This is a genomic window from Mycobacterium conspicuum (assembly GCF_010730195.1).
Taxonomy (GTDB): Bacteria; Actinomycetota; Actinomycetes; order Mycobacteriales; family Mycobacteriaceae; genus Mycobacterium; species Mycobacterium conspicuum.
The window spans coordinates 3,252,276-3,367,618 of the sequence record NZ_AP022613.1 but is presented as its reverse complement, the minus strand read 5'-3'; the positions used below and the strand labels follow the sequence as shown (position 1 = coordinate 3,367,618).

The 115,343-nt window shown below is 68.0% G+C and carries 97 protein-coding genes, 1 tRNA gene and 9 pseudogenes (2 of these 107 cut by a window edge); 63 read left to right on the top strand and 44 right to left on the bottom strand.

Annotated features, from left to right (window positions below):
* From mraY to G6N66_RS15455, 13 genes are all read left to right on the top strand, one after another.
* Positions 1–145, top strand: the 3' end of a protein-coding gene (gene mraY, locus G6N66_RS15515; RefSeq protein ID WP_085232965.1) for a phospho-N-acetylmuramoyl-pentapeptide-transferase. The gene continues 935 nt to the left of window position 1, outside the view; 145 of the gene's 1,080 nt are visible here — the last part of the coding sequence; the start codon falls outside the window, past its left edge; it ends in the stop codon at positions 143–145.
* Positions 138–1,619, top strand: coding sequence for a UDP-N-acetylmuramoyl-L-alanine--D-glutamate ligase (murD, locus tag G6N66_RS15510; RefSeq protein WP_085232964.1), 1,482 nt, complete (start codon positions 138–140; stop codon positions 1,617–1,619). Before mraY ends, murD begins: the two co-directional genes overlap by 8 nt.
* 3 nt (positions 1,620–1,622) lie before the next feature.
* Entirely contained in the window at positions 1,623–3,167 is a 1,545-nt protein-coding gene (gene ftsW / locus G6N66_RS15505) for a putative lipid II flippase FtsW (RefSeq protein ID WP_085232963.1), read from the top strand.
* Positions 3,164–4,345: an undecaprenyldiphospho-muramoylpentapeptide beta-N-acetylglucosaminyltransferase gene (gene murG / locus G6N66_RS15500; protein WP_085232962.1), complete on the top strand. Its 1,182-nt coding sequence runs from the start codon at positions 3,164–3,166 to the stop codon at positions 4,343–4,345. The genes ftsW and murG overlap by 4 nt, the downstream gene beginning before the upstream one ends.
* Positions 4,342–5,820 carry a UDP-N-acetylmuramate--L-alanine ligase gene (murC, locus tag G6N66_RS15495; RefSeq protein ID WP_085232961.1) on the top strand — a complete coding sequence of 493 codons (1,479 nt, stop codon included), beginning with the start codon at positions 4,342–4,344 and terminating at the stop codon, positions 5,818–5,820. Before murG ends, murC begins: the two co-directional genes overlap by 4 nt.
* 17 nt (positions 5,821–5,837) lie before the next feature.
* Positions 5,838–6,764 carry a cell division protein FtsQ/DivIB gene (locus G6N66_RS15490; protein ID WP_139825219.1) on the top strand — a complete coding sequence of 309 codons (927 nt, stop codon included), beginning with the start codon at positions 5,838–5,840 and terminating at the stop codon, positions 6,762–6,764.
* A 212-nt stretch (positions 6,765–6,976) separates the two neighbouring features.
* Complete coding sequence (gene ftsZ, locus G6N66_RS15485) at positions 6,977–8,131, top strand: cell division protein FtsZ (RefSeq protein WP_085233045.1); 1,155 nt, start codon at positions 6,977–6,979, stop codon at positions 8,129–8,131.
* A 35-nt stretch (positions 8,132–8,166) separates the two neighbouring features.
* Positions 8,167–8,874 (top strand): peptidoglycan editing factor PgeF, encoded by a 708-nt coding sequence (gene pgeF / locus G6N66_RS15480; RefSeq protein WP_179968278.1) that lies wholly within the window; start codon positions 8,167–8,169, stop codon positions 8,872–8,874.
* 6 nt (positions 8,875–8,880) lie between these two features.
* A complete protein-coding gene (locus G6N66_RS15475) occupies positions 8,881–9,657 on the top strand; it encodes a YggS family pyridoxal phosphate-dependent enzyme (protein WP_085232958.1) in 777 nt (258 codons plus the stop codon).
* 70 nt (positions 9,658–9,727) lie between these two features.
* Entirely contained in the window at positions 9,728–10,390 is a 663-nt protein-coding gene (locus tag G6N66_RS15470; RefSeq protein WP_085232957.1) for a cell division protein SepF, read from the top strand.
* A gap of 68 nt (positions 10,391–10,458) precedes the next feature.
* Positions 10,459–10,752, top strand: a complete 294-nt coding sequence (locus G6N66_RS15465; RefSeq protein ID WP_085232956.1) for a YggT family protein — start codon at positions 10,459–10,461, stop codon at positions 10,750–10,752.
* A gap of 227 nt (positions 10,753–10,979) precedes the next feature.
* Positions 10,980–11,795: a DivIVA-like cell division protein Wag31 gene (wag31, locus tag G6N66_RS15460; RefSeq protein ID WP_085232955.1), complete on the top strand. Its 816-nt coding sequence runs from the start codon at positions 10,980–10,982 to the stop codon at positions 11,793–11,795.
* A gap of 72 nt (positions 11,796–11,867) precedes the next feature.
* Positions 11,868–12,212 carry a phage holin family protein gene (locus G6N66_RS15455; RefSeq protein WP_085232954.1) on the top strand — a complete coding sequence of 115 codons (345 nt, stop codon included), beginning with the start codon at positions 11,868–11,870 and terminating at the stop codon, positions 12,210–12,212.
* Positions 12,213–12,214: 2 nt separating this feature from the next.
* On the opposite strand, the pseudogene G6N66_RS15450 reads toward G6N66_RS15455, so the two are convergent.
* The 6 genes and pseudogenes from G6N66_RS15450 to G6N66_RS29575 form a co-directional block, all read right to left on the bottom strand.
* Positions 12,215–12,883: pseudogene (locus G6N66_RS15450) on the bottom strand (phosphoribosyltransferase); the annotation flags it as partial.
* A 201-nt stretch (positions 12,884–13,084) separates the two neighbouring features.
* Positions 13,085–13,267: pseudogene (locus G6N66_RS15445) on the bottom strand (type II toxin-antitoxin system VapC family toxin); the annotation flags it as partial.
* 158 nt (positions 13,268–13,425) lie between these two features.
* Complete coding sequence (locus G6N66_RS15440) at positions 13,426–14,682, bottom strand: ATP-binding protein (RefSeq protein ID WP_085232952.1); 1,257 nt, start codon at positions 14,680–14,682, stop codon at positions 13,426–13,428.
* Between the two features lie 284 nt (positions 14,683–14,966).
* Positions 14,967–15,055, bottom strand: a tRNA-Leu gene (locus G6N66_RS15435).
* Between the two features lie 132 nt (positions 15,056–15,187).
* Positions 15,188–15,373: pseudogene (locus tag G6N66_RS29580) on the bottom strand (IS3-like element IS987 family transposase); the annotation flags it as partial.
* Positions 15,374–15,404: 31 nt separating this feature from the next.
* A pseudogene (locus G6N66_RS29575) lies at positions 15,405–15,662 on the bottom strand (transposase); the annotation flags it as partial.
* Here G6N66_RS29575 and G6N66_RS15425 point away from each other — a divergent pair.
* The 4 genes from G6N66_RS15425 to G6N66_RS15410 all read left to right on the top strand — a co-directional run bounded on the left by G6N66_RS15425 (position 15,661) and on the right by G6N66_RS15410 (position 18,940).
* The gene (locus G6N66_RS15425) at positions 15,661–16,161 is read left to right on the top strand and encodes a hypothetical protein (RefSeq protein ID WP_232079318.1); all 501 of its coding nucleotides are present in this window, start codon (positions 15,661–15,663) and stop codon (positions 16,159–16,161) included. The pseudogene G6N66_RS29575 and the gene G6N66_RS15425 overlap by 2 nt on opposite strands.
* 62 nt (positions 16,162–16,223) lie before the next feature.
* Complete coding sequence (locus tag G6N66_RS15420; protein ID WP_085232950.1) at positions 16,224–17,570, top strand: M20/M25/M40 family metallo-hydrolase; 1,347 nt, start codon at positions 16,224–16,226, stop codon at positions 17,568–17,570.
* 25 nt (positions 17,571–17,595) lie between these two features.
* Complete coding sequence (locus G6N66_RS15415; protein WP_085232949.1) at positions 17,596–18,126, top strand: YbhB/YbcL family Raf kinase inhibitor-like protein; 531 nt, start codon at positions 17,596–17,598, stop codon at positions 18,124–18,126.
* A gap of 64 nt (positions 18,127–18,190) precedes the next feature.
* A complete protein-coding gene (locus tag G6N66_RS15410; RefSeq protein ID WP_085232948.1) occupies positions 18,191–18,940 on the top strand; it encodes a hypothetical protein in 750 nt (249 codons plus the stop codon).
* Positions 18,941–18,942: 2 nt separating this feature from the next.
* Here the strand turns inward: G6N66_RS15410 and G6N66_RS15405 are convergent, their stop codons facing one another.
* The 3 genes and pseudogenes from G6N66_RS15405 to G6N66_RS15395 all read right to left on the bottom strand — a co-directional run.
* Positions 18,943–20,034 (bottom strand): quinone-dependent dihydroorotate dehydrogenase, encoded by a 1,092-nt coding sequence (locus G6N66_RS15405; protein ID WP_139825217.1) that lies wholly within the window; start codon positions 20,032–20,034, stop codon positions 18,943–18,945.
* On the bottom strand, positions 20,034–20,288 hold the full coding sequence (locus tag G6N66_RS15400) for a DUF5703 family protein (protein WP_085232947.1): 255 nt from the start codon (positions 20,286–20,288) through the stop codon (positions 20,034–20,036). The genes G6N66_RS15405 and G6N66_RS15400 overlap by 1 nt, the downstream gene beginning before the upstream one ends.
* A pseudogene (locus tag G6N66_RS15395) lies at positions 20,285–20,467 on the bottom strand (hypothetical protein); the annotation flags it as partial. The pseudogene G6N66_RS15395 and the gene G6N66_RS15400, both read right to left, overlap by 4 nt.
* A 150-nt stretch (positions 20,468–20,617) precedes the next feature.
* Between G6N66_RS15395 and G6N66_RS15390 the strand changes: the two are divergent.
* The 7 genes from G6N66_RS15390 (at position 20,618) to G6N66_RS15360 (ending at position 25,622) form a co-directional block, all read left to right on the top strand.
* Positions 20,618–20,920, top strand: coding sequence for a hypothetical protein (locus tag G6N66_RS15390; protein ID WP_085232945.1), 303 nt, complete (start codon positions 20,618–20,620; stop codon positions 20,918–20,920).
* Positions 20,921–20,950: 30 nt separating this feature from the next.
* On the top strand, positions 20,951–21,685 hold the full coding sequence (locus G6N66_RS15385) for a histidine phosphatase family protein (protein WP_085232944.1): 735 nt from the start codon (positions 20,951–20,953) through the stop codon (positions 21,683–21,685).
* A gap of 64 nt (positions 21,686–21,749) precedes the next feature.
* The gene (locus G6N66_RS15380) at positions 21,750–22,337 is read left to right on the top strand and encodes a DUF3090 domain-containing protein (protein WP_085233041.1); all 588 of its coding nucleotides are present in this window, start codon (positions 21,750–21,752) and stop codon (positions 22,335–22,337) included.
* Complete coding sequence (locus tag G6N66_RS15375; protein ID WP_276013907.1) at positions 22,321–23,154, top strand: SCO1664 family protein; 834 nt, start codon at positions 22,321–22,323, stop codon at positions 23,152–23,154. Before G6N66_RS15380 ends, G6N66_RS15375 begins: the two co-directional genes overlap by 17 nt.
* A gap of 22 nt (positions 23,155–23,176) precedes the next feature.
* Positions 23,177–23,950 carry a 3'(2'),5'-bisphosphate nucleotidase CysQ gene (locus G6N66_RS15370; protein ID WP_139825205.1) on the top strand — a complete coding sequence of 258 codons (774 nt, stop codon included), beginning with the start codon at positions 23,177–23,179 and terminating at the stop codon, positions 23,948–23,950.
* Positions 23,951–23,973: 23 nt separating this feature from the next.
* Positions 23,974–25,209, top strand: a complete 1,236-nt coding sequence (mshC, locus tag G6N66_RS15365) for a cysteine--1-D-myo-inosityl 2-amino-2-deoxy-alpha-D-glucopyranoside ligase (RefSeq protein WP_085232943.1) — start codon at positions 23,974–23,976, stop codon at positions 25,207–25,209.
* Positions 25,210–25,259: 50 nt separating this feature from the next.
* Positions 25,260–25,622, top strand: coding sequence for a DUF732 domain-containing protein (locus tag G6N66_RS15360; RefSeq protein WP_085232942.1), 363 nt, complete (start codon positions 25,260–25,262; stop codon positions 25,620–25,622).
* Positions 25,623–25,643: 21 nt separating this feature from the next.
* Here the strand turns inward: G6N66_RS15360 and G6N66_RS15355 are convergent, their stop codons facing one another.
* Positions 25,644–26,531: a PAC2 family protein gene (locus tag G6N66_RS15355; protein WP_372515929.1), complete on the bottom strand. Its 888-nt coding sequence runs from the start codon at positions 26,529–26,531 to the stop codon at positions 25,644–25,646.
* A gap of 303 nt (positions 26,532–26,834) precedes the next feature.
* On the opposite strand from G6N66_RS15355, the gene metH reads away from it, so the two are divergent.
* Positions 26,835–30,599, top strand: a complete 3,765-nt coding sequence (gene metH, locus G6N66_RS15350) for a methionine synthase (RefSeq protein WP_085232941.1) — start codon at positions 26,835–26,837, stop codon at positions 30,597–30,599.
* A 10-nt stretch (positions 30,600–30,609) separates the two neighbouring features.
* On the opposite strand, the gene G6N66_RS15345 is transcribed toward metH, so the two are convergent.
* Entirely contained in the window at positions 30,610–31,509 is a 900-nt protein-coding gene (locus G6N66_RS15345) for a class I SAM-dependent methyltransferase (protein ID WP_085232940.1), read from the bottom strand.
* A 101-nt stretch (positions 31,510–31,610) separates the two neighbouring features.
* Between G6N66_RS15345 and G6N66_RS15340 the strand changes: the two genes are divergently transcribed.
* The 4 genes from G6N66_RS15340 (at position 31,611) to G6N66_RS15325 (ending at position 34,751) form a co-directional block, all read left to right on the top strand.
* A complete protein-coding gene (locus G6N66_RS15340; protein ID WP_085232939.1) occupies positions 31,611–31,892 on the top strand; it encodes a phosphoribosyl-ATP diphosphatase in 282 nt (93 codons plus the stop codon).
* Positions 31,893–31,894: 2 nt separating this feature from the next.
* Positions 31,895–32,749, top strand: coding sequence for an ATP phosphoribosyltransferase (gene hisG, locus G6N66_RS15335; protein ID WP_085232938.1), 855 nt, complete (start codon positions 31,895–31,897; stop codon positions 32,747–32,749).
* Between the two features lie 116 nt (positions 32,750–32,865).
* Positions 32,866–33,387 carry a DUF4126 domain-containing protein gene (locus G6N66_RS15330; protein ID WP_085232937.1) on the top strand — a complete coding sequence of 174 codons (522 nt, stop codon included), beginning with the start codon at positions 32,866–32,868 and terminating at the stop codon, positions 33,385–33,387.
* Positions 33,384–34,751: an FAD-containing oxidoreductase gene (locus tag G6N66_RS15325; RefSeq protein WP_085232936.1), complete on the top strand. Its 1,368-nt coding sequence runs from the start codon at positions 33,384–33,386 to the stop codon at positions 34,749–34,751. The genes G6N66_RS15330 and G6N66_RS15325 overlap by 4 nt, the downstream gene beginning before the upstream one ends.
* Here the strand turns inward: G6N66_RS15325 and G6N66_RS15320 are convergent.
* Positions 34,748–35,596, bottom strand: a complete 849-nt coding sequence (locus G6N66_RS15320; RefSeq protein ID WP_085232935.1) for a RecB family exonuclease — start codon at positions 35,594–35,596, stop codon at positions 34,748–34,750. The two genes, G6N66_RS15325 and G6N66_RS15320, sit on opposite strands and share 4 nt — an antisense overlap.
* 72 nt (positions 35,597–35,668) lie before the next feature.
* On the opposite strand from G6N66_RS15320, the gene trmI reads away from it, so the two are divergent.
* Together trmI and G6N66_RS15310 are read left to right on the top strand one after the other, a co-directional pair.
* Positions 35,669–36,511, top strand: coding sequence for a tRNA (adenine(58)-N(1))-methyltransferase TrmI (gene trmI / locus G6N66_RS15315; RefSeq protein WP_085232934.1), 843 nt, complete (start codon positions 35,669–35,671; stop codon positions 36,509–36,511).
* Positions 36,512–36,737: 226 nt separating this feature from the next.
* On the top strand, positions 36,738–37,007 hold the full coding sequence (locus G6N66_RS15310) for a hypothetical protein (RefSeq protein ID WP_163645853.1): 270 nt from the start codon (positions 36,738–36,740) through the stop codon (positions 37,005–37,007).
* Here the strand turns inward: G6N66_RS15310 and G6N66_RS15305 are convergent.
* Together G6N66_RS15305 and G6N66_RS15300 are read right to left on the bottom strand one after the other, a co-directional pair.
* Positions 37,004–37,306 (bottom strand): DUF503 domain-containing protein, encoded by a 303-nt coding sequence (locus G6N66_RS15305; RefSeq protein ID WP_085233039.1) that lies wholly within the window; start codon positions 37,304–37,306, stop codon positions 37,004–37,006. The genes G6N66_RS15310 and G6N66_RS15305 overlap by 4 nt on opposite strands.
* An 8-nt stretch (positions 37,307–37,314) precedes the next feature.
* A complete protein-coding gene (locus G6N66_RS15300) occupies positions 37,315–37,926 on the bottom strand; it encodes a hypothetical protein (protein WP_085232932.1) in 612 nt (203 codons plus the stop codon).
* A 278-nt stretch (positions 37,927–38,204) separates the two neighbouring features.
* Between G6N66_RS15300 and arc the strand changes: the two genes are divergently transcribed.
* Positions 38,205–40,034, top strand: coding sequence for a proteasome ATPase (gene arc / locus G6N66_RS15295; protein ID WP_085233038.1), 1,830 nt, complete (start codon positions 38,205–38,207; stop codon positions 40,032–40,034).
* Positions 40,035–40,110: 76 nt separating this feature from the next.
* Here the strand turns inward: arc and G6N66_RS15290 are convergent, their stop codons facing one another.
* Together G6N66_RS15290 and G6N66_RS15285 are read right to left on the bottom strand one after the other, a co-directional pair.
* Entirely contained in the window at positions 40,111–40,719 is a 609-nt protein-coding gene (locus G6N66_RS15290; RefSeq protein WP_085233036.1) for a hypothetical protein, read from the bottom strand.
* A 46-nt stretch (positions 40,720–40,765) separates the two neighbouring features.
* The gene (locus G6N66_RS15285; protein ID WP_179968277.1) at positions 40,766–41,911 is read right to left on the bottom strand and encodes a hypothetical protein; all 1,146 of its coding nucleotides are present in this window, start codon (positions 41,909–41,911) and stop codon (positions 40,766–40,768) included.
* 134 nt (positions 41,912–42,045) lie between these two features.
* Between G6N66_RS15285 and dop the strand changes: the two genes are divergently transcribed.
* From dop to G6N66_RS15230, 11 genes are all read left to right on the top strand, one after another.
* The gene (gene dop, locus G6N66_RS15280; protein WP_085232931.1) at positions 42,046–43,554 is read left to right on the top strand and encodes a pup deamidase/depupylase; all 1,509 of its coding nucleotides are present in this window, start codon (positions 42,046–42,048) and stop codon (positions 43,552–43,554) included.
* Between the two features lie 268 nt (positions 43,555–43,822).
* Positions 43,823–44,017 (top strand): ubiquitin-like protein Pup, encoded by a 195-nt coding sequence (locus tag G6N66_RS15275; RefSeq protein WP_085233035.1) that lies wholly within the window; start codon positions 43,823–43,825, stop codon positions 44,015–44,017.
* Complete coding sequence (gene prcB, locus G6N66_RS15270; protein ID WP_085232930.1) at positions 44,014–44,868, top strand: proteasome subunit beta; 855 nt, start codon at positions 44,014–44,016, stop codon at positions 44,866–44,868. Before G6N66_RS15275 ends, prcB begins: the two co-directional genes overlap by 4 nt.
* Positions 44,865–45,587 carry a proteasome subunit alpha gene (prcA, locus tag G6N66_RS15265; protein WP_085232929.1) on the top strand — a complete coding sequence of 241 codons (723 nt, stop codon included), beginning with the start codon at positions 44,865–44,867 and terminating at the stop codon, positions 45,585–45,587. Before prcB ends, prcA begins: the two co-directional genes overlap by 4 nt.
* A gap of 48 nt (positions 45,588–45,635) precedes the next feature.
* Positions 45,636–46,994: a Pup--protein ligase gene (gene pafA / locus G6N66_RS15260; protein WP_139825204.1), complete on the top strand. Its 1,359-nt coding sequence runs from the start codon at positions 45,636–45,638 to the stop codon at positions 46,992–46,994.
* 131 nt (positions 46,995–47,125) lie between these two features.
* Positions 47,126–48,136, top strand: coding sequence for a helix-turn-helix transcriptional regulator (locus G6N66_RS15255; protein WP_085232927.1), 1,011 nt, complete (start codon positions 47,126–47,128; stop codon positions 48,134–48,136).
* Positions 48,133–49,131, top strand: a complete 999-nt coding sequence (locus G6N66_RS15250; RefSeq protein WP_085232926.1) for a helix-turn-helix transcriptional regulator — start codon at positions 48,133–48,135, stop codon at positions 49,129–49,131. The genes G6N66_RS15255 and G6N66_RS15250 overlap by 4 nt, the downstream gene beginning before the upstream one ends.
* A 64-nt stretch (positions 49,132–49,195) precedes the next feature.
* Positions 49,196–49,444: a Sec-independent protein translocase subunit TatA gene (gene tatA, locus G6N66_RS15245; RefSeq protein WP_085232925.1), complete on the top strand. Its 249-nt coding sequence runs from the start codon at positions 49,196–49,198 to the stop codon at positions 49,442–49,444.
* 121 nt (positions 49,445–49,565) lie between these two features.
* A complete protein-coding gene (gene tatC / locus G6N66_RS15240; protein ID WP_085233034.1) occupies positions 49,566–50,408 on the top strand; it encodes a twin-arginine translocase subunit TatC in 843 nt (280 codons plus the stop codon).
* 87 nt (positions 50,409–50,495) lie between these two features.
* Positions 50,496–53,258 carry a DEAD/DEAH box helicase gene (locus tag G6N66_RS15235; RefSeq protein WP_085232924.1) on the top strand — a complete coding sequence of 921 codons (2,763 nt, stop codon included), beginning with the start codon at positions 50,496–50,498 and terminating at the stop codon, positions 53,256–53,258.
* 66 nt (positions 53,259–53,324) lie between these two features.
* Positions 53,325–54,119, top strand: coding sequence for a DUF4333 domain-containing protein (locus tag G6N66_RS15230; RefSeq protein WP_085232923.1), 795 nt, complete (start codon positions 53,325–53,327; stop codon positions 54,117–54,119).
* 1 nt (position 54,120) lies between these two features.
* On the opposite strand, the gene G6N66_RS15225 is transcribed toward G6N66_RS15230, so the two are convergent.
* Positions 54,121–55,077: a 5'-3' exonuclease gene (locus G6N66_RS15225; protein ID WP_085232922.1), complete on the bottom strand. Its 957-nt coding sequence runs from the start codon at positions 55,075–55,077 to the stop codon at positions 54,121–54,123.
* A gap of 19 nt (positions 55,078–55,096) precedes the next feature.
* Between G6N66_RS15225 and G6N66_RS15220 the strand changes: the two genes are divergently transcribed.
* Complete coding sequence (locus G6N66_RS15220; RefSeq protein WP_085232921.1) at positions 55,097–56,224, top strand: M24 family metallopeptidase; 1,128 nt, start codon at positions 55,097–55,099, stop codon at positions 56,222–56,224.
* Here G6N66_RS15220 and G6N66_RS15215 read toward each other — a convergent pair.
* The 4 genes from G6N66_RS15215 to trhA all read right to left on the bottom strand — a co-directional run bounded on the left by G6N66_RS15215 (position 56,221) and on the right by trhA (position 60,054).
* The gene (locus tag G6N66_RS15215; protein WP_085233033.1) at positions 56,221–56,520 is read right to left on the bottom strand and encodes a DUF2563 family protein; all 300 of its coding nucleotides are present in this window, start codon (positions 56,518–56,520) and stop codon (positions 56,221–56,223) included. The genes G6N66_RS15220 and G6N66_RS15215 overlap by 4 nt on opposite strands.
* Positions 56,521–56,567: 47 nt before the next feature.
* The gene (locus G6N66_RS15210; protein WP_085232920.1) at positions 56,568–57,029 is read right to left on the bottom strand and encodes a hypothetical protein; all 462 of its coding nucleotides are present in this window, start codon (positions 57,027–57,029) and stop codon (positions 56,568–56,570) included.
* A 175-nt stretch (positions 57,030–57,204) separates the two neighbouring features.
* Complete coding sequence (locus G6N66_RS15205; protein ID WP_085232919.1) at positions 57,205–59,184, bottom strand: putative alpha/beta hydrolase; 1,980 nt, start codon at positions 59,182–59,184, stop codon at positions 57,205–57,207.
* A 123-nt stretch (positions 59,185–59,307) separates the two neighbouring features.
* Complete coding sequence (trhA, locus tag G6N66_RS15200) at positions 59,308–60,054, bottom strand: PAQR family membrane homeostasis protein TrhA (RefSeq protein ID WP_372515927.1); 747 nt, start codon at positions 60,052–60,054, stop codon at positions 59,308–59,310.
* Between the two features lie 180 nt (positions 60,055–60,234).
* Between trhA and G6N66_RS15195 the strand changes: the two genes are divergently transcribed.
* Positions 60,235–61,647, top strand: coding sequence for a HAMP domain-containing sensor histidine kinase (locus G6N66_RS15195; RefSeq protein WP_085232918.1), 1,413 nt, complete (start codon positions 60,235–60,237; stop codon positions 61,645–61,647).
* Here the strand turns inward: G6N66_RS15195 and G6N66_RS15190 are convergent.
* The 3 genes from G6N66_RS15190 to G6N66_RS15180 are packed head-to-tail and all read right to left on the bottom strand — an operon-like array spanning position 61,629 to position 63,529.
* Entirely contained in the window at positions 61,629–62,297 is a 669-nt protein-coding gene (locus G6N66_RS15190; protein ID WP_085232917.1) for a response regulator transcription factor, read from the bottom strand. The two genes, G6N66_RS15195 and G6N66_RS15190, sit on opposite strands and share 19 nt — an antisense overlap.
* On the bottom strand, positions 62,294–63,055 hold the full coding sequence (locus G6N66_RS15185) for a COG4705 family protein (RefSeq protein ID WP_197747060.1): 762 nt from the start codon (positions 63,053–63,055) through the stop codon (positions 62,294–62,296). Before G6N66_RS15185 ends, G6N66_RS15190 begins: the two co-directional genes overlap by 4 nt.
* A 57-nt stretch (positions 63,056–63,112) precedes the next feature.
* Positions 63,113–63,529 carry a F420-dependent biliverdin reductase gene (locus G6N66_RS15180; RefSeq protein WP_085232915.1) on the bottom strand — a complete coding sequence of 139 codons (417 nt, stop codon included), beginning with the start codon at positions 63,527–63,529 and terminating at the stop codon, positions 63,113–63,115.
* 35 nt (positions 63,530–63,564) lie between these two features.
* Between G6N66_RS15180 and G6N66_RS15175 the strand changes: the two genes are divergently transcribed.
* The 4 genes from G6N66_RS15175 to G6N66_RS15160 are packed head-to-tail and all read left to right on the top strand — an operon-like array spanning position 63,565 to position 66,951.
* Entirely contained in the window at positions 63,565–64,311 is a 747-nt protein-coding gene (locus G6N66_RS15175) for an SDR family NAD(P)-dependent oxidoreductase (protein ID WP_085232914.1), read from the top strand.
* Positions 64,308–65,477: a precorrin-6y C5,15-methyltransferase (decarboxylating) subunit CbiE gene (gene cbiE / locus G6N66_RS15170; RefSeq protein ID WP_085232913.1), complete on the top strand. Its 1,170-nt coding sequence runs from the start codon at positions 64,308–64,310 to the stop codon at positions 65,475–65,477. Before G6N66_RS15175 ends, cbiE begins: the two co-directional genes overlap by 4 nt.
* Positions 65,474–66,229: a precorrin-4 C(11)-methyltransferase gene (gene cobM / locus G6N66_RS15165; RefSeq protein WP_085232912.1), complete on the top strand. Its 756-nt coding sequence runs from the start codon at positions 65,474–65,476 to the stop codon at positions 66,227–66,229. Before cbiE ends, cobM begins: the two co-directional genes overlap by 4 nt.
* Complete coding sequence (locus G6N66_RS15160; RefSeq protein WP_085232911.1) at positions 66,229–66,951, top strand: cobalt-precorrin-6A reductase; 723 nt, start codon at positions 66,229–66,231, stop codon at positions 66,949–66,951. The genes cobM and G6N66_RS15160 overlap by 1 nt, the downstream gene beginning before the upstream one ends.
* On the opposite strand, the gene sigC is transcribed toward G6N66_RS15160, so the two are convergent.
* From sigC to G6N66_RS15150, 3 genes and pseudogenes are all read right to left on the bottom strand, one after another.
* Positions 66,948–67,502, bottom strand: a complete 555-nt coding sequence (gene sigC, locus G6N66_RS29570) for an RNA polymerase sigma factor SigC (protein WP_232079515.1) — start codon at positions 67,500–67,502, stop codon at positions 66,948–66,950. The two genes, G6N66_RS15160 and sigC, sit on opposite strands and share 4 nt — an antisense overlap.
* 159 nt (positions 67,503–67,661) lie before the next feature.
* Positions 67,662–68,276 (bottom strand): annotated as a pseudogene (locus tag G6N66_RS29565) (DUF2275 domain-containing protein); the annotation flags it as partial.
* A gap of 61 nt (positions 68,277–68,337) precedes the next feature.
* Positions 68,338–68,991, bottom strand: a complete 654-nt coding sequence (locus tag G6N66_RS15150; protein WP_085232909.1) for a TetR/AcrR family transcriptional regulator — start codon at positions 68,989–68,991, stop codon at positions 68,338–68,340.
* A gap of 60 nt (positions 68,992–69,051) precedes the next feature.
* Here G6N66_RS15150 and G6N66_RS15145 point away from each other — a divergent pair, with 60 nt between their 5' ends.
* A complete protein-coding gene (locus G6N66_RS15145; RefSeq protein WP_197747043.1) occupies positions 69,052–70,239 on the top strand; it encodes an acyl-CoA dehydrogenase family protein in 1,188 nt (395 codons plus the stop codon).
* Between the two features lie 7 nt (positions 70,240–70,246).
* On the opposite strand, the gene G6N66_RS15140 is transcribed toward G6N66_RS15145, so the two are convergent.
* Genes G6N66_RS15140 through cobG form a run of 3 tightly spaced genes read right to left on the bottom strand, consistent with a single transcriptional unit; the run spans position 70,247 to position 73,447 of the window.
* Complete coding sequence (locus tag G6N66_RS15140) at positions 70,247–71,722, bottom strand: precorrin-2 C(20)-methyltransferase (RefSeq protein WP_085232908.1); 1,476 nt, start codon at positions 71,720–71,722, stop codon at positions 70,247–70,249.
* Positions 71,719–72,345 (bottom strand): precorrin-8X methylmutase, encoded by a 627-nt coding sequence (locus G6N66_RS15135; protein ID WP_085232907.1) that lies wholly within the window; start codon positions 72,343–72,345, stop codon positions 71,719–71,721. The genes G6N66_RS15140 and G6N66_RS15135 overlap by 4 nt, the downstream gene beginning before the upstream one ends.
* Before the next feature lie 4 nt (positions 72,346–72,349).
* Positions 72,350–73,447: a precorrin-3B synthase gene (gene cobG, locus G6N66_RS15130; RefSeq protein ID WP_085232906.1), complete on the bottom strand. Its 1,098-nt coding sequence runs from the start codon at positions 73,445–73,447 to the stop codon at positions 72,350–72,352.
* Positions 73,448–73,575: 128 nt separating this feature from the next.
* Between cobG and G6N66_RS15125 the strand changes: the two genes are divergently transcribed.
* On the top strand, positions 73,576–75,000 hold the full coding sequence (locus G6N66_RS15125; RefSeq protein WP_085232905.1) for an FAD-dependent oxidoreductase: 1,425 nt from the start codon (positions 73,576–73,578) through the stop codon (positions 74,998–75,000).
* Positions 75,001–75,019: 19 nt separating this feature from the next.
* On the opposite strand, the gene G6N66_RS15120 is transcribed toward G6N66_RS15125, so the two are convergent.
* Both G6N66_RS15120 and G6N66_RS15115 read right to left on the bottom strand, forming a co-directional pair.
* Entirely contained in the window at positions 75,020–75,331 is a 312-nt protein-coding gene (locus G6N66_RS15120; protein ID WP_139825203.1) for a hypothetical protein, read from the bottom strand.
* Between the two features lie 144 nt (positions 75,332–75,475).
* Entirely contained in the window at positions 75,476–76,324 is an 849-nt protein-coding gene (locus G6N66_RS15115; RefSeq protein ID WP_085233030.1) for an SDR family oxidoreductase, read from the bottom strand.
* 10 nt (positions 76,325–76,334) lie between these two features.
* On the opposite strand from G6N66_RS15115, the gene G6N66_RS15110 reads away from it, so the two are divergent.
* Positions 76,335–77,021, top strand: coding sequence for an alpha/beta hydrolase (locus G6N66_RS15110; RefSeq protein ID WP_169721516.1), 687 nt, complete (start codon positions 76,335–76,337; stop codon positions 77,019–77,021).
* 3 nt (positions 77,022–77,024) lie between these two features.
* Positions 77,025–80,597: a cobaltochelatase subunit CobN gene (gene cobN, locus G6N66_RS15105; RefSeq protein WP_085232903.1), complete on the top strand. Its 3,573-nt coding sequence runs from the start codon at positions 77,025–77,027 to the stop codon at positions 80,595–80,597.
* A 23-nt stretch (positions 80,598–80,620) separates the two neighbouring features.
* Here cobN and G6N66_RS15100 read toward each other — a convergent pair whose 3' ends face one another.
* Genes G6N66_RS15100 through G6N66_RS15085 form a run of 4 tightly spaced genes read right to left on the bottom strand, consistent with a single transcriptional unit; the run spans position 80,621 to position 84,414 of the window.
* A complete protein-coding gene (locus G6N66_RS15100) occupies positions 80,621–81,424 on the bottom strand; it encodes an SDR family NAD(P)-dependent oxidoreductase (protein ID WP_085232902.1) in 804 nt (267 codons plus the stop codon).
* Between the two features lie 2 nt (positions 81,425–81,426).
* Positions 81,427–82,053, bottom strand: coding sequence for a TetR/AcrR family transcriptional regulator (locus G6N66_RS15095; RefSeq protein ID WP_232079316.1), 627 nt, complete (start codon positions 82,051–82,053; stop codon positions 81,427–81,429).
* Between the two features lies 1 nt (position 82,054).
* A complete protein-coding gene (locus tag G6N66_RS15090) occupies positions 82,055–83,200 on the bottom strand; it encodes a sulfotransferase family protein (protein WP_085232901.1) in 1,146 nt (381 codons plus the stop codon).
* Complete coding sequence (locus G6N66_RS15085) at positions 83,197–84,414, bottom strand: hypothetical protein (protein WP_179968276.1); 1,218 nt, start codon at positions 84,412–84,414, stop codon at positions 83,197–83,199. The genes G6N66_RS15090 and G6N66_RS15085 overlap by 4 nt, the downstream gene beginning before the upstream one ends.
* Positions 84,415–84,492: 78 nt before the next feature.
* Here G6N66_RS15085 and G6N66_RS15080 point away from each other — a divergent pair, with 78 nt between their 5' ends.
* Complete coding sequence (locus G6N66_RS15080) at positions 84,493–84,888, top strand: PPOX class F420-dependent oxidoreductase (protein ID WP_085233027.1); 396 nt, start codon at positions 84,493–84,495, stop codon at positions 84,886–84,888.
* A gap of 49 nt (positions 84,889–84,937) precedes the next feature.
* Positions 84,938–85,813: a type 1 glutamine amidotransferase domain-containing protein gene (locus G6N66_RS15075; protein ID WP_085232900.1), complete on the top strand. Its 876-nt coding sequence runs from the start codon at positions 84,938–84,940 to the stop codon at positions 85,811–85,813.
* 7 nt (positions 85,814–85,820) lie between these two features.
* On the opposite strand, the gene G6N66_RS15070 is transcribed toward G6N66_RS15075, so the two are convergent.
* Positions 85,821–86,528: a dienelactone hydrolase family protein gene (locus tag G6N66_RS15070; protein WP_085232899.1), complete on the bottom strand. Its 708-nt coding sequence runs from the start codon at positions 86,526–86,528 to the stop codon at positions 85,821–85,823.
* 73 nt (positions 86,529–86,601) lie between these two features.
* Between G6N66_RS15070 and G6N66_RS15065 the strand changes: the two genes are divergently transcribed.
* The 3 genes and pseudogenes from G6N66_RS15065 to lnt all read left to right on the top strand — a co-directional run bounded on the left by G6N66_RS15065 (position 86,602) and on the right by lnt (position 91,451).
* Positions 86,602–87,057: an FxsA family protein gene (locus G6N66_RS15065; RefSeq protein ID WP_085232898.1), complete on the top strand. Its 456-nt coding sequence runs from the start codon at positions 86,602–86,604 to the stop codon at positions 87,055–87,057.
* An 18-nt stretch (positions 87,058–87,075) separates the two neighbouring features.
* Positions 87,076–88,674: an amidohydrolase gene (locus G6N66_RS15060; RefSeq protein WP_232079514.1), complete on the top strand. Its 1,599-nt coding sequence runs from the start codon at positions 87,076–87,078 to the stop codon at positions 88,672–88,674.
* A pseudogene (gene lnt / locus G6N66_RS15055) lies at positions 88,667–91,451 on the top strand (apolipoprotein N-acyltransferase). The gene G6N66_RS15060 and the pseudogene lnt overlap by 8 nt, the downstream one beginning before the upstream one ends.
* Here lnt and rbpA read toward each other — a convergent pair.
* Positions 91,452–91,787: an RNA polymerase-binding protein RbpA gene (gene rbpA / locus G6N66_RS15045; protein ID WP_085232894.1), complete on the bottom strand. Its 336-nt coding sequence runs from the start codon at positions 91,785–91,787 to the stop codon at positions 91,452–91,454.
* Between the two features lie 200 nt (positions 91,788–91,987).
* Between rbpA and G6N66_RS29025 the strand changes: the two genes are divergently transcribed.
* From G6N66_RS29025 to G6N66_RS15020, 5 genes and pseudogenes are all read left to right on the top strand, one after another.
* Positions 91,988–92,362 (top strand): hypothetical protein, encoded by a 375-nt coding sequence (locus tag G6N66_RS29025; RefSeq protein WP_085233026.1) that lies wholly within the window; start codon positions 91,988–91,990, stop codon positions 92,360–92,362.
* Between the two features lie 324 nt (positions 92,363–92,686).
* Positions 92,687–105,259 carry a type I polyketide synthase gene (locus tag G6N66_RS15035; RefSeq protein ID WP_085232893.1) on the top strand — a complete coding sequence of 4,191 codons (12,573 nt, stop codon included), beginning with the start codon at positions 92,687–92,689 and terminating at the stop codon, positions 105,257–105,259.
* Positions 105,252–106,106, top strand: a pseudogene (locus G6N66_RS15030) (universal stress protein); the annotation flags it as partial. The gene G6N66_RS15035 and the pseudogene G6N66_RS15030, both read left to right, overlap by 8 nt.
* A 3-nt stretch (positions 106,107–106,109) precedes the next feature.
* Positions 106,110–106,685, top strand: a pseudogene (locus tag G6N66_RS15025) (acyl carrier protein); the annotation flags it as partial.
* Between the two features lie 9 nt (positions 106,686–106,694).
* The gene (locus tag G6N66_RS15020; RefSeq protein WP_085232892.1) at positions 106,695–109,241 is read left to right on the top strand and encodes a PEP-utilizing enzyme; all 2,547 of its coding nucleotides are present in this window, start codon (positions 106,695–106,697) and stop codon (positions 109,239–109,241) included.
* Here G6N66_RS15020 and G6N66_RS15015 read toward each other — a convergent pair.
* The 6 genes in view from G6N66_RS15015 to G6N66_RS14990 are tightly spaced (at most 59 nt apart) and all read right to left on the bottom strand, a layout consistent with a single transcriptional unit that may run on beyond the window.
* The gene (locus G6N66_RS15015) at positions 109,238–110,419 is read right to left on the bottom strand and encodes a cytochrome P450 (RefSeq protein ID WP_372515636.1); all 1,182 of its coding nucleotides are present in this window, start codon (positions 110,417–110,419) and stop codon (positions 109,238–109,240) included. The two genes, G6N66_RS15020 and G6N66_RS15015, sit on opposite strands and share 4 nt — an antisense overlap.
* The gene (locus tag G6N66_RS15010) at positions 110,416–111,660 is read right to left on the bottom strand and encodes a cytochrome P450 (RefSeq protein ID WP_085232891.1); all 1,245 of its coding nucleotides are present in this window, start codon (positions 111,658–111,660) and stop codon (positions 110,416–110,418) included. Before G6N66_RS15010 ends, G6N66_RS15015 begins: the two co-directional genes overlap by 4 nt.
* A 30-nt stretch (positions 111,661–111,690) precedes the next feature.
* A complete protein-coding gene (locus G6N66_RS15005) occupies positions 111,691–112,641 on the bottom strand; it encodes an SDR family NAD(P)-dependent oxidoreductase (protein ID WP_085232890.1) in 951 nt (316 codons plus the stop codon).
* 9 nt (positions 112,642–112,650) lie between these two features.
* The gene (locus tag G6N66_RS15000; RefSeq protein WP_085232889.1) at positions 112,651–113,073 is read right to left on the bottom strand and encodes a hypothetical protein; all 423 of its coding nucleotides are present in this window, start codon (positions 113,071–113,073) and stop codon (positions 112,651–112,653) included.
* A gap of 59 nt (positions 113,074–113,132) precedes the next feature.
* The gene (locus tag G6N66_RS14995; protein WP_085232888.1) at positions 113,133–114,374 is read right to left on the bottom strand and encodes a cytochrome P450; all 1,242 of its coding nucleotides are present in this window, start codon (positions 114,372–114,374) and stop codon (positions 113,133–113,135) included.
* 15 nt (positions 114,375–114,389) lie between these two features.
* Positions 114,390–115,343, bottom strand: the 3' portion of a protein-coding gene (locus G6N66_RS14990; protein WP_085232887.1) for an NAD(P)H-dependent amine dehydrogenase family protein. The gene runs 99 nt beyond the window's last position; 954 of the gene's 1,053 nt are visible here — the last part of the coding sequence; its start codon lies beyond the right edge, outside the window; its stop codon occupies positions 114,390–114,392.

The window sequence follows — 115,343 nt, the reverse complement described above, 5'->3', positions numbered from 1 at the left end:
GATGGCGCCCTTCCACCATCACTTCGAGTTGGGCGGCTGGGCCGAAACCACCGTGATCATCCGCTTCTGGCTGCTCACCGCGATCGCCTGCGGCCTGGGCGTGGCGCTGTTCTACGGCGAATGGCTGGGCGCGATCGGTGCCTGACGAGCTCGACCCGCTGGTGGCAGGCGCGCCCGTGCTCGTCGCCGGAGGCCGGGTGACCGGCCGCGCGATCCTGGCCGCGCTGACCCGGTTCGGGGCGACCCCGACCGTCTGCGACGACGATCCGGCGATGCTGCGCCCCTACGCCGAGGACGGTGTCGCCACCGTGGATCCGGGTGTCGCCGAGCAGTGGATCACCGACTGGGCGCTGGTCGTCACGAGTCCCGGCTTTCAGCCGACGACCCCGGTGCTGGCCGCGGCCGCGGCGGCCGGCGTGCCCATCTGGGGCGACGTCGAGCTGGCCTGGCGGCTGGACGCCGCGGGCCGCTACGGGCCACCGCGACGCTGGTTGGTGGTCACCGGCACCAACGGCAAGACGACGACGACCTCGATGCTGCACGCCATGCTGACCGCCGCCGGACTGCGCAGCCTGCTGTGCGGCAACATCGGCAGCCCGGTGCTCGACGTGCTGGATCAGCCCGCCGACCTGCTGGCCGTCGAGCTGTCCAGCTTCCAACTGCACTGGGCGCCGTCGCTGCGGCCCGAGGCCGGCGTGGTGCTCAACATCGCCGAAGACCACCTCGACTGGCATTCGTCGATGGAGGAATACAGCGCGGCCAAAGCCCGGGTGCTCACCGGCCGGGTGGCGGTCGTCGGCCTGGACGACGAGAGGGCGGCCGCGCTACTGCGCACCGCGCCGGCGCCAGTGCGGGTGGGCTTCCGGCTCGGCGAACCGGGCGCGGGCGAGCTCGGCGTGCGGGACGGTCACCTGGTGGACCGCGCCTTCGCCGACGACCTGGTGCTGATGCCCGCCGCGTCGATACCGGTGCCGGGCCCGTCCGGGGTCCTCGACACGCTCGCCGCCGCGGCGCTGGCCCGCAGCGTCGGGGCGTCCCCGGACGCGATCGGCGCCGCGATCGCGGGTTTCCGGCTGGGCCGGCACCGCGCCGAGGTGGTGGCCCGGCCGGAAGAAGCCGACGGCATCACCTACGTCGACGATTCCAAGGCCACCAACCCGCATGCCGCCGAGGCGTCGGTGCTGGCGTATCCGCGGGTGGTGTGGGTGGCCGGGGGTTTGCTGAAGGGCGCCTCCGTCGACGCGGAGGTCGCGCGCATCGCTTCTCGGCTGGTCGGCGCGGTGCTCATCGGCCGAGATCGCGCCCAGGTTGCCGAGGCGTTATCGCGACACGCGCCCGATGTCCCCGTCGTCCAGGTAGTGACAAGCGAGGATGTTGGGATGCAAGGGATGCATGAGACTGCTGATGTTTCTGGGACTTCTGTTGTTGATGTGACAAAAGATGAAGACGGGACGCTGGGGGCTCGCGTGATGGCCGCGGTGGTGGCCGCGGCCCGTGGCCTGGCCCGACCCGGTGACACCGTGCTCCTGGCACCGGCCGGCGCGTCGTTCGACCAGTTCAGCGGCTATGCCGACCGGGGCGACACCTTCGCGGCCGCCGTGCGCGCGGCGATCCGGTAGCCGGTGGGTAACGCGCTGACCCGGCTGCTGCGCCGGGGCAAGGGACCTGATGAGGAAACCGGCGGGGCCCCGGAGCAGGACTCGGAGCAAGTCCCGGAACGGGCCACGTCCGTCCTAGTCGGCGTGCGCAGCCGGTTCGGTTCCTGGCTGGGCCGGCCCATGACGTCGTTTCACCTGCTGATCGCGGTCGCCGCGTTGCTGACGACGCTGGGTCTGATCATGGTGCTGTCGGCGTCGGGCGTGCGGTCCTACGGCGCCGACGGATCCGCGTGGGTGATCTTCGGCAAGCAGGTGTTGTGGACCGTCATCGGGCTCATCGGTTGCTACGCGTCCATGCGGATGTCGGTGCGGTTCATCCGGCGCATGGCGTTCACCAGCTACGCGATCACCATCATCTTGCTGGTGCTGGTTCTGATTCCCGGGATCGGCAACCTGGCCAACGGCTCCCGCAAGTGGTTCGTCGTCGCGGGCTTCTCGATGCAGCCGTCCGAGCTGGCCAAGATCGCGTTCGCCATCTGGGGCGCGCACCTGCTGGCCGCGCGCCGGATGGAACGGGCCTCGCTGCGCGAAATGCTGATTCCCCTGGTGCCGGCCGCGGTCGTCGCGCTGGCGCTGGTGGTGGCCCAGCCCGACCTCGGCCAGACGGTGTCGCTGGGCATCATCCTGCTCGGCCTGCTGTGGTACGCCGGGCTGCCGCTGCGGGTGTTCGTCAGCTCGCTGGCCGCGGTCTTCGTCGCCGGCGCGATTTTGGCCATGTCGGCGGGCTACCGCTCCGACCGGGTGCGGTCCTGGCTGGACCCGGAAAACGACCCGATGGACACCGGCTACCAGGCGCGACAGGCCAAGTTCGCGCTGGCGCACGGCGGCATCTTCGGCGACGGCCTCGGGCAGGGCGTCGCCAAATGGAACTACTTGCCCAACGCCCACAACGACTTCATCTTCGCGATCATCGGCGAGGAGCTCGGCCTGGTCGGGGCGCTGGGGCTGCTCGGGCTGTTCGGGCTGTTCGCCTACACCGGCATGCGCATCGCGCGCCGGTCGGCCGACCCGTTTCTGCGCTTGCTGACCGCCACCACGACGTTCTGGGTGCTGGGCCAGGCGTTCATCAACATCGGCTACGTGATCGGCATGCTGCCGGTCACCGGGCTGCAGCTGCCGCTCATTTCTGCCGGCGGAACATCCACGGCCACAACGCTTTTCATGATTGGCATCATGGCCAACGCGGCCCGGCACGAACCGGAGGCGGTGGCCGCGCTGCGGGCCGGCCGCGACGACAAGGTGAACCGGGTGCTGCGGCTGCCGCTGCCCGAGCCGTATGTGCCGACTCGGATCGAGGCGTTCAGGGACCGCAAGCAGACCCGCCCGAAGCCCGCCAAGCCGCCGGCGGGAAAAAAGCCCGCTCGGCCGGAAAAATCCCAGCGTGCGGCGGCACCGAGAGCGACCGATCGTCGGGCTCGCCCGGGCAGGCATCATGGATCTGGTCAGCGCCACGCCGGCCAGCGTCATAATGGGCGCGTTCGCGCATTGGAAGGTCAGCGTTACGGGTGAACGACACGATCAGGCAGCCGGCCGGCGGGCAGGGGGCGATGCCCTCGCCCGCCGGTGCCGCATCAACGGTCAAATCCACCCTGTCGGTCGTGTTGGCCGGCGGGGGGACCGCCGGGCATGTGGAGCCCGCGATGGCCGTCGCCGACGCGCTGTCCGCCCTGGACCCGCAGGTCCGGATCACCGCGCTGGGCACCGCGCGGGGGCTGGAGACCCGGCTGGTACCCGAGCGTGGCTACCACCTCGAGCTGATCACGCCGGTGCCGCTGCCGCGCAAACCCAACGGTGATTTGGCGCGGCTGCCACCGCGGGTGTGGCGCGCCGTGCGCGAGGCGCGGGCCGTGCTCGACGCCGTCGACGCCGACGTCGTCGTCGGTTTCGGCGGGTATGTGGCGTTGCCGGCCTATCTGGCCGCGCGGATGCGCCGCCGCGTCCCGGTGCTGATCCACGAGGCCAACGCGCGGGCCGGGATCGCCAACCGCGTCGGCGCGCGCACCGCGGACCGAATCCTGTCCGCGGTCCCGGATTCCGGGTTGCGACGCGCGCAGGTGGTCGGGGTGCCGGTCCGCGCGGCCATCACAACGCTCGACCGCGCCGCGCTGCGCGCCGAGGCGCGCAGGCACTTCGGCTTCGCCGAGGACGCCCGGGTGCTGCTGGTGTTCGGCGGCTCGCAGGGCGCGGTCTCGCTGAACCGCGCCGTCTCGGCGGCCGCCGCCGACCTGGCCGCCGCGGGGGTGGCGGTGCTGCACGCGCACGGGCCCAAGAACACCCTCGAGCTGCGCGCGCCCGACCCGGGCGACCCGCCGTATGTGGCAGTGCCCTACCTGGACCGGATGGACCTGGCGTACGCCGCCGCCGACCTGGCGATCTGCCGGTCCGGCGCGATGACGGTCGCCGAGGTGTCCGCCGTCGGTCTGCCGGCCATCTACGTGCCGCTGCCGATCGGCAACGGCGAACAGCGGCTCAACGCGCTGCCGGTGGTCAACGCCGGCGGCGGCATGATCGTCGCCGATTCCGACCTGACACCGGGGCTGGTGGCCCGCGAGGCCGGCGGGCTGCTCAACGACCCGGACCGGCTGGCCGCGATGACGACGGCCGCCGCGCAGGTCGGACATCCCGAGGCGGCGCGCGACGTGGCCCAGGCGGCGCTGGACCTCGCGGCTTCGCGGAGACGCCGGTGAACGCCGAGCAGTTGCCGCCCGAATTGCGCCGCGTGCACATGGTGGGCATCGGGGGAGCCGGGATGTCGGGCGTCGCCCGCATCCTGCTGGATCGCGGCGGGCTGGTGTCGGGGTCGGACGCCAAGGAGTCGCGCGGCCTGCACGCGCTGCGGGCCCGGGGCGCGGAGATCCGGATCGGCCATGACGCGTCGTCGCTGGATCTGCTGCCCGGTGGGCCGACCGCCGTCATCACCACCCATGCCGCCATCCCCAAGACCAATCCCGAACTCGTCGAGGCCCGGCGCCGCGGCATTCCCGTCATCCTGCGGCCGGCGGTGCTGGCCAAGCTGATGGCCGGGCGCACCACGCTGATGGTCACCGGCACGCACGGCAAGACGACCACGACGTCGATGTTGATCGTGGCGCTGCAGCATTGCGGGCGCGACCCGTCGTTCGCGGTCGGCGGCGAGTTGGGGGAGGCCGGCACGAACGCCCATCACGGCAGCGGTGACTGCTTTGTCGCCGAGGCCGACGAGAGCGACGGCTCGCTGCTGGAGTACACGCCCAACGTTGCGGTCGTCACCAACATCGAGTCCGATCACCTGGACTTCTACGGCAGCGCCGAAGCCTACGTCGGGGTGTTCGACTCCTTCGCCGAACGACTGGTGCCCGGCGGCGCGTTCGTGGTGTGCACCGACGATCCCGGCGCCGCGGCGCTGGCCCAGCGCACCGAGGAGCTGGGCATTCGGGTGCTGCGCTACGGGTCGGGGCCGGCCGATGACCTGGCCGCCGCGCTGCTGTCCTGGGAGCAGCACGGGACCGAGGCCGTCGCCGAGATCCAGCTGAACGGCGCATCGCGGCCGATGCGACTGTCCGTGCCCGGACGGCACATGGCACTCAATGCGCTGGGTGCATTGCTGGCCGCGGTGGAGGTCGGCGCCCCGGTCGATGACGTGCTCGACGGGCTCGCCGGCTTCGAGGGTGTGCGTCGCCGCTTCGAGCTGATCGGGACCTCGGGAGACGGCCCGGCCCCGACGTCGCTGGTGCGGGTGTTCGACGACTACGCGCACCACCCCACCGAGATCAGCGCCACGCTGGCGGCGGTGCGCATGGTGGTCGAGCAGGGCGGCGGGGGCCGTTCGCTGGTGGTATTTCAACCCCATTTGTATTCGCGCACTAAGGCTTTCGCCGCCGAGTTCGGTCGCGCGCTGAATGCCGCCGACGAGGTGTTCGTGCTCGATGTCTACGGCGCGCGCGAACAACCCCTCGCGGGGATCAGCGGAGCCAGCGTCGCCGAGCACGTCAGCCCGGCCAAGGTGCACTACATCCCGGATTTCTCGGCGGTCGCCGAGCAGGTGGCCGCCGCCGCCGGCCCGGGCGACGTCATCGTCACGATGGGCGCCGGCGACGTGACCATGCTGGGGCCGGAGATCGTCACCGCCCTGCGGGCGCGGGCCAATCGCAGCGCGCCCGGCCGGCCCGGGGGTGCGCGGTGAGCGAGCCCGACGACACCCTGGTTTCCAAGGTCGGCGAGGCCACCGAAACCGACCCGGAGAACGCCGTCACCGAGCCACTGCTCGCCCAACCGCAGGACGGGGAACCCGAAGCGCCCCCACCCGACGTCGAGGTCGAGGGTCCGCGCCGACGCGCCCGTCGGGAACGGGCCGAGCGCCGCGCGGCCCAGGCCCGCGCCAGGGCCATCGAGGAGGCACGCCGCGAGGCCAAGCGGCGGGCCAGGGGCCGCATCATGGATGAGCCCAAACCCGCGCGCGGCGTGGTTCGGGGCCTGAAGATGCTGCTGCTGACCGTGATACTGGCCGTCGCCGGGGTCGGGCTCGCGCTCATCCTCTATTTCACGCCGGCGATGTCGGCGCGCAACATCGTGGTCAGCGGGACCGGGGCGGTCACCCGCGAGGAGGTTCTGGACGCGGCGAAGGTGCGGCCGGGGACGCCGCTGCTGCAAATCAACACCAACCAGGTCGCCGACCGGGTGGCCGCGATCCGTCGGGTGGCCAGCGCGCGGGTGCAGCGCCAATACCCGTCGGCGCTGCGGATCACGATCGTCGAGCGAATCCCGATGGTGGTCAAGGACTTTCCCGACGGCCCGCACCTGTACGACCGCGACGGCGTCGACTTCGCGACCGCTCCGCCGCCGCCGGCCCTGCCCTACATCGACGTCGCCGATCCCGGGCCGACCGATCCGACCACCAAGGCGGCGCTGCAGGTGTTGCTCGCGCTGCGGCCCGAGGTGGCGGGCCAAGTGGCCCGGATCGCGGCCCCGTCGGTGTCGTCGATCACGCTGACGCTCGGCGACGGGCGGGTCGTGATCTGGGGGAGCACCGACCGCGCCGAGGAGAAGGCCGAAAAGCTGGCCGCGTTGCTGACCCAGCCCGGTCGGACCTACGACATCTCCAGCCCCGACCTGCCGACGGTGAAGTAAAACGTCTCAACTCGCCGCTCGGCATTGCGCACGCTCACCAAAAAACCCGTGGCGCGTCTCGGCGCGCCTGCACGGTTAGCACCCGTCGTACCCATACGGTTCTGGATACGCGGATCAACTTGACATAACTCTAACCCTATAGTTGAGGTTGAGGGTTTTGCAAGCGGACACGCTGAGTCCTAACCGGGTTCCACCAGGGAGTGAAACGAATGATGACCCCCCCGCACAACTACCTGGCCGTCATCAAGGTTGTGGGTATCGGTGGCGGCGGCGTCAATGCCGTCAACCGGATGATCGAGCAGGGCCTCAAAGGCGTGGAGTTCATCGCGATCAACACCGACGCGCAGGCGTTGTTGATGAGCGATGCCGACGTCAAGCTCGACGTCGGCCGCGACTCCACCCGGGGGCTGGGCGCCGGCGCCGACCCGGAGGTCGGGCGCAAGGCCGCCGAGGACGCCAAGGATGAGATCGAAGAACTGCTGCGCGGCGCCGACATGGTGTTCGTCACCGCCGGTGAGGGCGGCGGCACCGGCACCGGCGGGGCGCCCGTCGTCGCCAGCATCGCCCGCAAGCTGGGCGCGTTGACGGTCGGCGTGGTCACCCGGCCGTTCTCGTTCGAGGGCAAGCGGCGCGGCAACCAGGCCGAAAGCGGCATCTCGGCGCTGCGGGAGAGTTGCGACACCCTCATCGTGATCCCCAACGACCGGCTGCTGCAGATGGGCGACGCCGCGGTCTCGCTGATGGACGCGTTCCGCAGCGCCGACGAGGTGCTGCTCAACGGCGTGCAGGGCATCACCGACCTGATCACCACGCCGGGCCTGATCAACGTCGACTTCGCCGACGTCAAGGGCATCATGTCCGGGGCCGGCACCGCGCTGATGGGCATCGGCTCGGCCCGCGGCGAGGGGCGTTCGCTCAAGGCCGCCGAGATCGCCATCAACTCGCCGCTGCTGGAAGCGTCCATGGAGGGCGCCCAGGGTGTGCTGATGTCGATCGCCGGCGGCAGCGACCTGGGGTTGTTCGAGATCAACGAGGCGGCATCGTTGGTGCAGGATGCCGCCCATCAGGACGCCAACATCATCTTCGGCACGGTGATCGACGACTCGCTGGGCGACGAGGTGCGCGTCACCGTCATCGCGGCCGGCTTCGACGCCACCGGCCCCGGCCGCAAGCCCGTCATCGGCGCGGCCGGCGGCACGGAAAAGACCGGCGCACACGCCATTGCGTCGGCGAAGGCCGGCAAGCTCAGCTCCACGCTGTTCGAGCCCGTCGACGCCGTCAGCGTGCCGGTGCACACCAACGGGTCAACCCTGAACATCGGTGGCGACGACGACGACGTCGACGTGCCCCCGTTCATGCGCCGCTGAGCTCCGCATGGGGGCGGAATCCGGATACTGGACACGTGAGCGTTCGCATCCGGCGAGTGACAACCACACGGGCGGGGGGCATTTCGGCGCCGCCGTTCGACACCTTCAACCTCGGCGACCATGTGGGTGACGACCCGGCCGCGGTGGCCGCGAACCGCGCCCGGCTGGGTGCCGCGATCGGGCTCGGGGCCGAGCGGGTGGTCTGGATGAACCAGGTGCATGGCGACCGCGTCGAGGTGGTCAGCGAACCCGGTGGCGCCGCGCTCGATGACACCGACGCCTTGGTCACCAAGACGCCCCGACTCGCGCTGGCGGTGGTGACGGCCGATTGTGTGCCGGTACTGCTGGGCGACGCGCGCGCCGGCGTTGTCGGCGCCGTCCACGCCGGGCGCGTCGGGGCCCAGCGGGGCGTGGTGGTCCGCGCGGTCGAGGCGATGCTGAGCTTGGGCGCCCACGTCGAGGACCTGTCGGTGCTGCTCGGTCCGGCGGTCAGCGGCGCCAACTACGAAGTCCCCGCCGCGATGGCCGACGAGGTCGAGGCCGCGTTGCCGGGCAGCCGCACCACCACCTCGGCCGGGACGCCGGGACTTGACCTTCGGGCCGGAATCGCTTGTCAGCTACGCGGTTTGGGTGTCACGTCGATCGATGCCGATCCGCGCTGCACGGTGGCCGACCCGAGTTTGTTCAGCCATCGCCGGGGTGCGCCCACCGGTCGGTTGGCGTCGCTGGTCTGGATGGAATGACGCGCGATGGCGGTAGAGCCTGGTGTGCAAACCGACCGCGAATCGCAATTAACACATGCGTTGGCGGCGGTGCGATCACGGCTCGCGGCGGCCGCGGAAGCGGCGGGTCGCAATGTCGGCGAAATTGAACTATTACCGATTACCAAATTCTTTCCAGCAACCGACGTTGCGATTTTGTCGCGATTGGGTTGTCGGTGCGTTGGCGAATCGCGCGAGCAGGAAGCGGCGACGAAGGTAGCCGAACTCGCCCGATTGTCGGCCGCATACCCGCGGGCCGACTTGCGGGCGATGCACTGGCATATGGTCGGCCAGATTCAACGCAACAAGGCCCGGTCGCTGGCCCGCTGGGCGCATACCGCGCACTCGATCGACAGCTCGCGGTTGGTGGCCGCGCTCGATCGCGCGGTCGCGTCGGCCCTGGCCGACGGCAGCCGACAACACCCGCTGCGGGTCTATGTCCAGGTCAGTCTCGATGGCGACGTGTCGCGTGGTGGCGTCGATATCGGCACACCCGGCGCGGTGGAGCTGGTTTGCGCCGCGGTCGAGGAGGCGAGCGGTCTGGAACTCGTCGGACTGATGGGCGTCCCGCCCCTGGAATGGGACCCCGAGCAGGCCTTTGACCGGCTGCAATCCGAGCATGCCCGGCTGCTGGAAATGCATCCGAATGCGGTCGGATTGTCCGCCGGCATGTCGAATGACTTCGAAATTGCCGTCAAACATGGTTCGACGTGTGTGCGTGTCGGTACCGCGCTATTGGGCCCACGGCAGCTACGGTCACCGTAATTAGTCACTGTAGTCACACCTTCATCACAGACACCAATACTCCCAAGGGCTTAGAGAGGGATCACAGCAAATGAGCACACTCCACAAGGTGAAGGCCTACTTCGGTATGGCGCCGATGGATGACTACGAGGACGAGTACTACGACGACCGCGCTCCCTCCCGCGGTTTCCCGCGGCCGCGGTTCGACGACGGCTACGGCGGCCGCTATGACCGCGACTACGAGGACCCCCGGGACCCCCGCGGCGACCTGCGCGACCCCGACTACCCGCCGCCCAGCAGCTACCGCGGCGGCTATGGCGAGGAACCGCCGTACCGGTCCCGCGAGTTCGAGCGGCCTTCGGACATGAGGGACATGAGTCGGCCGCGCCTCGGCTCGTGGCTGCGCGGTTCCACTCGCGGCTCGTTGGCGATGGACCCGCGCCGGATGGCGATGATGTTCGAGGAAGGCCACCCGCTGTCGAAGATCACCACGCTTCGGCCCAAGGACTACAGCGAGGCCCGCACCATCGGCGAGCGCTTCCGCGACGGCACCCCGGTCATCATGGACCTGGTGTCGATGGACAACGCCGACGCCAAGCGGCTGGTCGACTTCGCTGCCGGCTTGGCCTTCGCGTTGCGTGGTTCGTTCGACAAGGTGGCGACCAAGGTGTTCCTGCTGTCGCCCGCCGACGTCGACGTGTCACCGGAAGAGCGTCGCCGGATCGCTGAAACCGGCTTCTACGCATACCAATAGCGGCTTCGGAGCCCGGGTCGGTACGCTGGCGAGCATTCTCGTCATCTCATCGTTAGGTCGGGCTCTCGTTGGTGCTGTTCTTCCAGATCCTTGGGTTTGCGCTGTTCATCTTCTGGCTGCTGCTCATCGCTCGGGTCGTCGTCGAGTTCATCCGTTCGTTCAGCCGTGACTGGCGTCCGACCGGCATCACCGTGGTGATCCTGGAGATCATCATGTCGATCACCGATCCACCGGTGAAGCTGTTGCGCAGGCTCATCCCGCAACTGACCATCGGCGCGGTCCGCTTCGACCTGTCCATCATGGTGCTGCTACTGGTGGCCTTCATCGGCATGCAATTGGCGTTCGGCGCCGCGCAGGCCTGAGGGGGACGACGGTTCGGCCACGGTTTGGCCTCGATTTGATGAGCGCGATTTTCAAGTTGTAAGGATTGGGATTTTATTGCCCTCAGAGTTTGAAATTGGCTCTTATTTATTGGCCTAATCGGCAACCGCCGGGTCTGGTGTGACAGGATGGACGCCAGTTGCGCGATGGCTACCACTGCGTTTTACACTCTGCAGATCGTTTGACAGGAACTTGAGGGGATCGAACAATGCCGCTTACCCCAGCCGACGTCCACAACGTGGCGTTCAGTAAGCCGCCCATCGGCAAGCGTGGTTATAACGAAGACGAGGTCGACGCCTTCCTCGACTTGGTGGAAAACGAGCTGACTCGGCTCATCGAAGAGAACGCTGATCTGCGCCAGCGCATCGAGGAGTTGGACCGGGAAGTGGCCGGCGGGGGCGGCGGCGCATCCGCTCAGCCCACCCAGGCGATTCCGACCTTCCAGCCCGAGCCCGAACCCGAGCCCGAGCCCGTGCGCCCGGCGCCCGTCGCGGCACCGGTGGCGGCGCCGGCGCAGGCGGGGACGAACGAGGAACAGGCCTTGAAGGCCGCTCGGGTGCTGGCCCTGGCGCAGGACACTGCCGACCGGCTCACCAGCACCGCCAAAGCCGACTCCGACAAGATGCTCGCCGACGCCCGCGCGAACGCCGACCAGATTGTCAGTGAGGCTCGACACACCGCGGAGACCACTATCGCCGAGGCGCGTCAACGCGCGGACACCATGCTCGCCGATGCGCAAAGCCGGTCCGAGAGCCAGCTGCGCCAAGCGCAGGAGAAGGCGGATGCGCTGCAGGCCGACGCCGAGCGCAAGCATTCCGAGATCATGGGAACCATCAATCAGCAGCGCACCGTCCTGGAGGGCCGCCTCGAGCAGCTGCGGACGTTCGAGCGCGAGTACCGCACCCGGCTCAAGACCTACCTGGAGTCCCAGCTCGAGGAGCTGGGCCAGCGCGGTTCGGCGGCGCCGGTGGATTCCAGTGCGGACGCCGGCGGGTTCGACCAATTCAATCGGGGTAATAACTAGCCCGAACGCTCGCGCGGCCTCGAGGTCGGTACATTCGATCGGGCGGTTCGCACAGTGGCTGGAGGATGACCGATGCTGATCATTGCGCTGGTATTGGCCCTGGTGGGGCTGGTGGCGCTGGTATTCGCGGTCGTCACGAGCAATGAACTGGTGGCCTGGGTCTGCATCGCGGCCAGCGTGTTGGGTGTGGTGCTGCTGATCATCGACGCAGTACAGGAACGCCGGCGAGGTGACGCGGGCGACCAGGTCGACCACGACGGCAGTGCTGATCAAGACAGCGACGATCAAGCCGCGGTGGACTACCCGGAGGAAGCCGCCGAGGACGAGCCGCCGGCCGAGCCCGCCACAGAAGCCCCGACCGAGGCGAACGAGGAATCGGCGGTGCCCGCCGAAGGTCGCGGCGACGATCACGCCTGAACCTAGGCGAGCAGCTCGCGCACCTCGTCGTCGCTGACCTGGTGGAAATCGGCGTAGACCTGCCCGACGGCGTCAAAATCGACTGGCGTGGTCGCACACACCACGTCGTCTGCTTCCCGGGCGAGTTCGCGGCAGGTTGACTGCGGCCCCACCGGCACCGCCACCACGATCTGTTGCGGACCCGCGGCGCGCACGGCGCGCACAGCCACCAGCATGCTGGCGCCGGTGGCGATGCCGTCGTCGACCAGGATCACGATCTTGCCGCGTGGGTCGGCGACCGGGCGGCCGCCCCGGTAGGCGCGCTCGCGCCGCGCCAGTTCGGCGGTTTCGCGCTCGATCGCCTCGCGCACCTGCTCGTCGCTGATGCGCAGGCTGGAAACCACGTTGTCATTCATGACGACCCCGCCGCCGCTGGCCACGGCACCCATCGCGAGTTCCGACCATCGCGGCACCCCGAGCTTTCGGACCAAAAAGACATCCAGCTCGGCGTGCAACGCCGAGGCAACCTCCCGGGCCACCGGGACACCGCCACGAGCCAGACCCAGAACCAGCAGATTGTCCTTGCCGCGGTAGGCCGCGAGTTCCTCGGCCAGCGCGCGGCCGGCGTCATGGCGGTCGCGGAACGTGCGCGCTGCTGTCCTCCGCAGAAAGCTTGGTCGGTTCATTGTCTTGCGTCCCAGGCTACTAGTCCCAGGTAACCCTGTGTCCGGCGATGGGATGAGCGGTACCCCAATGATGTGCGCCCCGTGTCGGTTAGAGGACGAAAAGCGTTGGAAATAACCGGGATTGACGGTCTTATGGCGGGTCGGGCGTCTCGCAGTGGCCGGGAAACGAGACGCGCAAGCGGCACGCTGGGTTCCCATCGGGACTGATCACCGCGGCGTGCTGGGGCCGTGCAAGCGCCGGTCCCAAACGGCGACGATTAGGCCGGGGTCGCCGAGTGCCACCGCGCTGGCCAGATGGGCGGCGTCGGCTCCGCCTAAGGCATGGGCTCGGGCGAGGTGGCCGGCGTGGCGTTCACCCGTCGCGATGAGTTCGACTGGGTGGGTGGCGGCTCGGCGGCAAATGCAGAAAACCCGCTCGTATCCAGCGCAGAGCGGGTTTTCATATTTTTAGCTAACGAATTGTGTCCGAGGGGGGACTTGGCCATCTGCGACACGGGTTGGGATCTTTGAGTTGGGTCGTTGATCCCGCCGATTGCGGTTCGTGTGCTTCATGGGCGTAGGGCGGCGACGGGTATCACCTGGATTCCGTCCTTGCGGGTGTAGCCGTAGGTTGCCGTGGTGATGACGCCCAGAACGGCGGGTTCACCGGCTTTCTCCGTGTCTATGGTCGAGGCGAACCGCAGCAGGGCCCCAGCCGCGTCGTCGATGCGGCCGGGGCCGAGTTTCACTTCGAAGGCTCCCCACGTGCCATCGGGAATCTGAAGGACGACATCAACCTCTACGCCGTTGCTGTCCCGGTAGTGCGCAACGGCTCCGCGCAGGGGTGACGACAGTACCCGCAGATCCCGCACTACGAGGGACTCGAACAGGAATCCACCGAAACCGAGATCGTCCAGCAGCCGTTTCGGGGTGCTGGCAAGTGCTGCGACGGCAAGTGAAGGATCGACGAAGTGGCGTTTGGGTTCTTGTCGCAGCGTTGCCCTGGATCGCAGGTGCGTTGACCAGGCTGGCACGTCGTCGATGAGCATGAGCCGTTCAAGCGCGCCCAGATAATCGTAGATAGTGGTTCGAGCGAGTGCTGTTTCGTTGTCGCCCAACGTTTCTCGCGCTAGCGCAGAGATCTTCACCTCGGTTGCGGTGTTCCGCGCCAGTGACGTCAGTAGTCGTCGCAGGCGTTCGGGGTCGCGTCGCGGCCCAGAGATCGATGGGATATCGATTTCGCGTGCGTGATCCAGGTAGTCGACGTTGCGCTGCAGCGCACTATCGACGGTGCTTCCCAAGTTGGAGGGCCAGCCGCCGACCGCGATGCGATCGACGATATCTCGTATACCCAGTCCGGGGTCTGGGCAGGATGTGTGTTCTCCGGCAAGGAGGCCGGCCAGAGAGATTTCGCCGGTGGAATCGCCGACTTCGTACAGTGACATCGGGCGCATCGAGATCCTGGCGAACCGCCCGGCCCCACTATGTCGCGTCACGTCGTCTGCCGGAGTCGATGAGCCGGTGAGGATGAACTGTCCGGCTGACTGCCGGTTATCGATAGCGCGCCGCACGTGATTCCACAGCGGGGTCCCGCCGATCTGCCATTCGTCGACAAGCCGAGGCGGTGCTCCATCGAGGATCAGGGCCGGGTCGGCGTCGAGCGCGTGGCGGGCACTGGAGTCGACATCGAGCAGGACTTCGCTGGCCGCGAATTGGCGCGCGGTCCAGGTTTTCCCGCAGGCCTTCGGGCCTTCCAATACAACAGCGCCGGCGGAAGTCAAACGGTCGCTGAGAAGCTGGTCAGCGACTCGCGGTCGATACTCCACACCTAAAGACTACAGTTTGTGTCCTTGTATAACTACAGTTTGTGGAAGTTAGCCACTACACTTTGTTGATTGAAGTTGCGGGCCGCGCTGTCTGGCCGCCGGACAGGCATGAGGTTGGTCTCGACAAGGGGTATTTGCACTCGGGCCCTCGGCGTGCCCTGCGGTTGTTGGGGACGAAGGTGCCTGAGTCTTTGAAGCGTGACCATCAAATTCAATCGTCGTCCGATGAACACAGCACCCCGCCAAGATCCGAAGAGCCAACAAACTGGTGTCCGTGGGGAAACTGGTGTCCGAGGGGGGACTTGAACCCCCACGCCCATTAGTAGGGCACTAGCACCTCAAGCTAGCGCGTCTGCCATTCCGCCACTCGGACAACGCCAACCGCATCGGTTGGCAGCTAAGGCTATCGGATTGGCCGCCAGCGACCCAACCGGCCCCACACGGCTCGTCCTGTCAGAACGGTTGAATCGCCCCGGCGAGTCCGGAGACTTTCTGATATGAGATTTCAGCCGGCGGCTGGTCTCTGACGTTGAGCGTAATAGGCGGCCTCAAGTTCGGTTGGCGGAACGTCGCCGCAGTACTCATACAGGCGGCGGTGGTTGAACCAGTCGATCCAGCGTGCGGTGGCCAGCTCGACGTCCTCGATGGAGCGCCAGGGCTTGCCGGGTTTGATCGCTTCGGTCTTGTATAGGCGACTCCTCGGTCGTTGTTCCGGGCCGCGTCCGCAATTCGGCGTTCTCTCGCCGGAGGCGCTTTAACTCGACTGACTCCTCGGTCGTTGTTCCGGGCCGCGCGCCGGCATCAACCTGGGACTGCCGAAACCACTTACGTACAGTCTCGGCCGACCCAACCCCGAGCAGCCGCGCAACCTCGCTAATCGCAGCCCACTCCGAATCGTGCTGGTGGCTGATCTCGTCGACCATGCGCACCGCCCGCTCACGCAGCTCCTGCGGATACCTCCTCGATGAACCACCTGACATGACTCCAACCTTCCCAAGAAGTGGAGTCTCCGGACATTCCGGGGCGGTTCAGCCAGCCAACAAGAACGACGGCTGCCACGTCGAGCAGAAGAACTGGGCAGTGGTACGCACAGTGGTCGGCTACTACCGTTACGACACCGCGTCAGAACTGTTGCTACTCAACGAAATCTGGCGACTGCAGTCGAACCTGACCAACTACTTCTCCCCCCAGCAGAAACTGATATCCAAAGTCCGCACAGGGGCCAAAGTGTCCAGGAAACATGACAAGGCCACCACCGCATTTCACCGCACGATCGACCACCCGGGCATAACCGTGGACCGCATCGTGGCGCTCAAGCGGAGCTACTCACTGATCAATCTCCCACCGCGCCAGATCGCGGCGTTGAGCACTGAGCTCTTCACTCTGATCACCAGCAAAGCCGCAGACGGTGCCCCCGCCCCAGTCAACAAGCGCGCACGCTCACGTGAGGCAACGAATCACCCTTCGCGCGCATCTTGACATGAGGCAACTCGACGACAAGCGCGCGCCCGAGCCCTTCGTGCCCAGCAGTGGTAGGAAGGGTGACTGTGGCTACCGGGACAAACGATGCGACCGGCGATGACGTGGTTGAGGTCGTCAGCAGGCTGATCCGATTCGACACCACCAACACCGGCGACCCCGAGACCACCAACTGCGAGGCCGAGTGCGCGCGCTGGGTCGCCGAGCAACTGGCGGAGGTCGGCTACCAGCCCGAATACCTCGAATCCGGTGCGCCCGGGCGGGGCAATGTGTTCGTCCGCCTAGAAGGAGCCGACAACTCGCGCGGCGCCCTGCTCATCCACGGACACCTCGACGTCGTGCCCGCCGAACCGGCCGACTGGAGCGTGCACCCGTTTTCCGGGGCGATCGAAGACGGCTATGTCTGGGGCCGCGGCGCGGTCGACATGAAGGACATGGTGGGCATGATGATCGTGGTCGCCCGGCAGTTAAAGCGCGCGGGCATCGTGCCACCGCGCGATCTGGTGTTCGCCTTCCTCGCCGACGAGGAGCACGGCGGCAAGTACGGGTCGCACTGGCTGGTCGACAATCGGCCCGACCTGTTCGACGGCGTCACCGAGGCGGTCGGGGAAGTCGGCGGGTTCTCGCTCACCGTGCCCCGCCCGGACGGCGGTGAGCGCCGCCTCTACCTGATCGAGACGGCCGAAAAGGCCATCAGATGGATGCGGCTCACGGCCCGGGGTCAGGCCGGCCACGGCTCGATGGTCAACGACCAAAACCCCGTCACCACGCTGGCCGAGGCGGTCGCCCGGCTCGGTCGCCACCAATTCCCGCTCGTGCTCACCGACACCGTCGTCGAATTCCTGGTTGCCCTGAGCGAGGAGACCGGGCTGCCGTTCGACCCGGAGGCGCCCGACCTCGCGGGCATGATGGACAAACTCGGCCCGATGGCCCGGATGCTGAAGGCGATACTGCACGACACCGCGAATCCCACCATGCTCAAGGCCGGATACAAGGCCAACGTGATCCCGGCGACCGCGGAAGCGGTGGTGGACTGCCGTGTGCTGCCCGGCCGGAAGGAGGCGTTCGAGGCCGAGGTCGACGAGTTGATCGGCCCCGACGTGACCCGGGAGTGGATCAGGGATCTGGCGTCATATGAAACCAGCTTCGACGGCGATCTGGTCGATGCGATGAACGCCGCCGTGCTGGCGCTCGATCCCGACGCCCGGACAGTGCCGTATATGCTCTCGGGCGGAACGGACGCGAAAGCCTTCTCGCGCATAGGGATTCGTTGCTTCGGCTTCAGCCCGCTGCGGCTTCCGCCCGACCTGGATTTCGCTTCGCTGTTCCACGGCGTCGACGAGCGGGTACCCACCGACGCGCTGAAGTTCGGCACCGAGGTGCTGGCACACTTTCTCACGCACTGCTAGTGACACGACCAAAGGAGACCGACCCATGGATTCGCGCCCAGACCCGTATGACGCGCTGCCCAAGCTGCCGACGTTCAGCCTGACCTCGGACTCGATCACCGACGGCCAGCCGCTGGCCACACCGCAGGTCAGCGGAATCATGGGCGCCGGGGGGCAGGATGTCAGCCCGCAGCTGAGCTGGTCGGGCTTCCCCGACGAAACCCGCAGCTTCGCGGTCACGGTCTATGATCCCGACGCCCCGACATTGTCCGGATTCTGGCACTGGGCCGTGGCCAACCTACCGGTCGACGTCACCGAGCTGCCCGCCGGCGCCGGCGACGGCAGCAACCTGCCGGGCGGCGCGCTGACGTTGGTCAACGACGCCGGAATGCGCCGCTACATCGGCGCCGCACCGCCACCCGGCCACGGCGCGCATCGGTACTACGTCGCCGTGCACGCGGTCAAGGTCGACAAACTCGACCTCAGCGAGGACGCCAGCCCGGCGTTTCTTGGATTCAATCTGTTCCAGAATGCGATCGCGCGAGCGGTCATCCACGCCACCTACGAGCAGACGTAGATCGACCACCAAACACCGATAACAAGATCCGGCGACGCCGCGCGATGGGTGCTAGCTTGCGTCAATGGATCTGTGGGGCCCACTGCTGGGCGTGATCGTGTTTGCCAGCTCGGTCGCCGTACCCGTGGTGGCCATCTGGATTTTCCGGAAGTCCAAAAACCCGAGCATCCGCGGTCCGGCGCTGACCGGGACGGCGCAGGTGCTGTCGGTGCAAACGACGGGCATGACTGTCAACGACAGCTACGTGCTGCAAATCGCCCTGCGGGTGCAAGTACCGGACCGCCCGCCGTACGACGCGACGGTATCGCGGCGGATTCATCCCATCCAGATGGCCGCCATCCAACCCGGGCGCATTATCCCCGTGCGGGTCGACGCGACCGATCCGAACGTCATTGAGTTCGACTTCAATCGGTCGGCCCAGTCGCCCCAGACGCTCGCTTCCAGGGCGATGACGGCTGCCCAGCTCGCCGACGCGGTCAAGCGCGCTCCGGGGGCGGGCTCGGTCGGCTCGGCGGCTGATCTGCTCGCGTCGGGGCAGCGCGTCCGAGCGGTGCTAAAGTCGTTCGCTCCCACCGGAACTACACCCCGCAGTCTCGGCAGAACCCCGAGCAGACCGGAATTGCTCGACGCCCCGCACTACATTGTCGAGGTCGAACTGCACTTTCCGAATTTGGCTCCGCTCACGGGTCGTAACCAGCAGACGGTACCCGTCGAGCAGGTGCCCACGCTGTCAATCGGCCGCGAACTGGTCTGCGCCGTGGACCCGGGCGATCCGACCAACCGATTCGTCATCGACTGGGACAGCACCCCGTAGGTTCAGCCCGGCGGTCTTTCGCGTTTGGCGACCGCCGAGCCGACCGCGTCATGCAGCGAGGCGAACCCGCCGTCGTGCAATCGCCGCGCGATGCCGTCGTGAATATGCTTGGGCCACAACAGGCCACCGTAGATGAAGCCGGTGTATCCCTGCAGCAACGATGCGCCGGCGGTGATGCGTTCCCACGCGTCGTCGGCGGTCTCGATGCCGCCAACACTGATCAACGCCAATCGATCTCCGACGCGGCCGTAAAGACGACGCAGCACCTCGGTTGCGCGGCGGGCCACCGGCGGTCCCGAAATGCCGCCGGCGCCAAGCTCTTTGACCCCAGGGGTGGCCAGGCCGTCGCGCGATACCGTGGTGTTGGTCGCCACGATGCCGGCCAGCCCCAGTTCGACGGCCAGGTCGGCGATGTCGTCGAGGTCGGAGTCGGAGATGTCCGGCGCGATCTTCACCAGCACGGGCACCCTACATTTCACCGTCTCGGCCTGGACGGCCGTCAGGATGGGCCGCAGCGACTCGACCGCCTGCAGGTCGCGCAGCCCCGGTGTGTTGGGCGAGCTGACATTGACCACCAGATACGACGCCAGCGGGCCGACCAGCCGGGCGCTGTCGCGGTAGTCGTCGACGGCTTCGGCGGCCGGGGTGGTCTTGGTTTTGCCGATGTTCACGCCTATCGGCACGTCGGGTTGGCGGCGGGCGAGCCGGGCCGCTAATGCACCGGCGCCGAGGTTGTTGAATCCCATCCGGTTCAGCAGGGCGCGGTCCTCGGCTAGCCGGAACAGCCGCGGGGTCGGGTTGCCGGGTTGCGGGCGCGCGGTCACGGTGCCGACCTCGGCGTAGCCGAAACCCAACGCCCCCCAGGTGTGCAGGCCGATGCCGTCCTTGTCGAATCCGGCCGCCAGGCCGAGCGGCGCCGGGAAGCGCACGCCGAACACCGTGCTGGCCAGGATCGGGTCGGCGGGTTCGAGCAGCCGGCGCAGCAATCGATGTGCCGGGGTGACCGCGGTGACACCGCGCAACACGGCGAACACCAGCGTGTGGATGCGCTCGGCCGGAACCAGGAACAGCAGCCGGCGCACCAGGCCGTATATCACAGTTCCGGCTGTTCCGGCCGTCGGCTCTCGACGCGAGACTTCTTGCGGCGCAACAACACCCGCCTGCTGCCGTCGGTATAGAGCCGAACCCGGGTCAGCTCCCAGCCCCGGTATTCGGCCTCGATGGACAGCCGGGTGGACGCGCTGAGGCGGGTCACCTCCGGCGGCAGCCGCAGCGGCGCCCACTCGTATTCGTCGGACATCTCCGTGTCCCACTCCGCGGGTAGCCGGCTTCGTCGCGCCGCCGTCAACGTGGGCCCGCCGCGCGTCCGATGGCCTGAAGCCCCGCATCCGACCCCGACACCACACACAGGGTGTCCGACGCTTCGTCAAAGGCCAGCGTGTTGGGTTGCTGCACTGTTCGGTAACGCACCTTCTCGACGGGGATTCCGGTGGACAGATCGTAACCAATGACAACGTTAGGCGCGGTCGGGATCTCCGGGCCACATCGCGCGGCTGGCCGCGCCGGTCGGCGGCCACCTAGGCCATCACCTTTCGAGATCAAATTGTAAGGAACGTTGCCGGGCTCAATTCCGTCATGTTGCACACGCTAAGCACTTCTTAAGAGTATGTTGGCGGCATGACCGTCACCGTTGACCGGCATGTCGCAGACACAGGGTTTGCTGTGGAAGACATGATCGCGGGAATTTTCGCGAGCGGGTACGGACAAGTCGGTGATGGGCGGCTTTTTTCGTTCCACATCGAACACCGTTCACTGGTTGTGGAAATTTACCGACCGCGCCTGTCCGGGCCTGTTCCGCAGCCGGACGAGGTGGTCGCCAAGGCCGTTCGCAGCCTGGTCGACATCGACCTCACCGACGAACGCAGCCTGGCCGCGGCGGTGCGGGACTCGGTCGCGCGCGCGGTACCGGTAGCGCGCTGATCTTTCGAGTACGGTCGTCGTGAGCGAGTCGTGACCGTCATTCTCTTGCGGCATGGCCGGTCCACGTCGAATACCGCGGGGGTGCTGGCGGGTCGTTCGGAGGGCGTCGACCTCGACGACAAGGGCCGCGAACAAGCCGCCGCGCTGATCGACCGGATCGGTGAGCTGCCGATCAGGGCGGTGGTCAGTTCGCCGATGCTGCGCTGTCGACGCACCGTTGAGCCGCTCGCCGAAGCACTGTGCCTGGAACCTCTGATCGACGACCGCCTCTCGGAGGTGGACTACGGCGACTGGACCGGCCGCAAGATCGGTGACTTGGCGAAGGAGCCGTTGTGGGCGGTGGTCCAGGCCCACCCCAGCGCGGCGGTGTTTCCCGGCGGCGAAGGCCTGGCGCAGGTGCAGGCGCGCGCGGTGAGCGCGGTGCGCGACCATGATCGTCGGCTGGCGGAAGAACACGGCGGGCCGGACAAGAAGGACGTGCTGTGGCTGGCCTGCACTCATGGTGATGTCATCAAGTCGGTGATCGCCGACGCCTACGGCATCCACCTGGACGGCTTCCAGCGCGTCACCGCCGATCCCGCCTCGGTGAGTGTGGTTCGCTACACGCCGCTGCGGCCGTTCGTGTTGCACGTCAACCACACTGGGGCTCGGCTGTCGGCCGCCCTGCGCGCGGCGCCGCCGCCCACGACCGAAGCCAACACAGGGGCGAACGGAGACCGGCCGGCACAGTCGAGCGACGCCGTCGTCGGCGGTTCCACCGAGTAATTCGCTTGGGGCACCGCAACCGGATCGCACTGCACCCGAATCTCCCGGTATTTTGGAAGATGCCATGCCCCGCGCAATCCACGTTTTCCGCACACCCGACCGCTTCGTGGCCGGGACTATCGGCCAGCCCGGAAATCGCACCTTCTACATACAGGCGGTGCACGACGCCAGGGTGGTGTCGGTGGTACTGGAAAAGCAGCAGGTCGCAGTCCTTGCCGAACGCATCGGCGCGTTGCTGCTCGAGGTGAACCGCAGGTTCGGCACCCCGGTGCCTCCCGAGCCCGCCGAAATCGACGACCTCAGCCCGCTCGTCATGCCCGTTGATGCCGAGTTTCGGGTCGGGACCATGGGCCTGGGCTGGGATTCGGAGGCCCAGACCGTGGTGGTCGAATTGCTAGCCGTCACCGACGCCGAATTCGATGCGTCGGTGGTGCTCGACGACACCGAGGAAGGCCCCGACGCGGTCCGGGTCTTCCTGACGCCGGAGTCGGCGCGGCAATTCGCCACCCGCTCCAACCGCGTCATCTCGGCCGGGCGTCCGCCGTGCCCGCTGTGTGACGAACCGTTGGACCCGGACGGCCACATCTGCGCGCGCACCAACGGCTACCGGCGCGGTGCGCTGCTCGGGTCTGACGATGACCCCGGGGAATGAACAGCATGACGCGCGTGAGGTGTTGCGGGACGGCGAGCTGACGGTCCTGGGACGCATCCGCTCGGCCAGCAACGCCACCTTTCTGTGCGAAGCGACGCTCGACGAACGCACCACGCACTGCGTGTACAAGCCGGTCGCCGGCGAGCAGCCGCTGTGGGATTTTCCCGACGGGAGGCTGGCCGGCCGCGAACTCGCCGCGTACCTGATATCGACGCACCTGGGCTGGAATATCGTGCCCTACACCATCATTCGGCACGGGCCGGCGGGGCCCGGCATGCTGCAGCTGTGGGTGGACCAACCCGGCGATTCGGCCGACACGGAAGATTTCCAGCCCAGGCCCGGCCCCGACCTGGTTGACCTGTTCCCCGCCAACAACCATGAGCCGGGTTATTTGCCCGTGCTGCGTGCCTACGACTACGCCGGCGACGAGGTCATCCTGATGCACGCCGACGACATTCGGTTGTGGCGCATGGCGGTCTTCGACGTGCTGATCAACAACGCCGACCGCAAGGGTGGCCACGTCCTGCGCGACCTCGACGGCCACATCTACGGGGTCGACCATGGCGTGTGCCTGCACGTCGAGAACAAACTGCGCACGGTGTTGTGGGGCTGGGCGGGTAAGCGGGTCGACGACAAGACCCTGACGGCGGTCGCCGGGCTGGCCGACGCGCTGAGCGGGCCGCTCGCCGATGAGCTGTCCGAACAGATCACCGGCGCGGAAATCGCGGCGCTGCGCAAGCGCGCATGCCGCCTGCTCGACGACCCGGTGATGCCCCGACCGAACCGGCATCGCGCCATACCGTGGCCGGCTTTCTAAGTCGGCTTTCTAAGCTAACCCGGTGAGCCTGACCGACGCCGCCCTGGCCGCCGACCTTGCCGCCGACGCGGGCGAGTTGCTGCTGCGGGTGCGCGACGAGGTCGGTTTCCGGCACCCGTGGCTGCTCGGCGACGCCGGTGACTTTCACGCCAACGAGCTGTTGCTGCGCCGGCTGCGCGCCGAGCGGCCCGGCGATGCGGTGCTCAGCGAGGAAGCTCACGACGATCTGATCCGGCTGGAAGCCGATCGCGTGTGGATCATCGATCCGTTGGACGGCACCCGCGAATTCTCCACGCCGGGCCGCGACGACTGGGCCGTGCACGTTGCGCTATGGCAACGGCCCAGCAACGGGAGCCGCGAAATCACCGACGCCGCAGTGGCATTGCCCGCGCGGGGCAACATCGTCTACCGCAGCGACACCGTGACCCCGCCGACCGCGATTCGAGGCGTGCCGCACCCGTTGCGCATCGCCGTCAGCGCGACCCGGCCGCCCTGGGTCCTGCACCAGATCCGACAGACGCTGCCGATCCAACCGGTGGCGATCGGCTCGGCGGGCGCCAAGGCGATGGCCATCATCGACGGCGAGGTCGACGCCTACCTGCACGCCGGCGGCCAATGGGAATGGGATTCGGCCGCCCCCGCCGGGGTGATCATGGCCGCCGGCATGCACGCGTCGCGGCTGGACGGCTCGCCGATGCGCTACAACCAGCTCGACCCCTACCTACCCGATTTCGTGATGTGTCGCGCCGAGGTGGCGCCGGTCCTGCTCGACGCCATCCGCGACGCGTGGCGCTAATCAGGCGCGTTTAGAGTCGAAGCATGCTGTCGTGGTCTGCCGCACCCGTTCCGGTGTTGCCGGGACGTGGGCCGGAACTGCGGCTGTATGACACCTCGGATCGGCAGGTGCGGCCGGTGGCGCCCGGAACCAAAGCCAGCATGTATGTCTGCGGGATCACGCCGTATGACGCCACCCACCTCGGGCATGCCGCGACCTACCTCACGTTCGACCTGATTCAGCGGTTGTGGCTGGACCTCGGGCACGACGTGCACTACGTGCAGAACGTCACCGACGTCGACGATCCGTTGTTCGAGCGCGCGCAGCGCGACGGCATCGACTGGCGCGACCTCGCCGACCGCGAGGTCGCCCTCTTCCGCGCGGACATGGCCGCTCTGCGCGTGCTGCCCCCGCGCGACTACGTCGGGGCGACCGAGGCGATCGCCGAAGTCGTGGAACTGGTGGAAAAGCTGCTGGCCTCGAGGGCGGCGTACGTCGTCGATGACGAGTATCCGGACATCTATTACCGGGCGGACGCCACACCGCAGTTCGGCTACGAGTCGGGCTACGACCGCGACACCATGTTGCGGCTGTTCGAGGAGCGAGGCGGCGACCCGCACCGGCCGGGCAAGACCGACCAGCTCGACGCCCTGCTGTGGCGGGCCGCGCGCGACGGGGAGCCCAGTTGGCCGGCGCCGTTCGGTGCGGGCCGGCCGGGCTGGCACATCGAATGCGCGGCGATCGCGCTGAGCCGCATCGGCACCGGCCTGGACATTCAGGGCGGCGGCGGCGACCTGATCTTTCCGCATCACGAGTTCACCGCGGCGCACGCCGAATGTGTCAGGGGCGAGCGGAGATTCGCCCGGCACTACGTGCACGCCGGGATGATCGGCTACGACGGGCACAAAATGTCCAAGAGCCTCGGCAACCTGGTGTTGGTGTCGACGCTGCGCGCCGAAGGCGTTGAGCCGTCTGCGATCCGGCTGGGTTTGCTGGCGGGGCACTACCGGGCGGACCGCTTCTGGAGCCCGCAGGTGCTCGACGAGGCGGTCGCCCGACTGCACCGCTGGCGTGCCGCGATCGCGCTGCCCGCCGGTCCGGATGCCGCCGACGTCGTCGCGCGCGTGCGGGGATACCTGGCCGATGACCTCGATACGCCCAAAGTCATTGCCGCACTTGATGGCTGGGTCGCCGATGCGCTGGAGTACGGCGGCCACAATCCGGAGGCGCCACGGCTGGTGGCAACCGCGGTGGACGCGTTGCTCGGCGTGGAACTATGACATCGAGGACATCGAGGCGATAGCTCATCGTCGGCGCTACCCTTGAGTTGATGTCACGCGGTTTCGGCGAGTGGTGCGCGGTGGGCGCGGTCTTCCTGTCCGCCGCTCTGGTATCCGCGGCGCCGGCGGCCGCAGATCCAACCGATGACGCGTTCGTCGCGGCCCTTGCCAAGGGCGGGATCAGCATGTCGGACCCCGACACCGCGATCGGCATGGCCCACTCGGTGTGCTCAGGTCTCGATGCGAACCAGTCGTCGTCCGTTTTGGCGATGAAAATAATGAAGGAAACCGATTTCACGCCGAAGCAATCCGGCTTTTTCATCGGCCTTTCGATCGCTGCCTACTGCCCGCAATTCAAGGACAAGACCGACCCGTCGGTCACGTGGATGCTGCCGTTCCCGCCGCTCATGTGACGCGGCCAGCCCGGCAGAGTCTTAGCGCCCAAATCCTGGCCGGCGGCGGCGCAGATAACGCTCGAACTCCGCGGCCAGCGCGTCGCCGTCGATCTTGCCCAGCGCCTCGTTCATGTCGACCTCGGCGTCACCGCGCTGCTCCAGCGACTGGACATACTCGGCCAGGTCGTCGTCCTCGGAGGTCATCTCGGTGATCGCCTGCTCCCACTCCTCGGCCTGAGCCGGCAGGTCGGCCAGCGGGACCTCGATGTCGAGCACGTCTTCGACGCGACGCAGCAGCGCCACCGTCGCCTTCGGGTTGGGCGGCTGCGACACGTAGTGCGGCACCGCCGCCCAGAACGTCACCGCCGGGATCCCGGCCGCCACGCAGGCATCCTGAAAGACGCCGGCGATTCCCGTCGGGCCTTCGTAGCGGGTTTCCTCTAGCCCGAACCGGCGCGCCGATTCGGGGGAGTAGGCGGCACCCGAGACCGGCACCGGCCGGGTGTGCGGGGTGTCGGCGAGCAGCGCACCCAGGATCACCACGGTGTCGACGTTGAGCTTGTCGGCGATGGCCAGCAACTCGGCGCAAAACGTGCGCCAGCGCATGTTTGGCTCCACGCCATGCATCAGCACGACGTCGCGGTCACTGCCGGGGGGCCGGCAGTGCGAAATGCGCATCGCCGGCCACACCAGTTCCCGGGTCACCCCGTCGACCTGGCGGATCACCGGGCGATTCACCTGGTAGTCGTAGTAGGCCTCGTCGTCGATCTCGATGATCGGATCGGCCTCCCAGATGGCGTCCAGGTGCTCGAGCGCGTCGCTGGCGGCGTCGCCGGCGTCGTTCCAACCCTCGAACGCGGCAACGACGATGGTGTTCTGCAATTCGGGCAGCAAGTTGCCGGCCGGTCCACCATCCTGCACAGTCACAGACTCAGGGTACGGCCTTCCCTACCGGCGGTGAGGCCAAGCTCACCAAGCGGTTTGCATAGGACGACTATCCTTTTGGAGTGACTGTCGGAAACGAAGACGTGCAAGCCAACAACCGGCGCCGACGCGGTCGCGACGAAATGCGTTCGCCGGCAATCCGGTTAGGTTTGTCGGGCCGACTGGGCGTCCTGACGTCGGGGGACGACGTAGACTTTTCTGGTCGAGAGGCGTTGCAACGGCTACTTGGGGGCCCTGGACTCCCGGTATCCGCCACGCTCGGCAGAGTCAAGGACGCCTTCCACTATGGAAGGAACGTACGTGAACGCCGATAAGCCGAACACCTTCACCCCCAACCTCCGCCCCGACTGCACCGACGAGCTGACGGCGGCGCTGCGCCAGCGAATCATCGTGATCGACGGCGCGATGGGCACGGCGATCCAGCGCGACCGGCCCGACGAGGCCGGCTACCGCGGCGACCGCTTCACCGAGTGGCCGACGGCCCTGCAAGGCAACAACGACCTGCTCACGCTGACGCAGCCGCAGATCATCGAGGGCATCCACCGCGAGTACCTCGAGGCGGGCGCCGACATCCTGGAGACCAACACGTTCAACGCGAACGCGATCTCGCTCTCCGACTACGACATGGCCGACCTGAGCTACGAGCTGAACTACGCCGGCGCCGCCCTGGCCCGCAGGGCAGCCGACGAGTACAGCACCCCCGACAAGCCCCGCTACGTCGCCGGCGCCATCGGCCCGACGACGCGGACCGCGTCGATCTCGCCGGACGTCAACGACCCCGGGGCGCGCAATGTCTCCTACGACCAGCTGGTCGCCGCCTACCTGGAATCCGCCAACGGACTGGTCGACGGTGGTGCCGACCTGCTCATCATCGAGACGATCTTCGACTCGCTGAACGCCAAGGCGGCGGTGTTCGCCGTCGAGACGCTGTTCGAGGAGCGCGGACGCCGCTGGCCGTTGATCATCTCCGGCACCATCACCGACGCATCCGGGCGCACGCTGTCGGGTCAGGTCACCGAGGCATTCTGGAACGCGATCCGGCACGCGCGGCCGATCGCGGTCGGCCTCAACTGTGCGCTGGGGGCGCCGGAGATGCGGCCCTACATCGCCGAGATGGCGCGCATCGCGGACACCTTCGTCTCCTGCTATCCCAACGCCGGCCTGCCCAACGCCTTCGGCGAGTACGACGAGACCCCGGAGCGCCAGGCCGGCTACATCGCCGACTTCGCCGAGGCCGGCCTGGTCAACATCGTCGGAGGCTGCTGCGGGACGGCGCCGCCGCATATCGCCGAGATCGCCAAGGTCGTCGAGGGCAAGTCGCCGCGTGAGGTGCCGCAGATCGAGACGGCCACCCGGCTCTCGGGGCTGGAGCCGCTCAACATCACCGACGAGTCCCTGTTCGTGAACATCGGCGAGCGCACCAACATCACCGGCTCCGCCCGGTTCCGCAACCTGATCAAGGCCGAGGACTACGACACCGCGCTGTCGGTGGCCCTGCAGCAGGTCGAGGTGGGTGCGCAGGTCATCGACATCAACATGGACGAGGGCATGATCGACGGCGTCGCCGCCATGGACCGGTTCACCAAGCTGATCGCGGCCGAGCCGGACATCAGCCGCGTCCCGGTGATGATCGACTCCTCCAAGTGGGAGGTCATCGAGGCGGGCCTGAAGAACGTGCAGGGCAAGCCGATCGTCAACTCGATCTCGATGAAGGAGGGCGAGGAGAAGTTCATCCGCGAGGCCCGGCTGTGCCGCAAGTACGGCGCCGCCGTCGTGGTGATGGCCTTCGACGAGCAGGGCCAGGCCGACAACCTGGAGCGCCGCAAACAGATCTGCGGGCGCGCCTACCGGATCCTGACCGAACAGGTCGGCTTCCCGCCCGAGGACATCATCTTCGACCCGAACTGCTTCGCGCTGGCCACCGGCATCGAGGAGCACGCGACCTACGGCATCGACTTCATCGAGGCCTGCGCCTGGATCAAGGAGAACCTGCCCGGGGTCCACATCTCCGGCGGCATCTCGAACGTCTCGTTCTCGTTCCGCGGCAACAACCCCGTCCGCGAGGCGATCCACTCGGTGTTCCTGTTCCACGCCATCAAGGCCGGCCTGGACATGGGCATCGTCAACGCCGGTGCGCTGGTGCCCTACGACTCGATCGACCCCGAGCTGCGCGAGCGCATCGAGGACGTCGTGCTGAACCGCCGCGAGGACGCGGCCGAGCGGCTGCTGGAGATCGCCGAACGCTTCAACAGTTCGGAGAAATCCGAGGATCCGAAGGCCGCCGAGTGGCGCAGCCTGCCGGTCCGCGAGCGGATCACGCACGCCCTGGTCAAGGGCATCGACGCGCACGTCGACGACGACACCGAGGAACTGCGGGCCGAGATCGCCGCGGCGGGCGGTCGGCCGATCGAGGTGATCGAGGGCCCGCTGATGGACGGCATGAACGTCGTCGGCGACCTGTTCGGCTCGGGCAAGATGTTTCTGCCCCAGGTGGTGAAGTCGGCCCGGGTGATGAAGAAGGCCGTCGCCTACCTGTTGCCGTTCATCGAGGCGGAGAAGGAGCAGAACGGTACCGCCGACTCAAAGGACACCAACGGCACGATCGTGATGGCGACCGTGAAGGGCGACGTCCACGACATCGGCAAGAACATCGTCGGGGTTGTGTTGCAGTGCAACAACTTTGAAGTGATCGACCTCGGCGTGATGGTGCCGGCCGAGAAGATCTTGGCCGCGGCGGCCGAACACGACGCCGACATCATCGGGCTGTCCGGGCTGATCACCCCGTCGCTGGACGAGATGAGCAACTTCGCCGCCGAAATGCAACGCGAGGGGCTGGAAATCCCGCTGCTGATCGGCGGCGCGACCACCTCGCGCGCGCACACGGCGGTGAAAATTGCGCCGCGTCGCAGCGGTCCGGTGGTCTGGGTCAAGGACGCGTCGCGCTCGGTGCCGGTCGCCGCCGCGCTGCTCGACGACAAGCAGCGGCCGGCACTGCTGGAGGCCACCGAGAAGGAATACGCGTCCCTGCGGGAACGGCACTCGCAGAAAAACGAGCGGCCGATGCTGACACTGGAGAAGGCCCGCGCGAACCGGACCCCGATCGACTGGGATGGCTACACGCCGCCGGCGCCGGCCCAGGGGCTCGGGGTGCGGGACTATCAGGACTACGACCTCGCCGAGTTGCGCGAGTACATCGACTGGCAGCCGTTCTTCAACGCCTGGGAGATGAAGGGCAGATTCCCCGACATCCTCAACAACCCGGCCTCCGGCGAGGCCGCCCGCAAGCTGTACGACGACGCCCAGGAGATGCTCGACACCGTGATCAAGGAGAAGTGGCTGACCGCCAACGGGGTGATCGGGTTCTTTCCCGCCAACGCCGTCGGAGACGACATCGAGGTGTACACCGATGACACCCGTACCGAGGTGCTGACCACGTTGCACAACCTGCGCCAGCAGGGCGAGCACCGCGACGGCGTCCCGAACCGCTCGCTGGGCGACTACATCGCACCCAAGGACACGGGTCTGGCCGACTACGTCGGCGCGTTCGCCGTCACCGCGGGGCTCGGCGCCGGCGACAAGATCGCGGAGTTCAAGGCGGCCAACGACGACTACAGCGCGATCCTGCTGGAGTCGCTCGCCGACCGGCTGGCCGAGGCGTTCGCCGAACGGATGCACCAACGGGTCCGTAAGGAGTTCTGGGGGTTCCAGCCCGACGAGCAGCTGGACAACGAGGCACTCATTGACGAGAAGTACGTGGGAATCCGCCCAGCGCCGGGCTACCCGGCCTGCCCGGAGCACACCGAGAAGGTGACGCTCTTCAAGTTGCTGGACGTCCACGAGCGGACCGGCATCGAGCTGACCGAGTCGATGGCGATGTGGCCCGGCGCCGCCGTCAGCGGCTGGTATTTCTCGCACCCGCAGTCGCAGTACTTCGTGGTCGGCCGGATGGCCCAGGATCAGGTCGCCGATTACGCGAAGCGCAAGGGCTGGACCCTGCCCGAAGCCGAGCGCTGGCTCGGCCCCAATCTCGGCTACAACCCGGAGGACTAAGAACTCTCGCTCAGACGCGCAGCGCCGTCAGGTAGCCGGCGGCGTCACCGAGTGAGGCCATCTCGTCTTGCGGAACCGGAAAACCGTTGGCCGCGTAGGCTTCTTTGGTTGTCTTGATGTCGACCTGCCAACCGTGGCCGGCGAGGTATTCGCTGGCGCTGGTGCGGTCACCGGTGTAGAACAGCTCGGCCAGGTTGATCTCGGAGCCGCCGCGCCGGGACCGCTCGGTAAGCCGTTGCGCCCAATCCGAAGGAATGTTGGCGAAATCCATGTGCTCGCAAGCGATTCGGCTGCCCGGCGCCGACAGCGCGGCGACGTTGTCGAACAAGCGGTCCTGCGCGTCCGGCGGCAGGTAGATGAGCAGGCCTTCGGCGCTCCACGCGGTCGGCTTGGTGGGATCGAGTCCGGCGTCCGTCAGTGCCGAGGGCCAGTCGTCACGCAGGTCGATCGCGACGGTCCTGCGTGTTGCGGTCGGTTCGGCGCCCAGATCGGCCAGCGTGCGGGTCTTGAAGTCGATCACCCCGGGTTGGTCGATTTCGTACACCACGGCGTCCGGCGGCCACGGCAGTCGGTAGGCCCTGGTGTCCAGGCCGGATGCCAGGATCACCGCCTGCCGGACGCCCGCATCGACGGCCCGGGTAAAGAAGTCATCGAAGTACCGGGTGCGCACGGTGATTTGGTGGATCAGGGTCTGCCGGTTGAACCCGGGCTTGTCGCCGTCCCCGGGCTTTGCGTCGAGCAGCTTGATCAGGGTGTCGATGCCCACGGCGCGCACGAGCGGGTCGGCCCAGGGGTCGTCCAGCAGCCGATCCGGACCTTGGGAGGCCAGCGCGCGCTGCGCCGCGACCGCGGTTGCGGTCGCACCCACACTGGACGCCAAATCCCAGGTGTCGTTCTCGGTACGGGCCATGCCGACTCCATCCGCTAGTTAGTTAGGTGGGTTAATTACTGCCTACATTACGGGAGCCGGGCCGGAATGAGCTAAACCGAGGTGACTTTGCTCGCGGCGTCGTGAAACAATCGCTCGCCGTGAAGACCTTCGAGGAGCTGTTCGCCGAACTCGGCGACCGCGCGCGCACCCGCCCCGCGGGCAGCGCCACCGTCGCCGCGCTGGACGGCGGGGTACACGCTCTGGGCAAGAAGATCCTCGAGGAGGCCGGCGAGGTGTGGCTGGCGGCCGAGCACGAGCCCGACGAGGCGTTAGCCGAGGAGATCAGCCAGCTGCTGTACTGGACGCAGGTGCTGATGATCTCGCGCGGACTGTCGCTCGACGACATCTACCGGAAGCTGTGAGCATGCTGCGCGTTGCGGTTCCCAACAAGGGCACGCTGAGCGAGCCGGCCAGCGAGATCCTCTCCGAGGCCGGCTATCGGCGTCGCACCGACCCCAAGGACCTCACCGTCATCGACCCGGTCAACCAGGTCGAGTTCTTCTTTTTGCGGCCCAAGGACATTGCCATCTACGTCGGTTCGGGGGAACTCGACTTCGGCATCACCGGACGCGATTTGGTGCTGGATTCCGATGCGCCCGTGTCCGAGCGGCTGGCGCTGGGCTTCGGGTCATCCAGTTTCCGTTACGCCGCGCCCGCCGGCCGGGACTGGAAGCCGGCCGATCTGGCCGGCAAGCGCATCGCCACCGCGTACCCAAATCTGGTCCGAAAAGATCTGGCCGCCAAGGGTATTGACGCGACGGTCATCAGGCTCGACGGAGCCGTGGAGATCTCCGTGCAACTCGGGGTGGCCGACGCCATCGCCGACGTGGTGGGGTCCGGGCGAACCCTGGGCATGCATGATCTCGTGGCATTCGGTGAGCCGCTGTGTGATTCGGAGGCGGTGCTGATCGAACGTGCCGAGGCCGGCCACCGCCGGCAAAGCGCGGCGGGTGACCAGCTGGTCGCTCGCGTACAGGGTGTGGTGTTCGGTCAGCAGTATCTGATGCTGGATTACGACTGCCCACGCTCGGTGCTGGACAAAGCCACGTCGATCACGCCGGGACTGGAGTCGCCGACCATCGCTCCGCTCGCCGACGAGGGCTGGGTCGCGGTCCGCGCTTTGGTGCCCCGTCGCGGCGTCAACGAAATCATGGATGAGCTCGCCGCTATCGGCGCCAAAGCGATTCTGGCTTCTGACATCCGGTTCTGCCGCTTCTGATCGCTCGCAGGTGTCACGGCGCCGCTGCCTGTGTTAGCGTCCGCCTGGGTGGAGGGGCTCGCACCGAGCCGTCTCCGCTTATCTTTGCCGGCCGTTTCATTTCCAGGAGGATCGCTGTGACGCACGCGCTTGTTCTGCTGCTGGCTTTACTGATCGGTGTTGTCGCAGGGTTGCGTTCGCTGACGGCTCCCGCCGTCGTCGCGTGGGCCGCCTGCCCGACCCTCCTGGCGTGGATCGACTTGCACGGCACGTGGGCATCCTGGATGGCCAGCCTCATCACCGTGGTGGTGTTCACCATCCTTGCGATCGGCGAACTGGTCAACGACAAGCTGCCCAAGACACCCGCCCGCACGGCTCCGCCGATTTTTGCCGCTCGCCTCATCACCGGTGGGCTTGCCGGCGCGGCCCTTGGCGCGTGGCCGCATTGGACCTTCAGCGCGCTGGGGGCCGGCATCATCGGGGCGGTGCTCGGCACCCTCGGCGGCTACCAGGCACGCACGCGTCTGGTGGCCGCGACCGGCGGCAAGGACCTGCCGATCGCGCTGCTCGAGGACGCGGTCGCCATATTGGGCGGGTTCGCCATCCTGGCCGTGACGGGTCACGTGCTGACGGACTACCTGCTGACTGCGGTTAAGTGACAGCGCATTTCGATGCGATCATCGTCGGCGCCGGTCAGGCCGGGCCGCCGCTGGCCGGGCGCCTGACCGCCGCCGGGCAGCGCGTCGCGGTCGTGGAACGCAAACACGTCGGCGGCACCTGCGTCAACACCGGATGCATTCCGACCAAGACCCTGGTCGCCAGCGCGCACGCCGCGCAACTGGCCCGGCGCGGGGCCGAGTACGGCATCGGCACCGGACCCGTCAGTGTGGACATGGCGAAAGTCAAGGCCCGCAAGGACGGCGTGATGCTCGCCGACCGCAACGGTGTCGAAAGCTGGCTGCAGGGCATGGACGGCTGCACCCTCGTCCGCGGCCACGCCCGTTTCGTGGACCCGCACACGCTGAAGGTCGACGAGCAACTGTTGCGAGCCGACCGGATCTTCCTCAACGTGGGCGGCCGTGCGGTGGTGCCGGACATCCCGGGATTGTCCGATGTCGACTTCCTCACCAACGTGTCGATCCTCGAACTCGACACGGTGCCAAGCCATCTCGTCATCGTCGGCGGTAGCTATATCGCGCTGGAGTTCGCGCAGATGTACCGCCGCTTCGGGGCCCGGGTGACCGTGGTCGAGCGCGGCCCGCGGCTGGCCTCCCGCGAGGACGAGGACGTCTCGGCCACCATCAAGGAAATTCTGGAGACCGAAGGTGTCGATGTTGTCCTCGGCGCCGAAGACATACGGATAACCAAGCGCGACAACGGATTTGAACTATCGCCTGGGGACGGCGCCGCGCCGATTCAGGGTAGCCACCTGCTGCTGGCGGTGGGACGTCGGCCCAACACCGACGATCTCGGACTTGAGGCCGCGGGCGTGCAGACCGATGCCCGCGGCTGCATCGTCGTCGACGACGCACTGAAGACCAACGTCGATCACATTTGGGCGATGGGCGATTGCAACGGCAAGGGCGCCTTCACGCACACGTCGTACAACGACTTCGAAATCGTCGCGGCCAACCTGCTCGACAACGATCCGCGGCGGGTTAGCGATCGCATCACCACCTATGCGCTGTATATCGATCCGCCGCTGGGGCGCGCCGGCATGACCGTCGACCAGGTCCGCGCGTCGGGGCGCCGGGCGCTGGTCGGCAAGCGGCCGATGACCAGGGTCGGCCGGGCGGTGGAAAAGGGTGAGACGCAAGGCTTTATGAAGATCGTGGTCGATGCCGACACCCGAGAGATCCTGGGAGCGGCCATCTTCGGGGTGGGCGGCGACGAATCCATCCACTGCATCCTGGACGTCATGTCCGCCAAGGCGCCCTACACCACGTTGGCGCGGACCATGCACATCCACCCCACGGTCAGCGAGCTGATTCCGACGATGCTGCAGGAGATGTCGCCGCTTTAGCCGGCCAGCAGCTGCTCGGGCCAGCCGGGGTACGGCGGCGGCGTCCCACCGAATGCCGGACAGTGTTGCTGATGCGGGCACCACTGGCACAACCGCGACGGGTTGGGACGGAAATCGCCTGTCCGACTTGCGGATTGGATGGCATGCCAGATGGCGATCAGGGTCTTTTCGAATCGCAACAGCTCGTCGCGGTCCGGGGTGTAATCCAGCACCTGCCCGTCGGCCAGGTAGATGAGCCGCAGGCGGGCGGCCAGCACACCGCGCGACCGCAGCAGTGCCAGCGCGTAGAACTTCATCTGGAAGATCGCCTTGAACTCGGCGGTGAAGTTGGCCGCGGCGTGATTGGCCGGCGGCGCCTTGCCGGTCTTGTAATCGACCACCCGCAGCTCGCCGGTGGCGGCGACGTCGATGCGGTCGATGAAGCCGCGCAGCAGCGTTCCGTCGGCCAGCTCCACCTCGATACGTTCCTCGCAGCAGGCGGGGTCGAAGCGCGTCGGGTCTTCGAGCCGGTAGTAGCCCGACAGCAACGCGCGGGCTTCCTCGAGCAGTTGGGTCCGCTGCTCGGGCTCCACTTCGGCGGCCAGCGCGGGCACCTCGGTGATCATCCGATCCCACGCGGGTTCCACGAGAGAACGTGCGGTGGCGGCGACGCGTTGCGCCGCCGGCAGCTCGTAGAGCCGCTCTAGCGCCGCATGCACCACCGATCCGCGCAGTTGAGCCGCCGACGGCGGCTCGGGGAGCCGATCGATCGCACGGAACCGGTACAGCAGCGGACACTGCTTGAAGTCCGCGGCCCGCGACGGCGATAGGGCGGGCCGGGACGGCGTGTCCGGCTGCTCCGTCATAACCGCACTCTAGGACGGCGCGCCGACAACCCCGTACACGCTCACGGCGCGTCGGCTGGCACGCTGGAGGGCGTGCCAGCAACCGGTCCCCTCGCTGTTGGCGAGCGCGTTCAGCTCACCGACGCCAAGGGCCGCCACTACACGATCGAACTGACCCCGGGCAGCGAGTTCCACACGCATCGCGGCACCATCGCCCATGACGCGTTGATCGGGCTGGAACAGGGCAGCGTCATCAAATCCAGCAACGGCGCGCTGTATCTGGTGTTCCGCCCGCTGCTGGTCGACTACCTGATGGGGATGCCCCGCGGGCCGCAGGTGATCTATCCGAAGGACGCCGCCCAGATCCTGCACGAAGGCGACATTTTCCCGGGGGCCTGCGTGCTGGAGGCGGGCGCCGGATCCGGTGCGCTGACCTGCTGGCTGCTGCGCGCCGTCGGTCCGCAGGGACGGGTGATCTCCTACGAGCAGCGCGCCGATCACGCCGAGCACGCCCGCCGCAACGTCTCGGTGTGCTACGACGGGCCACCGGAGAACTGGGAGCTGATCATCGGCGACGTCGCCGACTCCGACCTGCCCGACGGCTCCGTAGACCGGGCGGTGCTGGACATGCTGGCGCCGTGGGAGGTGCTCGACAGCGTGTCGCGGTTGGTGGCTGCCGGCGGAGTGCTGGTGATCTACGTGGCCACCGTCACCCAGCTGTCCACCGTCGTTGAGGCGGTGCGCGCTCAGGGGTGCTGGACCGAACCGCGGGCATGGGAGACGTTGCAGCGGGGCTGGAACGTTGTCGGGCTGGCCGTGCGGCCCCAGCATTCGATGCGCGGGCACACGGCGTTCCTGATCACCACGCGCAGGCTCGCGCCGGGCGCGGTCGCCCCCGCGCCGCTGGGGCGCAAACGCCCCGGCCGCGACGATTAGCCGCGAGCTGATCACGCTGACTCCGCCGTTCGGCGGCTAGAGTGGGAGGGGCCTATAGAGGGCCTAGCCACGGCCCGCCACGAATTGTTTTGGGGTGCAGGTTGGAGCGCAGACCATGACGGGGTGGTGGGACCCAGCGTCAAGCCCAACGCACGTGTCTGCGGAATCGCCCCCGGATAGCGACACGCCGGTCAGCAAGCCAAACAACGGCCTTGGTGTCGCGTCCGTGGTGATCGGCCTCGTTGCCCTGTTGGCAAGTTCGACCTTTGTCGGTGGTCTCGTACTGGGTGTCCTCGCCCTGATCTTGGGCCTGATCGCGCGAGCCCAGGTCAGGCACGGGCACGCCAGCAACGGCGATGTCGCCATGACGGGTGTCGTGCTGGGCGTGCTGGCGATCCTCGCCAGCGTGATCATCGGCATCTTCTGGGTGGTGCCAAAGATGACGATCATCAACGCGGCACCGACGTTCGCGACGCAACAGGTCGCTACGCGTTAGTCGTCGCTGCGCAGCAGGCCTCGGCGCGCGGACAGCAACTCGAACTCGGGACGCGCCGCGACCAGACGTTCGGCCGCATCCAGAACGTCGACGACATGGCTGCGGTCGCTGGACACCAGTGTCACACCGATGCCGGCCCGGCGGTGCAGGTCGTGTGAACCGGTCTCGGCGGCCGACACGCTGAATTTGCGCTGCAGTTCGGCGATGACCGGACGGATCACCGATCGCTTGTGTTTGAGGGATCGCACCCCAAGCTCCGGGTCCAGCAGCACATCGAACTCGAGCCAGCCGATCCACATGCCGTCGGTCACCGAGGCGGTGCCGGGGGTGCGGGCGGCGGTGCCGGTGCGGGTGGTGCGGGCGGCGAAGCGCTCGGCGTTGCGCTCGGAGCGGGTGAGTTGCCCAGCGCCAGCAGCATTTGCGCGGTCCGCTTCGACAGCTGCCAGCCGCCCTGGAACGGGGCGAACTCCATGGGGAAGGTGAACACGCCGTTGTTGGCGCGGGCGGTCTTGACGGTGACGGTGGCCTGCACATCGGCCGGATTTCTATCCGACCACGCGATGCTGTCCGCCACGAAGGTCATCGGCTGGTAGCCGTTGTCCCGCAAAGCGTTCGTGAACTTGTCCAGTGTGGGCGCGCTCTCGGGGGTGGCGCCCTCGACGAGGTTGAGCTTGTTGGTGCCGGGGACGTTGGGATCGGCGAGCCGGGCCAGCACATCGGTGAGGGCTTCGGGCGGGGGCAGGGGAGCGGCCGGGGGGACAGCCGGCGGAGGCGACGTCACCGGCGCGGCCGATTGGGCGTCCGAAGCCGCGGGCTTGGACTCGTGCGACGAACATCCCGAAAGCGCGAGCAGCGCCGCCGCGATCACGACGCCGAGGACGCTGCGAAGGTCGGCGGGAGACCAGGAATGCTCAAGCATTCAGCCGGTGGGGGCTTGCGGCGCGCCGGACGGGCCAACGGGTGCAACGGAAGTCACACTTGCGACCGCTCCGGCAACGAGGGCGACGGCTAACACGCCCGTGGCGAGGGGTTTTATCGTCACCGTCGTCCTTTCGCTCGGCCGGATTTGATGCCGAGGTTACCAGCGTGACCATATTCGTAACTTTTTGCCGGTGTTTGACTGCGCACGCGAATGGCGATTCGCCGGTAGCGTTGAAGTATCCGCCGCGTCATTTCGAAGCGGGAAAGGAGCGCAACATGGGTGACTCAGAGCGTTCTGAAGCATTCCGGATCCCTGGTGAAACCGACATGTCCAGCGACGATGCTGCCGAGTTGGAACAACTGCGCCGTGAGACGGCAGTACTGCGCGAGCAACTTGAGCATGCGGTTGGGTCGCACGGCAGCGCCCGCTCTGCTCGCGATGTGCACCAGCTCGAAGCCCGAATCGACTCGCTCGCCGCGCGCAATTCGAAATTAATGGAAACTCTTAAAGAGGCCCGCCAACAACTGCTGGCGCTGCGCGAGGAAGTCGACCGGCTGGGGCAACCGCCCAGTGGCTACGGCGTCCTGCTGTCCGCCCACGACGACGAGACCGTCGACGTGTTCACGTCGGGTCGCAAGATGCGCCTGACGTGCTCGCCGAACATCGACACCTCGACCCTGCGGAAGGGTCAAACGGTCCGGCTCAACGAGGCCCTGACCGTCGTCGAGGCCGGCACGTTCGAATCCGTCGGCGAGATCTCCACGCTGCGCGAGGTGCTCGCCGACGGTCACCGGGCCCTGGTCGTCGGCCACGCCGACGAGGAGCGCATCGTCTGGCTGGCCGAGCCGCTGGTCGCCGAGGACCTGCCGGACGGCGTGCCCGACGCGCTCAACGACGACACCAAGCCCCGCAAGCTGCGTCCGGGTGACTCGCTGCTGGTCGACACGAAAGCCGGCTACGCCTTCGAGCGCATCCCCAAGGCCGAGGTCGAAGACCTGGTGCTCGAAGAGGTGCCCGACGTCAGCTACGCCGACATCGGCGGTCTGACGCGGCAGATCGAGCAGATCCGCGACGCGGTGGAGCTGCCGTTCCTGCACAAGGAGCTGTACCGGGAATACCAGCTGCGCCCGCCCAAAGGCGTGCTGCTCTACGGCCCGCCCGGCTGCGGTAAGACCCTGATCGCCAAGGCGGTGGCCAACTCGCTGGCCAAGAAGATGGCCGAGGTGCGTGGCGACGACGCCCGCGAGGCGAAGTCCTACTTCCTCAACATCAAGGGCCCCGAGCTGCTGAACAAGTTCGTCGGCGAGACCGAGCGCCACATCCGGCTGATCTTCCAGCGTGCCCGGGAGAAGGCCTCCGAGGGCACTCCGGTGATCGTGTTCTTCGACGAGATGGACTCGATCTTCCGCACCCGCGGCACCGGCGTCTCGTCGGACGTCGAGACGACCGTCGTTCCGCAGCTGCTGTCCGAGATCGACGGCGTGGAGGGGCTGGAGAACGTCATCGTGATCGGTGCCTCCAACCGCGAGGACATGATCGACCCCGCGATCCTGCGACCCGGGCGCCTCGACGTCAAGATCAAGATCGAGCGGCCGGATGCCGAAGCGGCACAAGACATTTACTCGAAGTACCTGATCGAGTCGCTGCCGGTGCACGCCGACGACCTGGCCGAGTTCGACGGCGACCGGTCGGCTTGCATCAAGGCGATGATCGAGAAGGTCGTGGACCGGATGTACGCCGAGATCGACGACAACCGGTTCCTGGAGGTCACCTACGCCAACGGTGACAAGGAAGTCATGTACTTCAAGGACTTCAACTCCGGGGCGATGATCCAGAACGTCGTCGACCGGGCGAAGAAGAACGCGATCAAGTCGGTGCTGGAGACCGGGCAACCCGGCCTGCGCATCCAGCACCTGCTGGACTCGATCGTCGACGAGTTCGCCGAGAACGAGGACCTGCCCAACACCACCAATCCCGATGACTGGGCACGGATTTCGGGCAAGAAGGGCGAGCGGATCGTGTACATCCGCACCCTGGTCACCGGCAAGTCGTCGAGCGCGTCACGGGCCATCGACACCGAGTCCAACCTGGGTCAGTACCTGTAGTCCACCGCCACACTTAAGCCACGCACACGAAAGCGGTGTGCGTGGCTTAAGTTTCGCGACAGACGCGCTTGGGCGTTCAGACGGTCACCAACGAGTAGCTGTTCGTCAGGTCGTCCTGGGTGACCTGCGCGGCGCGCGACGTGGTGTCGATGCGCAGTTGCTCGGTGAGCACCTGTGGGCGGTAGGACCAGCCGTCGGGGAGCTTGAGCCGGTCGGCCAGCTTGGGCAGGTCCGCCCGTTCCAGGTTGGGGTCCACCACCTGGCTCCAGGTCTGCATCACCCAACGGTGGCCGTGCGGATCCTGCAGTTCGTAGACCTCCTCGCCGGCGTTGAAGACGAACACCGTGTGGCGCGTGACCTTGTTGACGCTGTAGGGCGCGGGGTTCATCGAGGACAACAGGACGGTGGCCTGCAGGATCATCTCAATGCCCCCGAAGGTCTTCCTGATCTGCGGTCCCTGCTGCTCCTTTTCGATGGAGTTCATCAGCCAGTAGCGCGGGCCGTTGAGCAGGGCCGCGGCCACACCGTTTTCGGCGGCGATGGCCTGCGGGTCCAACGCGGTCCACAGCTCGGCCGGGCAATCGTTGAGCGGGAAGCTGTTATAGACGTTGGCCTGCGGTCCGGCCTCGCCGGGGGTCACGAGAAGCACTTCGCCGTAGCGTTTTCCGGACATGTCGTCGGTCATGTTTTCTCGCACTTCATCGTGGGTTCGGGGTGGGCACCAGCGTAAGTTACGAACCGCCAGCGTGGTCGTTGACATTCCGGTAGCGGTCGCGTGCGATCAGGGCGACGTGCAGATCGTCCACGCGCGGGTCGAGAAACGTTGCGCGGTAGTCGCTGTCGCCGACCGCTCGGGCGCTGACGTACATGAACGTCAACGCGCCGAGGAATAGGCTCATGTGGATCAGCGAATCCGGCACCGGCACCGTCCAACCCAACACGACCGCCTCCGACTTGCTGACATGGGTCCACTCCTTGAGCAGGTCGGGGGTGAGCACGATCAGCCCCAGGATCAGGTAGATGCCGGCGGTGACCGCCGCCACCACCGAAATCTGGACGAGCTGCGAGGCCGCCAGCACGAACACCACGTTGGATCGTTCCATCGCGCTCAGCCGGGGAGCGGCCGAGCCGGCCGGATCGGGCATCGCGGCGAACGGCGTGTCAGCAAGGCTCTCGTTGTCGGCGGGCAGCGCCCCGGCCGAGCGCAGCATCGGTCTGACCCGCTCGATGGACGTGGAGACGACGAAGACCGCCGCGATGCCCGTCAAAAACACCATGGCCAGCACCAGTCGGGTGCCGTTGATCGTCGCCGCCATCAGCCAGACGTAGGTGTTGAAGAAGACCAGCGCCGTCAGCAGCACCACCGGCAGGGCCCGAACCGCCAGCCCGCCCACGCTTGCCAGGTGGGTCAACGTCATGCGGACCGCCCATCCGAGCACCGACCCGATGCCCAGACCCGTCAAGGCCAGCACGACGACGATGAGGATGGCCGACTGCGGCAACGAGGTCAGGTCGGCATTGAAGTAGCCGGCAACCAGGATGACCACGGCCGCGGCCATCCCCACCGCCGCTCGGACCCGGTGGCGCGTGAGGCGGGCGACCAGCCAGCCCACGAGGAAGGACACCGGAATCGCGGCCGCGACGATCCCGATCACCACCCATTCGGTGGTCGTCGGCATCCCGTCGATCTCCACGTCGTGGCTGCCCACAAGCAGAAAGATCGGGATACCACAACCCTGAAAAGTGGCGTAGGCCGCGAGAACTGGCGCCGATCGCGACCACAGCCGTCGCCACCGGCCGCGTGCCGTCAGCACCGCCGGCAGGCCGCGCTGCAAAAACCAGCTCTCCGCTTCGGCGGTAGCCGACGCTGGACCCATAGCGGCTCACACTAGTTGTCGCGTTCACTCTGCGCTGGCGGCGCGGCCCACTCGCACTTTGCCGCCCAGGACGCAGAGTCAACTTCCAATGGCCCCGCCTCGGCGGTCTGCCCCCGGCCCGTAGTCTTTAAGCCATGCAACGGATTATCGGGACGGAGGTCGAGTACGGCATATCGTCGCCGTCGGACCCGACCGCCAACCCGATCCTCACCTCGACCCAGGCGGTGCTGGCCTACGCCGCCGCCGCGGGCATTCAGCGCGCCAAGCGCACTCGGTGGGACTACGAGGTGGAATCGCCGCTGCGCGACGCCCGGGGTTTCGACCTGAGCCGCTCGGCCGGGCCGCCGCCCGTCGTCGACGCCGACGAGGTCGGTGCGGCCAACATGATCCTGACCAACGGCGCGCGGCTCTACGTCGACCACGCGCACCCCGAATACTCGGCGCCCGAGTGCACCGACCCGCTGGACGCGGTGATCTGGGACAAGGCCGGCGAGCGGGTGATGGAGGCCGCCGCCCGCCACGTCGCCAGCGTGCCCGGCGCGGCGAAACTGCAGCTGTACAAGAACAACGTCGACGGCAAGGGCGCCTCCTACGGGTCGCACGAGAACTACCTGATGAGCCGCCAGACGCCGTTTTCGGCGATCATCGCCGGGCTGACTCCGTTTCTGGTGTCCCGCCAGGTGGTGACCGGCTCCGGGCGCGTCGGCATCGGGCCGTCGGGCGACGAGCCCGGTTTCCAGCTTTCGCAGCGTTCCGATTACATCGAGGTCGAGGTCGGGCTGGAAACCACGCTGAAGCGCGGCATCATCAATACCCGCGACGAACCGCACGCCGACGCCGACCGGTACCGCCGGTTGCACGTCATCATCGGTGACGCGAACCTGGCCGAGACGTCGACCTACCTCAAGCTGGGCACCACCGCGCTTGTGCTCGACCTGATCGAAGAGGGCCCGACGCACGGCATCGACCTGTCCGATCTGGCGCTGGCGCGGCCGGTGCACGCGGTGCACGCGATCAGTCGGGATCCGTCGCTGCGGGTTGCCGTGGCGCTGGTCGACGGCCGCGAGCTGACCGGCCTTGCGCTGCAACGGATCTACCTCGACCGGGTGGCCAAGCTGGTCGACGGCCGCGACCCGGACCCGCGCGCGGCCCACGTCGTCGAAACCTGGGCGCACGTGCTCGACCAGCTGGAGCGTGACCCGATGGACTGCGCCGAGATCCTGGACTGGCCGGCCAAGCTGCGGCTGCTGGAAGGCTTCCGGCAGCGCGAGAACCTGAGCTGGTCGGCGCCCCGGCTGCACCTCGTTGACCTGCAGTATTCCGATGTGCGGCTGGACAAGGGCCTGTACAACCGGCTGGTGGCGCGCGGCTCGATGAAACGGCTGGTCAGCGAACATCAGGTGCTCGAGGCGGTGGACAACCCGCCGACGGACACCCGCGCCTACTTCCGGGGCGAATGCCTGCGCCGGTTCGGGGCGGACATCGCCGCGGCCAGCTGGGACTCGGTGATCTTCGACTTGGGCGGCGATTCGCTGGTTCGAATCCCCACGCTGGAGCCGCTGCGCGGCAGCAAGGCGCACGTCGGAGCGCTGTTGGACTCGGTGGACAGCGCCGCCCAGTTGGTGGAAGAACTCACCAGCTAGGAGTGATCGCAAGCGCGGCGGAGCCGGGCGCAGCGGGTCACGACCATTGAGCTAGGAGCGCGAGGAAGCAGGGCGCGGCGGGTCACGACCGTCGGGCAAGGAGTGATCGCAAGCGCGGCGAAGCCGGGCGCAGCGGGTCACGACCATTGAGCTAGGGACGGTTAACGGGGAAACGTCGGGGTTGACCGGTAGGGTAGAGAGAAGCTTGCGTGCGCCCGACGGGCGCACGCAGCCCTCGAAAAAGGGCATCACGAAGCAGGAGGCGGCGATGGCGCAGGAGCAAACCAAACGTGGCGGTGGAGGCGGCGAGGACGACGACGTCACCGGCACGACCGCCGCGGGCCAGGAACGTCGCGAGAAGCTGGCCGAAGACACCGACGATCTGCTCGACGAGATCGACGATGTGCTGGAGGAGAACGCCGAAGACTTCGTCCGCGCATACGTCCAAAAGGGCGGACAGTGACCTGGCAGTTCCCCGATCGCCTGTCGCTTAACTCTTCCGCTATAGACCTGTCCTCGTTCGCCGACTTTCTTCGTCGCCAGGCGCCGGAGCTGCTGCCGGCGAGCCTCACCGGCGATGCACCGGCAGCGGGACAGTTGCCGCATGGGACGACCATCGTCGCGCTGAAATACCCCGGCGGCGTCCTGATCGCCGGCGATCGGCGCTCGACGCAGGGCAACATGATCGCCGGGCGGGATGTGCGCAAGGTGTACATCACCGACGACTACACCGCCACCGGGATCGCGGGTACCGCCGCGGTCGCCGTCGAATTCGCCCGGCTGTACGCGGTCGAACTCGAGCACTACGAGAAGCTCGAAGGCGTGCCGCTCACGTTCCCCGGCAAGGTGAACCGGCTCGCGATCATGGTGCGCGGCAACCTCGCCGCGGCGATGCAGGGTCTGGTCGCGCTGCCGCTGCTGGTCGGCTACGACATCCACGCCGCCGACGCCGAGAGCGCGGGCCGCATCGTCTCCTTCGACGCCGCCGGCGGCTGGAACATCGAGGAAGAGGGCTACCAATCGGTGGGCTCCGGGTCGATATTCGCCAAGTCCTCGATCAAGAAGCTGTATTCGCAAGTTACCGACGCCGATACCGCGCTGCGCGTGGCCGTTGAGGCGCTCTACGACGCCGCCGACGACGATTCGGCCACCGGCGGTCCGGATCTGGTACGGGGCATCTACCCGACGGCGGTCACCATCGACGCCAACGGCGCGGTCGACGTGGCGGAAAGCCGGATCGCCGAACTGGCCCGTGAAGTCATCGAAAGCCGTTCCCGCGCAGACACTTTCGGTCCCGATGGCGGTGACAAGTGAGCTTCCCGTATTTCATCTCGCCCGAGCAGGCGATGCGCGAGCGCAGCGAGCTCGCGCGCAAGGGCATCGCACGCGGCCGCAGTGTGGTGGTGCTGGCCTACGCCGGCGGTGTGCTATTCGTCGCCGAGAACCCGTCGCGCTCCCTGCAGAAGATCAGCGAACTCTACGACCGCGTCGGTTTTGCCGCCGCGGGCAAGTACAACGAATTCGACAATCTGCGTCGCAGCGGGATCCAGTTCGCCGACACCCGCGGCTACGCGTACGACCGCCGCGACGTCACCGGCCGGCAGTTGGCCAACGCCTATGCCCAGGCGCTGGGCAGCATCTTCACCGAGCAGGCCAAGCCTTACGAGGTGGAGTTGTGTGTGGCCGAGGTCGCGCATTACGGCGAGACGAGGCCGCCCGAGCTGTACCGGATCCTCTACGACGGGTCGATCGCCGACGAGCCGCATTTCGTGGTGATGGGCGGCACCACCGAGCCGATCACCACGGCGCTCAAGGACTCCTACGCCGAGAACGCCGATCTGCCCGATGCGCTGCGGATCGCGGTCGACGCGCTGCGGGCGGGGAGCGCGGATGCCTCGAACGGTGATCAGTCCAGCCTCGATGTGGCCAGCCTGGAGGTCGCCATCCTGGACGCCAACCGTCCGCGACGGGCATTCCGGCGGATCGGCCGCTCGACTTTGGAGACCCACCTGGGTTCCGAATCCGAAAGCTAGGCGCGGCCGTCCACCGTTCGCGCTCGGACTACTTGTACCCTCGATTACGTGCAGCGACGAATCATGGGCATCGAGACCGAGTTCGGTGTGACCTGCACGTTCCACGGCCACCGTCGGCTCAGCCCGGACGAGGTGGCGCGCTACCTGTTCCGGCGGGTGGTGTCCTGGGGGCGTAGCTCGAACGTGTTCCTGCGGAATGGCGCGCGCCTGTACCTGGACGTCGGCAGCCATCCCGAATACGCGACCGCCGAATGCGACAGCCTGGTGCAGCTGGTCACGCATGACCGTGCCGGTGAATGGGTGCTGGAAGACCTGCTGGTCGATGCCGAACAGCGGCTGGCCGATGAGGGCATCGGCGGCGACATCTACCTGTTCAAAAACAACACCGACTCGGCCGGTAACTCCTACGGCTGTCACGAGAACTACCTGATCGTGCGGGCCGGCGAGTTCTCCCGGATCTCCGACGTGCTGCTGCCGTTCCTGGTCACCCGCCAACTGATCTGCGGCGCGGGCAAGGTGCTGCAGACACCCAAGGCAGCGACGTTCTGCCTGTCCCAGCGCGCCGAGCACATCTGGGAGGGCGTCTCGTCGGCCACTACCCGCAGCCGGCCGATCATCAACACCCGCGACGAGCCGCACGCCGACGCCGAGAAGTACCGCCGGCTGCACGTCATCGTCGGCGACTCGAACATGTGCGAGACCACCACCATGCTCAAGGTGGGCACCGCGGCGCTGGTGCTGGAGATGATCGAGGCGGGTGTGCCGTTTCGCGACTTCTCGCTGGACAACCCGATCCGCGCGATCCGCGAGGTCAGCCACGACGTCACCGGCCGCCGGCCGGTGCGGCTGGCCGGGGGCCGCCAGGCCAGCGCGCTGGACATCCAGCGCGAGTACTACACCCGCGCCGTCGAACACCTGCAGACGCGTGAGCCCAACGCTCAGATCGAGCAGGTCGTCGACCTGTGGGGCCGTCAGCTCGACGCCGTCGAGAGCCAGGATTTCGCCAAGGTGGACACCGAGATCGACTGGGTGATCAAGCGCAAGCTGTTTCAGCGCTACCAGGATCGCTACAACATGGAGCTGTCCGACCCGAAGATCGCGCAGCTGGACCTGGCCTACCACGACATCAAGCGCGGACGCGGCGTGTTCGACCTGCTGCAGCGAAAGGGCCTGGCGGCGCGCGTCACCACCGACGAGGACATCGCCGAGGCCGTCGAAAAGCCACCGCAGACCACCCGCGCGCGGCTGCGTGGTGAGTTCATCAGCGCCGCCCAGGCCGCGGGGCGTGACTTCACCGTCGACTGGGTGCATCTCAAGCTCAATGACCAGGCCCAGCGCACCGTGCTGTGCAAAGACCCGTTCCGCGCGGTCGACGAGCGGGTGAAGCGGCTGATCGCGAGCATGTAGGTCCTCGGTGCGTCGCGAGCGTAACGCCGCTGCGAAATGCCCCGTCGAAATTCGCAACAGCGTTACGTTCGCGGTCACGGGACCGGTAGGACCGTCCGGCATGACTTTCCAGCCCATCTAGTCTTGAGCAAATGGCGACCTCGAAAGTCGAACGGCTGGTCAATCTCGTCATCGCCCTGCTGTCCACCCGCGGCTTCATCACCGCGGAAAAGATCCGCTCCAGCGTCGCGGGCTATTCGGAAAGCCCTAGCGCCGAGGCGTTTTCGCGGATGTTCGAGCGTGACAAGAACGAGCTGCGCGACCTCGGCATCCCGCTGGAGGTCGGCAAGGTCTCGGCGCTGGACCCCACCGAGGGCTACCGCATCAACCGGGATGCCTACTCGTTGCGTCCCGTCGAGTTGACCCCGGACGAGGCCGCCGCGGTAGCCGTCGCCACCGGGCTGTGGCAATCGCCCGAGCTGATCACCGCAACCCAGGGCGCGCTGCTCAAATTGCGGGCCGCCGGGGTAGACGTCGATCCGTTAGATATCGGGGCGCAGGTGGCCATCGCGTCGTCGGCCGGGGTGCCGGGTCTGCGTGGATCGGAGGACGTGCTCGGAATCCTGTTGTCGGCCATCGATTCTCGACAGGCGGTGCAATTCCCGCATCGGCCGTCTCGGGCGGAGCCCTACACCACCCGCACCGTTGAACCGTGGGGAGTGGTCACCGAGAAGGGCCGCTGGTATCTGGTGGGCCACGACCGCGATCGCGGCGCCACCCGCACGTTCCGGCTATCCCGGATCGGTGCCGAGGTCACGCCGATCGGACCGGAAGGTGTGGTCACCGTGCCCGAGGACGTCGACCTGCGCAAGATCGTCGCCGACACGGTCAGCGAGACGCCGGCTGGCGGCCAGGCCGTGGTGTGGGTCGCCGACGGGCGGGCCACCGCGCTGCGACGCGCCGGACGGCAAATCGGGGCACGGCAACTCGCCGGCCGCGACGGAGATGTCATCGAACTCGACATTGGATCGCCCGACGGGCTGGCGCGTGAGATCGCCGGCTACGGGGCCGATGCCATCGCGCTGGAGCCGCAGTCGCTGCGTGATGACGTTGTGGCGCGATTGCGCGGGGCCCTGGCAGGGGAGGAGGAGCGGCGCCAATGACCAACGTCTCGGACCGCCTGGTGCGGCTGCTCAACATGGTGCCCTATTTCCAGGCCAATCCGCGGATCACCCGCGCCGAGGCCGCCGCCGAGCTGGGGGTGACGAGTAAACAGCTCGAGGCGGACCTCAACCAGCTGTGGATGTGCGGCCTACCCGGCTACGGACCCGGCGACCTCATCGACTTCGAATTCTCCGGCGACACCATCGAAGTGACGTTTTCCGCCGGCATCGACCGACCCCTGCAGCTGACCTCACCGGAAGCCACCGGCCTGCTGGTGGCGCTGCGGGCGCTGGCCGACGTCCCCGGAGTGGTCGACCCAGCGGCGGCGCGCAGTGCGATCGCCAAGGTCGCGGCGGCCGCCGGGGCCGCCGGGCGCGATTCCGGTTTCCCCGGCGCCGTGTCGGCGGTCGACGAACCGGCCCCCGTGGAGAGCCGGGCCGCGGCCGCGGTGCGCGCCACGGTGCGGGACAAAAAGGCGCTGGCCATCGAGTACTACGCCGCCTCCCACGACACCCTGACCAGCCGCATCGTCGACCCGATCCGGGTCCTGCTGGTCGGTGGGCACAGCTACCTGGAGGCCTGGTCACGCGAATCCGAAGGGGTTCGGCTGTTCCGCTTCGACCGGATCGTGGACGCCAAAGCCCTCGACGAGCCCGCCGCCCCACCCGAACCCGCGGTGCAGGCGCCGCCGGACACCTCGCTGTTCGACGGAGACCCGTCGCTGCCGTCGGCGCGGCTGCGGATTGCGCCCTCGGCGTCCTGGATGTTCGACTACTACCCGCTGCGGGAGGTGCTCGAGCTGCCGGATGGTTCGTGCGAGGCGGTCATGACTTATGCCTCCGAAGACTGGATGACGCGGTTGGTGCTGGGCTTCGGGGCCGCGGTGCGGGTGCTTGAACCCGCGTCCCTCGCGCATCGTGTCAAGGACGCTGCCGCGGCCGCACTCGAGTCCTACCAGGTGGCCCAAACCACGACACCTTCCACGAAACCGTAGTGCGGGGACGCTGGCGTTTTGCGCCGCTGCGGTAGCATCGGGTGAACGTCTGGAGGTAACAAAAGTGGGCAGTCTTCAACCGTGGCACTGGCTGATCCTCGCTGTCGTGATCATCGTGTTATTCGGGGCAAAGCGGCTCCCCGACGCGGCGCGCTCGCTGGGCAAGTCAATGCGCATCTTTAAGTCTGAAATCCGTGAAATGCAGACCGAAACCAAGTCGGACGCCATTGAGCCGCCCGCGCCGGTGCAGTCGCAACGCGTCGACCCGTCGACGGTTGCTGGTCAAGACCACACCGAGGCCCGGCCCGCGTAGCAGCACCGGGCGCCGCTGACCGAACGTCGTGAACGGTTCTAGATTTTCAGTGCGCGGCGGCCGTCTATTCAAGCGACTCGACCCACGCCAGCGGCGCAGTCGCACCAATCCCGACGCGACCATGTCGCTGGTCGACCACCTCACGGAGCTGCGGAGAAGGCTGCTGATCGCGCTGGCCGCGATCCTGCTCACCACGATCTTCGGGTTTTTCTGGTACTCGCATTCGATCTTTGGGCTGGAAAGCCTCGGCGAGTGGCTGCGGCATCCGTATTGTTCGCTGCCACAGTCGGCGCGCGCGGACATCAGCGCCGACCGGCAATGCCGGTTGCTGGCCACGGCGCCGTTTGACCAGTTCATGTTGCGGCTCAAGGTCGGGATGGCCGCCGGGATCGTCCTGGCGTGCCCGGTGTGGTTCTACCAGCTCTGGGCGTTCGTCACGCCCGGGCTGTACCAGAAGGAACGCCGCTTCGCGGTGGCGTTCGTGATCCCGGCCGCGGTGCTGTTCATCGCCGGCGCCCTGCTGGCCTACCTGGTGCTGGCCAAGGCGTTGGGCTTCCTGCTGACCGTCGGCAACAGCGTCCAGGTCACCGCGCTGTCCGGCGACCGGTATTTCGGCTTCCTGATGAATCTGCTGGTGGTCTTCGGGGTCAGCTTCGAATTTCCGCTGTTGATCGTCATGCTCAACATGGTCGGTGTGCTGACCTATGAGCGGCTCAAGTCCTGGCGGCGCGGCCTGATCTTCGCGATGTTTTTGTTCGCCGCGATCTTCACGCCCGGATCCGACCCGTTCTCGATGACGGCGCTGGGCCTGGCGCTGACGGTGCTGCTCGAGTTTGCCATCCAGATCGCGCGGCTGCACGATAAGCGAAAAGCCAAGCGCGAAGCCCTGATTCCCGACGACGAGGCGTCGACCATCGAAGCTCCCGAGCCCATCAACGCCGGGACCCATGACGACATCACGTAAGCCCCCTCGCGGCGAGCGTGCGCGTTTGTGCAGTGACACGCCGCATTTGGCGTACATTTGCGCACCCTCGCGGACTGAGGCGGGCGCGTGACCGAACTCGCCCGGTTCACCGCGGACCTGCCCTTTGCGCTCGACGGCTTCCAGCAGCGGGCCTGCGTGGCCCTCGAAAAGGGCCACGGCGTGCTGGTCTGCGCGCCGACCGGCGCGGGCAAGACGGTGGTCGGCGAATTCGCCGTGCACCTGGCGCTGGCGTCGGCCGGCAAATGCTTTTACACCACACCGCTGAAGGCCCTGAGCAATCAAAAGCACACCGACCTCACGGCACGCTACGGCAAGGACCAGATCGGTCTGCTCACCGGTGACGTGTCGGTCAACGGCGATGCACCCGTCGTGGTGATGACCACCGAGGTGCTGCGCAACATGCTTTACGCGGATTCTCCTGCACTGCAAGGCCTTTCATATGTGGTGATGGACGAGGTGCATTTCCTCGCCGACCGGATGCGGGGTCCGGTGTGGGAGGAGGTCATCCTGCATCTGCCCGACGAGGTCCGGCTGGTGAGTCTGTCGGCGACGGTGAGCAATGCCGAGGAGTTCGGCGGCTGGATCCAGACCGTGCGCGGTGACACGACGGTGGTCGTCGACGAGCACCGGCCGGTGCCGCTGTGGCAACACATCCTGGTCGGCAAGCGCCTCTTCGACCTGTTCGACTACGACAGTGCCGCCGACAAGTCGCGCGTCGACCCCGAACTGCTGCGCCACCTTGCGCATCGCCGCGAGGCCGACCGGATGTCGGATTGGCGTAGCCCGCGCCGAGGGTCGGGCCGGGCGGGGCAGGGTCGCGGCGGTCAGGGCAGGCCGCGGTTCTACCGCCCCCCGGCGCGCCCCGACGTCATCGCGAAGCTGGACTCCGAGGGCCTGCTGCCGGCGATCACGTTCGTGTTCTCGCGGGCGGGCTGTGACGCCGCGGTCGGCCAATGCCTGCGGTCGCCGCTGCGGCTGACCACCGAGGAGGAACGCGCGCAGATCGCCGAGGTGATCGAGCACCGGTGCGGTGACCTCGCCGACGCCGACCTGGCAGTGCTGGGCTACTACGAGTGGCGCGAAGGTCTGCTGCGCGGCCTGGCGGCCCACCACGCCGGCATGCTGCCGGCGTTCCGGCACACGGTCGAAGAGTTGTTCACCGCGGGCCTGGTCAAGGCGGTGTTCGCCACCGAGACCCTGGCGCTCGGCATCAACATGCCGGCCCGGACGGTGGTGCTGGAACGGCTGGTGAAGTTCAACGGCGAACAGCACGTGCCGCTGACGCCGGGGGAGTACACGCAGCTGACCGGGCGCGCCGGTCGCCGCGGCATCGATGTCGAAGGCCACGCCGTCGTCCTGTGGCACCCCGACATCGAGCCGTCCGAGGTCGCCGGGCTGGCCTCCACCCGCACCTTTCCGCTGCGCAGTTCGTTCGCGCCGTCGTACAACATGACGATCAACCTGGTGCACCAGCTGGGTCCCGGGCAGGCGCATCAGCTGCTCGAGCAGTCGTTCGCCCAGTACCAGGCCGACGGATCCGTCGTCGGGCTGGTTCGTGGCATCGAGCGCGGCGCGGGGATGCTCGACGAGATCGCCACCGAACTGGGTGGTCACGACGCACCGATCCTGGACTATGCGCGGCTGCGGGCGCGGATCTCCGAGCTGGAGCGCACGCAGGCCCGCGCGTCGCGGCTGCAACGACGGCAGGCGGCCAGCGACGCACTGGCCGCGCTGCGCCGAGGCGACATCATCAACATCAACGGCCGGCACGGCGGACTGGCCGTGGTGTTGGAGTCGGCCCGCGACGGCGACGACCCGCGGCCGCTGGTGCTCACCGAACACCGATGGGCGGGGCGAATATCGTCGGCGGATTATTCGGGTGCCGCGGCGCCGGTCGGTTCGATGACGCTGCCCAAGCGGGTCGAACACCGCCAGCCGAGGGTCCGGCGCGATCTGGCGTCGGCGCTGCTGTCGGCGATGGAAGGTCGGGCGGGGCTGTCGATTCCCGCTGGGCGTCGCGCCCGTAAACGCGAGCAGGACGGGGAGTTTCACGATCCGGAGCTGGCGTCGCTGCGGGCCGAGCTGCGACGTCACCCGGCGCACAACAAGCCCGAACTTGAGGACCAGATCCGCCAGACCGAGCGCTACCTGCGCATTGAACGCGACAACGCGCAGCTGCAGCAGAAGGTCGCCGCCGCCACCAATTCGTTGGCCCGCACCTTCGACCGGATCGTCGGGCTGCTCACCGAACGCGACTTCATCGGCGGGTCGCCGGCCGATCCGAAGGTCACCGACGACGGCCGGTTGCTGGCCAGGATCTACAGCGAGAGCGACCTGCTGGTCGCCGAGTGCCTGCGCACCGACGCGTGGGCGGGCCTGCGTCCCCCGGAGTTGGCGGCGGTGGTCTCGGCGGTGGTGTATGAAACCCGCGGCGGTGACGGTCCCAGCGCCCCCTTCGCCGCCGAGGCGCCCACACTGCGGATACAGCAGGCGCTGCGAAAGACCGCCAGGCTGTCGGCGACGCTGCGCGCCGACGAGCAACGGCACCGGCTTGCCACCAGCCGCGAACCCGACGACGGCTTCGCCAGCACCATCTACCGGTGGGCCCGCACCGGCGACCTGGCGGCGGCCCTAGATGTCGCTGACGCCTACTCGTCAGGCGGGGGTGGTTCGCCGTTGTCGGCGGGGGATTTCGTGCGGTGGTGCCGGCAGGTGCTCGACCTGCTGGACCAAGTTCGCAACGCCGCGCCCGACCCTGAGCTGCGGGCCACCGCCAAGCGCGCAATCAATGACGTTCGGCGCGGCGTTGTCGCAGTTGACGTTGGGTAGGCTGAGCCGGGACTACGGTTACACCCGAGACTTTCAGGACGCCTTACGGCGAGGAGACGAGAAACGATGAGCGGACCGCACGGGTCAGATCCGAATCAGTCGTGGCAACCGCCCGGGCACGAGGCCGAGCAGCAATCCGGCGACGAGCCGACCCAGGTGGGTCCGGTGGGAACGCCGTGGCAGCAGCAACAGCCGCCCCAGGAACCGGCCTGGCAACCCCCCGCGTACACGCCGCCCGCGTATCCGCAGTACCAACAGCCGGCGGAGCAGCCGTATCAGCAGCAATATCCGCCGGCCCCGCCCGGCTATGGCCAGGTGGGGGCGCCGTCGGAGCAGTTTGGTTCGGCACCCACCCAGTACGGCGCGGCCGTCCAATACGGCCAGCCCGACCAATACGGCCAGCCCGGGCAGTACGGCCAATACCCGCAGCCGGGCCAGTACGGGCAGCCCGGTCAGTATGCGCAGCCCGGCCAGTACCCGCAGCAGTACCAGTCGTACGAGCAACCGGGCCAGCCGGGGAAGAAGCGGTCGGGCGCGCTGATCGGCGGCGTTGCGGCGGCAATCGGCGTGGTCGTGATCGGCGGCGTGCTGGTTCTCGGGTTCCTGTGGCCAGGGTTTTTCGTCACTACCAAGCTGGATGTCAGCAAGGCTCAGGCCGGGGTGCAGCAGGTCCTCACCGATGAGACCAACGGTTACGGCGCGAAGAACGTCAAGGACGTCAAGTGCAACGGCGGTTCAGACCCGACCGTGAAGAAGGGCGGCACCTTCGACTGCACCGTGAACATCGACGGCGCGCAGAAGCACGTGACGGTCACCTTCCAGGACAACAAGGGCACCTACGAGGTCGGTCGCCCGCAGTAGCTCAGCCGGGCAACGCGTCGAGCGCCTTCTGCAGCCGCCCGATCGACGATCCGACCCCCAGCGCGGTCGCCAGCTCGGCCGTGCGTTTGGGGTCGGCGGCGGCAAGCGGTAGCGCGTCGGTGGGCGTCGAAAGGGTGACGGGCGCCTCGGTGCTGACCCGCACCACCGGACCCGCGGCTTCGATGTAGTCGGTCGCGGCCAGCAGCTTCGCCCGCAATCCCTTGGCCATCGTGGATTTCGGGTCGTGTGCGGCGAGCAGAATGCGCTCCAGCGAGCCGTGCCGAGCCAGCAGGCCGGCCGCCGTCTTCTCGCCTACCCCCGGTACTCCCGGCAGGCCGTCGGACGGGTCGCCGCGCAGCAGCGCCAGCTCGGCGTAGGCAGGCCCGGCCCGGTCAACCGGAACGCCGTAGTGCTCGGCGACTTCGGCCGGGCCGAACAGGGTGGCCTTGGCCAGCCCCCGGCCCAAATAGAGCACCCGGACCGGGACGGGATCGTCCGTCACCACCTGCAGCAGGTCGCGGTCGCCGCTGACCACGACCACCGGGTCGCGATTTTCGGCTGCCGCCAGCGTGCCCAGCACGTCGTCGGCCTCGAACCCCGGTGCGCCCGCCGTGGGGATCCCGAACGCGTCCAGCAGTTCCATGATCATGTCGACCTGCGGGGTCAGATCGTCGGGCACCTCCTCGATGTCGGGCTCATCGGCGGGCTCCTCGACTGCAACGCGGTGCGCCTTGTACGACGGGATGAGGTCGACACGGAACTGCGGGCGCCAGTCCAGGTCCAGGCAGACCGCCAGCCGGCTGGGCTTCTGCTGGGTGATCACCACGGCCATCGAGTCGATGAACCCGCGCACGGCGTTGACCGGCCGGCCGTCGGGCGCGGTGATCGACGACGGCACGCCGAAGTAGGAGCGGAACCACATGCTGGCGCCGTCGAGCAATGCGAGAGAACCTGGCATGCGGGTTATCCTGCCAGCCATGGATTCTCGCCGATTCGAGGCAGGGGTGTATGCCCGCCGGCTAACCGCCGCCGCCGCCGCTACCGCCGACGCGGGTCTGGCCGGTCTGGTGATCACCCCCGGCTACGACCTGCGCTACCTGGTGGGTTCGCGCGCGCAGACGTTCGAACGGCTCACCGCGTTGGTGGTGCCGGCCGCCGGAGAGCCGACGATCGTGGTGCCGCGGCTGGAGCTGGCCGCGCTGGGCGAGTCGGCCATCACGGAATTGGGCCTGACCGTGCGGGATTGGGTTGACGGCGACGACCCCTACCGACTGGTGGCCGATGCGTTGGGCGGCCCCCAGCCGGCACGCGCGGCCGTCACCGATTCCATGCCGGCGCTGCACCTGTTGCCGCTGGCCGGTGTGCTCGGTGCGTCGCCGGTGTTGGCCACCGACGTGCTGCGCGGACTGCGGATGGTCAAACAACCCGCCGAGGTCGACGCGCTGCGCCAAGCCGGGGCGGCCATCGACCGGGTGCATGCCCGGGTGCCGGAGTTCTTGATACCGGGCCGAACCGAGGCCGACGTCGCCGCCGACATCGCCGAAGCCATTGTCGCCGAAGGGCATTCGGAAGTGGCCTTCATCATTGTCGGCTCCGGGCCGCACGGGGCGGATCCGCACCATGGATACTCGGACCGCGAGCTGCAAACCGGCGACGTCGTGGTCGTCGACATCGGCGGCAGCTACGAACCGGGCTACCACTCCGACTGCACCCGCACGTACAGCATCGGCGAACCCAGCAACGATGTGGCACAGCACTATTCGACGCTGCAGCGGGCGCAGCGCGCGGCGTTTGCGGCGGTGCGCCCGGGCGTGACCGCAGAGCAGGTCGACGCGGCCGCTCGCGATGTGCTTGCCGGGGCCGGACTGGGGGAGTACTTCGTGCACCGGACGGGGCACGGGATCGGGCTGTCGGTGCACGAGGAACCGTACATCGTCGCTGGCAACGACCTGAGTTTGGTTGCGGGCATGGCGTTTTCGATCGAGCCCGGCATCTACTTCCCGGGCCGCTGGGGCGCCCGCATCGAGGACATCGTCATCGTGACCGAGGACGGTGCGCTGTCGGTCAACAACCGGCCGCACGCGCTCATCGTGGTGCCCGCCTAACGCACCGCCCGCTCGGCCGCCGCGTTGCGAACGTCCATCGCGGTGAATCCTCGCGCGGCCAGGTGTGCCTTATCGCCTACCGCGGTGAGCGCCTCCTGGTGGGCCCGTAGGGTTTTCACGTGTCGACTGTGTGCCGAACGGACCGCGTCGTGGAACTCCTCGGCTGCGGCGAACTCGCCGAACATCCCCGGTATCAGCGGTCCGCGCGACAGGCGCTCGGCCCCCTGGTGGGCGTGGTCGCCGGCGCGGTGCGATTCGTTGGCCGCGGAGTGCAGCAAGGCGGTGTCGACAAACATGACGGCGACGCTAACGACGGCGTGGCGGGCCGTCAATTCACCCTGCGTCACCCGTGCAGCACTTGGTCGGTGACGTCGTACCAGCTGCCGTCGTGGCGGTGGTTGCCCATGTTGCGGCACTCGCCGGAAAGCTCGACCGAACCGTCTTTGACCGTGCCGCTGCTCATCCCGATGATCGCCATGACGCCGCCGGTGTGGATGGCCCGGCCGAAGGGTTGCTTGCCCGGCGGGGGCCCGTCCGACCAACCGTGGTCAATCATTGTCGTGGCGATGTGCTCGAAAAACGCGTTGTGGTCGGTCCCGGCGGGGACGTCGAACGAGACGTCGACTCGGCCGCGAAACGGCGGGTCGCCCTGGTCGTTGCACGATTCCCAGCCGAAGACCGCCGAGACGTTCTGCAACTTGGCCGTCGTCGCGATCTGTCTGGCCGGGTCGATCACCTGGGCCTTGGTCTGTTCGTCGGACAGCGGGTTAGCGGGACGATCCGGGTTCTGTCCGTGCGAAATCATCTTCGAGCATCCTCCTAGGACGACGGTGATCGCGATGAGCGCGGCAGCGGCCAGGGGCCAGCACGCCGTCGCTATCGCGAGTCTTGACCTGCGCACACGACACGCCGGCAGCGGTCTGCGTGGCTTCAATCTCGGTGTCGCTGCAGCGTCGAACATTGGCGACCTCCTCGAGCGCTTACTTGAAATCATGATCCCTGGTGACCGAATTTCCCTGCCGGTCCCACTCCGGGTCGACGGTGACGGGTGTTCGAATTTCGACGTGCGGCAAGGGAATCGTCCCGACGGGCGTCTTGACCTCAGCCGGCGTGGCGATCCGTTCTTCGTCCCGCAGCGGTGCCAGCATGCCCTGGTGGGCCAGGTCGCCGCCGTGGCCGGTGGAGATCACGGTCATGTTGTGCAGCGCTTCGCTGCCCATGTCGTAGTAATGCGAATGGTCGTTGAACCACGGGACCACGCTCTGGGTGTCCGCAACTTCGGCGCGGAACCGCACCGACCCGAATCCGGAATGCGCTGGGTCGACGCCCAGCCCCGCCAACGGCCCGAGCGGGTCGCCGAGGGCGTCGTTGATGGCGTTGGGAGCGCCGCTGCCTGACTCGCCGATCCAACTGATGGCGTCGGTGGACGCCGCACCCACGTACACCTGTCCACCGTTGAGGTGGAAGTCCGCGGCGCTGCCCGCGAGATCGGTTCCCGGACAGCCGATCAGCACGGCGTCATTGGCGCGCATGCCGCTGTTGGCGAATGCATCGGCCACCGTCGTGGACCCGTACGAATGGCCGATCACGGTGACGTGCGATGGAATCGAGCCGTCATGGGTGACCGTCAGGCCGTTGACGTCGGCGGCCAGCAGTTCACCGCCGCCGCGCGCCAGCCACGGGCTGCCCACCTGCTGCAGAGTTGTCGGGTCGGCGACGGCTTGTTGCGCGTGTTGAAAGTCGAATACCGGTGCGTCATAGCCCATCCAGGCGATCACCGCGGTCGGGCTGGTGGGATCGGCCTTCAACGACTGCGTGTAGAGGTTGATCGCGTCGTTGTGCCCGTCGAACAGCCAGCCGCCCCGCACGCTGCTGTTGGTGCCCGGAACGATGACGGCGGTGTTGCGAGACGTATCGGGGTTACCGATCGCGATCGCCGCCCTGCCCTTTCCGTTGAAGGCGAGCGGGTCATAGGCCCAAAGCAGCACGGGCCGAGGGTTTTTGGCGTCACCCCTGTCGTGTTCGAGGCCCTGGTTGGTCTTGACCGCGTTCTGGTATCGAGTGATGTCGTTGGCCGTCAGCCCGTACCTCTCCGGGTGGCTGAACACGTCGTTGTTGGCGTCGTTCAGCGCGCTGTCCCTCAGCGCTTCGGGCGACAGCCCGAACCGTCCCGCGGCATCCTCCACCCGATGCAGGTCGTCGTTCATCACGTCGAGGTTGACGTGGCCACGCACGTCGGCCTGAATTCCGTTGAGATTGCCCAACTCCTGCGGGTGCTGGTTGATCAACAGGCGCTTCTGCTCGTCGGTGAGTGAATCCCACCAGAGCTGGACCTGCTCCGGAGTCGTCTGCGGCGGCGGGATCAGCAGCTCGTCGGCCCCTTGTATCTCGGCCGGGTCGGCGCCGTCGGCGCGCAGCACGGCCAGCGCGTTCCGCAACCCCGCCGAGTAAGCGTCGCGAATCTGGGTGACTTGGTAGAGCACCGCGCGCGTCTCGGCAACGGCGTCCGCATAGAGGCCGTTGGCGTCGTCTTCGTCGCCGTCGTCGAGCGCATCGCCGATTTCGTCGTCGATGTCCGCCAAGTCTTGGTCGAGCGCCGCGATGTACCAGCCCGATTCCCGTTGCGCTTCGGCCAGGGCGGCGGCGATGGTTTCCAGGTCGACGGCGATTTTCGGCAGTTGCGCGGCCTGCAGGCCCAGCGATTTGGTTACCCGCTGCACTTCGGCGGAGTCATCGATCGGATGCGCGCCGTTCTCCCGATTCCAGGACGCCGCGAAGCGGCGACGGGCTTCGGCGAAGGCGGCGTCGGACTCAGTGGTGGATTGGCCCGCGTCGTGAAACGCCTGTGCCAGATCGGATATCTGCGCCGGGCGGCCGGCCTGCAGGCTAGTGTCGATGGCCCACGGATCGCCGCCGGCGTCGATGATGAGCCGTGCGACGCTTATGAATTGGAGTTGCATCGCCCGCCCCCTCTATCGCTGGCGAGGGTAGCTACTTCGCCAGTGCGGGTCAATCGGGCGGCGTGCGGCGCGACCGGGGTGGATGGCTAGCGGCGGGTCACCAACGAGAATGCCGCGGCCCGACTAGAAGACCGCGAACCAGATCGCGATGTATTGGCAGATCGCCGCAACCGCGGTGCACGCGTGAAAGAACTCGTGATAGCCGAATGTCGTCGGCCATGGGTCGGGGGAGCGCAGCCCATAGATCACCGCACCAATGCTGTACAGGGCACCGCCGGTAGCCAGCAGGATCGCCGCGGCCACGCCCACCTCGTGCACGATCATCGCGCCGTACCAGACCGCCACCCAGCCCAGGAGCAGGCAAAGCGTCACCCCCACCGGGCGCGGCGCCGACGGCCAAAACAGGGTCACCAGGATCCCGGCCAACGCGCCACCCCAGACGATCGCCATCACCGCATGCCCGGTCGCGCGCGGCATGGCCAGCGTCGCGAACGGGGTGTAGGTGCCGGCGATGAACACGAAGATCATCGAATGGTCGAGCCGACGCATCCATTTCCGGGCCGCCGCCGACTGCCAGCGAACACGATGATACGTGGCACTCACAGCAAACATTGCGACGATTGCTAGCGCGTAAACCAGCGTCGCGAGTCCGGCTTGCTTCGAGGCCAACGTGAAGGACAGCACCACCAGCGCGGAACCGGCAAAGAAAGCCGCGACAGCGCAGTAGAGGTGGATCCAGCCACGCAAGCGCGGCGGGGTGTGGGGCAGGGCAAGCGGATCGAGGGCGCCGGTGGCATCGTCGACGATGGCGGCCGGGGCGGCCGGCCGATGAGACTCGGGCCGAGCGGCCAAATCGGTGTGGTAGCTCACGGTTTCCCCTCACTAGTGGCTAAGCGTGCGGTCCTAACCATTGGGAGCGCCAGCGTATGAGCGGGCCGCTGAGAGGCCGCTGAGAAGCTCGCCAAGCTGCGATGTACGTCGCGCACACCGGCCACGTCGTTACCGCGCTGCGGGTTTCTCAGCCAAACCTCAGCGCTGCAGAATCAAACTATGGGTGTGTCTGTCATAGCGGCGTTGCGGCGAAGCAGCATCGCGCGCAGGCTGAGACCCGCCAACTTGGGTATCTCCGCCCGTTCCGCCGCGGTGTCAGCGATCGTCGTGTTGGTCGCCCTTGCCGTGGCCGGCGGGGGATTCGTCGCGATCCTGTACCAGTGGTTGTTGGGCGGTGTCGATGACGCCTCCGCCGGCCGGGTGCGCCACATCGTCGAAGCCCTGCAGTCCGAATCGCCGGGCAACCTCGACGGTGCCCTGTTGACCACCAACCAGCGCGTGGTCGCAATCCAAATCATCGCGCCCGACGGCAAGGTGATAGCGCGGGCCGGATCTGCGCCGAGCACACCGATAGTCCCGGTCACCAACTTCGGCCTGAAGTTGCGCCGCGGCATGTCCGACGACGCGGTGCCCAACGACGACATGCGGTTGAGCGGACAGCGGGTCAACACGCCCTCCGGTGAGTACACGGTCATCGTCGGCGGGGGCAGCGAGGCGGTCGAAGGGACTGCGCGGACCGTGGCGGTGCTGTTGGCTTGTGGCGCACCGCTCATCGTCGTGGTAGCGGCAGCGGCGACCTACAACCTCGTCAATCGCTCACTGAAATCGGTGGACGCGATCCGGAACCGAGTGGCCGAAATCTCCACGTCCGACTTGGCCGAGCGGGTACCCGTGCCCGACAGCCGCGACGAGATCGCCGCTCTGGCAGTGACTATGAACGAAATGCTGTCACGTCTCGAAGCCGGCCACCGCGCCCAGCAACGCTTCCTCGGCGACGCCTCCCACGAACTTCGCAGCCCGCTAGCCACCATCATCTCCGGATTGGAATCCGCCGAGGCACACCCAGAGCTACTCGACACAGAGCTCGCGATCAACACCCTGCTCCCGGAGGCGCAACGCATGCGGCTGCTGATCGAGGATCTGCTGCTGCTCGCGCGTGCCGACGAGCAAAGCTTGACATTGCGCAAAGAAGAGGTGCTCCTCAGCGACATTGCGGAGGTCGAGGTGAATCGGGCACGGCGGGAATCCGGATGCGCGATCCACACCGACTTGTCGGCGATGTGCTTTTCCGGCGACCCGGCAGCGATGTCGCGGGTGATCCGCAATCTCGTGGATAATGCTGTGCGCCATGCGAAGTCGCGCGTCGATGTCCACGTCGGCAGCCGAAACGGCGAGGCCACCCTCAGCGTCAGCGACGATGGCCCGGGCATCGCTCCCGCCGAGCGAGCCCGAGTATTCGAGCGGTTCGTCCGGCTGGACTCGGACCGGGCCCGCTGCAGCGGAGGGACCGGCCTGGGGCTGGCAATCGTCGCCGAAGTCGTGGCCGCGCATGGCGGCACAGTGACCATCGACGATCGTCCCGGCGGCGGGACCACGATGAATGTCGTGTTGCCTCAGCACAACAACCGGTAGCCGGCGCCGCGAATCGTCTCGATTGTGTTGGTACCAAAGGGAACATCGATCTTGCGCCGTAGATATCCCACGTACACCTCGACGACGTTGTCCGGGCCCTGATAGTGCGCATCCCACACGTTGCTCAAGATCTCGGCCTTGATCACCACCGTGTCCTTGTTGCGCATGAGGAATTCCAGTAGCCCATACTCGCGGGGAGTCAACGTGATTGGGGTCGAATCGCGTTGGACGATATGCCGAGCCGGATCCAGTGACAGCGAGCCAGCGGTCAACACCACGGGCCGCTCCGGGGCGCCGCGACGCTCCAACGCGCGCAGCCGCGCCACGAGCACTCGAAACGAAAAGGGTTTCGTCAGATAATCATCGGCCCCGAGATCGAATGCATCGGTCTCGTCGTATTCGCCGTCCTTGGCCGTCAGCATCAGCACCGGTGTCCACACGTCCTGCGCGCGCATTCGGCGCAGCACCTCGTACCCGCTGTGACCGGGCAGCATGATGTCGAGAATCACGACGTCGAAGGGGTGTGAGACCGCCTCGTGTAGGCCGTCGATGCCGGTACTGGCTACCACGACGACGAAACCCTCCGCCCGTAGGCCCCTGGACAACGTCGCCGACAAGCGCGGCTCGTCCTCGACGAGCAGGACCCTCATGTCGTCGTCGCGCCGGGGTGGCGTCCGGCGCGTTGCGGAAGCAAAACTAGCAAAGTAACGATCAGCGCCGCGATGGCCGCCGAGGCTAGCGGACGGCTCAACGCCAGACCGCCATCGGCGACCGGTTTATCGAGGAAATCGCCCACGGTCGCGCCCAGCGGTCGCGTCAGGATGAAGGCCACCCAAAACAACGTGACCCGCGACACCGCCGTCCAGTAGTACGCGGCCACGACCACCAGCAGGGCCGCGGCGAACACCAGCGCGCCGCGCTCGTAGCCGAAGTCACGGGTGTCGGCCAACCAATCGCCGAGCGCGGTGCCCAGCGTCTGCGAAAACGTGATCGTCGCCCAATAGAACGCCTCGACTTTCGGCGTCGAAACGGTGCTCACCGACACCGTGCCCTGCGACCAACGCCAAACTCCCAAGGTGGCCAACAGGCAACCCAGCAGCAGCAGCGAACCGCCGGTGTAGCCGATACCGAGCGACCGGTCGGCGAAATCCGCCAGCACCGTGCCAAACGTGGTCGACGCCACGATCGTCGCCCAGTACAGGGCCGCGTGGAAGCGCTCGGCGCGAATCTGCGCGGCGACCAGCGCCACCAGCGTGACGCCGAAAAGGACGACGCCGGCCACGTAGCTCCAGTTCAGGGTCATGGTGACGGTGTCCCCGCCCGTCTCGCCCAACGTGGTCGCCAAGACCTTGATGACCCAAAAGCCCAAGGTGACGGCGGGCACCTTGGTCAACGCCTGTCTCGTCACGTCGTTCACCAGGCTATGACTACGGCAACCACACTGAGGAGACGCTGAGATCGACAGCTAGGCGCTGTTGCTGCGGTCGAGCAGGTCCGACGACCCGAGCACCCGCTCGATCTGAACCTCGATGACGACCCGTCGCGGGTTCGGGCGCGGGGTGCGGTAGCGCTGGGCGTAACGCAACTCGGCGTCGCGGACGGCGTCGATCTCACTGTTGACGACCGACCGGCCCTCCAGCGAGAGCCAGCGGGCGCCGTCGACCTGGCTGAGCACGGCGACGCCGCCGCGGTCGGCGTTGACCGCCTTTTGTGACCCGCCGGTGGTGATGACCCGAGCGATGTGGGTCTTGGGGTCGAAGGTGAAGCCGACCGCCACCACGTGCGGTGAATTGTCGGCGCGCAACGTGGTCAGCATCGCCAGATGACGTTCCGATAGGAACGCGAGCGCGTCGTCGGTGAGTCGGGTGGTGGTGTGCGGCATCACCCCTCACGCTAGCGCAGGCGATAATCGCAGCCGTGGACGACACGGGCGCCGGTCCGGTACTAATTCTGGGCGGCCGCAGCGAGATCGGCGTCGAACTCGCGCGGCGCTTGGCGCCGGGGGCGACGCTGGTCCTGGCCGCGCGCAACGCCGACCGCCTCGACGAGCAGGTGGCCGCGCTCACCGCGGCCGGGGCGGTGGCGGTGCACACCACGGAGTTCGACGCCGACGACCTGGCCTCGCACGGTCCGCTGATCGCCTCAATCGTCGACGAGTACGGCCCCATCGGCACCGCCGTGCTGGCCTTCGGGATCCTCGGCGACCAGGCCCGCGCCGAGGTCGACGCCGCGCACGCGGCGGCCATCGTGCACACCGACTACGTGGCCCAGGTCAGCCTGCTCACCCACCTGGCGACGGTCATGCGCGCCGCGGGCCGGGGGTCGTTGGTGGTGTTCTCCTCGGTGGCCGGTGTGCGGGTGCGCCGCGCGAACTACGTCTACGGTTCGGCGAAGGCCGGCCTCGACGGCTTCGCCAGCGGGCTGGCCGATGCCCTGCATGGCACCGGCGTGCGACTGCTGATCGCGCGGCCGGGATTCGTCATCGGGCGCATGACGGAGGGCATGACGCCCGCCCCGCTGGCCAGCACCCCGCAGCAGGTGGCCGCCGCGACCGCGCGGGCGCTGGCCCGGGGGCGGCGCGTCGTCTGGATCCCGCGGACCTTGCGACTGTGGACCGCGGTGCGGCTGTTGCCCCAGTTCGTCTGGCGCAGGATGCCGAGATGATCGTCATTGTCGGGATCGGCGCCGACGGCATGCCCGGGCTCGCCGAGGCGTCTCGACGCGAATTGCACAGGGCCACAGTGATTTACGGCTCCAAGCGGCAACTCGACCTGCTCGACGACACCGTGCGGGCCACCCGCCGGCCGTGGCCGTCGCCGCTGCTGCCGGCGCTTCGGGCGCTCCCCGTCGACGGAGCCGACCTCCACGTGCTCGCCAGCGGCGACCCGCTGCTGCACGGCATCGGCGGCACGCTGATCCGGCTGTACGGGCCCGACCGGGTCAGGGTGTTGCCGCACGTCTCGGCGGTGACGCTGGCATGCGCGCGGATGGGCTGGAACGTGCACGACACCGAGGTGATCAGCCTGGTCACCGCACCACCGGCCACTGCGATCCGCCGCGGCGGCCAGGCGATCGTGCTGTCCGGCGACCGGTCCACGCCTAAGGCGCTCGCGCTGCTGCTCGATGCGCACGGCGGCGGCAACTCCGAATTCAGCGTGCTCGAGCAACTCGGCGGCCCAACCGAACGTCGCCGCGACGGCACCGCGCGCCAGTGGGCCGCTCGCGCGCCCGACGACGTCGACGACCTCAACGTGGTCGCCGTGCGGTACCTGCCCGACGAGCGCGTCTCGCCGCTGCCCGACGACGCCTTCGCCCACGACGGGCAGATCACCAAACAGGGGATCCGCGCGGTGACGTTGGCGGCGCTCGCGCCCCGGCCCGGGCAGCGGCTGTGGGACGTCGGCGCGGGGTCGGGCAGCATCGCCGTCGAATGGTGCCGCAGTTGGCCAAGCTGCACCGCGGTGGCGTTCGAACGCGACGAGCGGCGCCGCCGCAACATCGAGCACAACGCCGCGGCCTTCGGTGTCGGCATCGACGTGCGCGGCGACGCACCGGAAGCGTTCGAGGGCGTCGATGCGCCGGGGGCGATCTTCATCGGCGGCGGCCTCACCCAGCCCGGACTGCTCGACGCCTGCCTACCCGTGCTGCCTTCCGGGGGACGCCTGGTCGCCAACGCGGTTACCACAGAATCGGAAGCCCTACTGGCGCAGGCTCATTCGAGCTTGGGCGGTGAACTGCGGCGATTCCAGCACCTTCACGGCGAGCCGCTGGGCGGGTTCACCGGCTGGCGCGCACAGATGCCCGTCACGCAGTGGGTGTTCACCAAGTGACGGTGTATTTCATCGGCGCGGGCCCCGGCGCGGCGGACCTGATCACTCTTCGCGGACAGCGCCTCCTGCAACGCTGCCAGGTGTGCCTCTACGCCGGGTCGATCATGCCCGACGACCTGCTGGCGCACTGCCCACCCGGCGCGAAAATCGTCGACACCGGCCCGCTGACGCTCGAGCAGATCATCGACGAACTCGCCGGCGCCGACGCCGCCGGCCACGACGTGGCCCGCCTGCACTCCGGTGATCCGTCGCTGTACAGCGCGCTGGCCGAGCAGTGCCGCCGACTCGACGCGCTGGGCATCGGATACGAAATCGTGCCTGGCGTACCGGCTTTCGCCGCGGCCGCCGCCGCCCTCAAACGCGAGCTGACCGTGCCGGGGGTCGCGCAGACCGTGACGCTGACCAGGGTGGCCACCCTGTCGACACCGATGCCGCCCGGCGAAGAACTCGCCGGCCTGGCCCAGTCCGGCGCCACCCTGGTGCTGCACCTCGCCGCGGCACAGATCGACGCCATCGTCCCGCAACTGCTGGCCGGCGGCTACCAACCCGAAACGCCCGCTGCCGTGGTCGCTTTCGCGAGCTGGCCCGAGCAGACGGTGCTGCGCGGCACGCTGTCCGGCATCGCCGGGCAGATGCACGACGCCGGCATCACCAAGACGGCCGTGATCGTCGTCGGCGATGTGCTGACCGCCGAGGGCTTCACCGACAGCTACCTGTATTCGGTCGCACGCCGCAGCGGACCGGCGCACTGATGCGGGTGCTGCTGCTCGGTGGCACGGTCGAGGGCCGGCAGTTGGCCGCGCGCCTGCACCCGCATGTCGACGTGATCAGCTCGCTGGCGGGGCGGGTTCCGGACCCCGCCCTGCCGGCCGGCGCCGTGCGCATCGGCGGCTTCGGCGGCGTCGACGGCCTGCGGCGTTGGCTGCAAGAGCAACGCATCGACGCCGTCGTCGACGCCACCCACCCGTTCGCGGCCACCATGACCGCGCATGCCGCGCGGGCGTGTCGCGAGCTTGGTTTGCCGCATCTGGTGCTGGCCCGCCCCCCGTGGGACCCGGGCGGCGCCATTGTGGTCGCATCGGATGTCGGTGCGGCGGAGGCCGTTGCCGAACAACGTTTTTCGCGGGTGTTTCTCACCACCGGCCGCTCCGGTGTCAAGGCCTTCGCCGGCAGCGACGCGTGGTTTCTGATCCGCGCGGTCACCGAGCCGGACACCGACTTGCCGCGTCATCATCAGCTGGTGTTGTCCCGCGGGCCGTACCACTACGACGACGAACTCGACCTCCTGACCAGGCATCGGATCGACGCGCTGGTCACCAAGAACAGCGGCGGTGAGATGACCCGGCCGAAGCTGGATGCCGCTGTCGCGCTTGGCATTCCGGTGGTGATGGTGGCGCGGCCGCCACTACCGGAGGGCATAACGACGGTGGGTACCGTGCAAGAGGCGGCAGCCTGGCTTGCCGCGATGCGCTAGCCGGTCAGGTCGCTGCGGTCGGTGTCGGCCAGCAGCGCGTCGCGGGCACGGGCGACGCGGGATCGGATGGTGCCCACCGGACAGCCGCACACCGCGGCGGCGTCGGCATAGGGCAGCCCCAAGAGCTGCGTGAGCAACAGCGCTTCGCGTTGTTCGGTGCTGAGGCCGGCGATCATCGTGGTCACCTCGACGAGGTCCTCGAATCCGCGGGCGTGTCGATCGCCCCTCGGCAGGTGTTCGGGGTAACCACCCGCGGCGGTGCGGGGCCGCGATTGGACGTGGCGGATGTGGTCGGCGACGACGCGGCGAGCGATGGCCAACAGCCAGGTGCGGGCGCTGGACCGTCCCGAAAACCGCTCGATGGCGCCGATCGCGCGCAGGAAGGTTTCTTGAGTCAAGTCGTCCGCATTGCCCGCGTCGCAGAGATAGGTGACGAACCGCCACACGTCGCGCTGAGTGGCCTTGATGAACGCCTCGAGCGCCTCCTCGTTGCCGCGTGCAGCCGCCAGAGCGAGTGCAGTGACGGCCTCGTCGTCGCTTGACGCGGTCATGGCCATAGACCTTAGTCCCGTGCTTCCGGAGAATCTACGACGGGTCGTCGTAGAAGCCGCGTTGATGGGCCACAGATGTCCGCGGCGACGATTGGTCGGCTGAGCCGGAACCTCGTCCGGCGCGTCGGACGATTCCGAAGGTCTCCGCCTGCGCGCCCCGATTCGTTCCATCGCCACCAGCAGCGCGAACGCGAAGCCCACCAGCAGGGGCACGTGACTGGCGATCCGTGCCACGGTCTCCTCGCCCTCGAAGACGTCGACCACCTCGTAGCCCACCAGCGCCACCGAATACGCGCCGACGATCGCCGCGACGCCGATCGCCGCGACCGGCCACAAACCGGCCGCGATCATGGCCAGCCCCAACGCCAGCAACCACGCCGTGGACTCGTGCATCAGATGCTCGCCGGACGTCGCCCCGTGCGTGTGGGACACCATGCCGAAATCGAATCCGCCGATCTGAGCCGCCGCGATCGCCACCTGGAACGCTCCGATGGCGATCAGGCCCCAGCGCCGGTAGCTCGACCGCAGCGCGCGCAGCCAGCGTTGCCGCGGGGTCGATTCCGCGTTGAGACTCGCCATGATCCTGTCGACCAGGTCCGGTCCGTGCCCGGGCTCGATCGAGGCCAGCCGGCGACTTTGCACGGCCGCGCCGATCAGCCAGGTGCGGCAGCCTCCGCACGATTCCAGATGGGCGTCGACCTGCTGCGCCAGCACCTCGGGCCGCTCGCCGTCCAGCCGCGCCGACAGCGCCTCGCGCGCAACCTCACACCGCATCCCTGCATCGTTGCGTATGCGTGGTCCGCGCGCAAAGAAGGCCGGTCCGGTTGGCAAGGGGTCATCTCCGGTTTTCGAGCAACGCGTCGCTCAGTGCACGGGCGATGAACTTGCCGTAGCGGGCGGCGGACCAACCGCGTTCGAGGACGAGCAGCTCATACAGCTCGGGTGCGTGATACGTCCATAGGACGTCGCGGGCTTGTGCGGCACTGACCCGGAGCTGTCTGGTGCGGGCAAGGTCGGCGGCGAACATGGTCATCGCGGTGAGAGTTTCGTGCCGGATCTCCTTCCAGACCTCCGCGGCGTCGGCCGACGATGCCGCGCCATCGCGAGCCAGCAGCTGGATTGGGGCGCTGCGCGGCATGGTGGCCGCCAGGTGCTTGACGTAGATCTCGATCTTGCGTGCGGCGTCGGGCGAGTCGAGCACGTTCTGGATGACGTCTCGCTGGGCCATCGGGATTGGTTCGTCGTCGCCGGTGACGGACACATCGAAGAGGGCTTTCAGCACGCCCGCCTTGGTCGCGAAGCTCTTGTAGACGGTTTCGGCCGAGACGCCGGCGTCCTGCGCGATCGCTGCGATGGTCGTCGCCGCATAGCCGTGGGCCAGGAAGCGCCGTCGAGCGGCCGCAAGGATGGCTTGTCGATTCTTTTCGGCCTGTTCGCGGCGCCGCGTCGAGTTATAGCGGCGCGGAGGCTGGCTCTTGACAGATTTCATAATTCAGTACAGTCTCCTATATCTATTACAAGTGACTGTATCAAATATGGGAGTCTCGAGATGACAACTGCGACGCGTGTCCCTGTCACGCTGGCGAACGACCATTCCATCGCGGTGGCGCGTGCCGTGGCCCCCGAGATCACCAAACGCGCCGACGAGGCTGAGGCATTGGGAACAATGCCGATCGATCTGGTCGAGCGGATGCGCGAGGTCGGCATCTTCCGCGCCTTGCAGCCGCGCTCGCTCGGCGGGTTTGAAATGGCCCCCGTTGAGTTCATCGAGATGGTCGAGGAATTGGCCCGCGCCGACGGGTCCGCGGGTTGGATCGCGGCGATTGGCGCCGGTGCGCCGGCATTTACCGCTTGGCTCGAGCCCGCCGTCGCCGACGACCTATTCGGTTCGGACGCAGACTTTTTGGCGGCCACGGTGTTCGCCCCCACCGGGCGGGCGGTCGCCGATGGCATCGGCCGCTTTGCCCTCGATGGCCGTTGGTCGTTTGCCAGTGGCTGTCGCCATGCCGAATGGTTGCTGGCCGGGATATTCGTCTTCGACGGCGATGCGCCGCGGATGATTCCCGAGCAAGGCCCGGACTGGCGCCTCGCGTTCTTTCCCCGCGCGAACGCCGACATCGTCGAAAATTGGGACGTGCTGGGGCTGCGCGCCACCGGCAGCAACGACGTCGTCGCCCATGGTCTCCGCGTTGCCGAAGAACACACCATCAGCCCCTTCTTCGAACCGGCCCGCCACGACGGACCACTGTGGAGACTGGCGTTCTTCACGCTGGTGGGAGTGGCGCTGGTCGGTGTCCCGCTTGGCATCGGGCGACGCGCGCTCGACGAATTCACCGACCTCGCGACAACGAAGATGCGCGCAGGCACGTTCGAGCGGATCGCGGCCGACCCCGTCGCCCAGGTCGCGTTCGCGCGCGCGGAAGCCAAACTGCGCTCCGCGCGGGCCTTCGTTCTGGAGGCGGCTGGCGCACTTTGGGACTCGGCGCGTGCCGGCGATCCGCCCTCGCTAGAGCAGCGCGCCGACTTTCAACTCGCCGCCCAACAGGCGATGCGCGCGGCGCGCAGCGCAGTCGACACGGCATTCGACCTGACCGGCGCGAGCGCGGTGCATGCCAGCCACCCCTGCAGCGATGCTTCCGGGATCTGCACACCGCCAACCAGCACGTGTACTTCAGTCCGGCTGGCCTCAAGCGCTATGCCAATACCCACTTCGGCATTGCACAACCAACCAGCATGATGTGACGTCAGCCCGGGTAGCGCCGGGGCGTGAACACCCGGTCCCCGGAATCGACTGTGTGCCACTGGGTTTGCGACGACCCGACGATCAGCAGACAGCGCATGTCGACATCGGTGGGGTTCAGATCGGCCAGCCGAACCACTTTGACATCCTCGTCGGGCCCCGAGACGTTGCGGCCGACCACCACCGGTGTGCCGGGTTCGCGGTGCGCCAGCAGCAGGTCGCGCATCGCGGCCACCTGCCAGGTCCGCGTCTTGGACGCGGGGTTGTAGATGGCCAGCACCAGATCGGCGGCGGCCGCAGCGGTCAGGCGTTCGGCGATCACGTCCCACGGCTTGAGCCGGTCGGACAACGAGATCACGGCATAGTCGTGACCGAGGGGGGCGCCGACCCGGCTGGCGACGGCCTGGGCGGCGGTCATCGCCGGAATCACTCGGATCTGCACCTGCGGCCACTGTTTGGCCTCTTCGAGGACGGCGGTGGCCATCGCGAACACTCCCGGATCGCCTGAGGACACCACCGCGACCGTGTGCCCTTGTTCGGCCAGCGTGCAGGCGAGTCGCGCACGGGCGGGTTCGTCGGTGTTGTCGCTGGGATGGCGGCGCTGCCCGTCGCGGACCGGAACCCGGTCCAGGTAGCCGCGGTAACCGATCAGATCGGTCGCGGCGGCCAGCTCGCGGCGGCTCTGCGGTGTCATCCAATCGCGGTCGCCGGGCCCCAGGCCGACCACCGCGACCGTGCCGGCCGTCGGTTCCACCGCGCGTCGCCCGCCCGGCAGCATGGCCAGCGAGAAATATGGCACGTTGGTTTCGTCGACGTCCGCGGCGGGCAATATGCGCTGCCCCGGGGTGCTGGCGCGTTCGACATAGAACGCGCCGTCCAGCTGGCCGGACGCCGAAAGCGCTTCGCGGACATTGTGATACGAACGGCCCAGTTTAAGCACGACGGCGGCGTCCGCGTCGGCGAGCCGACGGGTCAGTTCGGCGACCGGCAGGGTGCCGGGCAACACCGTGAGCACCTCGTCCCCGGCCACCAGCGGTGTGGCGATGGCCGCCGACGCGGCGCTCACCGACGTCACGCCCGGCACGATGACGGCGTCGAACCGCTGCGTGAGCCGGGTGTGCAGGTGCATGTAGGAGCTGTAGAACAGCGGGTCGCCCTCGGCCAGCAGGGCCACGTTGCGCCCGGCGTCGAGGTGTGCGGCGATGCGCCGGGTGGCGTCGGCGTAGAAGTCCTCGAGCGCGCCGGCGTACCCGCCGGGGTGATCGGTCGTTTCGACGGTCACCGGATAGACCAGGTGTTCCTCGATCTGGCCGGGCCGCAGGTAGGGTTCGGCGATTCCGCGCGCGATGCTGCGCCCGTGCCGCGCGCTGTGGTAGGCCACCACGTCGGCCTCGCCGATCACCCGGGCGGCCTTGACGGTGACCAACTCCGGGTCGCCGGGCCCCAGTCCAACCCCCCAGAGCGTGCCCCGCTGCGTCATTCTTGTTCGGCCGCAATCGCATTGACGGCGGCGGCGGCCATGGCGCTGCCACCGCGGCGGCCGGTGACCACCAGGTACGACATCCCGCGCGGGCCGTCGATGAGCTCCTGCTTGGACTGCGCCGACCCGACGAATCCGACCGGCCCGCCCAGCACCGCGACCGGCGCCGAAACGCCCTCGTCGATCAGTTCCAGCAGCCGGAACAGCGCGGTGGGCGCGTTGCCGATCGCCAGCACCGCGCCGGCCAGCCGCTCGGCCCACAGCTCCACGGCGGCCGCCGAGCGCGTGGTGTGCCGACGCGCGGCCAGCTCGGGCGCCCGCGGATCGGCGACCAGCGACACCACCTGGTTGTCGGCGGGCAGCCGTGCGGTGGTGATGCCGGCGGCCACCATCGAGGAATCGCATAGCACCGGGGCGCCGGCGCGCAGCGCGGCCTGCGCCCGTGCGACCACGTCGGCGGTGTAGGCGACGTGGTCGGCGACGTCGACCTGTCCGCAGGTATGGATGAGCCGGACCACTATGCGCGCCACGTCGGCGGGGAACCGTGCCAGGTCGGCCTCGGCCCGGATGGTCGCGAACGACTGACGGTAGATCTCGTCGGCGTTGCGCAGATAGTCGAGCACCCGATCACCGTATCGGGCGGTATCCGTCGCCGGTTGCCAGCAGCACCTCACCGATCGGTGGGCTGCCGCAGGCGCGTTCACATCCGACGAAGTGGCGGTGCGTGCCGGAGCCCTCGTCCAGCGCGTCCGCCGCGTCGGCTCGCACGTCGGCTGCCGAGTGCGCGCAGCCGGGGCTGCCGGTGCAGGCGCTGACCGTCAGCCAGGGGGAGTTCTCGTCGAACACCAGGCCCAGCGGCGCCAGCACGCGGAGCGCGACGTCGGCCACCTCTTCGCTCAAATCGCACACCAGCACCGATCGCCACGGCGTGATCACCAGCGGGGCCTCGATCGCGGCCAGATACTCCGCGACGCGGGCGGGCAGCACGCCCAACGGAACAGCGGCGCCCAGCGTGACGCGGCCGTCGGTCTGCGGGATCCAGCCGACCGGTGCCTTACCGACCGGAGGGAATGCGGCGCCGTGCACGTCGGCTTCGGGTACCAGGTCCCGAAGGTCATCCAATTCGCTTACCCGCCAAGCATTTCCACGCACCTCCAGGAAGCGCAACGCGACGTCGACCAGCGCACCGGCGATGTCGCCGGCCTCCAGCCGGACGCCGGTGTCCCTGCCCGCCAGCAGCAGGGCACAACCGTCGTCGAACGAGTGCACGCCGGCGTCCGCGCCCAGCCCGGACACATCGCCACGCCCGTCGTCCAGACTGAACCAAAATCGCCCGCCCAGCTCCGCGAGGCGGGGTTCGGCGCACAGCGCCGCATCCAGTTGGCCCACCCAGCCCCGCACGTCGACGCCGCCGCCAACCCGCCCGGACAGCGGCGACGCGACGATGTTGCGGACCCTTTCGTGCGTCGCCGACGGCAGGAGCCCGGCGGCGGCGATGGCGTCGCCGGCCGCGGTCACCTCGCTGATCCCGCGCACCTGCACGTTGCCGCGTGCCGTCAGCTCCAAGGTGCCCGAGCCCCACCGGGTCGAGACGTCGGCCAGCGCGGCCAGCTGTGCCGCGGTAATCATGCCGCCGGGCAACCGGATCCGGGCCATCGCGCCGTCGGCCGCCGGGTGCACCTGCAGCGCACCCGGGCAGGCATCAACGTCGCGGTCTCGAGGCATTTGTCCCCACGGTACGGCGCGGCCAGATTCGCCGGGAAAGCAAATGGGGTAGTCGCCTACGCTACTTGCCCACCTCCGCCGCGCGTGAGACTGCGACCAGTCATCTTCACCGAGGTTAGGAGTGCTTTATGGACAGGCGCGGCGGTCACGCGGTGGTGCTCGGCGCCAGCATGGGCGGCCTGTTGGCGGCCCGCGTGCTGGCCGACTTCTACGACCGGGTGACGGTGGTCGAGCGCGACACGCTGCCCGTCGGCCCGGTCAACCGGCGGGGCGTCCCGCAGGGCAGGCTGATCCACGCCGTGCTCGCGCGGTGCACGCAGGTCCTCGACGAACTCTTCCCTGGGTTCGTGGATGAACTCACGGCCATGGGCGTCGAGAGCTGGGACGGGGACCTGTCAAGGCTCTGGCTGTCTGTCGGGGGTCATCAGACGGTGCGTTCCGGTCGGGCACCGAACGCGCCGGTGATCCTGTTCCCGAGCCGTCCGCTGCTCGAAAGCACCGTGCGCCGGCGCGTGCAGGCGATCGCCAATGTGCGATTCCTGGAAGCCCATGACGTGGTGGGCCTGAGGGCGACGCCGAACCACGACCGGGTCACCGGGGTCAAAGTCGTGGACCGCGCCGCCGATCGCGCGGCGACCCTGTCCGCCGATCTCGTGGTCGACGCGACCGGTCGGGGGTCGCGGACGCCGGTCTTCCTCGAGGAGCTCGGCTTTGGCCGTCCCCCCGAGGATGAGCTGACGGTGCAGCTGGCTTACGCCTGCCAGTCCGTGCGCCTTAAACCGGGCTCCGTCACGGAGCACCTGATCGGCCTGTTCCCAGAGCCGGGACGGCCCACGATGTTCGGACTGGTCCGCAACGAGGACGACACCTGGATGGTGGCCATCGGAACCATGGCGGGCGCCGAGCCACCGCGCCGGCGCGCCGAGATGCTGGAATTCGCAGCAGATTTCGTTCCCACGCATGTGCTGGACGCGCTTCGCGAGGCCGAACCGCTCGGCGAGGTCGTTCATCATCGCGTTCCGTCGAACCGCTGGCGCCGCTACGACAAGATGCGGCGCACACCCGACGGTCTGCTCGTGATGGGAGACGCGGTGTGCAGCTTCAACCCCGTCTACGGACAGGGCATGACCGTGGCGGCGATCGAGGCGACCGTGCTGAGCGAATGCCTGCATCGCGGGAAACGCGGCCTGCCTCGGCGCTTTTTCCGCTCGAGCGCCAAGAAGATCCAGGTGGCCTGGCAGACCGCCGTCGGCTCCGACTTGGCCCTCCCGGAAGTGGTGGGATCGCGGCCGGTTTCGATGCGCATCACCAACGCGTTGTTGGAACACGTGCTGACCGCCACCGAGGTCGACCCCGTCGTGGCCGCGCAGTTCATGAGGATCACGGCGATGGTCGACCCACCGGCTCGGCTGCTGCGCCCGTCCATCCTGCTTCGCGTCATGCGAGTCATGCGCACCAACTCGTCGCGCAGTGCACCTGGAATAGCAATTCCTGTGTCGGATAACAACATTGAGGCACTCGACGCGAAGCAGGTTTCCGTCGAGGCGAGTTAGACCGCCCAGCCGACGCCGTCTAGGCCGGGGCCGTCGCCGCGCCGCCCGCCGAGTTGCCCGCGTGTCTCAATTTTGGCTCTTCCCACGGACAGTCGGCGATGGCCGACCGGGCGATGACACTCGCGGCGTCCTTGAGACTGAATCCGCCGGCATGCGCGATGGTGAGCGAGAGCCGGAAAATATCGCCCCCGGTCTGGACCTTGTCGAGCGCCGCGCATACCGCCTTGCCGTTGCGGCTGACGAAGTCGTCTTGGGGGTCGGCATGAGCCATCGCGGGAGCGAGCATGGCGGCGACGGCGAAGAGCGGCGCGGCCATGTATGGGGATTTCACTTAACCTCCAAGGGGCGGCTGAACGGCCGACCTCAAGGTAGCAAGGCGGTGGCGCCGATGCGGTATGAGTTTGATATGACTCCGCTCGAGATGACCTGCGGTGCAATCAGTTTGACACGCGCGTGAAACGTGCCGGATACAAAGTCAGGAGGTCCCGGTGCGCCGCGCGTAGGCCGCGCGCTTGTCGGCTTCCAGGTCGGTGGTACACACGCGGTCCGTCCCCAGTGCCTGTGCGAGCGCCTCCGATACGCGTCGCGGCATGAGACGCTGTGCCGAGATGGCGACGCCGATCGAACGCGGAACGAAAACACGGGGCCTCGGTCTGGCGATCACGCGGACCACCGCTTTGGCCACGTCGTGCGGCTCGGCATTCTTGAAGCCCCTGGAATGGCCGAAACCGGCGATCATCTCGGTGTTCGTCAGCGTCGGCATGATCACCGAGAAGTGCACGCCGCGGCCACGGTTTTCCCGGCGAACGGTGTCGGTGTACCCGAGCACGGCGTGTTTGGTCGCGCCGTAGGTTGCCAGGCCCGCGGCCGGTAGCACGCTGGCTACTGATCCGATGTTGATCACGTGACCGCGACCGCGGGCCAACATCCGCTGCGCGCCGAGCTTGGTACCCAGGATGACGCCCCAGATGTTGACCTCGAGCACCCGCCTCGACACCGCGTCGTCCTCGTCGACCGCGCTGCCGACCGAGATGACGCCGGCGTTGTTGACCAATACGTCGATCGGTCCGAGTTGGTTTTCGACGCTGTCGAGGAAGTCGGTGAACGATCGGCGATCCGTCACATCCAAGGCGGCGCTGAACTCGAGCCCCAACCGGCTGCCGGCCTCCCGGACGGCGGATTCGTCGATGTCGCCGATCGCGACCTTCGCTCCCAAACCCTGCACGGCAGTCGCGATGGCAAGGCCGATTCCGCGCGCCCCACCGGTGACGGCGATGGTTTGTCCCGACACAGACATGGGTTTCATTGTGTCACCGTCGGGCATGCTGGTTCCCGTGCGGACGATGGAGTACGCCCCAGGGCGTTTGGCCGATGTCTTTGGCGATGCCGTCCGACCCGGGCAACCGCCGATCCTGCTGTGGCACGGCATGCAGGCTGATGCCCGTGCCGCCGTCGGGCCGCTCGCCGGCCTTCTCGCGGGCCACGGTGCGACGGTCGTGGCGCCGGATTGGAACTCGCATGCCCGCGACGGCGGGCGTGCGGAGCTGTTGCAATCGGTCGATTTCACCCGGGATTGCGTGAACGGCGCCGATGGCATCGTGCTCATCGGCTGGTCGCTGGGAGGTGCCGCCGCGGCGGGTCTGACGCTCGACGCCGCGCGCTTCGACGTGACCGTCACCCAGACGATCTGCCTGGCCGGCGCTTTCACCTACCCCGATCCGATCTCCGGTCGGCGGCCGACGGTCGGTCCACCGAGCGACGGCGTGGGTTCACCGTTCACGTTGCTGCACGGTCTCGCCGACGACGCGGTGCCGGTGCAAGCCAGCCAGACGTTCGCCGCCGACCTCGAACAGGCCGGCTGGCCGGTGAAGTTGGTGGAGTTGGCGGCCGATCACGGCTCGATCGTCGGGGCCGAGTACGACCCGGTCGCCGACCGCTACGCGCCGGCGACGGGCGGGCCGGCGCTGGGGGTGGCCGCCGAGGTCGCCGCTCGGATCGCCGCGGCGCTACGGTACGAATGACGAGTGGCTGAGCCGACCGTCCTGCTGCTGTCGACGTCCGACACCGACCTGATCAGCGCCCGATCCAGCGGCAAGAACTATCGGTGGGCCAACCCGTCGCGGCTGTCCGAGGCGGAGCTGCCCGACCTGCTCGCCGATGCGGCGATCGTGGTGGTCCGGATCCTGGGCGGCTACCGCGCCTGGCAAAGCGGCATCGACGCGGTGATCGCCCGGGGTATCCCGACCGTGCTGGTCAGTGGCGAGCAGGCGGCCGACGCCGAACTGACCGGCCTGTCCACGGTGGCGGCGGGCATCGCGGTGCAGGCGCACATTTATCTGGCGCACGGGGGCGTGGACAACCTGCGTCAGCTGCACGCCTTCTTGACCGACACCGTGCTGATGACCGGCTTCGGGTTCACCGCGCCCGTGGTGACCCCCACCTGGGGCGTGCTGGAGCGGCCCGAGACCGGCGCCACCGGCCCGACGATCGCCGTGCTGTACTACCGCGCGCAGCACCTGGCCGGCAACACCGCCTATGTCGAATCGCTGTGCCGGGCCATCGAGGATGCGGGGGCGCGGCCGCTGCCCGTCTACTGCGCGTCGCTGCGCACCGCCGAACCCGAGCTGCTGGGCCGGCTCGGTGACGCCGACGCGATGGTGGTCACCGTGCTGGCCGCCGGGGGACTGAAGCCCGCCGAAGCGGCGGCCGGTGGTTCCGACGACGGCTGGAACGTCGAACACCTTGCCGCCCTGGACATTCCGATCCTGCAGGGTTTGTGTCTGACCAGCGCCCGCAGCCAGTGGAGCGACAACGACGACGGCCTCAGCCCGCTTGACGTGGCCAGTCAGGTCGCCGTACCCGAGTTCGACGGCCGCATCATCACAGTTCCGTTCTCGTTCAAAGAGATTGACGACGACGGCTTGATCTCCTATGTCGCCGACGCGGAGCGCTGCGCGCGGGTCGCGGGGCTGGCGGTCCGGCACGCGCGGCTGCGGCACGTCGCGCCCGCCGACAAGCGGGTGGCCCTGGTGTTGTCCGCTTACCCGACCAAGCACGCGCGCATCGGCAACGCCGTTGGTTTGGACACCCCGGCCAGCGCGGTGGCGCTGCTGCGGGCCATGCGCGAGGACGGGTATCGAATCGGCGAGCTTCCCGGCGTTGAGTCCAATGATGGGGACGCGCTGATCCATGCCTTGATTGAACGCGGCGGGCAAGACCCCGACTGGCTGACCGATACGCAGCTGGCCGGCAATCCGATCCGGGTGTCCGCCAAGGATTATGGCGAGTGGTTCGCCACCCTTCCCGCCGAGCTCACTGATGCGGTGACCGAGCACTGGGGCCCGCCTCCCGGAGAGCTGTTCGTCGACCGCACCAACGATCCCGACGGCGAGATCGTCATCGCCGCAATGCAAGCCGGCAACCTGGTGCTGCTGGTTCAGCCGCCCCGCGGCTTCGGGGAGAACCCGGTCGCCATCTACCACGACCCGGACCTGCCACCCAGCCACCATTACCTGGCCGCCTACCACTGGCTGGATGCCGGCTTTGGCGCGCACGCCGTCGTACACCTGGGCAAGCACGGCAACCTGGAGTGGTTGCCGGGCAAGACGCTGGGCATGTCGGCGGCCTGCGGATCCGACGCGGCGCTGGGCAACCTTCCGCTGGTCTACCCGTTTTTGGTCAACGACCCCGGCGAGGGCACCCAGGCCAAGCGGCGGGCGCACGCCGTGCTGGTCGACCACCTGATCCCGCCGATGGCGCGCGCCGAAACCTACGGCGACATCGCCCGTTTGGAGCAGCTGCTGGACGAGCACGCCAACGTCGCTGCGCTGGATCCCGGCAAGCTGCCCGCCATCCGCCAGCAGATCTGGACGCTGATCCGGGCCGCCAAGATGGACCACGACCTGGGGCTGACCGAGCGGCCGGAAGAGGACTCGTTCGACGACATGATCCTGCACATCGACGGCTGGCTGTGCGAGATCAAGGATGTCCAGATCCGCGACGGCCTGCACATCCTCGGCCAAAGGCCAACGGGCGAAGCCGAACTCGACCTGGTGCTGGCCATCCTGCGGGCCCGCCAGTTGTTCGGCGGCGAGCATGTCCTGCCCGGCCTGCGGCAGGCGCTCGGTTTGGCCGAGGACGGCAGCGACGAGCGGTCTTCGGTCGACCGGGCCGAGGCCGCCGCGCGGGAGCTGGTTTCGGCGCTGCAGGCCAGCGGCTGGGACCCGGACGCGGTCGAGCGGCTCACCGACAACTCCGACGTCGCGGCGGTGTTGCGGTTCGCGGCCACCGAGGTGGTGCCGCGGCTGGCCGGCACGGCGTCCGAAATCGAGCAGGTGCTGCGGGCGTTGGACGGTCATTTCATCCCGTCCGGGCCTTCCGGTTCGCCGTTGCGGGGCCTGGTCAACGTGTTGCCCACCGGGCGCAACTTCTACTCCGTGGACCCCAAGGCGATCCCTTCGCGGCTGGCGTGGGAAGCCGGTGTGGCGCTGGCGGACTCGCTGCTGGAGCGCTACCGGACCGACCACGGGCAGTGGCCGCAGTCGGTGGGTCTGTCGGTGTGGGGCACCTCCGCCATGCGCACCGCCGGCGATGACATCGCCGAAGTGCTTGCGCTGCTGGGTGTTCGGCCGGTCTGGGATGACGCGTCGCGGCGGATCGTCGGCGTGATGCCGATCCCGCTGGACGAGCTCGGACGACCGCGGATCGACGTGACGGTGCGCATCTCCGGCTTCTTCCGGGACGCCTTCCCGCATCTGGTGACCATGCTCGACGACGCGGTGCGGCTGGTCGCCGAGCTCGACGAGCCCACCGGGCAGAACTACGTGCGCGCGCACGCCCAGGCCGACCTGGCCCAGCACGGCGACGTACGGCGTTCTACCACAAGGATTTTCGGCTCCAAGCCCGGCACCTACGGCGCCGGGCTGTTGCAGCTTATCGACAGCCGCAACTGGCGCGGCGACGCTGATCTCGCCGAGGTGTACACCGCCTGGGGCGGATTCGCCTACGGGCGCGGCCTGGACGGCCGCGAGGCGGTCGACGACATGAATCGCCAGTACCGGCGCATCGCGGTGGCCGCCAAGAACACCGATACCCGCGAGCACGATATCGCCGACTCCGACGACTACTTCCAATATCACGGCGGCATGGTGGCCACCGTGCGGGCACTCACCGGCCAGGCGCCCGCGGCTTACATCGGCGACAACACCAGGCCCGACGCGATTCGCACCCGCACGCTGTCCGAGGAGACCACCCGGGTGTTCCGCGCCCGCGTGGTCAACCCGCGTTGGATGGCCGCGATGCGCCGACACGGCTACAAGGGCGCCTTCGAAATGGCGGCAACCGTCGACTATCTCTTCGGATACGACGCCACCGCCGGGGTGATGGCCGACTGGATGTACGAACAACTCACCGAGCGTTACGTTTTAGACCCGGAGAACCGAAAGTTCATGGCTGAGTCGAATCCGTGGGCGCTGCACGGCATGGCCGAACGGCTGTTGGAGGCCGCGGGCCGTGGCATGTGGGCCGAGCCGGAACCGGGCACCCTGGACGGGCTGCGCCAGGCGCTGCTGGAAACCGAAGGCGACCTGGAGGGTTAGGTTGCCTCGCGGGCAGTGGCGCGCTACACGAAGTCCGAGCCGCCGTCCACGTTGACGGTGGCCCCGGTGACATACCCGTTGGCGCGCGACGCCAGGTACGCGGTGAGGGAGGCGACCTCTTCGGGCAGTCCGGCGCGGCCGAGGTCGCAGGGCTGGTGAAAGTATTTGTCGATCCAGGTCATGACGTCGACGGGGTTGGTGGCGTCGAGACCATCGGCGGCGAGGACGTCTTTGAGGTTTTCGGTGAAGCTGGCGGTGACGATCGTGCCGGGGCAGACGCAGTTCACCAGGATACCTTCGGCGGCAAGGCTTTTGGACAGATTTTTGGTGATGCTGGCCAGGGCGGCCTTCGATGCGGTGTAGGCGACGATCCGCGGGTTCTGGCGCTGAATCGAGTGTGCGGCGAAGGTCACGATGCGGGCCCAGTCCGCCGAGCGCAGCAGCGGCAACGCACCGCGGATCGCGCGGACCCCCGACATCGTGCCGAGCGCGAAGGTTTCGTCCCACCCGGCGTCGTCCAGCTGCTCGAAATAGCCGTCACCGGGCCCGATCGTGTGGACCAGGCAATTGAGCCGGCCCCACCGCTCGGCCACCTCGGCGAACCCGTGGGCGATGGACCGCGCATCAGCCATGTCGACGCTGATACCCACGGCGTCCGGTGCGCCGGCCTCGCGCAGCGCAATCACGGCGGCATCGAGCGCGTCGCGGCCCCTGGCCATCACCGCCACGCTGGCCCCTTCAGCGGCAAGGGTTTCCGCAACGGCCAACCCCATCCCCTTGCTGCCGCCGGTGACCACGGCCGTCGATCCACCGAAACCCAGATCCATCGCTAGTCTCCTTCGCTCAAGCGCGTCACACCCAAACCGCGCAGACAGAAAATCAGAATCCGCTCGCGCAGCTCAACGCGGTCGCAAGCACCGGTCGCCCAGTGCTCGTTGATGCCTGCCCACACCACGCCGTGGATGAACTGGGCGTCGCTCGCCGGGTCGATGTTGTGGAACACCCCGGCCTGCCGGCCGCGCTGAAGTGCGTCGCGCAGCGGCTTGAGCATCTCGGCGTAGGCGGGCTGAACCAGGCCGGGAGATTGCGATTGCGCTTCCAAGGACAGGCGGCGCAGATCGGATCCGATGCTGTCGTCGAACGCCAAGTCCAACCGGCCGTCGATCCACGCGGTCACCGCCTCGATTTCCGTTGTGGCAGCGGCCATCCGGCGGCGCAGCCGCCGCGTTTCGGCGCGCGCACTCTCCAAGAAGACCGCGGCAACGAGTTCTTCCTTGGAGCCGAAATGGCGATAGAACGCGCGCGTGCTCAGCCCCGCTCGGTCCAGCACCGCCGCGATGCCGAGGCCGCCGACGCCGTGCTCGCGCAACACTGTTGACGCGGCGGCGAGAATCTCGCGACGCATGGCCGGGTCCGGGCTGAGCTTCTCGCGTCGCCGGGTGCGGGGTGCGCTCACGTCAGGCGGTGGCGTCGTAGGTGGCCAGGTAGTCCGCGAACCGCTCGCGCACGCCTTCGGGGGTGAGGCCGTAGTCGGCCAGGTCGTAGTCGTGCGTGCCGCGGGAGCCGGGTTTGTGCCCGCGCGCCCACCGCGTGACCGCCCGCAGGCTGTCGTCGGTGAAGGTCAAACCCAGCGACTCGTAGCTGGCTTGCAGCGTGGCCACCGGGTCGGTCTGCAGATCGGCGAAGGACACGTCAACGAACCGGTCGTCACCGAACCGGCGGCGGAAATCCATTGCCCGCCGGACGGCTTCGGTCCAGCTGTCCAGCTGCTCGGCGCCGAGTTCCTTGGCGTCGTCACGGTCGCTGCTCCAGCTGCGCACGTATCGGATCAGGCTGCACACCGAGCCCATCACCTTGGCCGGATCGCGATGACTCCACAGGAACTTGGCGTGGGGATAGGCCTCGACCAGCGCGTCGAGGGAAAACATGTGCACGGGCGTCTTGAGGTGCCACAGCACCGGCGGGCAATGCCATTGCAGCAGCCTGAGCACTCGCCGGTGAAACGTATAGGTCTCGCGCATGTCGCATGCCATCAGCCACGCCAGGTAGGCGGGCGCGCGGACCACCCCGTCGAAATGGAAGGTCCGGAAACTCATGCCCATCAGGTCCTGGCATTCGGTGGCCGACGTCGCCTCGGCATTGTGCATCGTCTTCATCAGCGGGAACATCTCGTCGAGCATCTTCAGGCCGGCCTCGGCCTGCGCGATCCGCGGATCGGTGTGCTGGGTGGCGGCTTCCGGCGGCGGCGTGGGCGCCTGCGATTCCCAGGTGCGCAGGGAGCGGAACTGCGGGTCGGCGGCCACCAGTTGACTCAACGCCGTTGTCCCGGTCCGGGGCAGGCCGATCACGAAGACGGGTCCGCCCACCTCCTCGTCGTCGATCTCCGGGTGCTGGCGGTAGGTGTCCTCAATCTTGAGGCGCTGTATCAGGGCGTTGCTGATGGTCGCGTGCTGAATGACCCGCCCCATCTCGTTGAGGTCCGCCTCGGTGTTGAGTGCCTCGACGATGCGTTCGAGGCCCTCGCGATAGTACGGCGAGCCGAAATCGTCCAGACCCGTTGCGGCGCAGGCACCTTCCTCCAGCTCATCGGCGGCGAACGTCATCGTCCGAACCTTTCCCGCACGGCGCGGCGGCGTGCCGCGAGAATGGATGCCCTTTCGATAGGTGTGACTTTGGCTGTGTCCGATGGTAATTCGGCGGCTATGTGATCGAAGGCCACCACCCGCGTCGACGGGGTGGGCGCGGTCTTGGTGCGCACGCAACGCAGGATGATCGGCCCGTTGCTGAAGCCGGCGGTGTCGAGCCAATTCGCTACCCCGGGGTCACGGGCACAGAGCACCACCCGCACCAGGCCATCGGAATCCACGACGGCCTGATGTGCGTTCAGACTGGATTGGTGGCGCCCGTAGTGAATCGTCTCCCACCACGGATTGCCGATCGAGAAGCTCCAGTAAATGCCTTCGGGGGGTTCCACTTCGACGATGAGAGCCTGATCCGGTCCGAGTTCCCAACGGCCGATCACCGGCCGGTTTTCGGCGGCCGCGCCGATATCGCTGCGGTCGATCGCGGGCAGGAAACCGTTCGTCGGTGGCGCCGCGCCGAACTGGAGAAAGAACGCCAGGTTGCCGTGGACGAAGTCGCCCAGGGCAACCAGCTGCCGCGCCAGCGCCGCCCGCGGGTCGACCGGGCGCCCGTCGAGTTGCACACGGTCGCCCAGGCGCTCGACGCGCAGCGACGACGGCATTTCGGCGTCCCAGTCGTAGAAGAAGTGGCGCACCGTCAGGGTGGGATGCTCGCCCTCGATGCGCATCCAGTTGCCGGGATGCGGATCCCCGGACAGCACCACCTCGAAGTTCCCGTCGGCGTCGACCTCAAGCTCGTCGACCAGCTCGTTCGCCGTGGCCGCGATGCCGTTCATGGTCTGCAGGCCGACGTAGCGCGCGGTGCCGCGATTGCCGAACAGCCGGTAGCTCTCGCCGCCGCGCAACACGGCCCGGGTGTAGATGCAGTCGGGGCACTCCATGCCCCAGGTCACGGCGTCGTCGGTGCTGGTGGCGGCCACCGTCAGGATCGGATCCGGGTCGAACCGCAACACCTCGTCGATGCCCGCGGCGAGCAACACCAGCAGGTGCCGCAGGCCCGCGGCGAGATCAATTCCATTGCGGTTCACCGGATCCGATTCGACCGCTCGCGCGGATTCGCTCAGTCGGTCCAACAGGTGTGACCAGGCGGCCACCGGACCGTCGTCGGGGCCATCGGACAGGGCCGCCTCGGCGATGGAGAACGGCAGCCATGCCATCGGATTCGGGTCGCTCACGTGGTCTCCGCTTCACTCTTAAGTGAAAATCATATTTTCACTTAAGGATCCTGAATGTCAACAAGGTAGGTTGTGACCGTGACACCCACGTTCGCCGACCTCGCGAAGGCGCAGTACATCCTGCTGACCACATTCACCAAGGACGGCCGGCCCAAGCCCACCCCGATCTGGGCCGCCTTGGACAAGGAGCGCGGGGACCGGCTGCTGGTGATCACCCAGGCCGACTCGTGGAAGGTCAAGCGCATCCGCAACACGCCGCGCGTGACGATGGCGACCTGCACCATGGGCGGGCGCGCCACGAGCGACGCCGTCGAGGGCACCGCGGCCCTGTTGGACAAGTCGCAGACGGGTGCCGTCTACGACGCGATCGGCGAGCGGTATGGCATCGTGGGCAAGGTATTCAACTTCTTCTCCAAGCTGCGCGGCGGCATGGAAAAGAACGTGGGTCTTGAGCTCAAAGTGAACCCCGCATGATGATGGCGATCCGCTCCGCCCGGCTAGTGCCGCCCCCGCGATCGCCACGATGAGCACCGTCCTGATCCCTATCCCGGATCGTGATTTCGATCCGACGGAGGTCGCGGTCAGCTGGCGCGTGTTGACCCGCAACGGTCATCGCGTCGTCTTCGCCACCGAGAGCGGAAAGCCCGGGGTCGCCGACGACATCATGGTCAGCGGCCGGGGCCTGGATGTCTGGTCCGCGCTGCCGCTGGTGGGTGCCGTCCCGCTGCTCGGACTGGCCCTGCGGGCCAACAAGGATGGCCGCGAGGCATACCGGGACATGCTGTCCTCCAACGAATTTCAGCATCCGATCAGCTGGGCCCAGGCCAGCCTCGACGGTTCCGATCCCGTCGACGCGTTGCTGCTGCCCGGCGGGCACCGGGCCCGCGGCATGCGCAGCTTCATCGACAGCGAGATTCTGCAACGGCTTGTCGTCGACGCCTTTGGCCGCGGGATGCTGGTGGCCGCGATCTGTCACGGCGTGCTGCTCGCGGCCCGCAGCGTGGATCCCGCCACCGGTCGCTCGGTGCTCTACGGGCGCAAGACCACCGCGCTGACGTGGGCGCTGGAGCGCACCGCCTGGCGCCTCACCCGTATCACCCGGTTCTGGGATCCCGACTACTACCGCACCTACATTGAAGAACCGGGCCAGCCCGGCGGATACATGTCTGTGGAGTCGGAAGTCACTCGTGCCCTTGCGGATTCGGCGGATTTTCGCGACGTCGCCCGCGGGTCGCCGCGGTGGCGGCTCAAGACCTCCGGGCTGGTCCGAGACACGGCGACCGACTCGCGCCCGGCGTTCGTTGTCGATGACGGCAACTATGTGTCGGCGCGCTGGCCCGGCGACACGCACACCTTCGCGGCGGTGTTGTCCGAGAAGCTGAAGGCCCGGACGCCGTAGGACCGAATTACGTTGTGGCGTCCGCCCGCAGGTGCTCGCCGAAGAAGGCGAAGACGCGGCTCCACGCGTCCTCGGTCGCGTCCTGGTCATAGCCGAACCCCGCGACGCGAATCAGGGGCTGGCCCGGGAGCTTGTTGGCAAAGCTGTGCCCGACGCCGGGGTAGGTCTTGATGTCGGCCGTGATGTTCTTCCTGGTGGTCACCTCGCGCAATTTGTTGGGCGCGCCGACACCTAATGGGTCGCGGCCGCCGAAGCTCGCCACGATGGGGCACGCGCCATCCAGCGTCTCGCTGAGATGGCGCGGCAGCGGCGTGCCGTAGAACGGTGCCGAGGCGCCAAAACCCTTGGGCGACATGATGAGTGCGAACCCGCCGCCCATGCAGAAGCCGGCGATGCCCACCCGCCCCGAGCATTCCCGCATCCCGAGCAGGTGATCGCGCGCGGCCAGGATGTCGTCAAGGGCGCGGCCCCGCTTGGTCAGCAGCTCACGCATGACCCGCATGACGCAGCGGCCCCGGCCGCCCCGCGCGAACATATTCGGCGTCAACGCGACATAGCCGGCGCGGGCGATGTGGTCGTTGATCGACTCCTTGTCCGGCTGGTAGCCGATCGCGTCGTGGATCACCACCACGCCAGGCCACGGGCCATCCCCCGGCGGGATGCTGAGCAGGGCGTCGATCGGTCCATCGGGGGTGTCGATCTCAATCGTGGTCATACAGTTATCTAACTGCAGCCCCGGCGCGCACCGAAACAGGAACTTCCGCCGGGCCCGCGGACGTTGGCCTCACATGATGCGGCGGTTGTTACTCAGCTACGCGGTCGTCGAGCTCATCGTGCTCATCGGACTTGCGGCGACGATCGGCGTCGGCTGGACGTTACTGGTGCTGTTGGCGACGTTCGTGCTCGGGTTGGTCCTGTGGGCGCCGCTGGCCGGCTGGCAGCTCAGTAGCCAGCTCGCGCAGCTGCGCTCGGGCCTGAAGGAACCGCGCGTTGCGCTCAGCGACGGCGCGGTGGTCGCCCTGGCCAGCGGCCTGCTCCTGGTCCCGGGGCTGGCCACCACGGTCGTCGGGCTGTTGCTGCTGGTGCCGCCGATACGCGCGGCCGCCAGCCCCGGACTGGCCGGCATCGCGATGCGTCGATTCCAGTTCCAGGTGCCGGTGCGCGGCGACAACACCAGCCACATCGACTACATCGACGGCGACGTGATCGACGTCGAGCCCCGTGTGTTGCCTGAGCGCACGTAGTTTTACCGTGTGACGCCGATTCACACCACCACGCTGCTGGTGAACGGGCGGGTGCACAGCCCGACCCACCCCGACGCCACCGCGCTGGCGGTGCGCGACGGTGTCATCGCGTGGCTCGGCAGCGATGACGTCGGCCGCGGCCAGTTCCCCGACGCCGAGACGGTGGACCTCGACGGCGGCTTCGTGGCGCCGGGATTCGTCGACAGCCACCTCCACCTGAGCGCGACCGGCCTCACCATCAGCGGCCTGGACCTGCGGCCGGCCACGTCGCGCGCGCACTGCATCCGGATGGTCGCCGACTACGCCGGCGCGCACCCGGGCCGGGCGGTGTGGGGGCACGGCTGGGACGAGTCGAGCTGGCCGGAGAACACGCCGCCGAGCACGGCCGACCTGGACGCGGCACTCGGCGACCGCCCCGCCTACCTGGCGCGCGTCGACGTGCACTCCGCGCTGGCCTCGACGGCGCTGCGCCGGCTGGTCCCACAACTGGCCGGCGCCGCCGGGTACGACGGCGAGCGCCCGCTGGCCGGCGATGCCCACCATTTGGTCCGGGCCGTCGCCCGTGACCTGCTGACGGCCGAACAGCTGGCCGAGGCCAGGGCCGCGGCGCTGCGGGCGGCCGCCGCGTCCGGGATCGTCGCGGTGCACGAATGCGCGGGCCCCGAGATCGGCGGGCTGGACGATTGGCTGCAGCTGCGCACCATCACCCACGGCGTCGAGGTGATCGGCTACTGGGGGGAGGCGGTGACCACACCCGCACAGGCCCGCGCGCTGATGGAACAGACCGGAGCCGCCGGGCTGGCCGGTGATCTGTTCGTCGACGGGGCGATCGGCTCACACACCGCGTGGCTGCACGAGCCCTACGCCGACGCGCCGGGTCGCACCGGCACCTGCTACCTCGAGCCCGAGGCCGTCGAAGCCCACCTGCGGGCCTGCACCGAGGCGCAGGTGACCGCGGGTTTCCACGTCATCGGCGACGCCGCGGTCTCGGCGGTGGTCGACGCCCTCGAACGCGTCGTCGCGGACCTCGGGTCGGTCGCCGTCGCCCGGTGCGGGCACCGGCTGGAGCATGTGGAGATGGTCAGCCCCGATCAGGCCGCGAAGCTGGGCGCGTGGGGCGTCATCGCCAGCGTGCAGCCCAATTTCGACGCTTTGTGGGGCGGCGGCGACGGCATGTACGCCCGTCGGCTCGGCACGGCGCGAGGCGGCCAACTCAACCCCTTTGCGCTGTTAGCATCCCAAGGCGTGCCCCTCGCGCTAGGTTCGGATGCCCCGGTGACCGGGCTCGATCCGTGGGCGAGCGTGCGAGCGGCCGTCAATCACCACACCCCCGGCAGCGCCATTTCGGCGCGGGCGGCCTTCGCCGCCGCGACCCGCGGTGGCTGGCGGGCAGCCGGTGTCCGGGACGGCACAATCGGAACCCTGGTGCCCGGCGCACCGGCCTCCTATGCCGTGTGGGACGCCGGCCCCCTGGACGTCAGCGCACCGCGCGACGCGGTGCAGCGCTGGTCCACCGACCCGAGGTCCCGGGTGCCAGCGCTACCGCGATTGCACCCGGGCGACCCGTTGCCGCGCTGCCGACAAACCGTGCATCGGGGTGCCGTCATCCATGGCTAACCCTGATCCGCCGGCGCGGCCTCGACACCGTGCCCGTCGACCCAGTCGGCCACGGGAGCAACCCGCCGATGCGGTGCCGGCCGGCGGGCCCGGGCTCGAGCCACCGCCGCCGCAGCAGCCACCGGATACGCAGGAAGCGCAGGAACCCGACCTCGAAGCCAGCGATGCGGCGAAGCCACCCAGCCCGGCCGCGCGGCGCGGAGCGGGCGCACGCACGGCGCTGACGGGGGCGGGCGGGGCTGTCGCGGCGCGGCTGCCCGCCCTGCGGGCGTGGCTGGTGCCGCGGCTGCCGCGGTTGGTGCTCACCGTGGTGGCCGCCGGGCTGTTCGTGGCCAGCTTCCCGCCCACGAACTGGTGGTGGGCCGCCGTCGTCGCGTTCGCGCTGCTGGCGTGGGTGCTCACCCGCCCGGCCACCACGCTGCTGGGCGGCCTGGGCTACGGATTCCTGTTCGGGCTGGTCTTCTACCTGGCGCTGCTGCCCTGGGTCAGCCTGCTGGTGGGCGCCATGCCCTGGGTGGCGCTCGCCACGGTGTGCGCGCTGTATCCCGCGCTGTTCGGCCTGTTCGCGGTCGTGGTGCGCCGGCTGCCCGGGTGGCCGATCTGGTTCGCGGTGCTGTGGGCGGCGCAGGAGTGGTTGAAGTCGATTTTCCCGTTCGGCGGGTTTCCCTGGGGGTCGGTCACTTTCGGTCAAACCAACGGGCCTCTGCTGCCGCTGGTCCAACTTGGCGGCGTTGCCCTGCTGTCCACAGCGATCGTGCTGGTGGGCTCGAGCCTGACCGCGATCGCGCTGGAGATTGCGCACTGGCTGCGCCCGAGCGACCGCACGCGGGCCGCGGATCCGCCGGCCGTGCTGCTGCCCGGCGTCTGCATCTGCTTGGTGTTGCTCACCGCGGCGCTCGCTTGGCCGCGGGTGCGGCACGCGGGCACCGGGTCGGGTGGGGAACCGGCGGTCACGGTGGCGATCGTGCAGGGCAATGTGCCCCGACTCGGCCTGCAGTTCAACAACCAGCGCCGAGCGGTGCTGGACAACCACGTCCGCGAGACGATGCGGTTGGCCGAGGACGTGCGCGCCGGCAGCGCCCCCCAACCCCAATTCGTCATCTGGCCCGAGGACTCGTCGGACCTCGATCCGCTGCTGTATGCCGAGGCGGGACAGGAGATCCAGGCGGCGGCGCAGGCCATCGGCGCCCCGATCCTGGTCGGCACCGTGCTCGACGCCGCCGGTCGGGTTCAAGAGCCGCCCGAATACACCAACACGGTGATCGTGTGGAATCCGGTCTCCGGGCCGGGCGACCGCCACGACAAGGAAATCGTGCAGCCGTTCGGCGAGTACCTGCCGATGCCGTGGCTGTTCAAGCATCTGTCCGGGTATGCCGACCGCGCCGGCCACTTCGTGCCCCGCAGCAGCAGCGCCGTCGTCCACGTCGCCGGAGTGCCGGTGGGGGTGGCCACCTGCTGGGAGGTGATCTTCGACCGCGCGCCGCGCAAGGCGGTCCTGGGCGGCGCCCAGCTGCTCGCGGTGCCCAGCAACAATGCCACGTTCAACCAGGACATGAGCGAGCAACAGCTCGCGTTCGCCAAGGTTCGGGCCGTCGAGCACGACCGCTACGTCCTGGTCGCCGGCACCACCGGGATCAGTGCCGTCATCGCGCCGGACGGAGGCGAGTTGGGCCGCACGGAGTTCTTCCAGCCCGCCTACCTGGACACGCTGGTCCGGCTCAAGACGTCGCTGACGCCGGCAACCCGCTGGGCTCCGATCGTGCGATGGATGCTGGTCGGGACCGCTGGAGCGGTTATTTTGATCGGAATTTGGCAGAATAGGGGATCCTTGCGTCCGAATCGCCGGCGGTCCCGTGCCCCGGCCGAGGTTAAGGACCCCAAGGACCGCAAGGTTGCAGACGTCGCGGCGCCCGACGACGAGGGCGGCGAACACGAGATTTTCGATTCCGGGCGACACCTAGAGGAGCTACATGACCACCGGCCAGCCGGCGCCCCCGAGCCCGGGGAGTCGCCCCAGCCAGCGCGTCCTGGTGATCATCCCGACCTTCAATGAGCGGGAGAACCTGCCGCTGATCCATGCGCGGCTCAAGGCCTCGTGCCCCGACGTGCACGTGCTCGTCGTCGACGACAACAGCCCCGACGGCACCGGCCAACTCGCCGACGAGCTGGCGGCCGCCGATGGCGGTCGCACGCACGTGCTGCACCGCACCGTCAAAAACGGGTTGGGCGCGGCCTACCTGGAAGGTTTCGCCTGGGGGTTGAGCCGGCAGTACTCGGTGCTCGTCGAGATGGACGCGGACGGCAGCCACGCGCCGGAGCAGCTGCACCGGCTGCTCGAGGCCGTCGACGCCGGGGCCGACCTGGCCATCGGTTCGCGCTACGTCGACGGCGGCACGGTGCGCAACTGGCCCTGGCGACGCTGGGCGCTGTCCTGGACCGCGAACACCTACGCGCGGCTGTCGCTCGGCGTCAGCGTCCACGACATCACCGCCGGCTACCGCGCGTACCGCCGCGAGGTGCTCGAAGCGATCGACCTCGACGCGGTGGACTCCAAGGGGTATTGCTTCCAGATCGACCTGACCAACCGCACGGTGCGCAACGGGTTCGTCGTCGCCGAGGTGCCGATCACCTTCACCGAGCGCGAACTCGGCGTGTCCAAGATGAGCGGATCCAATATCCGTGAAGCGTTGGGCAAGGTCACCCGCTGGGGCATCGAGGCGCGCTTTGCCCGGGCGAGCACCGGCTCCAAGGCCGGTGACTCGCGGGTCAGCCCCTAATCAGCCCCGGCGCCGCGACCTGATGATGTCCAGGCGCTCCTTGAGCAGCTCTTCGAGTTCCTCGACGCTGCGGCGCTCCAGCAGCATGTCCCAGTGCGTGCGGGGCGGCTTGACCTTCTTGGGCTCCGGCAGGTCGCCCTCGATCAGGGTGCCCTCCATGCCGTTGCGGCACAGCCAGGTGCCGGGGATGTCGGCGTCGTCGGCGAAGGGAACCTCGAACTCTTCCCCGTTATCGGTGCGGTACCGCGCTATCTGACGCGGCGCCAGGTCGTGGTTGCGGTCGGTCTCGTAGCTCACGGCTCCGAGGCGACTACCTCGCAGGACGCGATCAGCCATAAGCACTTACTCCTTTTAGGTGGCCTGTGAGCTCTCGGGCTCTCCCGTAATGGCAAATCTTTTCTGGAATGATCCGGTTGGTCAAACGTTTCGACGGGCTGTCAAGTTCCCCGGACCTGCGCGCGCGGATGGGACGCGACCACCGATTATACGCGGTGTCGTGGGCTGAATGTGACTCATCCGGGCTAGAGTCGGCAAGCGTGACCTCAGGGCGGACCTCTGCAAAAAGGCGCGCCGGGCCTCAGCCGTGCCGCTGGTGCGGCCGCGACGTCACCGAGGTCGGATTGGGCCGACGCCGCCAGTACTGTCGACAGTCCTGTCGCCAACGCGCCTACGAGCAACGGGCCATGATCAGCCGGGGCGAGGCCGGCGCCGCGCTGCCCGCCGACGCGATCGTGTTGTCGGCCGACGACGCCGCCGACCTGTCGGATCGCGTCTACCAGGTCAGATGCGCGGCCGAGGACGTCGCGACCGCGCTCGACGAGGGCGCCGGGGCGACCGAGCTGCGTGAACTGTGCGACGTGCTGCTGCGCGCGGCCAGGGCGGCCGACGGCTGGCGACGCGTAGGTGTCTGACCGCGACGTTCGGGTACAGTCGCGCCATGGGCGGCGGACTCCCATCGCAGTCCGTGGATGTCGTGAAACCCCTGGACAAGCGGTTGCCTGGATCGACACCGTTCCTCATATAGAAGCCGGGGGTACCGACGTTTTGAAATCCTGCCGACGTTGGCGATACTCACCAGCGACATTCTTGGGCGGTCAGCGGCACGACGACGGTCGCGCACCGGCCGCAATAACGGCCGATATCAGGGCGCAATCAGATCGTGCAACAACTTCCGCGACTCGGCACACGGCTGTTCATGACGGCCAGTAGCTTGGTGAGACTAGACGAGGTTAGTAATGGTTGATCAACTCCAGCATGCGACCGAGGCGCTGCGCAAAGCGCTGGTCCAGGTTGATCGCCTGAAGCGCACCAACCGTGCGTTGCTGGAACGGTCGAATGAGCCGATCGCCATTGTGGGCATGTCGTGCCGCTTCCCCGGCGGGATCGACTCCCCGGAGGGCCTGTGGCAGATGGTCGCCGAAGGCCGGGACGTGATCTCGGAGTTTCCGACCGATCGCGGCTGGGATTTGGCCGTCCTGTTCGACCCCGATCCGGACGTGCGCCACAAGACCTACGCGCGGACCGGCGGCTTCGTCGACGGCGTGGCGGATTTCGATCCGGCCTTCTTCGGAATCGCGCCCAGCGAGGCGCTGGCCATGGATCCCCAGCATCGGATGTTGCTGGAGCTGTCCTGGGAGGCGCTCGAACGCGGCGGGATCGACCCGAGCGGGCTACGGGGGAGCGCGACCGGGGTGTTCGCCGGCCTCATTGTGCAGGGCTACGGCATGTTGGCCGAAGAGATCGAGGGTTATCGGCTGACCGGGACCACCTCGAGTGTGGCCTCCGGTCGGGTGTCCTACGTGCTGGGTCTGGAGGGCCCGGCGGTGTCGGTGGACACGGCGTGTTCGTCGTCGCTGGTGGCCTTGCACATGGCGGTGCAGTCGCTGCGGTCGGGCGAGTGCGACCTGGCGCTGGCCGGCGGCGCCACCGTCAACGCCACCCCCACCGTCTTCGTCGAGTTCAGCCGGCACCGCGGGCTGGCGCCCGACGGGCGCTGCAAGGCCTACGCGGGCGCGGCCGACGGCGTGGGCTGGTCCGAAGGCGGCGGCATGTTGGTGGTGGAGCGGCTCTCGGACGCCCAGCGGTTGGGGCATCCGGTGCTGGCCGTGGTGCGCGGTACGGCGGTCAACCAGGACGGGGCGTCGAACGGGCTGACGGCGCCCAACGGTCCGTCGCAGCAGCGGGTGGTGCGCGCGGCCCTGGCGAACGCGGGGTTATCGCCGGCCGACGTCGACGTGGTCGAGGGCCACGGGACCGGGACCACGCTCGGCGATCCCATCGAGGCTCAGGCGTTGTTGGCCAGCTACGGGCAGGATCGCGCCGAGCCGCTCTGGCTGGGGTCGATCAAATCGAACATGGGTCACACGCAGGCCGCCGCGGGCGTCGCCGGGGTGATCAAGATGGTGCAGGCGATCCGCCACCAGACGGTGCCCGCCACGCTGCACGTCGACGCGCCCAGCCCGCACGTGGATTGGACGGCCGGGGCGGTGCGGCTGGTCACCGAGGCGCGGGCCTGGCCGGCCGACGGTCACGTCCGACGGGCCGGGGTGTCATCGTTCGGCATCAGCGGCACCAACGCGCACGTGATCGTGGAGCAGGCGCCCGCCCTAGACCGCGGTGAACGCGGCGGATCGACCGTGCCGGTGGTGCCCTGGGCATTGTCGGCGAAGTCGGAGGCGGCGCTATGCGCGCAGGCCGCACGGATGGCCGATTATCTGCGGGCGCACGGCGACGTCGACATCGCCGATGTCGGGTGGTCGCTGGCCGGCCGCGCCACCTTCGAGCATCGAGGCGTGGTCGTCGGCGCCGATCGGGATCGGCTGCTCGCCGGACTGGACGAACTGGCCGTTGCTGACGGCACCGCCGCCTCGGCGATTCGTGGCACCGCCGCGCCCGCGGGCAAGCACCTGTTCGTGTTCCCCGGCCAGGGCTCCCAGTGGCTAGGCATGGCCATCGAATTGCTGGACACCGCACCGGTATTCGCGCGTCAGATCGAGGCCTGCGCGGAAGCCTTCGCGGATTTCGTCGACTGGTCGCTGATCGACGTGCTGCGCGGCACCCCGGGTGCGGCCGACATGGACCGCGTCGACGTGGTGCAGCCGGTGCTGTTCGCGGTCATGGTGTCGCTGGCGGAGCTGTGGAAATCCGTCGGCGTGCGCCCCGATGCGGTGATCGGTCATTCTCAGGGCGAGATCGCGGCCGCGTACGTCGCCGGTGCGCTGTCGCTGCGCGACGCCGCCAAGGTGGTCACGCTGCGCAGCAAGTTGCTGCGGTCGCTGGCCGGCCCGGGCGGCATGGTGTCCATCGCGTGCGGCGTCGACCGGGTGCGAGAACTGTTGGCGGCCTACGGGAATCGACTCGGAATCGCCGCCGTCAACGGCCCGTCGGCCGTGGTGGTGTCGGGCGAGGTCGCGGCGCTGGAGGAACTCATCGCGTTCTGCGCCGACCTGGACGTGCGCACCCGCCGGATCGACGTCGACTACGCGTCGCACTCGCCCGAGGTCGAGGCGATACGTAACGAGCTTGTCGAGGCACTGGCCGGCATCGAGCCGCAGCCCACGCGCACCGCGTTCTTCTCCACGGTGACCGGAAACCGTTTGAACACAGCCGGTTTGGACGCCGAATACTGGTATCGCAACGTTCGTCAGACCGTGCAGTTCGACCAGGCCGTGCGCAGCGCGTGCGAGCTCGGGTACCGGACGTTCATCGAATCCAGCCCGCATCCCGCGTTGATCGCCGGGATCGAGGACACGTTCCACGATTGCGCGGCCGGCGGCAACGCCGAACCGATCGTGGTGCCGACACTGGGCCGCGACGACGGCGGGCTGCAGCGGTTCCTGACATCGGTCGCGACCGCGTTCGTCGCGGGTGTGAACGTGGACTGGCGCGGCGTGCTCGAGGGGGCGTCCTTCGTCGAGCTGCCGACGTATGCCTTTGAGCGGCACCGCTTTTGGCTGACCGGCATCAATCTGGGTGTCGACGCCTCCGGTCTGGGGCAGGGCGCGAGCGGGCACGCGTTGCTCGGTGCGGTGGTGGACCTGCCGGCGTCCGGCGGCGTTCTCCTGACGGGCCGACTGTCGACGAGTGCTCAGCCGTGGCTGGCCGACCATGCGGTGTCCGGGTCGGCCGTGTTCCCGGGCGCGGGCTTCGTGGAGTTGGCGATCCGCGCCGGCGACCAGGTCGGCTGCTCGGTGGTCGAGGAGCTGACGCTGCAGACACCGCTGCTCGTGCCGGCCGGCGATTCGGTTGCGCTGCAAGTGGTCGTGGGTCCGGCCCCGGCGGAGGGGGAAGACGGCCGACGCAGCGTTGCGATCTACTCCCGCGCCGACGTGGACGGCGCATGGGTGCGCCACGCCGAGGGCGCGTTGGGATCGGGAACGGTCGAACCCGCATCGGACATGTCGGTGTGGCCGCCGGTGGGGGCGCAAGCCATCGAGGTGGCCGACGGTTACGACCGACTCGCGCAGTTCGGCTACGGATACGGTCCGGCATTTCGCGGACTGACCGCGGTGTGGGCCCGCGGCGAGGAACTGTTCGCCGAGGTGCAGTTGCCCGAACAAGCCGGCGGCGTGGCCGGTTTCGGCGTGCACCCGGCGCTGCTCGATGCCGCGCTACACGCCGCCGTGATAGCGCAGCACGATCCCGAATTGATGTTGCCGTTCTCCTGGCAGGGCGTGTCACTGCACGCCGCCGGCGCGTCGGCGGTGCGGGCGCGGATCGCCCCGACCGGTGATGCGGGTGCCGCGGGTGCTTGGGCGGTCTCGGTCGAGCTCGCCGACGGGTTGGGGTTGCCGGTGTTGTCGGTGCGCGCGATGGTGGCGCGACCGGTCAACGAGCAGCAACTGCGGGCCGCCGTGCTGCCCCGGTCCGGTCCGGACCGGCTGTTCGAGTTGATGTGGTCGCCCGCGTCCGGCCACTCGGCGTCCACCGGCGAGGCGTCCTACGAGATATTTGAATGCGTTGCGGCCGACGGTGATCCGGTGGCGGACAGCCATCGGCGTACCCGCTCGGTGCTGGCCGCCGTCCAGGCGTGGCTGACGGAGCGGGACTCCGGTGTGCTGGTCGTGGCGACCCGGGGGGCGATGGGCCTGGCGGGCGAGGACGTCACGGACCTGGCGGGCGCGGCGGTGTGGGGGCTGGTGCGGTCGGCGCAGACCGAGCATCCCGGCCGGATCATTCTGGTGGATTCCGATGTGCCCCTTGATGATTCGATGGTAGCCTCGGTGCTGGCGACCGGTGAGCCGCAGGCATTGGTGCGGCGCGGAACCGTCCACACCCCTCGGGTGCGCGGCAGCCGCGCCGTCGACGACCTGCTGACACCGCCCGCCGACGTGCCGTGGCGGCTGGGGCTGAGCAGCGCGGGCACCTTCGAAAACCTGCGGCTGGAACCGGTTCCCAACGCGGGAGCGCCACTGCAGCCGGGCTGGGTACGGGTGGCGCTGCGTGCCGTCGCGGCGAACTTCCGCGACATCATGGTCACGCTGGGAATGTTCACCCACGACGCCGTGCTCGGCGGCGAGGGCGCCGGCGTTGTCGTCGAAGTCGGCCCGGGAGTCACCGAATTCGCGGTCGGCGACTCGGTGTACGGGTTCTTCCCCGAGGGCAGCGGCACCCTGGTTCCGGCCGACGTGCGCCTCCTGGTACCGAAGCCCGCCGATTGGTCCTACTCCGAGGCCGCCGCCGTATCAGTCGTTTTCGCCACCGCCTACATGGCGTTCGTGGACTTGGCCGACGCCAAGCCGGGTCAGCGGGTGCTCGTGCACGCCGCCGCGGGCGGCGTGGGGATGGCCGCGGTGCAGCTGGCCAGGCACCTGGGGCTGGAGGTGTTTGGCACCGCCAGCCGCGGCAAGTGGGACACGCTGCGCGCCATGGGTTTCGACGACGATCACATCTCGGATTCGCGGAGCCTGGACTTCGAGGAGAAGTTCCGCACCGTCACCGGCGGCCGGGGCATGGATATCGTCTTGGACTCGCTTGCCGGTGAATTCGTCGACGCTTCACTGCGGTTGGTGGCACCCGGCGGGGTGTTCCTGGAGATGGGCAAGACCGACATCCGCGATCCCGATGTGGTCGCCCGGGACTACCCGGGCGTGCGCTACCGGGCGTTCGACCTCTTCGAGCCGGGTCGTCCCCGGATGCACCAGTGGATGATGCAGCTTGCCGCGCTGTTCGACGCCGGCGTGCTGCATCCGGTGCGGGTCACCACCTTTGACATCCGGCGGGCCCGCGCGGCGCTGCGCTACCTGAGCCAGGCGCGTCATATCGGCAAGGTCGTGATGACGTTCCCGGCCGGGCCCGATGGGCCCGGTGGCGGGTTGGCCTCGGGCACCGTGTTGATCACCGGCGGGACCGGGATGGCCGGTTCGGCGCTGGCCCGGCACCTGGTGGCACACCACGGCGTCCGCAGCCTGGCCCTGTTGAGCCGCCGCGGCTCGGATGCGCCGGGTTCGGCGGAACTGACCGCTGAGCTACGGGATGCCGGGGCCGAGGTCCGGGTCGTCGCGTGCGACGCCGGCGACCGCGCGGAACTCGCCGCGGTGCTCGCCGACATTTCGGCCGACCGGCCGCTGTCGGGTGTGGTGCACGCGGCCGGAGTGCTGGACGACGCGGTGGTGACGTCGTTGACCCCCGAAAGGGTGGACGCGGTGTTGCGGGCCAAGGTCGACGCGGCGTGGAACCTACACGAGTTGACTCGCGAACTGGATCTGTCCGCGTTCGTGCTGTTCTCCTCGATGGCCGCGCTGGTGGGATCGTCCGGCCAGGCCAACTACGGCGCCGCCAACTCGTTCCTCGACGCGCTGGCCGCGCACCGGCGTGCCCACGGCCTGCCGGCCATCTCGCTGGGCTGGGGGCTGTGGGAGCAGGCCAGCGCCATGACCGGCGGACTGGACGCCGCCGACCTGGCCCGCCTGGGCCGCGACGGAATCCTGGCGCTGTCGTCGGACGAGGCGATGGAATTGTTCGACAGCGCACTGATCATCGACGAACCGTATCTCGCGCCCGCCCGCATCGACGTGGCCGCGCTGCGTGCCCACACGGTCGGGGTGCCACCGATGTTCGCCGACCTGCTCAGCGCGCCGACCCGGCGCAGGGTCGACGACTCGCTGGCCGCGGAGAAATCGAAATCTGCTCTGGCGCACCGGCTTTCCGGACTCCCCGAAGCCCAGCAGCATGCGGTGGTGCTGGATCTGGTGCGCTCGCACATCGCGACGGTGCTCGGCTCCATCACCGCCGAGGCGATCGACCCGGACAACGCGTTCCAAGATTTGGGTTTCGATTCGCTCACCGCGATCGAGATGCGCAATCGGCTCAAAACCGCTACCGGACTGGCGCTTTCACCCACGCTGATCTTCGACTATCCGACGCCCAACAGCCTCGCCGGTTACATCCGCGGCGAGCTCGCCGGGGTCGCTCCCGAGGTCCCGCAGGCCCCCGCGGTGCGGGTCACCGGAGACGACCAAATCGCGATCGTCGGGATGTCGTGCCGCTATCCCGGCGGGATCGAGTCACCCGACGAGCTCTGGGAGATGCTGGCCGAAGGCCGCGATGTGTTGTCCGAGTTCCCCGTCGACCGGGGCTGGAATTTGGCCGGCCTGTACAACCCGGACCCCGACGTGGCGGGCACCTGCAACACCCGCTTCGGCGGCTTTGTGGACGGTGTCGCCGACTTCGACCCGGCGTTTTTCGGCATCACACCCAGCGAGGCGCTGGCGATGGATCCGCAGCAGCGGATGTTGCTGGAGCTGTCCTGGGAAGCCTTGGAGCGAGCGGGAATTGAGCCCGGCGCACTGCGGGGCAGCGCCACCGGAGTGTTCGCCGGGGTGTACACCCAGGGTTACGGCATGGGCGCCAACGGAGCATCCGACGCCGTCGAAGGCTTCCGGCTCACCGGCCAGTCGACCAGTGTCGCCTCCGGGCGGGTTTCGTACGCGCTCGGTCTGGAGGGCCCGGCGGTGTCGGTGGACACGGCGTGCTCGTCGTCGTTGGTGGCGTTGCACATGGCCCTGCACTCGCTGCGCTCCGGCGAGTGTGATTTGGCCCTGGCCGGGGGTGTCACCGTCAACTCCACACCGGACATCTTCGTCGAGTTCGCGCGCATGCGTGGGCTGTCGCCCGATGGCCGCTGCAAGGCCTACGCGGGTGCGGCCGACGGCACCGGATTCTCCGAGGGCGGCGGCATTTTGGTGGTGGAGCGGTTGTCGGACGCGCAGCGGCTGGGCCACCCGGTGCTGGCGCTGGTGCGGGGCTCCGCCGTCAATCAGGACGGCGCCTCGAACGGGTTGACCGCGCCCAACGGCCCATCCCAGCAGCGCGTGGTGCGCTCGGCACTGGCCAACGCCGGGCTGTCGGCGGCCGACGTCGACGTGGTCGAAGGTCACGGCACGGGGACGATGCTGGGCGACCCGATCGAGGCGCAGGCCTTGCTGGCCACCTACGGACAAGACCGCACCGAGCCGCTCTGGTTGGGGTCGATCAAGTCGAACCTGGGTCACACGCAGGCCGCCGCCGGTGTCGCCGGCGTGATCAAGATGATCCTGGCGATGCGTCACGAGATGCTGCCCGCCACACTGCACGTCGACCAACCCACCCCGCACGTGGACTGGTCCGCGGGCGCGGTGTCGCTGCTGACCGAGGCCCGACCCTGGCCGCAGACGGGCCACGTGCGCAGGGCCGGGGTGTCCTCGTTCGGGATCAGCGGCACCAACGCACACGTCATCGTGGAGGCGGCGCCCGCGACGCAAGCCGGCGAAGTACCGGATCGCCCGCAGGTGCCGGTGATTCCGTGGGTGCTGTCGGCGAAATCGGCCGCCGCGCTCGATTCGTACGCCGCCCGGCTGGCCGGACACGTGCGGTCCCGCGCCGAGCTCGACCCCATCGACGTGGCGTGGTCGCTCGCGGGCCGCTCGGCCTTCGAGCATCGCGCCGTCGTGCTGGGCGGCGACCGCGGCGAGTTGCTGGCCGGCGTCGACGAGCTGACCGGCGCGATCCGTGGCGCCGTCAAGCCGGGAGGCAAGACCGCCTTCGTGTTCCCCGGCCAGGGCTCCCAGCTGCTGGGCATGGGGATGGGCCTGCACGCCGCGTACCCGGTCTTCGCCGAGGCCTTCGATGCGGCGGTGGCCGAGCTGGACCGCCACCTGCTGCGCCCGCTGCGCGACGTCATGTGGGGCTCCGATGAGGCCAGCGAAATAGCCCTGAACACAACGGAATTCGCCCAGCCCGCGCTTTTCGCGGCGGAAGTCGCGCTGTTCCGGTTGCTGGAATCCTGGGGCGTGCGAGCCGATTTCGTGATGGGCCACTCGGTCGGGGAGCTCTCCGCCGCGCATGTTGCCGGAGTGCTCTCGCTGGAGAACGCCGCGGTGCTGGTCGCCGCCCGCGGCCGGTTCATGCAGGCACTGCCGCCCGGCGGGGCGATGTTCGCGGTGCAGGCGACGGAGGAGGAAGCGCGGGCCGAGCTGAGCCCCGAAGTCAGCATCGCCGCGGTCAACGGTCCGGCCTCGGTGGTGATCTCGGGCGCCGAGGCCGCGGTGACCACCGTGGCCGACCGGCTGCGCGCCGCGGGTCGCCGGGTGCACCGGCTGGCCGTGTCGCACGCCTTCCACTCGCCGTTGATGGACCCGATGATCGACGAATTCGGCACCGTCGCGGCCAGTCTCCCCGTCGGGACCGCCGCCATTCCGATCGTGTCGAATTTGACTGGACAACTCGCGGGGGACGACTTCGCCTCACCGGCCTACTGGAAGCGGCACATCCGCGAGGCCGTGCGATTCGCCGACAGCATCCGGTTCGCCCACGCCGAAGGTGCGACTCGCTTCTTCGAAGTCGGGCCCGGCAGCGGGCTGACCGCTTCGATCGAAGAACTGCTGGCCGCCCAGGAGGGAACCGCTCCCATCCTGACCATGTGCGCGCTGCGCAAGGACCGCCCCGAGCCGTCGACGCTGATCCACGCCGCGGCACAGGGTTTCGTCACCGGCATGGAGGTGAACTGGCGCGCCGCCGTCGGCGCGGGCCGCTTCGTCGAGTTGCCCACCTATGCCTTTGAGCGGCGCCGGTTTTGGCTTTCCGGCGGCGACGGCCCGACGGACGCGGCCGGACTCGGTTTGGGCGCAAGCGATCACGCGTTGTTGGGCGCGGTGGTCGACCTGCCGGCCTCCGGCGAGGTGGTCTTGACGGGCCGGTTGTCGCCGAGCGTGCAGGGGTGGTTGGCCGACCACGCCATCGGCGGCGAAGTGCTCTTCCCCGGCGCCGGGTTCGTCGACTTCGCGATCCGCGCCGGCGACGAGGTGGGTTGCGGTGTCGTCGAGGAGCTGAATCTGGCTGCCCCACTGGTGTTGCCGGTCACCGGCTCGGTCGCCGTTCAGGTTGTCGTCAGTAGCCCCGACGACTCGGGCGCACGCACGGTCTCGGTGTTTTCGCGCGCCGAGGAGGGCTCGGCTTGGCTCCTGCACGCCGAGGGCGTGCTGCGCGGGGGGTCGGTCGACGCGAGCGCGGACCTGTCGACATGGCCACCGGCCGGGGCCGTCCCGGTCGACCCGGCAGAGATCGCCGATGGGTACGAACGGCTGGCCGAACGCGGCTACGGATACGGTCCCGCCTTTCGCGGCCTGACGTCGATGTGGCGCCGCGACAATGAGTTGTTCGCCGAAGTGGCGCTGCCCGGCGGCGCCGGGGTCGCCGGCCTGTCCGCGGCCGGATTCGGTGTTCACCCGGCCATCCTGGATGCGGCGTTGCACACGGTGATCCTTGCCGCACAGGATGACGAGTTCACCGAGGGCGCGGTGCTGGTGCCGTTCTCCTGGCAGCACGTGACGCTGCACGCCGCGGGTGCGACGGCGGTGCGAGCCCGCATCGTGCCGTCGGGCCCGTCCTCGGTATCGATCGAACTGGCCGACGGATTGGGGCTGCCGGTCCTGTCGGTGGCGTCGATGGTGGCGCGGCCGATCAACGCTCAGCAACTGCTGGCCGCGATCTCGAACTCCGGGCCCGACCGGCTTTTCGAGGTTGTCTGGTCGGCGCAGGCACCGCGCGATGTCCAACCGGTGCGGGTATTCGGTTGGGGCACAACGACCGTGGCTGCCGCCCCGGATGGCGCCGAGCCCGCGGCGTACCTGTTCGAATCGTCGCCGGTGGCCGATGACGTCATGGCAGACGTTTACGCGGCCACCCGTGCGGTTCTACCCGTGCTGCAGGCGTGGTTGACCCGCCACTCCGCGGCGACGCTGGTGGTGTCGACCCGCGGCGCCGTGGCGATGGCAGGGGAGGACGTCACCGATTTGGCCGGTGCGGCGGTCTGGGGTTTGGTGCGTGCGGCGCAGACCGAACACCCCGGCCGGATCGTGCTCGTCGATAGCGATGTGCCGCTGGATGATTCGGCGGTCGGCGCGGCGCTGGCGGCGGGCGAGCCGCAGGTCGTGTTGCGCGGCGGCGTCGTCCACACCGCGCGGGTGCACGGCAGCCGTGCCGTCGGCGGTCTACTGGTGCCGCCCAGCGAGGGGCCGTGGCGACTGGGCATGAGCAGTCGGGGCACGTTCGACAACCTCCGCTTGGAACCCATTCCGGACGCCGAGGTCGATGCTCCGTTGGGAGCCGGCCGCGTTCGGGTCGCGTTGTCGGCCATCGCCGCCAACTTCCGCGACGTCATGATCGCGCTGGGCCTGTACCCGGACCCGGACGCGATCATGGGGATCGAGGCTTCCGGCGTTGTGCTCGAAACCGGCCCGGGAGACGCGCGTTTCGCGGTGGGCGATCATGTCATGGGGTTGTTCCCCGAAGGCACCGGAACACTCGCCGTGACCGATCAGCGGCTGCTGGCCAAGGCGCCCGCTGGCTGGTCACACACCAGCGCGGCGTCCACGTCGGTCGTTTTCACCACCGCCTATTACGCCCTGACGGATCTGGCCGCCGCCAAGGCGGGGCAGCACGTGCTCGTGCATGCCGCCGCGGGCGGGGTGGGAATGGCCGCGGCGCAGTTGGCTCGGCACCTGGGTCTGGAGGTGTTCGCCACCGCGAGCCGCGGCAAGTGGGACACCCTGCGGGCGATGGGTTTTGACGACGAGCACATCTCGGATTCGCGAAGTTTGGAGTTCGAGGACAAGTTCCGTGCGGTCACCGGTGGCCGCGGGTTCGATGTGGTGCTGGACTCGCTGGCCGGTGAGTTCGTGGACGCCTCGCTGCGGCTGGTAGCCCCCGGCGGGGTGTTTTTGGAGATGGGCAAGACCGACATCCGCGATCCGGGGGTCATCGCCCGCGAGTATGCCGGGGTGCGTTACCGCGCCTTCGACCTCTTGGAAGCTGGGGCCGACCGCATCGCGCGGATACTCGACGATCTCGTCGAGTTGTTCGAGGGCGCGGTGTTGCGGCCGTTGCCGGTGACGAGGTTTGACGTACGACGCGCGCCCGCGGCGTTGCGGTATTTGAGCCAGGCTCGCCACGTCGGCAAAGTCGTGATGATGCTGCCCGGTGCGTGGCGCGATGGCACGGTGTTGATCACCGGGGGAACCGGGATGGCCGGTTCGGCGCTGGCGCGTCACGTGGTGGCCGGGCATGGGGTGCGCAGCCTGGTGCTGGTGAGCCGGCGGGGGCTGGCGGCGCCGGGCGCGCCGGAGCTGGTGGCCGAGCTGAATGCCGCCGGCGCCGAGGTGAAGGTGGTGGCCTGCGATGCCGCCGACCGCGCAGCGCTGGCGAAGGTGATCGCCGATATCCCCGTGCAACATCCGCTTTCGGCTGTCATCCATGCCGCCGGAGCGATCGACGACGCGGTCGTCACCTCGCTCACCCCGGAACGCATGGATGTGGCGTTGCGGGCCAAGGCGGATGCCGCGTGGAACCTGCACGAGTTGACCCGCGATCTGGATGTGTCGGCGTTCGTGCTGTTTTCGTCGATGGCCGGACTGGTGGGCTCCTCGGGCCAGGGCAACTACGCGGCGGCCAACTCCTTCCTCGACGCGCTTGCCGCACACCGCAGGGCCCATGGCCTGCCGGCGATCTCGCTGGGCTGGGGCTTGTGGGAGCAGGCCAGCGCCATGACCGGGGGACTGGCGACCGTCGATTTCGCCCGCTTCGCCCGCGACGGCATCGAGGCCATGTCGTCGGTCGAAGCGCTGCAACTCTTCGACACCGCCCTCATCGTCGACGAGCCCTTCGTGCTGCCGGCGCACATCGACCTCGCGGCGCTGCGGGCCAAGTTCGATTCGGGCACGTTGCCGCCGATGTTCGTCGATTTGATCAACGCGCCCACCCGGCGACAGGTCGGAGATTCGCTCGCGGCGGAGAAGTCGAAATCGGTTCTGCTGCAACGGCTCGAAGGCCTGCCCGAGGACGAGCAAGATGCGATGCTGTTGGACTTGGTGCGTTCGCACATCGCCACGGTGCTCGGCAACGCCAGCCCCGAGTCGATCGATCCGGACCAGGCGTTCCAGGAGTTGGGCTTCGATTCGCTGACCGCCGTCGAGATGCGTAACCGGCTCAAATCGGCGACCGGCCTGCCGCTGTCACCGACCCTGATCTTCGACTACCCTAACTCCGCCGCGCTGGCCGGACATATCCGCCGTGAGCTTGTCGGCTCGTCCGGGCAAACGGCTGCGGTGGCGGCGCCCGGGGAGGCCGAAATCCAGCGCGTGGTGGCATCGATCCCGGTCAAGCGTCTGCGCCAGGCGGGGGTGCTGGAGCTGCTGTTGGAGTTGGCAAATGAAGCCGACGGGGGTGGCCAGTCCGCTCAACCCAAGGCGGGAGACGCGGCCGGCGAGAAGAGCATCGCCGACATGGACCTCGACGACCTGGTCAACACTGCGTTGCTGAACGACGATGACTAACCACGAACTCGGCGTCGTCGCCGCGGTCGACGGTTCGCCCGCGTCGAATGCGGCGGTGCGTTGGGCGGCCCGCGCCGCGGCCCGCCGAGAGCTGCCCCTGACCATCGTGCACGCCGTGGCGGCCCCCGCCGCGACCTGGCCTTCGGGCCCATATCGGGACTCTTTAGCCGAGAGACTGGAAGCCGAGGGCAAAAACGCCGTCGTGCGCGCGACCAGGGTCGCCGAGGACGCGATGGTGGCGGACGGCACGGTGCCCATAGCCAGGCAGGTGGTGCAGTCCAACCCGGCGCCGGCGCTGATCGACATGTCCGATAAGGCCGAGCTGATCGTGCTGGGCCGCACGGGACGCGGAGGATTGGCGGCGCAGGGCGTGCTCGGCTCGGTCAGCTCGGCCGTCGCGCACCACGCGAATTGCCCGGTCGCGATCATCCCCGATGCAGCCCTCCCGGATCCGAAGCACGCTCCCGTCCTGGTCGGGGTGGACGGCGCGCCGATCTCCGAGCGCGCGATCGCCATCGCGTTCGACGAGGCGGCCCGTCGTGGCGTCAATGTCGTTGCGTTGCAAGCATTGAGCGACGTCGAGCAGCGTGAGGTTGCCGAATCTGACTGGCCCAGGCTCGAAGCGAAGGCGGAGGGTCGTCTCGCCGAAAGCCTGGCGGGTTGGCAAGAACGCTATCCCGACGTGCCGGTGAACCGACTGATCGTTCGCGACCGGCCGGCACGGCAGCTCATCGCGCAGTCAGAGTCCGCGCAGCTCGTCGTCGTCGGTAGCGGAAGGTTGGTGGGCTCGGTCAGCAACGCGGTGTTGCACTGCGTGCGGATCCCCGTCGTCATTGCCCGGCCGTCGTCACCGAAGCTCGTCGACTTGATGTCATCGCAGCGTCAGTCTGTTGACGACGCTCTCGCGGCCGCGAAGGCGAAATCGGCTCTGCTGCAGCGCCTCGATGGCCTTCCGGAGGACGACCAACAGGCGGTGCTGTTGGACCTGGTGCGCGCCAACATCGGTGCCGTGCTGAAACGCATTAGCCCGGAGGCAATCGATCCGGACCAGGCCGTCCAGGAGTTGGTGGGTTTTGATTCGCTGGCCGCCGTTGAGATGGGCAACCTGCTCAAATCGGCGACCGGGCTGGCGCTGCAACCCACCGTGATGTTCGACTACCCCAAGCCCCGAGCACTGGCCGGCCATATCCATAGTGAGCTCCTTGGCATCTCCCCGGCTCCGGTGTCCGGTGATGCCGAAATACAGCGCGTGGTGGGATCGATCCCGGTCAAGCGCCTGCGCCAGGCCGGAGTGCTGGACCTGTTGCTCACGCTGGCGAACGAGTCCCACGAAAACGGTGACAACGGTCAGCCCACCGAGAAGAGCATCGCGGACATGGATCTCGACGACCTGGTCAACACCGTCTTGCGGAACGACGACGAGTAGAGCAATGCAGTGAAAATCGCGGTCACCGGGGCCAGCGGGCCGCTCGGTCGCGGGCTGGCCGCCCGGTTGGCCGGCCAGGGCCACGACGTCGTCGGCCTCGCCCGCCACCGGCCCGAAAGCTGGCCGAGCGCAGTCGATTTCGTTGTCGGCGACATCCGGGACCCGTATACCGTCCGCGGTTGCCTGGCCGCCGTCGACGCCGTCGCCCATTGCGCGTGGGCGAGAAGCTCCGGGCCGGATGGTCGCATCAGCCACGAAGTCAACGTCGGGGGCACCCGCAACGTCCTCGACGCGATGGCCGGAAACGGGCGCGTCGTCTTCCTTTCGTCGGCACACGCGGCGGCTCCGACGGACGCCGACGGCATCCAGCAGGCCTGCGTCGAAGAGATGCTGGCGGCCTCCGGAATCGACTCGGTGGTGATCCGCTCCGCGCTCGTCGTCGGCCGCGGCGTTGACAACTGGGTGCGCCGGCTGTTCGCGCTGCCCGCGTTTCCCGCCGGTTCCGCCGACCGTCCCGTGCAGGTCGTTCATGTCGACGACGTACTCCGGCTGTTGATGCGTGCGCTCTTGGACACCGAAACACCAGACGGCCCAGTCAATCTCGCCGCGGCGGGCACGTCGACGCTTCGTCAGATCGCCGCTGCGGTCAAGCGTCCGCTGCTGCCGGGCCTGACCTCGCGCACCGAGCTGGTGCTCATACTGCGTGCGCCGCTGATGGACACCTCGCGGCTGCGTGACGAATGGGGATTCCGGCCGGCGTGGAACGCGCGGGAGTGCATCGAGGATCTGGCGCTGGGGCTGCGTGGCCGGGTCGCGGTGGGTAGGCGGGTGATTTCGCTGCCGTGGCGCCTCGCCGCCATCGACGACCCGCCAGCCGTCGACACGCCCGCCGAAGATGGGGTGGTTCCCAAATTGGCTGGCCCACAAGGACTCAACGGCGAATTCGACACTCCCATCGACCCGCGCTTCCCGACCTTCCTGGCCACCAACCTTTCCGAGGCGCTACCCGGCCCGTTCTCGCCGTCGTCGGCGTCGGTCACCGTGCGTGGGCTGCGCGCCAGCGGGGTCGGCATCGCCGAACGGCTGCGTCCCGGCGGGATCATCCAGCGTGAGATCTCCATGCGCACCGTCGGAGTATTTGCGCACCGGCTTTACGGGGCGATTACGACGGCACACTATATGGCCGAGACCGCGTCGTTCGTCGAGCCCGCGATGTTCATCAGCACGAGCGGGTTCTTCGGCCCCAGCATGGCTTCCCTGCCGATCTTCGGTGACGAGCTTCCTGGTGCCGAACGCAGCTGGGGCGGAAAGCAACTGCGCGTACTCCGCAACATCGGGGTGTTCGGCCTCAACGTCGTCGGTCTGAGTGCCGGTTCGCCGCGGGACACCCACGACTTTGTCGAGGACGTCGACCGGCTGGAGCGTCTCGCCGGTGATGACTTCACTCGACTTGACGATCGCCGGTTACTCAGCCTGATCTCATTGGCGCGCGACCACGTCGTGCACGGCTGGGTGCTGGCCTCGGGGTCGTTCATGCTGTGCGCCTCGTTCAACATGCTGTTGAGCCTGGCCGGAGGGGACGCGGCGCCGTCGGTCGGGTCGGATCTGGTCAGTGCGAGACCCGTGGAGGCCATGCAGCGACTGGTGCTTGCGGCACAACACAACCCGGATGTGCTGCGCCTGCTGTCCGAACCGGGCGAACGCTTCGGCAAGCTGGCCGTTGACGCTCCGGAGTTTCATGCCGCGGTGCTAAGGGAGCTGGCGCTGATAGGACACCGCGGACCGGCAGAACTCGAGATGCTGTCGACCAGCTACGCCGACGACCCCGAATTGTTGGTTCGCATGGTGGCCAGGGCGATCGGCGCGCCGTCGGCGCCACCCCTGCGACATGCGCGAGTTCCGTTGCCCGTCCGGCCCTTGGTGTCGTTGCTCACGACGCAGATCCGCCACCGGGAAGTGCGTCGCGACAAGGTGGTTCGCGCGAATTGGGTGTTGCGCGGGCTGCTGCGTGAGTTCGGGCGAAGGATGACCGCAGCGGGCGTCTTCGACTCGGCCGACGACGTTTTCTACCTGTTGGTCGACGAACTCGAAGCGCTGCCATCGGAAGTCGCGCAGACGGTGGCCCGCCGCCGGGCCGAGCAGCGCCGCCTGGCCAACATCGCACCACCGGCGGTCTTCAGCGGCAGCTGGGAGCCCGCGACGCCGTCGTGGGCGACGCTGGCCCCCGGGGACACCCTGCGCGGCGTCGGGGTCTGCGGGGGACGTGTCCGGGGACGGGTGCGGATCGTGCGACCGGACACCATCGACGATCTGCAGCCAGGTGAGGTCCTGGTCGCCGAGGTGACCGATGTCGGCTACACCGCCGCCTTCTGCTACGCCGCGGCGGTCGTGACCGAACTCGGCGGGCCGATGTCACACGCCGCCGTCGTGGCCCGTGAATTCGGTTTTCCCTGCGTGGTCGACGTCGTCGGGGCGACTCGGGCGTTGCCGCCGGGAGCGCTCATCGAGGTCGACGGGGCGACGGGCGAAATTCACCTGCTCGAATTGGCGCCCTAACCCGAGTTAAAAATCCGCAGCGGCAACCGCGGCAACGTGCACGTCGGCGACGGCCAGATGATCTCCGGCCGATAGCCCGCGGCAAGCCCGAAATTGGTTACCCGGGACAGCCATTCGGTCACCACGACGTTCATCTCCATCCGGGCCAGGTGCGAACCCACGCAACGATGCGGACCACCACCGAAACCCCAATGCTTGTGCACCTTGCCATCCAGCACCAGGTCGTCACTCGATATCGCGTCGCTGCCGTCCCGGTTGATCGCACCGAGGCAAAGCCGCACCCGAGAGCCCGCCGGCAAGGTGATACCGGCGATGGTGACGGCCTCGGTCGTCACCCGGGGAACGACGGGAGCCGATGACTCCAGCCGCACGATCTCCTCGACGAAAACGGGGATCTCGTCGGGGCTTTGCCGAAGCCGAGCAGCTAGCCCGGGCCGACGAGCCAGCTCCAGCATCGCCGCCCCGATCGCCGAGGTGACCGTGTCCAAGCCCGCCAGCACGAAGAAGAAAGCCATGCCGAGCGCTTCTTCGTCGGTGAGCGCGTCGGGGCCGGCCAGAACGTGGGACAGGACGTCGTCGCCCGGGTTCTGCCGATGCTCGGCGACCGCCTCGGTCAGGTAGGCGAACAATTCGAGCGCCGGTGTCAGATCGGGGTCCTCGCCGGCGGCATTCGGAATGCTCAATTCGATGATGGCATCCTTCCATCTGATCAGCCGCTCACGGTCCTGCAACGGCAGCCCGAACAGGGTCAGAAACACCTGCGACGGATACGGAGTCGCCAGTTCGGTCATCACCTCGCATTCGGCGCGTTGGGCAATCGAGTCGATGATGTCGATCGCCTGGGCCTGAATTGACGGCAGGATTCCGGCCAGCGCGTGCGGACTGAAGAAGGGCTGCAGGATCTTTCGGAATCGCGTGTGCTCGGGAGGGTCAAACGCCGCCGGCACCAGTGGCAGTGGGCTGCCGACGACCTCGAACGCCTTCTTCGAGGAGAACACCTCGGGGTTGCGCAGCGCCGCGAGCACATCTTCTCGGCGAGTGAGTGCGTACCACCCGTCGCTCAACACCACCGGGCCCGCGTCGCGCAGGGCGGCCCAGCCGGCGCCCCGGTCGAAGGACATCGGCAGGTCGTCCAGATCGAGCACTGGAATTGACTGGGCGTCGTGCGGCTCGGTCACGGTCGTTCCTGCAACTCGAGACGAAGGCGCGTCGGCCCGCTCATCCCGAGAAGTGGCCGCCACGGTGGGTTCTCGGCGCAGCGCGGATGCGGCAGGCGACGGGCAAGAATCTTGAGTGCCTCGCTGAGTTCCCGCCTGGCGAGGTTCGCGCCGAGGCAGTAGTGCGCGCCGCCGCCGAAGGTGAGGATAGGCGGCGGGTCGTCGCGGGTTATGTCGAAGCGCGTGGGGTCGTCGTAAATCGACGGATCGCGGTTGGCGGCATAGGTGTTCACGATGATGAAGGTGCCGGCCGGGAACGTGTGGTCGGCGATCGTGACGTCGTCGGTGACACTGCGCAGGGTGCTGCACATCGACGGAGAGTGGCGCATGGTTTCCTCGACGGCTTTCATCCCGAGTTCGGGACGGTCGCGAAGTAGCGCCCACTGGTCCGGATGCTCGCAGAGGACTTGCATCGAGGCTGCCAATTGCGTACGCGTGGTGTCGGTTCCGGCCACCAGGATGCTGAACGCCAGCATCCGGACTTCGGCGGCATCAAGTCGGTCGCCTGGAAAAGTCGGGTCTTCGGCCCGGATGAGTTCGGACAGTAGGTCGTCCGTCAGGGCCCTGCGCCGATCGGCGATCATTCCGTCGATGTATTCGTCGAAGGCGTCCCAGGCTTTCAGGACCTTGGGCTCTTCCTCGGCGAGATTACAGTCGAAACTGACGATCTTGAAAATGTCTTCCGCCCATTTCGAGAACAGCTGCCAGTCTTGCCGAGGCGCACCCAGCAAGGCGCAGATCACCGGGATCGGGTACGGCCGTGCGATCTCCTCGACAAACTCACAAGTTCCTTCCGCGACAACGGCATCGACGAGCTCGTTGATGACGGCGTGGATCGTTTCATCCATGCGAGCGGTTGCTCGCGGGGTAAAGGCCTTCGACACCAGGCCGCGCAACCGGCGGTGTTCGGCGCCTTCCATGCATAGGATGCTGCGGACGACCCGGTCCCACAGTTCCCCGGACGTGACCCCGTGCGCAGTGAGGTGAATTCCCGGGGGAATGCCGAACCGCGGGTCGCCGAGTACGGTTCGAGCAAGTTCGTAGGAGAGCACCTCCGGCCCAACGGGACCCAGTGCGATCGGCGCCAACTCTTGGGCCGCGCGAAACTGCGGGTAGATCTCCTGCGGTGTGTCGGTGACGTCATAGTCGAGCACTGGTAAATCGGCCTCAAAGACACTGGGCTTTGTCGCACCGACTGTCATGATGTCTCCTGGTTGAGCAGCGTCGCTGCGCTAAATCGGTTGGTAGGGCTTCAGAACGGCGCCCAGTTGAACCGCACCCGTGGGTCCGGCGGGCACCTCACCGGGGTCGGGGATCATCGTCGCCGTGCGTTTATCCGTGATCGTCGAGAGGTTGTCCCGCACCTTCTCGACCGTCAGATCGGCGTCGGTGTATCCGGCGGTCTGGCCGAAGACGCGTAGGCCGACGTTGCCGGCGGCCGCTTCGAGGTTGGCGCCAGACAGTGCGCAGCTCTCATGAGCGAGGTATGCCACAACGGGCGACACCAGGCTGGTCGGGAAGTGCTCTTCCATCAGCGAGGTGAAGGGCGAAGCCTCGTTGAAGTGGTGGATGGCGGTGGTGTTGGCGGCCGGTCCCAACGCGTTGACCTTGATACCGAGTGTCGCGCCTTCGACGGCCAGTCCGCGCGTCAATCCGAAGATTCCGCTCTTGGCCGCACCGTAAATGGACAGATGCTCGATCCCGAACATCGCGCCCGATGTGGTGTTCACAATGCGCCCGTAGGTTGCCTCCCTCAGGTGCGGCCATGCGGCCCGGCACATCCATAACGTCCCCATCAGGTGCACGTCGAGGATTTGCCGGATGTCGGTACTGGAGATCTCATCGAAATGCGCCATGGCGCAGACACCGGCATTATTCACGAGGATGTCGAGCCGTCCCCAGGCGTCCAGCGCCGTCGCCACCACGCTGCGGGCACCTTCTTCGTCGGCAACGCTGTGCTGATCGTGAACCGCCTCGCCGCCCGCGGCCCGGATCTCGTCGACGACCTGCTCCGCGTTCGCCCGCAGGATTCCGCGCCCGTCGGGACCCACGCCAAGGTCATTCACCACCACTTTGGCTCCTCGCTCGGCGAGCAGAGTGACGTGGGAACGGCCCAGGCTCGGGTGCTGGCCGCCCGCCCCGGTGACGATGGCAACCCGGCCGTCAAACCGCAGTTCGCTCATGGCACTCCTTTAAGGCAGGTTGGTCGACAGGAAGGTCAGCGGCAAGCCGAATACGGATAAGTCGATTTCCTCGAGGTAATTGCCTTCGCCCTCAAAGCCTTGCCGGAATCGTGTGGTCGAGCCGTAACGTTGGGCGATATCTTCTGCCGCCGACGCGCCCGGAACCTGCACCACCACCGTGAAGACACCACCATCACCATGACCCGCCAAAAAATCAGTCACTGAAACAGCCACCGTCGCATCAGATCCCGGGTTCGGACTGATCAGCTCGATGCCTCGGTCCCAATCCAGCAGCACGCGGATCCCGAGTTCGTCTAAGTTGATTGCTTCGAAGCTGAACCCCAGCTCGGTGAAGAGCTGTCCCACAGCTTCATGCCGCTCACGCGTCACCGCGAAGACGACGTGATGCAACCGTGACGGTGAATCGTCCATCGGTGACCTCCTTGCAAGATCGGGTGAGCGGTCGGGGAGCGGGAGGGGTGGAAGTTGGGTCATCGGCGGCCGAACTCTACGGGAAGGCTTGTCGGCCCGCTCATGCCGAGCATGGGCTTCCACGGTGCGGGTCCGGCACGGCGGGCGTCCGGAAGCCGGTTGGCCAAAATCTTGAGTCCTTCGGCCAGCTCCAGCCTGGCCAGATTCGCGCCGAGGCAATAATGCACGCCGCCACCGAACGTCAGCACCGCCGGCGCGTCCTTGCGGGTGATGTCAAACCGGTCCGGATCGGGATAAATATCGGGATCACGATTGGCCGCAAAGGAATTCACAAAGATGTAGCTGCCGGCGGGGAACGTGTAGCCGTCCAGCTCGACGTCGTCGTACACGGTGCGGACGGTGTTGCACACGGCGGGCGAGTGCCGCATCGTTTCCTCGACCGCAGGCATCGCGAGTTCGGGGTGCTCGCGCAGCATCGCCCACTGCTCGGGGTGATCGAGCAGTACCTGTACGGAAGCGGCGAGCTGATTGCGGGTGGTGTCCGTTCCGGCCAGCAACAAGCTGGCCACGGTCATACGAAGCTCGTCGGCGCTGAGCCGGTCGCCATCATCCTCGGCACGGATGAGATCAGAGAGTAGGTCGTCGGTCAGGCGGTGTCGCCGTTCGGCGATCATTTCATCGACATAGGCGTCGAGTTCGGCCCAACCTCGCAGGATCTCGGGCGCTTCCTCGGCGAGATCGACGGAAAAGTTGGCCATCTTGAAGATGGCTTCGGCCCATCGCGAAAACTCTGCCCAGCTTGCGCGTGGCGCACCGAGCAGTGCGCAGATGATCGGAATCGGGTAGTGGCGGGCAATGTCGGTAACGATGTCGCAACCGTCGGCCCCGTCTATCCTGACGACGCCATCGATGAGTTCGTTGACCACCTCACCGATGGTGTCGTGCAATCGCAAGGTGGCCCGCGGTGTGAATGCCCGCGATACCAGACTCCGCAGCCGATGATGTTCGGCGCCTTCCACGCAGATGATGCTGCCGACCACTCTGTCCCACAGCGGACCTGAGGTCACGCCCTGCGCGGCCAGATGCAGGCCTGGGGGAATGACAAACCTGGTGTCGCGGAGAACGCTGCGCGCCAATTCGTACGAGAGGATTTCGGGACCGAACGGGCCGATGGCGATGGGGCCGCGCAGCTGCGCTGCCCGGATGCGTTCGCAGACCTCGTGCGGCGATTCGCTGATGTCATAGTCCAGCGTCGGTAGTCCAGCCTCGAAGACGCTGGGCGCGCCGGTCGTTGCGGTCATGACGTGCACGTCCTCTCACCCACGGGCCAGCACTCCACGCGGAAGCAGCAGCGGCAAATCGTTATAGGTGGCGATGCCGGGCGGGGCGGCGACAACGGCTGGTATCGCGGTGATCGCCGGCATGGCGGTGATAGTGAGACCCAACATGATGTAGTCGTCCAGCGTCTCGCCGTGAAAGTCCGGCGGCGGAAGGAAACTCAGCGTGCTTTTTATCGTCGGACGGCCCTCGACCGTGATGGTGTACCCGAAATCAGTCGGCCAAGCGGGGTCCAGCGATTGGCCCTTGGTCCATACTCCGCGGATCTCGACGACGTCGCGCCCATCGAGGATTCCCTTCCAGCGGACGTCGATGCCCGCCACGCAGCCGGCCAAGATGGTCCAGTCGCCGGGCAATTCGAGATCTTCAGTGGTCTGCGCGTACTCGACGTCACAGCGGATGCCGTCGAGTTCTATCCCGAGGGCGTCCGCGACCAGGAGAACCGCCTCGCGGAAGATGCCCGATCCCTTCTCGGTTATGTCGCGAAGGTCCGGCTGGTCAATGGGATAGCCGAAGCCCATGGGGATTTCGGTTGCAGGCGAGTTGTAGATCGTGGTGTCGAAAGACTCGACAATGGATATGCGATCCACTCTGTCCGAGATCCCGGCTGTGACGATGGCGAAGAGCTGGATGAAGCCAGGGTTGATGCCGCTGCCGAAGATGGTCGAACCGCCCCGCTCGCAGGCCTCGACGATGCGATCACGCTCCTCACCTAGTTGGTGCCCGTTGATGAATTCGGATGAGGTCACCACGTTGATGCCTGCGCCGAGAATGCGGGCAAGCTCGTCGACCTTGGCGAACATCGGGTTATACACCACACAGTCGGGCTTCAGGGCGAGCAGCGAATCGATGTCCTCAGTGGCCGGCACACCGAGCGTCTCGATGCCGCACAGTTCACCGACGTCGCGGCCGACCTTGTCGGGAGACCACGC

Excerpts from the sequence above, each read along its gene's own strand:
- G6N66_RS15180 (WP_085232915.1), bottom strand. The coding sequence starts at position 63,529 with ATGCCGCACACCACCACCCGACTCACCGACGACGCGCTCGCGTTCCTA.
- G6N66_RS15010 (WP_085232891.1), bottom strand. The coding sequence starts at position 111,660 with ATGACAGTCGGTGCGACAAAGCCCAGTGTCTTTGAGGCCGATTTACCA.
- G6N66_RS15160 (WP_085232911.1), top strand. The coding sequence starts at position 66,229 with ATGCGGGTGCTGCTGCTCGGTGGCACGGTCGAGGGCCGGCAGTTGGCC.
- arc (WP_085233038.1), top strand. The coding sequence starts at position 38,205 with ATGGGTGACTCAGAGCGTTCTGAAGCATTCCGGATCCCTGGTGAAACC.
- G6N66_RS15275 (WP_085233035.1), top strand. The coding sequence starts at position 43,823 with ATGGCGCAGGAGCAAACCAAACGTGGCGGTGGAGGCGGCGAGGACGAC.
- G6N66_RS15305 (WP_085233039.1), bottom strand. The coding sequence starts at position 37,306 with ATGTGGATCGGCTGGCTCGAGTTCGATGTGCTGCTGGACCCGGAGCTT.
- G6N66_RS15100 (WP_085232902.1), bottom strand. The coding sequence starts at position 81,424 with ATGGATCTGGGTTTCGGTGGATCGACGGCCGTGGTCACCGGCGGCAGC.
- G6N66_RS15360 (WP_085232942.1), top strand. The coding sequence starts at position 25,260 with ATGTCACGCGGTTTCGGCGAGTGGTGCGCGGTGGGCGCGGTCTTCCTG.
- rbpA (WP_085232894.1), bottom strand. The coding sequence starts at position 91,787 with ATGGCTGATCGCGTCCTGCGAGGTAGTCGCCTCGGAGCCGTGAGCTAC.
- G6N66_RS15070 (WP_085232899.1), bottom strand. The coding sequence starts at position 86,528 with ATGACCACGATTGAGATCGACACCCCCGATGGACCGATCGACGCCCTG.
- G6N66_RS15005 (WP_085232890.1), bottom strand. The coding sequence starts at position 112,641 with ATGAGCGAACTGCGGTTTGACGGCCGGGTTGCCATCGTCACCGGGGCG.
- dop (WP_085232931.1), top strand. The coding sequence starts at position 42,046 with ATGCAACGGATTATCGGGACGGAGGTCGAGTACGGCATATCGTCGCCG.
- tatC (WP_085233034.1), top strand. The coding sequence starts at position 49,566 with ATGTCGCTGGTCGACCACCTCACGGAGCTGCGGAGAAGGCTGCTGATC.
- G6N66_RS15255 (WP_085232927.1), top strand. The coding sequence starts at position 47,126 with ATGGCGACCTCGAAAGTCGAACGGCTGGTCAATCTCGTCATCGCCCTG.
- ftsZ (WP_085233045.1), top strand. The coding sequence starts at position 6,977 with ATGACCCCCCCGCACAACTACCTGGCCGTCATCAAGGTTGTGGGTATC.
- G6N66_RS15320 (WP_085232935.1), bottom strand. The coding sequence starts at position 35,596 with ATGACGGAGCAGCCGGACACGCCGTCCCGGCCCGCCCTATCGCCGTCG.
- G6N66_RS15410 (WP_085232948.1), top strand. The coding sequence starts at position 18,191 with ATGGATCTGTGGGGCCCACTGCTGGGCGTGATCGTGTTTGCCAGCTCG.
- cbiE (WP_085232913.1), top strand. The coding sequence starts at position 64,308 with ATGATCGTCATTGTCGGGATCGGCGCCGACGGCATGCCCGGGCTCGCC.
- G6N66_RS15380 (WP_085233041.1), top strand. The coding sequence starts at position 21,750 with ATGCCCCGCGCAATCCACGTTTTCCGCACACCCGACCGCTTCGTGGCC.
- G6N66_RS15230 (WP_085232923.1), top strand. The coding sequence starts at position 53,325 with ATGAGCGGACCGCACGGGTCAGATCCGAATCAGTCGTGGCAACCGCCC.
- wag31 (WP_085232955.1), top strand. The coding sequence starts at position 10,980 with ATGCCGCTTACCCCAGCCGACGTCCACAACGTGGCGTTCAGTAAGCCG.
- G6N66_RS15075 (WP_085232900.1), top strand. The coding sequence starts at position 84,938 with ATGAGCACCGTCCTGATCCCTATCCCGGATCGTGATTTCGATCCGACG.
- G6N66_RS15000 (WP_085232889.1), bottom strand. The coding sequence starts at position 113,073 with ATGGACGATTCACCGTCACGGTTGCATCACGTCGTCTTCGCGGTGACG.
- G6N66_RS15285 (WP_179968277.1), bottom strand. The coding sequence starts at position 41,911 with ATGGGTCCAGCGTCGGCTACCGCCGAAGCGGAGAGCTGGTTTTTGCAG.
- G6N66_RS15390 (WP_085232945.1), top strand. The coding sequence starts at position 20,618 with ATGACCGTCACCGTTGACCGGCATGTCGCAGACACAGGGTTTGCTGTG.
- G6N66_RS15090 (WP_085232901.1), bottom strand. The coding sequence starts at position 83,200 with ATGACGTTCGCCGCCGATGAGCTGGAGGAAGGTGCCTGCGCCGCAACG.
- G6N66_RS15415 (WP_085232949.1), top strand. The coding sequence starts at position 17,596 with ATGGATTCGCGCCCAGACCCGTATGACGCGCTGCCCAAGCTGCCGACG.
- G6N66_RS15290 (WP_085233036.1), bottom strand. The coding sequence starts at position 40,719 with ATGACCGACGACATGTCCGGAAAACGCTACGGCGAAGTGCTTCTCGTG.
- G6N66_RS15115 (WP_085233030.1), bottom strand. The coding sequence starts at position 76,324 with ATGCCCGACGGTGACACAATGAAACCCATGTCTGTGTCGGGACAAACC.
- G6N66_RS15065 (WP_085232898.1), top strand. The coding sequence starts at position 86,602 with ATGATGCGGCGGTTGTTACTCAGCTACGCGGTCGTCGAGCTCATCGTG.
- hisG (WP_085232938.1), top strand. The coding sequence starts at position 31,895 with ATGCTGCGCGTTGCGGTTCCCAACAAGGGCACGCTGAGCGAGCCGGCC.
- G6N66_RS15225 (WP_085232922.1), bottom strand. The coding sequence starts at position 55,077 with ATGCCAGGTTCTCTCGCATTGCTCGACGGCGCCAGCATGTGGTTCCGC.
- G6N66_RS15140 (WP_085232908.1), bottom strand. The coding sequence starts at position 71,722 with ATGACGCAGCGGGGCACGCTCTGGGGGGTTGGACTGGGGCCCGGCGAC.
- G6N66_RS15470 (WP_085232957.1), top strand. The coding sequence starts at position 9,728 with ATGAGCACACTCCACAAGGTGAAGGCCTACTTCGGTATGGCGCCGATG.
- G6N66_RS15250 (WP_085232926.1), top strand. The coding sequence starts at position 48,133 with ATGACCAACGTCTCGGACCGCCTGGTGCGGCTGCTCAACATGGTGCCC.
- sigC (WP_232079515.1), bottom strand. The coding sequence starts at position 67,502 with ATGACCGCGTCAAGCGACGACGAGGCCGTCACTGCACTCGCTCTGGCG.
- G6N66_RS15345 (WP_085232940.1), bottom strand. The coding sequence starts at position 31,509 with ATGGCCCGTACCGAGAACGACACCTGGGATTTGGCGTCCAGTGTGGGT.
- G6N66_RS15125 (WP_085232905.1), top strand. The coding sequence starts at position 73,576 with ATGGACAGGCGCGGCGGTCACGCGGTGGTGCTCGGCGCCAGCATGGGC.
- G6N66_RS15215 (WP_085233033.1), bottom strand. The coding sequence starts at position 56,520 with ATGTTTGTCGACACCGCCTTGCTGCACTCCGCGGCCAACGAATCGCAC.
- G6N66_RS15425 (WP_232079318.1), top strand. The coding sequence starts at position 15,661 with ATGACTCCAACCTTCCCAAGAAGTGGAGTCTCCGGACATTCCGGGGCG.
- G6N66_RS15150 (WP_085232909.1), bottom strand. The coding sequence starts at position 68,991 with ATGAAATCTGTCAAGAGCCAGCCTCCGCGCCGCTATAACTCGACGCGG.
- G6N66_RS15210 (WP_085232920.1), bottom strand. The coding sequence starts at position 57,029 with ATGATTTCGCACGGACAGAACCCGGATCGTCCCGCTAACCCGCTGTCC.
- G6N66_RS15145 (WP_197747043.1), top strand. The coding sequence starts at position 69,052 with ATGACAACTGCGACGCGTGTCCCTGTCACGCTGGCGAACGACCATTCC.
- G6N66_RS15195 (WP_085232918.1), top strand. The coding sequence starts at position 60,235 with ATGGGTGTGTCTGTCATAGCGGCGTTGCGGCGAAGCAGCATCGCGCGC.
- cobG (WP_085232906.1), bottom strand. The coding sequence starts at position 73,447 with ATGCCTCGAGACCGCGACGTTGATGCCTGCCCGGGTGCGCTGCAGGTG.
- G6N66_RS15455 (WP_085232954.1), top strand. The coding sequence starts at position 11,868 with ATGCTGATCATTGCGCTGGTATTGGCCCTGGTGGGGCTGGTGGCGCTG.
- G6N66_RS15205 (WP_085232919.1), bottom strand. The coding sequence starts at position 59,184 with ATGCAACTCCAATTCATAAGCGTCGCACGGCTCATCATCGACGCCGGC.
- G6N66_RS15220 (WP_085232921.1), top strand. The coding sequence starts at position 55,097 with ATGGATTCTCGCCGATTCGAGGCAGGGGTGTATGCCCGCCGGCTAACC.
- G6N66_RS15475 (WP_085232958.1), top strand. The coding sequence starts at position 8,881 with ATGGCGGTAGAGCCTGGTGTGCAAACCGACCGCGAATCGCAATTAACA.
- G6N66_RS14995 (WP_085232888.1), bottom strand. The coding sequence starts at position 114,374 with ATGACCGCAACGACCGGCGCGCCCAGCGTCTTCGAGGCTGGACTACCG.
- G6N66_RS15375 (WP_276013907.1), top strand. The coding sequence starts at position 22,321 with ATGACCCCGGGGAATGAACAGCATGACGCGCGTGAGGTGTTGCGGGAC.
- G6N66_RS15190 (WP_085232917.1), bottom strand. The coding sequence starts at position 62,297 with ATGAGGGTCCTGCTCGTCGAGGACGAGCCGCGCTTGTCGGCGACGTTG.
- mshC (WP_085232943.1), top strand. The coding sequence starts at position 23,974 with ATGCTGTCGTGGTCTGCCGCACCCGTTCCGGTGTTGCCGGGACGTGGG.
- G6N66_RS15035 (WP_085232893.1), top strand. The coding sequence starts at position 92,687 with ATGGTTGATCAACTCCAGCATGCGACCGAGGCGCTGCGCAAAGCGCTG.
- G6N66_RS15300 (WP_085232932.1), bottom strand. The coding sequence starts at position 37,926 with ATGCTTGAGCATTCCTGGTCTCCCGCCGACCTTCGCAGCGTCCTCGGC.
- metH (WP_085232941.1), top strand. The coding sequence starts at position 26,835 with ATGGAAGGAACGTACGTGAACGCCGATAAGCCGAACACCTTCACCCCC.